We start from the raw sequence: 88,793 nt of genomic DNA, 5'->3' as shown, positions 1-88,793 counted from the left end.
CCCTCCGGGAGAGGGCTGGGGTGAGGGTAACCCCAACGCCAAGCCCCCCCAGGGAAAGGATTCCCATGCCCCTCTTCACCCATGCCCGCGCCCTGCGCCGCGGCCAGACCGACGCCGAGCGCCTGCTCTGGCAGCACCTGCGCGGCAAGCGTCTACAGGGCCATAAATTCCGCCGTCAGCATCCCTATGGCCGCTACATCCTGGACTTCGTCTGCCTGGAAGCACGGCTGGTGATCGAGCTGGATGGCGGCCAGCATCAAGGCAGCGCCACCGACCGCGAGCGCGATGCCTGGCTGGAGGCCCAGGGCTTCCAGGTCCTGCGCTTCTGGAACCACGATCTCCTGACCCAGCCCGACGCCGTCCTCGAACGCCTGCACACCGCCCTCAGCCAGGCTTGACCCTGGGCTTGCGCGCGCGCGGCGGTGCGCCACCGGGCTTGGCTTTGGCCTTGGTCCCGCCGGTACGCCGCTTCTTCTTCCAGGGCGCGCCCTTGCCCGCCGGCGGCGGACCGCTGATGGTCAGGGTCAGGCCAAGATAGCGCTCCACCTGCTTGCCCATCCAGGCCGACTGCTTGGTGACGAATTCGGCCAGGCTCAGTTCACCTTCCTGCACCCGATCCAGCGCCTGCTCCCAGAGCGCCGTGGTGCCCGGATCGGCGATGGCCCGGGGCACGGCGTCGATCAGGCCGAAGGCCGCCGGCGTCGCCGCCAGGGCCTTGCCCTGCTTGACCAGGTAGCCGCGATCCAGCAGGCCCTGGATGATGCTGGCGCGGGTCGCCTCGGTGCCGATGCCGGTGGTGTCCTTGAGCTTCTGCTTGAGCGCTGGATCCTCCACCAGCTTGGCGACGTTCTTCATCGCCTTGATCAGATCGCCCTCGGTGAAGGGCTTGGGCGGCTGGGTCAGCTGCTCCTTGCAGCGCACCTCCACCACCGGATAGCACTCACCCTCGCGCAACTCGGGCAGCGCCTGGGGTGGTGGCGCCTCGCGGCCCTTGGGCGGCGTGAGCGACTCGGGCAGGGCGCGACGCCAGCCCGCTTCCACCAGCCGCTTGCCGGTGGCCCGCAGGCGTTCGCCGCCCGCCTCGAAGTCGGCCTGGGTGCGATCGAATTCGTGCTGTGGCAGGAACTGCGCCAGATAGCGGGCGCGGATCAGGCCATAGACGTTGCGCTCCTGCGGACTCAAACGCCCCAGGTCGCGGGTCACCTGGGTCGGGATGATGCCGTGGTGGGCGCTGACCTTCGCATCATTCCAGGCCCGTGAGCGGCGACTGGCGTCCAGATGGTCGCGCAGGGGTGCGAGGCCGCTATCAGCGCTCAGCAAGGCGGCCAATAGCGCCGGCGCCTCGGCATGCTGGGACAGCGGCAGGTAGCCGCAATCGCTGCGCGGATAGGTGATCAGCTTGTACTTTTCATAGAGCGCCTGAGCCACGTCCAGGGTCTGCTGGGCGCCGAGATTAAAACGTTTGGAGCAGACCTCCTGCATGGTGCCCAGATCGAAGGGCAAGGGCGTCGCCTCGCGGATGCGCTCGGTCTTGAGCTTGACCAGCCGCGCCTGCCCGGCCGCGTCGATGACCCGCGCCGCCGCCTGGGCCACCTCGGGCTTGAGGCAGCGCCCCTGGTCGTCACAGACATCCGCTGGCGGCTGCCACTGCGCCTGGAAGCGACTGCCCGCGGCGTCCAGCATCGCCTCCACGGTCCAGAAGGGCACCGGCACGAAGGCGGCGATGGCGCGATCGCGGTCCACCACCAGGCGCAGGGTCGGGGTCTGCACCCGCCCGACCGAGAGCACGCCCTGGTAGCCGGAGCGACGCCCCAGCAGGGTGAACAGCCGACTCATGTTCATGCCGATCAACCAGTCGGCGCGCGAGCGCCCCAGGGCGGACTGATAGAGCCCATAGGTCTCGGCGCCGGGCTTGAGCGCGGCCAGGGCGCGGCGGATGGAGACGTCATCCAGCGCCGACAGCCATAGCCGGCGAATCGGCCCCCGATAGCGGCAATGCTCCACCAGCTCGCGGGCGATCATCTCGCCTTCGCGATCGGCATCGGTGGCGATCACCAGTTCGCTGGCCTCGCCCAGCAGGCGCTTGACCGCCTTGAACTGGCTGCCGGTGGTCTTCTTGACCTGCAGCTTCCACTGCTCGGGGACGATCGGCAGGTCGTCCAGCGACCAGCGCTTATAGCGCGCGTCATAGGCGTCCGGTGGCGCCGTTTCCAGCAGGTGGCCGATGCACCAGGTGACGGTCACACCCTGCCCCTGCAGGCAGCCCTCACCGCGACGGGTAGCGCCGAGGACACGGGCGATGTCCTTGGCCTGGGAGGGCTTTTCGCAGAGATACAGCTGCATGGCGGGCGTCACAGGAGGGGAATCACCACAGGATGCAAAGGCCGCGCGAGCGGTGCAAGGACTAATCTGTATATCCGTACAGAAAGCGGCATTTGCGCAAATTCGCTTAATGGGCCACAGCGCCCGTAGGACGTGGATCACAGCTTGAACGGCTGCTGCCGGGGGAGCGGAATCTTGCCCGTGACGGCCGGTCCTTGGGCTACGGCACTTTCGCCGTCTTTAGCCGAGCTCTGGGAGGCGTCAATGAATACTGTAGCTATGGATCGCGCCACGGCCGAGAGCACCGGCGCCGGAAATTTCGTCGACACCGCCAGTGGCCAGGCCCTGCGGGCCAGCATTGCGGCCATGCGCCGTACCACCAGCCAGGTGCAGCGCATCAACGATCAACTCTGGGAAGTCTGGCCCGACGGCCGTCGCAAGCTGCTGCTGCGCTAAGACCTTCCGCCCGGCGCCCTAAGCGGGCGTCGGCGTCTCCAGCGGCCAGATAGGCCGCGACCTCGGCCTGGATCCAGGTGGTGAAGCGCTCCTGCTTTTCCGCCGATTCGGCGCGTTCCGGCCAGACCAGCCAGTAGGCATAGGGATAGGGCGCCACCACCGGACTGAGCTGAACCAGGCGACCTTCGTCCAACGCGGCCTGCACCAGGCTGCGCCGCTCTAGCGCCAGCGTCTGTCCAAGGCGCAGCGCCTCCAGCACCACATTGGAGTCGTTCACGCTGATGCCGCGATTGGGCGCCGCTTCGCCCAGACCAGCCTTTTCGCCCCAGTGCTGCCAGGTTTCCTCCGTGTGCAACAGCGGCTGCGCGAGGGCCTCGTCCAGGCTGCGCGGCAGTTGCCCACCGTTGTAACCAGGCGCCGCTACCAGCAGCACATCGTCCTGAAACAGCCGTAACGCCGTCAGGCCATCCCACTGTCCCTCGCCCATGCGCACCCCGATATCCACCATGCCCTGGCGCAGATCCTGGAAATCCAGGCTGGTCTGGATGCGGATGCGGTATTCCGGATGCAGGGCGCGAAAACGTGGCAGTCGCGGCAGCAACCAGTGGGTGGCGAAGGAGGGAAAGGTGGCGAACACCAGTTCGTTGCGGCGTGGCCGGGCCTGCAGTCGCCGCGTGGCTTCGCCCAGATCCTCGAGCAACTGGCGGACCTGCTCGGCATAGACGCGACCGTCACCGGTGACCTCGATCCCGCGCCCCTGGCGCTCGAAGAGCACCATGCCCAGCTGGTGCTCCAGCCCTTTCACCTGCTGGCTCACCGCGGCATGGGTGAGGTGCAATTCGCTGGCGGCACGGGTCACGCTGCCCAGACGGGCAACCGCTTCGAAGCAGCGCAGGGCATTCAATGGCGGTACGCGCGACATGTAAGACTTCCTTAACTATTCCGTCAGATTTTCTCGCTGGAAGTAGCTTCCCCGAATCCTTAATGTCTTGTCCAGAGCGGCACCTGGCGTGAAACGCGCAACACGGGTGACGTTCCACGTGAAACAGGATTCACTCTTTCTGACAGGATGCCCCCATGCAACTCATTGGCATGCTCGACTCCCCCTATGTGCGGCGAGTCGCGATCTCCCTGCGCCTGCTGGTGCTGCCCTTCGAACTGCGCCAGGTGTCGCTGTTTCGCGAGGTCGAGCGCTTTCGCAGCTTCAATCCGGTGCTCAAGGCGCCCACGCTGATCTGCCTGGACGGCCAGCGGCTGATGGATTCGTCGCTGATTCTGGACTATGCCCAGCACCTTGCCTGCGGCAGTCGGCAATTGCGGCCGAGCGGCCACGCGGCCCGGGCAACCGCCCTCGGTCGCAGCGGCCTGGCGCTGGCCCTGTCCGAGAAGGCGGTGCAGCTGGTGTACGAGCGTGACCTGCGGCCGGAGGAGAAGCGCCATGCGCCCTGGCAGCAACGGGTGGAGGGGCAGTTGCGCGCGGCCTGTGGGGCTCTGGACAAGGCCTGGCTGGGCCCGCGTCCGCCGCTGAGTGAAGGCAGCATCGACCAGGATGCCATCGACACCGCGGTGGCCTGGACCTTCCTGCACTTCGCCCTGCCGGGACTGATCGAGCGGCGTAACTACCCGACGCTGGAGGCCCTGACCGCTGAGGCGGAGGCGCTGTCGGTGTTTCGGGATTATCCGCTGGTGTGACGGCAAAAGCATCGCGGCCATGGGCCGCTCCTACAAAAGCATCACCCCCTGTAGGAGCGGCCGCATCGCCGGACCGCCACGGCCGCGATGTTATTGGCGACGGATTACCCGCGGTAATACCGCTGCGGCACGAAGGGCGTCTTGGCGACCTTGACCGGCACCTGCTTGCCACGCACCACGGCGAACAGCTGGGTATCCAGGGCGGCGAAGTCGCTGTCGACATACCCCATGGCCACCGGCGCCCCCAGGGTCGGGCCGAAGCCGCCACTGGTCACGCGACCGATGCTGGCGCCATTGGCATCCACCAGTTCCGCGCCTTCGCGCACCGGCACCCGCTCCTGCACCAGCAGGCCGACGCGCTTGCGCGTCACGCCCTCACGCTGCTCGGTGAAGATGCGCTCGGCACCGGGGAAACCGCCGGCGCGGCCGTTGCCTTCACGACGCACCTTGGACAGCGCCCACCCCAGGTTGGCCATCACCGGCGTGGTGCCGGCATCCATGTCGTGACCATAGAGGCAGAGACCGGCTTCCAGGCGCAGGGAGTCGCGCGCACCCAGGCCGATGGCCTCGACTTCCGGCTCGGCCAGCAGATGGCGCGCCAGGGCTTCGGCGGCGGCGCTCGGCACCGAGATCTCGTAACCGTCTTCACCCGTGTAGCCGCTGCGGCTGACGATGCAGGGCTGGTCCAGCAGCTTGACGCGGCGCACCTGCATGAAGGTCATCTCGGCCACTTCCGGCGCCAGGCGCGACAGGACCGCGGCAGCCGCAGGGCCCTGCAGGGCCAGCAGGGCGCGATCGAATTGCGGCAGCACCTGGCAGCGATCGCCCAAGTGCTTTTCCAAATGGGCGAGGTCGGCTTCCTTGCAGGCGGCATTGACCACTAGGTAGAGGCAGTCACCCAGGTTGGCGACCATGAGGTCGTCGAGGATGCCGCCGTTGTCGTCGGTCAGCAGGGCGTAGCGCTGCATGCCGCTGGGCAGGTCGATGATGTCGACCGGGACCAGGGTCTCCAGGGCCTCGGCGGCTTCCTCGCCTTCGAGCATGACCTGGCCCATGTGGGACACATCGAACAACCCGGCCTGGGCACGAGTGTGCTGGTGCTCCTTGAGCACGCCGAGCGGGTATTGCACCGGCATCTCGTAGCCGGCGAAGGGCACCATGCGGGCGCCGAGTTCCAGGTGCAGGGCGTGCAGCGAAGTCTTGAGCAGGGACATGGTAGGGCTCCGTGTCGGGTGGCGGTTTGCTCGCTCCTTACAGGAGGAGTGAGCAAACGCTGGGCTATGGGGTCGCGACGTGGGTGATCGGGTCAGCCCTCACCCCGGCCCTCTCCCAGGGGGAGAGGGGGAAGAGCAGCTCTGCTCTCCTCTCCCCTCGGGCGAGGGGCCGGGGTGAGGGTCAGGCCTCGCCGTAGGCTTCGATCGGCGGGCAGGAGCAGACCAGGTTGCGATCGCCGTAGACGTTGTCGATGCGCGCCACCGGCGGCCAGTACTTGCCGTCCACCAGGCTCGGCAGCGGGAACACCGCCTGCTCGCGGCTGTAGGGGTGGGTCCACTCCCCAGCCAGTTCGCGCGCGGTGTGCGGCGCGTTCTTCAGCGGGTTGTCCTGGGGATCCAGGGTGCCGGCTTCGAGGGCGCGGATCTCTTCGCGGATGGCGATCATGGCGTCGCAGAAGCGATCCAGTTCCTGCTTGGACTCGCTCTCGGTGGGCTCGATCATCAGGGTGCCGGCCACCGGGAAGGACATGGTCGGGGCATGGAAACCGAAGTCGATCAGGCGCTTGGCCACGTCGTCCACGGTCACGCCGCTGCTGTCCTTGAGCGGACGCAGGTCGAGGATGCACTCGTGGGCGACAAGGCCACCGGTGCCGCTGTAGAGCACCGGATAGTGCTCTTCCAGCCGGCGGGCGATATAGTTGGCGCTGAGGATGGCGATCTGCGAGGCGCGGGTCAGACCGGCGCTGCCCATCATCTTCAGGTACATCCAGGAGATCGGCAGGATGCTGGCGCTGCCATAGGGCGCCGCGCAGACCGCGCCTTCCTTGCGTTCCAGCCGGGCATGGCCGGGCAGGAAGGGTGCCAGATGCGCCTTGACGCCAATGGGACCGACACCCGGACCGCCGCCGCCATGGGGGATGCAGAAGGTCTTGTGCAGGTTGAGGTGGGAGACGTCGCCGCCGAACTGACCCGGGGCGCAGAGACCGACCATGGCATTCATGTTGGCGCCGTCGATATAGACCTGGCCACCATGGTCATGGACCACCTGACAGATCTCGCGGATGGCCTCTTCGAACACCCCGTGGGTGGACGGGTAGGTGATCATCAGCGCGGCCAGGCGCTCGCTGTGCTGCTCGGCCTTGGCGCGCAGGTCGTCGAGATCGACGTTGCCGCGCTTATCGCATGCCACCACCACCACGCGCATGTCGACCATGCTGGCGGTAGCGGGGTTGGTGCCGTGGGCCGACGCCGGGATCAGGCAGACATCGCGCTCACCCTGGCCGCGGCTCGCGTGATAGGCGCGAATGGCCAGGAGGCCCGCGTACTCGCCCTGAGAGCCGGCGTTGGGCTGCAGGGAGACGGCGTCGTAGCCGGTCGCGGCGCAGAGCATGGCCTCCAGCTCGGTGGTGAGCTGGGCATAGCCCTCGGTCTGGTCGGCCGGGGCGAAGGGGTGGATACCGCCGAACTCGGCCCAGGTGACCGGGATCATCTCGCTGGCGGCGTTGAGCTTCATGGTGCAGGAGCCCAGCGGGATCATGGTGCGATCCAGCGCCAGGTCCTTGTCCGCCAGCTTGCGCAGGTAGCGCATCAGCTCGGTCTCGGATCTATGGCTGGCGAATACCGGATGGGTCAGGAAGGCCGACTGGCGCTGCAGCGCTGCGGGCAACTCCACGCCTTGGGCGTCACCCAGCTCGGCGACCTGGGGCGCGGGCTTGCCGTCGGCCAGGATCTCCAGCAGCGCATGGACGTCGGCGAGGGTACTGGTCTCGTCCAGGGACACGCCCAGGGCCTCGGCGCTGACGTCGCGCAAATTGTAGCCACGGGCACGGGCGGCCTCGTGCAGGGCGGCGGTGCGCGCGCCGAACACCAGGGTCAGGGTGTCGAAGGCAGTGTGCTGGGTCTCGTGGCCCAGGCGCTGCAGGCCGGCGGCCAGCAGGCTGGTCAGCCGCTGCACCCGGGTGGCGATGCGGGTCAGGCCTTCGGGACCATGGTAGACCGCGTACATGCTGGCGATGTTGGCCAGCAGCACCTGGGCGGTGCAGATGTTGCTGGTGGCCTTCTCGCGGCGGATGTGCTGCTCGCGGGTCTGCAGGGCCAGGCGATAGGCCGGGTGGCCGTGGCGGTCGATGGAGACGCCGACGACGCGACCGGGCATGTCACGCTTGTACTTGTCCTGGGTGGCGAAGTACGCCGCATGGGGGCCGCCGAAACCGAGCGGTACGCCAAAGCGCTGGGCGGTGCCGATGGCCACGTCCGCGCCCAGTTCACCGGGCGGCGTGAGCAGGGTCAGGGCCAGCAGGTCGGCGGCCATGGCCACCAGGGCACCGGCCGCCTGGAAGGCCTGGATGCTCTCCCGGTAGTCACGGATCTCCCCGGTGGTCATCGGATACTGGAACAGCGCGCCGAAGAAGCGGCCGTGATCCTCGATCTCGGTTTCCACGCCCACCACCACCTCGATGCCCAGGGGCTCGGCGCGGGTACGCAGGACGTCGAGGGTCTGCGGATGGCAGTGCACGGAGGCGAAGAAGGCGCTGGCCTTGTTTTTCGCCAGGCGCTTGCAGAAGGTCATGGCCTCGGCGGCGGCGGTGCCCTCGTCCAGCAGCGAGGCGTTGGCCACCGGCATGCCAGTGAGGTCGCCGATCAGCGTCTGGAAGTTGAGCAACGCCTCTAGGCGACCCTGGGAGATCTCCGGCTGGTAGGGAGTGTAGGCGGTGTACCAGGCCGGATTTTCCAGCAGGTTGCGCAGGATCGGCGCCGGGGTGTGGGTGTTGTAGTAGCCCTGGCCGATCAGGCTCTTGAGCAGGCGATTCTTGCCGGCGATGGCGCGCAGCTCGGACAGGGCGTCGGCTTCGGACAGCCCGGCGGGCAGGTCCAGCACGCTGGTGCCCTTGATGCTCTCGGGGATCACCTGGGCGGTCATGGCCTCCAGGGATTCGTAGCCGAGCAGGTTCAGCATGGCGATCTCGTCCAGCTCGCGCGGACCGATATGACGCGGGACGAATTCGTCGGCGGTGCTGAAGGTGTCGTGCAGCGACATGGCGGTCTTACCCCTTGATCAGTTGCTGATAGGCGGCTTCGTCGAGCAGCGCGGCGAAGGCTTCGGCATTGGCGGGCTGGAAGCGAAAGAACCAGCCGGCGTTCAGCGGATCGCTGTTGATGGTTTCGGGCGCATCGTTGAGCGCCTCGTTGACAGCCAGGACCTCGCCGTCCAGCGGCATGGTGATGTTGCTAGCTGCCTTGACCGACTCCAGCACCGCCACTTCATCGCCCTGGGCGTAGCTGCGCAGCTCCGGCAATTGCACGAAGACCAGGTCGCCGAGCGAGTCCTGGGCATAGTCGGTGATGCCAACGGTAATGCTGCCATCGGCTTCCTGACGCAGCCATTCGTGTTCTTCGGTATAGCGCAGACCCATTGCCAGACTCCTGCGGACCTTTGTCCTGATGGATAGATAGGTCTAGCAGTGCAAGGGTAATGCCAGGAATAAAATCCATTATTTTCAATAATTTAACTAGAAAAGCAGAGTTGCACTGTAACGATATCGTTACGACATTTCACCCCAGACGGCCATATCCGTAACGATTAAAGAACACCGTATCGAAATCGATCCATAAATAGCTGGGCTGCTAGGTCAGGCAGTTCAGCTGCACGATTTTGACTGGAAATTGATCGCCACGGCATGAGGCACGCAGAGCCAAGTGCATACTTTTATTAGCCAGAAAACAGATGGACTGAATGGTCGGTCTGATCGTTTGCGATAGGCACGCCTGCAGCGCGCTTCAATGCACTGAACAAGCCGGCAGCCCAGGAGGTAGGCGGTCATTGTTCAGCAGAAAGGGCCGACACTGCTTGGCCCTTTCTTTCATTTTGATCCGACAGGCTCACGATCTATCAGTATCTATAGATGCAGAGACCTGAAGGAAAAAATGAATGAGTGCAAGAGTATCAGTGGCCCATTCCGCGTATACCCGCTACCACGTGAGCCGCAACATCATTGAGATCGTAACCCCCCACCAACTCAATCAGACTGTCTGCGGAATCCACCGAAGGAGGCGCTACGTAACCTGGCTGCGCATCTTGGAAAATATAGGTATTACCGTGGTAGTGAAAAACCGCAGCATTGACCTCCCCTACGGTTTCCTTCGATACAATATCCAAGACGGTGGATATGTCTTTCGCCCTTGCTACTGCGCTGTCTGCAATGGTGGCCACCGCTTCAGGCTTGCCAACAGGAGAGCCGTAAAGAATATAACTATCAGAAATGTCAAATCCTGTTACTTTGACCAGGTTAGCAATGATCGATGCTGATTTCTCAGCACTAGAGGCTGTCGCCTCATAATTGACCAGGTTTCCATTAAAAAGTGTTAGATTTCCGCTGCCCTCACCACTCATAACAATATTGACGCCATGTCCCAGCGAACCATGTGAGGAGGCATTATGAGCGTCTACCCCCTTCACGAAGGACAGATCTACCGTTGCACTACCGTGACGCGCTTCGATATTGACATCTGCTTGCTGGATGATGGCTGTAACGCCAACATTACCGTTACTTGCACTTACGCTAATATCTTTAACACGCGCATGAGCTAACGATGCCACCGAGTCAAACTCTGCAGCTGCAACCGTACTGACATCAGCGCTACCGCTTGCAAACTCGATGGAGTGCAGATAAGCACTGGTACTCCGCCCATCCATGCCTTGCTCGCTGAGTACAACAGAAAGCGATTTGGTAGAATTGGTCGCATCCAAGGTTTCAAGTCTGTCAAAATTTGACAATACGATGGAGCTGGACGCAGAAAATCCGCTATCTGCAATAGCCAAATTCAGATGCTTGATCGTCGAATCAAGGGTAGAACCTCCGGCCACGGTATCCAGTGTTTGCCCGTCGATCCGAGCGACCTTTTCGAGATGGTCGCTGTTAATATTCAGCGTTGTCATAGAGGCTCTTGCTTCCCTAACAGGAACCGAGCCCTCAACATACTTTGCGAACGCCGCATATTCATCGAAGTCGTTCACATCGATAGTCAGTGAGTGCTTATGGCCGAAACTGTAGACCGTCACATCGTCAATCACACTGCCTTGTGCAGGCGCCGACTTTTTCGATAGGTTCTTCACAATACTCTCCTGGACAATGATTGATCCAGGCGCACTTAGCTCGCCTCGGACTTCAAGAGATTATCCACCGGGCTACCGAGGGTGCGCCATCGCTTTGAACTACAGGTTACGTAGGTCATTCCTGCGTCAGCAAGGTCTAGTTCAGGTTACAAGAAATGTCTAGAAATTGGTTATTCGACTAGCACAGACTTACTCAAGGTCCTGAAAACGCGAGACTGGTTGAGACGCTCGTCATAAACCAACACATCGGGCACTACAGCGATCGGAAAGTCCTTTCATTCCGACGATTTATAGGCGTGTCGAAAACCTGAGCATGTCGTATTTCTGCAATATGTTTTATCAGGATGAAAGCTGTGGTGTTGAGCATGAATCTAGGCATCAGAACGGTCACGCGTCTGATCTGCAGGCTGGTTTCGCTCTGTCATAAAGTCGACCGTGACACCCTTGCCATTGAAGAAGTCGCTCCAGCACTTCCCGTCTAGGACAGGCATGCTGGGACAACAGCCATCGGATGCTGGACGGCCATTACCCGGCAATACGGTTTTCGATCCAAGGTTGCCTCCGCGAATGCACCGATGGCATCTACCTCATAGTTACCTGCCATATATAAATCAATCCTTTCCGCCTAGGCCTTGCACAAGCACGTCCGTGCACCGGGCGAAACGTCGACACGGTCGCGAACTTCCGCCCCGCTTCATCGGACCAAGAAGGCACAACAAGACCTCTGCCAAGCGGCTTTGCCCTCTCCCATCCTTGTCTGGAGTCTTTGTCATGGCTGTGAAAACCGTTGCCGATCTGCTCGTCGCCACCCTCGAAGCGGCTGGTGTGGACACCATCTGGGGCCTGCCGGGCGACTCGCTCAACGGCCTCACCGAAAGCCTGCGCAAGCGCGACCGTATCCGCTGGCGCGGGGTGCGGCACGAAGAAGCCGCCGCCTTCGCCGCCAGTGCCGCGGCCGACACCAGCGGGCGCCTGGCGGTCTGCGCCGGCTCCTGCGGTCCGGGCAATCTGCACCTGATCAACGGCCTGTTCGACGCCCAGCGCAGCGGCGCGCCGGTGCTGGCCATCGCCGCCCAGATTCCCTCCAGCGAGATCGGCCTGGGCTATTTCCAGGAGACCCATCCGGAGCGGCTGTTTCGCGACTGCAGCGACTTCTGCGAGGTGGTCTCCCATCCCGAGCAGCTGCCGCGCATCCTCGAGACCGCCATGCGCTCGGCCATCCTCAATCGCTCGGTGTCGGTGGTGGTGATTCCCGGCGACGTGGCCCTGGCCGAGGCGCCGCTCAAGGCAGTCCAGTGGAGCGAGCCGGTGCGTCCGGTGGTGGTCCCGCCCGAGGCCGAACTGGATGCCCTGGCCGAGTTGCTGGCTGGCGAAAAGCGCATCACCCTGCTCTGCGGCGCCGGTTGCGCCGGTGCCCATGCCCAGGTGGTGGCCCTGGCCGAGCGACTGCAGGCGCCGGTGGTCCATGCGCTGCGCGGCAAGGCCCATATCGAGTATTCCAATCCCTATGGCGTGGGCATGACCGGTCTGATCGGTTTTTCGTCCGGCTATCACGCGCTCAAGGAGTGCGACCTGCTGCTGATGCTGGGCAGCAATTTCCCCTATCGCAACTTCTTCCCGGATCACGGTCGGGTGGTGCAGATCGACGTGCGCGGCGCCCACCTGGGCGTGCGTACCCCGCTGCTCAAGGGGCTGGTGGGCGATGTCCGCGCCACCCTCGACGCCCTGCTGCCGCGCCTTGCGCCCAACAGCCACAGCCGCTTCCTGGAAAAGGCCCAGCAGCACTACCGCAAGACCCGCGCCGAGCTGGACGAACTGGCCACTGCCACCGCCGATGGCGAGCCGCTGCATCCGCAGTACCTCACCACCCGCGTCAGTGAACTGGCCGCGGCGGACGCCCTCTTCACCTGCGACGTCGGCACCCCCACGGTGTGGGCGGCGCGCTACCTGGCGATGAATTTCGAACGCAAGCTGGCCGGCTCCTTCAGCCACGGCTCCATGGCCAATGCCCTGCCCCAGGCCATGGGCCTGCAGGCGGCCTATCCCGATCGCCAGGTGGTGGCGCTGGCCGGCGACGGCGGGCTGTCCATGCTGCTGGGCGAGCTGGCGACCCTGGCCAGCGAGAAGCTGCCGGTCAAGGTCATCGTCTACGACAACGCCACCCTGGGTTTCGTCGCCATGGAGATGAAGGCTGCCGGCATGCTCGACGAGACCACCGATCTGGGTGAGGTCGATTTCGCCCGGGTCGCCGAGGCCTGCGGCGTGCGCGGCTGGAAGGTGGAATCGGCCAGCCTGCTCGACGCCACCCTGGAGGAGGCTTTCGCCCACCCCGGCCCGGCGCTGGTGGATGTGCGCATCGCCAAGCAGGAGCTGTCACTGCCACCGAAGATCGAGGCCGCCCAGGCCAAGGGCTTTAGCCTCTACATGCTGCGCGCGGTGATGAGTGGTCGCGGCAGCGAGGTGGTGGATCTGGCCAAGACCAACGTCCTGCGCTGAGAGCCTATTTAAAGGCTGCTGCGCGTCGGCCAAACTGCGTTGAAAATGGCTTCGGAATGCTCATTTACCACTCGTAAACTCGTTCGCGAGCCCGGTCCGCTTCCTCAGCCATTTTCGCGGGGCCGCCCAGGCCTTGCTTATCTCTAGCTCGCGAGCCTTTAAACAGGCTCTAGAACTTTAACGCCGCGGGATGCCGTAACGCCGCAGGCGCATGGCGATGGCCGAGTGGGAGGTCTGCAGGCGCGCGGCCAGCTGGCGGCTGGACGGATACTGCGGATAGAGCCGCTCCAGCAGCGCCGCCTCGTAGCCCTGGACGGCGGCCTCCAGGGTGCTGACTTCGCTCTCGACCTGCCCCGCCACCGCCGTGCCGGCCAGGTCGAGGTCGTCGACGTCGATCTGGCCGCTCTCACTGATGGCGGCGGCGCGAAAGAGGATGTTCTGCAATTGCCGGACGTTGCCCGGCCAGGCATTGCCCAGCAGCACGCCATAGGTGGCCGGGGCCAGGCGACACGGCGGTCGACCGATCTGGGCGCAGGCCTGCTGCAGGAAGTGCCGCGCCAGCAGCAGGATGTCCTGGCCACGCTCGCGCAACGCCGGCACCTGCAGGCTGAGTACATTGAGGCGATAGAAGAGGTCCTCGCGAAAGGTGCCGGCCGCGACCATGGCCTGCAGATCGCGATGGGTGGCGGCGAGAATCCGCACATTGACCTTGGTTTCCTGGGCCCCGCCGACCCGGCGAAAGCTGCCATCGGAGAGAAATCTCAGCAGCTTGGCCTGCAGATAGGGCGACATCTCACCGACCTCGTCGAGAAACACCGTGCCCTGATCGGCCAGCTCCAGCAGGCCCGGCTTGCCACCGCGCTGGGCCCCGGTGAAGGCGCCCGGGGCATAGCCGAACAGTTCACTCTCGGCCAGGCTCTCCGGCAGGGCCGCGCAGTTCAGCGCCAGAAAGGGCGCCTCGCGCCGCGCACTTGCCGCATGGCAGGCGCGCGCCACCAGTTCCTTGCCGGTGCCGGTCTCGCCGAGGATCAGCAGTGGCGCCTCCAGGGCGGCCAGGCGCTGGGCCCGGGCCTTGAGGGTACGGATGGCGGCGCAGTCGCCGAGCAGCGAATCGAAGCCCTCGGGGGTGTCGTGGCGCAGCGCCGAGAGGCGGCCACCGATGCGACTGGGGGCATAGAGGGTCAGCAGCCCGCCGGCCAGTCCGCCCACGGGTTCGCCGATGGGGGTGGCGTCCAGCAACAGCGCCTGGCCGCGCAGCACCACTTCGCGCAGCGGCAGACGAAAGCCCTGGTCCAGCAGCTCACTGGGCAATTCGCTGTCGTTGAAGAGTTCGGCCAGGGTAGTGCCGCTGTCTTCGCCGGCGAGGGCGGCAAAGGCCGGATTGGCCAGCAGGATGCGCCCCTCGCCATCCACCGCCAGCACCGGATCGGCCATGGCGGCAAGCAGGGCGTCGAGCTGGAGGGAGCGCCGCTGGCCCGGCAGGATGTCCACCACCCGCACCGCCTCGACCCCCACGACGGTGAGCAGGGCGGCGCGCAATTCCTCCAGCACCGCCGCGCTCAGGGTCGGCGCATCGATGTAGACGTTGGGCGGCACCATCTCCACGGCGTCCAGATTGAGATTGCGGGCACCGAGCAACGCCAGGACTTCCTGGGTGATGCCGACACGATCGATGAACGACACATGGATACGCATGGAAACCCTGGGGTCTGAAAGCGAAAGGGCTAATGCTACCCAAATGCTCGGGGTAGAATCACTTCTCATTTCCCCAGGCGGGACCGCCATGACCAGCAAAGACCCTCTTCTACTTGATCAGCAGCTGTGCTTCGCGCTGTACTCCACCTCGCTGGCCATGACCAAGGTGTACAAGCCGCTGCTCGAAGAGGTGGGGCTGACCTACCCGCAGTACCTGATGATGCTGGTGCTCTGGGAAAACGACCGCCTGCCGCTCAAGGAGCTGGCGCGTCGGCTGCACCAGGACTCCGGTGCCCTGACCCCGGTACTCAAGCGCCTGGAAGCCGAGGGCTACGTGACCCGGCAACGCAATGCCGAGGACGAGCGCAACCTGTCCATCGAATTGACCGAGTCTGGCCGGGCCCTGCGCGAGCGGGCCAAGAAGATCAACGGCACCATCGGCGGCTACTGCGCCCTGGGTGATGCGGAGATGACCCAGCTGCGCGAAAATCTGATGACCCTGCGCGCCAAGCTGGAGCGCTAGCCCAGTTGCTGCCGCTGGTCGGCTGCTCCTGAAAATATATTTGCGCGATAACAGATATCGCGATAACTTAAATCCGTACCCGGGCAATCCCGTCGATCAACGCCCGACCTAACAGTTATCGCGATACCTAAAAAGGAGCACGCCATGAACATTCTCTATACCGCTTCCGCAACCAGCACCGGTGGCCGCGACGGCCGTTCCAGTAGCAGCGACAAGGCCCTGGACGTGCAGCTGTCCACGCCCAAGGAGCTGGGCGGTGCCGGGGGTGCCGGGACCAATCCCGAGCAGCTCTTCGCCGCCGGCTACTCGGCCTGCTTCATCGGCGCGCTCAAGTTCGTCGGCGCCAAGGAAAAGATCGCCGTGCCGGCGGACGTCAGCGTGACCGCCCAGGTCGGCATCGGCCCGATCCCCACCGGCTTCGCCCTGGACGTCGAACTCGTCGTCAGCCTGCCGGGCCTGGAGCGCGCCGTGGCCGAAGACCTGGTCGAGAAGGCCCACCAGGTCTGCCCCTACTCCAACGCCACCCGCGGCAACGTGGACGTGCGCCTGACCCTGGCCTAAGGGTCGCGGTATTACCCAGGCGCTTCAGCCGAGGCGCCTGGTCCTTCCCGTTCGAGGAGTCATCCGTCATGCGTACCGTCGCTCGTCTGCTTGGCCTTTCCGCGCTCACCCTGGCCCTGGGCAGCGCCTTCGCCGCGCCCCAGCCCGATCCGGCCCTGGAACGCACCACCCAGGGCTTCATCGATGCGCTGAATGGCAGCGGTGGCCAACCCCTGGAAACCCTGAGTCCCAAGGATGCCCGCGCGGTGCTGTCCGGCGCCCAGTCCGGCGTCAAGGTCGATCTCTCAGGGGTCAAGACCAGCGAAAAGACCATCCAGGTCGACGGCAAGCCGCTGCAGCTGACCATCGTCCGCCCGGCGAACGCCAAGGGGCAGACGCCGGCCTTCATGTTCTTCCATGGCGGCGGCTGGGTGCTGGGTGACTTCCCCACCCACCAGCGCCTGGTGCGTGACCTGGTGGTGGCCTCCGGTGCCACGGCGGTGTTCGTCAATTACACCCCGAGTCCGGAAGCTCACTTCCCGGTGGCCATCAACCAGGCCTATGCCGCGACGAAATGGGTCGCCGAGCATGGCAAGGAGATCGACGTCGATGGCAGCCGCCTGGCGGTGGCCGGCAACAGCGTCGGCGGCAACATGGCCGCGGTGGTCAGCCTGATGGCCAAGGACAAGGGCACGCCCACGCTGCGCTACCAGGTGCTGTTCTGGCCGGTGACCGATGCCAGCTTCGACAACGGTTCCTACCAGACCTATGCCGAGGGCCGCTTCCTGACCCGCAACATGATGAAGTGGTTCTGGGACAACTACACCACCAGCGAGACCGAGCGCGCCAACGTCTATGCCTCGCCGTTGCGGGCCAGCGAGGCCCAGCTCAAGGGCCTGCCGCCAGCGCTGGTGCAGACCGCCGAGAACGATGTGCTGCGTGACGAAGGCGAGGCCTATGCGCGCAAGCTCAACGCGGCTGGCGTCGAGGTCGTCCAGGTGCGCTACAACGGCATGATCCACGACTACGGGCTGCTCAACGTCCTGGCCAAGGTGCCCGAGGTCCAGGCTGCGCTGACCCAGGCCGGCCAGTTGCTCAAGCAGCACCTGCAATAAGACCAGGCCCGGTACCCAAGGGGGTGGCTCCGTTCGCGGCGCCACCCCCTTTGCATTTCAGGGCTGCTTGCCCAGGGCGGCGAAGCGCTCCGCCAGCCAGCCATGCAGCTGCCGCACCGCGGGCGAAAATTGCCGACGGTGCGGGCAGAACAGCTGCAGTGGCAACGGCTCGCCGGGCTGCTCGGGCAGCAGGCGCACCAGCCGGCCGCGCTGCAGATCGTCGCGCATGTCCAGCCAGGACTTGTAGACGATGCCCTCCCCGGCCACCGCCCAGCGCCGCACCACCTCGGCGTCGTCGCTCTGCAAGGGTCCGCTGACGGCCACCTGCCGCAGCCCGCCGTCGGCCTGTGGAAAGCTCCACTTGTCATAGGTGCGCCCATGCAGCTGGTAGAGCAGGCAGGCGTGCCTGGACAGGTCATCCAGGCTGCGCGGCGCCCCCTGGCGGGCCAGATAGGTCGGCGCCGCCGCCAGCAGCCGGCGGTTGTCCGGGGCGAGCGGCAGGGCCACCAGGCTGTCGTCCTGACTGCGGCCGTAGCGGATGGCGATGTCCACCGGATCGCGATAGACGTCGGCCTGCTGGTCCGAGACATAGAGCCTGAGCGTCAGGCCGGGATGGCGCTGACGAAATTCCGCCAGCCAGGGCAGCAGGAGATTGCGCCCCAGATCCGAAGGCGCCGCCACCTGCAGCACGCCGCGCAATTCCGGACTCTCCCCCTGCAACCGCTCGCGCCCCTCGCGCAAGGTCTCCAGCACCTCGCGGGCATAGGGCAGATAGGCCTCACCCTCGGCGGTCAGGCGCAGGCTGCGGGTCGAGCGGGCGAACAGGCGGATGCCCAGTTCGCGCTCCAGCCGGCCGATGGCGGCGCTCACCTGACCCGGCAACAGGTCTGCCTCGCGGGCGGCGCGGGAAAAGCTGCCCAGGGCGGCGGAACGCACGAAGAGGCCGAGGTCGTCGAAGCGGATCATTTTCACTCCTACAGTGAAGGTGCTATCCGATTCTGCCGCTTTTTCCGGTCGAGCATGAAGACGACCATGGGCCCATGTCTTCTTATCGTACAAAGGAATCCGCCCATGAAAGCCATCATCCACGGTGACACCACCCTTCCCGCCAGCGATCCCCGCGCCCTGCAGGACGCCGTGCTGACCGATCCCACGCCCGAGGCCCATGACCTCCTGGTGGAAGTCCGCGCCGTGTCGGTCAATCCGGTCGACACCAAGGTGCGCCAGGGTCTGGTGCAGCGCGAGTCCAAGGTACTGGGCTGGGACGTCTCCGGCGTGGTGCGGGCCGTGGGCAGCGCCGTCAGCCGCTTTGCCGTGGGTGACGAGGTCTACTATGCCGGCGAGCTGTTCCGCCCCGGCTGCAACAGCGAGCTGCACCTGGTCGACGAACACCTGGCCGGGCACAAGCCCAGGAGCCTCGACCACGCCCAGGCCGCCGCCCTGCCGCTGACCGCCATCACCGCCTGGGAACTGCTATTCGACCGTCTCGGCGCGACCGAAGGCGGCGGCGCCGGCCAGCAGCTGCTGGTGATGGGCGCGGCGGGCGGCGTCGGTTCCGTGCTGGTGCAGCTGGCCCGCCAGCTCACCGAGCTGACCGTGATCGGTACCGCCTCGCGCCAGGAAACCCAGGACTGGGTGCGCCAGCTGGGTGCCCATCACGTCATCGACCACCACCAGCCCCTGCGGCCCCAGCTCGAAGCCCTCGGTCTGGACGGCGTGACCCTGGTCGCCAGCCTCACCCACACCGATGAGCACTTCACCCAGTTGGTGGATGTCCTGCGGCCCCAGGGCCGTCTCGGCGTGATCGACGATCCGGCGCAACTCGACGTGGTGCCGATGAAGGCCAAGTCGCTGTCGCTGCACTGGGAACTGATGTTCACCCGTTCGCTGTTCCAGACCCCGGACAAGGTGCGCCAGCACGAGATCCTCGAACGCGTTGCCGGGCTGATCGACCAGGGCACCCTCAAGACCACCCTCGGCGAGCACCTGGGCCGGATCGATGCCGCCAACCTGCGCCGTGCCCATGCCCAGCTGGAAAGCCACCAGGCCCGCGGCAAGCTCGTGCTGGAGGGTTTCTGATGCCTCGCCGCAATGCCCTGACCCTCGCCGTCGCCCTGGCCGTGGCTAGCCTCACCGCCCAGGCCGCGCCGCTGCCCCAGGAGCGCACCCTGGGCCAGCTGGAGCCGGTGTTCGCCTTCCAGGACGCCATGCCCACCGGGGTCACCGTCAGCGAGACCGGCCGGATCTTCGTCAACTATCCGCGCTGGGGCGACGCGGTGCCCTTCACCGTGGCCGAACTCAAGGACGGCAAGGCGGTGCCCTATCCGGACGCCGCGCTCAACGTCGAGACCCCAGGCCAGCCGGGCAAGGGTTTCATCAGCGTGCAGAGCGTGGTGGCCGATGGGCGCGGGCACCTCTGGGTACTGGATACCGCCGCACCGGGCTTTGCCGCGCCCAAGGCCGGCGGCGTCAAGCTGGTGGCCATTGACCTCAAGACCAACAAGGTCGCCAGGACGCTGGTCTTCCCCGCGGCGGTGCTCGAACCCAACAGCTACGTCAACGACGTGCGCTTCGACTTTCGCGTCGGTCGCGCCGGGGTGGCCTATGTCACCGACTCGGCGCCTCCCGGTGGCCTGATCATCCTCGATCTTGCCACTGGCCAGGCCCAGCGTCGCCTGACCGGCGCGCCCCAGGCCAACGTCGATCCCAGCTTCGTCCCGGTGGTGGAAGGCGAGCCGCTGCTGATGCAGCGTCCCGACGGCAGCAAGGTCCGCCCGGCCATCGCCAGCGACGGCATCGCCCTCTCGCCGGACGGCGGCACCCTCTACTTCAGCCCGCTGTCCAGTCGCCATCTCTATGCCGTACCCACCGCCCTGCTGCGTGATGCCAAGGCGAGCGAGGCCCAGGTCCGCGCCGGGGTGCAGGATCTCGGCGAAAAGGGCGCATCCGACGGCCTCGAAGCCGATGCCGAGGGCCGCGTCTATGCCGGCGACTACGAGCACAACGCCGTGCGCCAGCGCCAGGCCGACGGCAGCTGGAAGACCCTGGTCCACGATCCGCGCGTGCTCTGGCCCGACACCTTCAGCATCGGTCCGGACGGCTACCTCTATTTCACCGCCAACCAGCTCCATCGCCAGGCCCAGTTCCACGGCGGCCAGGACCTGCGCCAGAAGCCCTACAGCCTGTTCCGCGTCAAGATCGACGCCCAGCCGGCCCCTACCCACTGATCCGATCAGGAGTCATCCATGCAGCTGTCCCAGATCGCCCGTACCCGCTATACCACCAAGGCCTTCGACGGCTCCCGCAGCATCCCGGCCGAGCAGGTCGAGGAACTGCTGGAGCTGCTGCGCCAGGCGCCCTCCTCGGTCAATTCCCAGCCGTGGCACTTCGTGGTCGCCGCCAGTGCCGAGGCCAGGGCACGCGTCGCCCGTGGCATGCAGAGCCCCTACAACGAGCCCAAGGTGCTGCCGGCCTCCCACGTCATCGTGCTCTGCACTCGCCTGGAAATGACCGAGGGCCATCTGGCCCAGGTGCTGGAGCAGGAAGCCCGGGACGGCCGCTTCGCCAAGCCCGAGGCGCGCGCCACCCAGGATGGCACCCGTCGTCATTTCGTCGACCTGCATCGTCATGAGCGCAAGGATGTACAGCATTGGATGGAGAAGCAGACCTACCTGGCGCTGGGCACCCTGCTGCTGGGCGCTGCCGCCCTGGGCATCGATGCCACCCCCATGGAAGGCTTCAACGCCAACAGCCTGGACCAGGAGCTGGGCCTGCGTGAACAGGGCTACACCGCCCTGGTGGTGGTCGGCCTGGGCTATCGCGGCGAGAGCGACTTCAACGCCGCCCTGCCCAAGTCCCGCCTGACCCGCGAACAGGTCTTCACCTTCCTGTAGGACAGGCCTCCGTAGCCTGGACAACGGCGCAGCCTTATCCACAGTGCGCGCCGGTAGCCGCCAGTGGAAAACGCTGGCGCGGTTTTCCACGCTACGACGCGCAAGTTGGGTTAAGCCCAACAAAGGCAGCAGGTGCCTTCCTGCAGACATGAAAAAGCCGACCGCTACAAGGGGTCGGCTTTTTCATGTGGGCCTGTTGGGCTTCGACGATGAAGCCGTCTCAGCCCAACCTACTGGCTCGCGTAGGTTGGGCTGAGCGCAGCGAAGCCCAACAGGCCCGGCCTCCGATCAACCGCCCTTCAGATCCGCCAGGATCGAGAAGGCGCGCAACCGGTCCGCCTGCTCGTAGACATCGCAGGTAAAGATCAGCTCGTCGGCATCGGTCTTCTCCAGCAACAGCTCCAGCCGCTCGCGCACCTTGTCCGGTCCGCCGATCACCGCCATGCCGAGGAGGCTCGATACCGACTCCTTCTCGTGAGGCAACCAGACGCCTTCCATGCTGCGTACCGGCGGTTGCAGGCGCAGGCTGTCGCCGCGGAACAGCGCCAGGATGCGCTGGTAGACGGTGGTGGCCAGGTAATTGGCCTCGTCGTCGCTGTCGGCCGCCACCAGGGGCACCCCAAGCATCACATAGGGACGATCGAGCACCGCGGACGGCTTGAAGTTCTCGCGATAGAGCCGGATCGCCTCGTGCACATAGCGCGGCGCGAAGTGCGAGGCGAAGGCATAGGGCAGCCCCTTGGCCGCCGCCAGCTGGGCACTGAACAGACTCGATCCCAGCAGCCAGATCGGCACCTCGGTTCCCACCCCGGGCATCGCGATCACGCCCTGCCCCGGCTGCTGCGGCCCGAAGTAGTGCTGCAGCTCCTCCACATCCCGCGGGAAGTCGTCGGAACTGCCCAGGCGGTCGCGCCGCAGGGCATAGGCGGTGCGCTGATCCGAGCCCGGCGCGCGGCCCAGGCCGAGTTCGATGCGGCCCGGATACAGCGAGGCCAGGGTGCCGAACTGCTCGGCCACCACCAGCGGCGCGTGGTTGGGCAGCATGATGCCGCCCGATCCCAGGCGCAGGGTGCTGGTGCCGGCGGCCAGGTAGCCCAGCAGCACGCTGGTCGCGGAGCTGGCGATACCGTCCATGTTGTGGTGCTCGGCGACCCAGTAGCGGGAAAAGCCGAGCTGCTCGACATGGCGCGCCAGGGTCAGGGCATTGTGCAGCGCCTGGGTCGCATCGCCGTCGTCACGGATGGGGACCAGGTCGAGGACCGACAGGGCGGTCTTAGAGAGACGGGTCATCAGGATTCTCCTCGGCGGCCTGATCGTAGGCCGCCCTGTGGCGCTGAATTAAAGGCTGCTTCGCCGAAGCCCAGACGGCCAGGGCACCCACCGGCACCATCAGACTCTGGCCCAGCTCGGTGAGCGCATATTCCACCTGGGGCGGCTTGGTCGGCGTGACCGTGCGGGACACCAGGCCATCGCGCTCCAGCTGACGCAGGGTCACGCTGAGCATGCGCTGGGAAATGCCGTCGACCCGCCGGCGCAATTCGTTGAAGCGCAGCGGACCGGGTTCCAGGGTGAAGAGCGTGAGCAAGGACCAGGCATCGCCGATGCGGTCCAGCACGTCCCGGATGGGACAGGCGTGGGCATGCAGGCGGCGACGGCTGGAGATACGACTGACCACGGCGTCCATGGCGATCCTCGAAGCAGAACTGGCTCCCAGCCTACGCCTTTCGGGCGGTTATTAAAAGTAACCACCTGTCAGGACTGGTATTGCCGCCTGGGCCAGGGCACAATCCGAAAGGTCGTGACCGTTTTTATTGATTGAACGTTCAATAAAAAATAGTTACCCTCCGAGGCTTCTTCCGTTCTCTTCAGGAGATGCCTCGTGCCCAAGGTCGGGATGCAGCCCATCCGCCGTTCGCAGCTCATTGCCGCAACCCTCGAAGCCGTCGACGAAGTCGGCATGGGCGACGCCAGTATCGCCTTCATCGCCCGCAAGGCCGGTGTCTCCAACGGCATCATCAGCCACTACTTCCAGGACAAGAACGGCCTGCTCGAAGCCACCATGCGGCATCTGATGAATGCCCTGCGCCAGGCCGTGCGCGAACGCCGCGCCGCCCTGCCCGGTGACGACCCGGCCGCCAACCTGCGCGCCATCATCCAGGGCAACTTCGACGATACCCAGGTCAGCGGCCCGGCCATGAAGACCTGGCTGGCCTTCTGGGCCACCAGCATGCATCAGCCCAATCTGCGCCGCCTGCAACGCATCAACGACCTGCGCCTCTACTCCAATCTCTGCTGGCAATTCCGCCGCCTCCTGCCCCATGGCCAGGCGCGCGCCTCGGCCCGCGGCCTGGCCGCCATCATCGATGGTCTCTGGCTGCGCGGTGCCCTCTCCGGCGACACCTTCAACACCCAGCAGGCCCTGCAGATCGCCTACGACTACCTGGACCTGCAACTGGCCAAGGCCTGACCGCTGCAACCCCGGCCGGTCCGCTCCGGCCGGGGCTCTCCTCCCGCTTTTCCTTATCCATTCCCCCTCTCATCGAACCGCTCTGGGCCGACCATCGGCCGCTCTCGGCACGCCTGCGAATTTTTAATTGATTGAACGTTCAATAAAAATTAAGTAGACTGGCTTCATCGCTGGCGCAGAGAGACCCTTCTTTCGCGCCCCCTGTGTTCCTTGCGGGTGCCACGGCGCCCGCCCAGCCTGGGAGAACGTCCATGGCCCGTTTCGCCGAACAGCAGCTCTACATTGGTGGCCGTTATGTCGCCGCCACCGGTGGCGCCACCTTCGAAACCCTGAATCCCGCCACCGGCGAGGTGCTTGCCGTGGTGCAGAGCGCCAGCCGCGCCGACGTGGACAAGGCAGTGGCCGCCGCCGCCGCCGGCCAGAAGGTCTGGGCCGCGATGACCGCCATGCAGCGCTCGCGCATCCTGCGCAAGGCCGTGGACATCCTCCGTGCACGCAACGATGAGCTGGCGCTGCTGGAAACCCTCGACACCGGCAAGGCCCTGTCCGAGACCCAGGCCGTGGACATCGTCACCGGCGCCGACGTGCTCGAGTACTACGCCGGTCTCGTCCCGGCCCTGGAAGGCGAACAGATCCCGCTGCGCGAGACCTCCTTCGTCTATACCCGCCGCGAGCCGCTGGGCGTGGTCGCGGGCATCGGCGCCTGGAACTACCCGATCCAGATCGCCCTGTGGAAATCCGCCCCGGCCCTGGCCGCCGGCAACGCCATGATCTTCAAGCCCAGCGAAGTCACCCCGCTGACCGCGCTGAAGCTGGCCGAGATCTACACCGAGGCCGGCCTGCCCGATGGCGTCTTCAACGTGGTCAATGGTGTCGGTCCCGAAGTGGGCGTGGCCCTGACCGAGCATCCCGGCATCGAGAAGATCTCCTTTACCGGCGGCGTCGCCACCGGCAAGAAGGTCATGGCCAGCGCCGCCGGCTCGACCCTCAAGGAAGTCACCATGGAGCTGGGGGGCAAGTCGCCGCTGATCGTCTGCGACGACGCCGACCTGGAGCGCGCCGCCGACATCGCCGTCATGGCCAACTTCTTCAGCTCCGGCCAGGTCTGCACCAACGGCACCCGCGTCTTCGTGCCCCAGGCGCTCAAGGCCGACTTCGAAGCCAAGGTGGTGGAGCGCGTCAAGCGCATCAAGCTGGGCGATCCTCTGGCCGCCGAGACCAACTTCGGGCCGCTGGTCAGCACCCCGCACATGGAAAAGGTGCTGGGCTACATCGCCCAGGGCCAGACCGAAGGCGCCCGCCTGCTCACCGGTGGCGAGCGCGCCACCCAGGGCGAACTGGCCAAGGGCAACTTTGTCGCCCCCACCGTCTTCACCGATTGCCGTGACGACATGGCCATCGCCCGCGAAGAGATCTTCGGCCCGGTCATGAGCATCCTGGCCTATGCCGACGAGGACGAGGTGGTGCGCCGCGCCAACGACACCGAGTACGGCCTGGCGGCCGGCGTGGTCACCCGTGACCTGGCCCGCGCCCACCGCATGATCCATCGCCTGGAAGCCGGTATCTGCTGGATCAACACCTGGGGCGAATCCCCCGCCGAGATGCCGGTGGGTGGCTACAAGCACTCCGGCGTCGGTCGCGAGAACGGCCTCACCACCCTCGGCCACTACACCCGCATCAAGTCGGTGCAGGTCGAGCTGGGCGACTACGCCTCGATCTTCTAAGCCGCTTCCGTAGCGCTGTTCTCCCCTCTCCGCTGGAGAGGGCCCGGGGCTGGGGCCAGACCCCACCCGCCGTCAGGAGGAGACTTTTTCATGGCACACGAATTCGATTACATCGTCATAGGCGCCGGCTCGGCCGGCAACGTCCTGGCCACCCGGCTGACCGAAGACCAGGACGTGACCGTCCTGCTGCTGGAAGCCGGCGGCCCCGACTACCGCCTGGACTTCCGCACCCAGATGCCGGCCGCCCTCGCCTATCCGCTGCAGGGCAAGCAGTACAATTGGGCCTACCAGACCGAGCCCGAGCCGCACATGGACAACCGCCGGATGGAATGTGGTCGCGGCAAGGGCCTGGGTGGCTCCTCGCTGATCAATGGCATGTGCTACATCCGCGGCAACGCCCTGGACTATGACAACTGGGCGCAACTCGATGGCCTGGACGACTGGACCTACCTCGACTGCCTGCCCTACTTCCGCAAGGCCGAGAAGCGCGATGCCGGCGCCAACGACTGGCACGGCGGCGACGGCCCGGTCTCGGTGACCACCGCCAAGCCGAACACCAATCCCCTGTTCGAAGCCATGGTCGAAGCCGGTGTCCAGGCGGGTTATCCGCGCACCGAAGACCTCAACGGCTATCAGCAGGAAGGCTTCGGCCCGATGGACCGATTCGTCACCCCGAACGGCCGGCGCTCCAGCACCGCCCGCGGCTATCTGGACCAGGCCAAGGGTCGCCCGAATCTGACCATCGTCACCCATGCCACCACCGATCGCATCCTCTTCGAGGGCAAGCGCGCCAACGGCGTCGCCTACATGAAGGGCGATTCCCTGGAAGCCATCACCGTGCGCGCCCGCCGCGAGGTGCTGCTCTGCGCCGGTGCCATTGCCTCGCCGCAGATCCTGCAGCGCTCCGGCGTCGGCCCCGCGCCGCTGCTGCGTCGCTTCGACATTCCGCTGGTCCACGACCTGCCCGGCGTCGGCCAGAATCTGCAGGACCATCTGGAGATGTACCTGCAGTACGAGTGCAAGCAGCCGGTCTCGCTGTACCCGGCGCTGAAGTGGTACAACCAGCCGCAGATCGGTCTGGAATGGATGCTCAAGGGCACCGGCCTGGGCGCCAGCAACCACTTCGAGGCGGGCGGTTTCATCCGCTCCAGCGAGGAGTTCGACTGGCCCAACATCCAGTACCACTTCCTGCCGATCGCCATCAATTACAACGGCACCAACGCCATCGAGGCCCATGGTTTCCAGGCCCACGTCGGCTCCATGCGTTCGCCCAGCCGCGGCCGCATCGAACTGACCTCGCGCGATCCGCGCCAGCATCCGAGCATCCTGTTCAACTACATGAGCAGCGAGCAGGACTGGCGCGAATTCCGCGACGGCATCCGCCTGACCCGCGAGATCATGCAGCAGCCGGCGCTGGACCCCTATCGTGGCGAAGAGATCAATCCAGGCCGCGATTGCGTGACCGACGCCCAGCTGGACGCCTTCGTGCGCTCCCACGCCGAGACCGCCTACCACCCGTCCTGCTCCAACAAGATGGGTACCGACGACATGGCGGTGGTCGACGGCGCCGGTCGCGTGCACGGCCTGGAAGGCCTGCGCGTAGTGGACGCTTCCATCATGCCGATCATCGCGACGGGCAACCTCAACGCCCCGACGATCATGCTCGCCGAGAAGATCGCCGATAAAATCCGTGGTCGCGCCCCGCTGCCGCGCAGCAACGCCGCCTACTACGTCGCCAACGGCGCCCCGGTACGGGGCACCCCGCTGCGCGACGTCAACGGTCAGCACGCCGCCGAGCCGGTCCCGCAGCGTCGTGACCAACCGGCCGCCTGATTCCAGGCAGCAGAACGCAAGAAGGGCGCCCTCGGGCGCCCTTCTTGTATATGCCTTTCCAGGTGACGACGGGCAGTCCGCTCTTCCCCCTCGCCCTCGGGGAGAGCGTCGGGGTGAGGGCAGCTCACCCAGCCGCTCACCTCACAGACAATCCTTCACCGCCGTCAGAATGGTCCGCGGCCGCAGCGGATTGTTGGCCATCTGCTCACGCAGCTGGATGCGCGTACCGCGCGACGCCGACCCGATGTCGATGATCGCCGCCGTGGCGCCCGGCACCTTGCTGTCCACCAGCACGCGCTGCCCACTGCTGCCTTGCGGCTGGACCAGCACATGCCGACCGTCCTTCTCCAGACCGGTCACCAGGCAGGTGCGATAGTCCTCGGCACTCTTGCCCGTGCGCAGCTCCATGGGCGGATTGCGCTCAAGATTCGCCTGGGTGGTACAACCCGCCAGGGCAGCGGCCAGGAAGGCCAGGGTTTTGGTTCTCATCAGCGGCTCCTGCAAGCTCTTTGCGCCATTTTAACCGCAGCTGGCTTACGTCAGCCTTAACCGTCGCACATCCTTGGTTTACAAGGGCTTTCCCATGGCTATAATGGCCTCCCCTTGCCGGTATAGCTCAGCTGGTAGAGCAACTGACTTGTAATCAGTAGGTCCCGGGTTCGACTCCTGGTGCCGGCACCACATTTCCAGATGCCTTTCACGGGTGTCTGACTCCCTCCGCTGGCGCTGTCAGCCATCACACCCAGAATACCAGTAGTCGTGATCCTCACTCATCACGTCTGGGCCGCTCTGTATCATCGTGGATACCCATGAACAGGTGGTATCCCTGGATGAACGAAATCACTACGCGCTCCATGTCTCCCTACAAGGAAGTCTGTTTCATTCAATCCATCTTCCCAGATGGATCAGTCGTTCGTGGCTCCGGCACTATCACGGGCAACAATGATGTTCTCACCGCGCTGCACGTCATCTACGACGCCGAGTATGGGGGCAAGGCGGTCAGCGTCACGGTTACACCGGGCGCCTTCGTCAACGCCAATGTCGGTTCGTTTTCCGCGCCCTTGGGTACCTACGCTGCTAACAGCTGGACCGGGATTAGCGGTAACTGGGATACCAATAACGACCGATTGCTGAGCGCCAGCGAGTCAGGTCGCGACCTGGCAGTGATAAGCCTAGATGTAAATATCGCATCCCTGACCGGCGCACTGGCTATCTCATCGCAAACGGGCAACTTCGTGGCAACCATTGATGGTTATCCCGCCCGGGGGACAGGTCTGATGGAGGACGCGGGCATCGCGGTCTACTATGACCAATATCCCATCTACCGTATTGATGTCGGTCTTGGAGCGGGAGCGTCCGGCGGTCCCATGCTGCAGTACGTCAACGGCGCGCCAGTCGTGCGAGGTGTATTGTCAGCAGGAGATACCGCAGATACCTATTCGATCTATGCTGCCTTGACCAAGGACAATGCAACCTGGGTCAATTCGACCAGTGCTGCCAATGACGGGTTGGTCGATGCCAGCACCGCGTATCGCTCGATTGGCCTAGGCATATCCAGTGGTAGCGACAATGACGATACCTTCATCCAGGCGCGCCTGTCCTACGACAACAGTAACAGCACCACGGTCTATGGATACAAGGGTGCCGATCAGATCTGGATGCGCGGCTACTCCACCAGCTACAGCATTCAAGGTGTCAGTGGAGATAACAGCGTTCTATATGTTGCGGATGCCGTGACTGGCCAGAAGCTCTATCTACATGACGTCAATGCACTGGTCTTCCAGGACAAGACCACCTACATCATGACTGCAGAACAGGCGCAGATTGCCCGTCTCTATACGGTCTTCGATCGTATTCCCGATTTGGACGGTTTGAAATACTGGACCAATCTACATGCTTCAGGAACGTCCTTCACCGATATAGCCCAGACCTTCGCCCAAACTCAGGAATTTGCGACCCGCTATAACTCGGTCAACAATTCCGGATTTGCGGAACAGCTTTACAGCACTATCCTGGGACGCAACGGCGATGCGAGCGGGGTCTCCTTCTGGACCGGTCAGCTTGATCACGGCATGTCGCGGGGTGAAGCCATGGTCCAATTCACCAACTCGGTGGAGAACCAGCAACTGACCCAGGGTACTTCCGGGTTCATCCAGGTCGTGGGGGACAGCGCCTGGACCAATCACGACCTGGTGAGTGAAAAAGGCGTAGTCTTTGGCAGCAAGTTCTCCGACTCCTTCAACGAAAGCCAGCTCTGGTTCGACAGCAGCCTTAGCTCTCACCTGTTTGGCTATCAAGGTGGCGATACGCTTCACTTGCAGAGTAACGCTGCTAATTACACCCGTACGGTCAACGGCGATACCCTGGTGGTGACGAATACCACGATGCACCAAAGCATGTACCTGCAAGACGTGGACATGCTGAGCTTCCAGGACAAGAACGTTTTCGTGCTCACCGAAGGTCAAGCAAGCGTTGCGCGTCTCTATACGATCTTTGATCGCGTACCAGACTTCGACGGGCTCAACTACTGGTATGGTCAGATGGCCCAAGGGATGACTTTCAAGGACATCGCCAATACCTTCGCTCAGACCAGTGAGTTCGCGACTCTTTACAGCGCGGTGGACAACAGGTCTTTCGCCACACAGCTGTACACCACCGTGCTCGGTCGTGCAGCGGACTCTCAAGGACTGGACTATTGGACCGGACGTCTGGACCACGGGATGGGTCGTGGTGAAGCCATGGTTCAGTTCACCGACTCCGTCGAGAACCAGCATCTGACGGCAGGCAACGACGGTTTCATCCAGATCGTTGGGCAGACCGACTGGGCGTAAGAGGAAAAGGCCCGCGCGATCTTTGGCGGGGGCCTTTTCCAAACTCGACGCTACCTCTTAGCGATTCGAGAAGGGGACAAAAGGTCTACTCATCCGGCAGGTCTTGCCTACTCTAGCCTTTGGCGACCTCCCCCTCTTTTACGCCGGTCTTGCGCTCTTCACCGGGCGTAGGCACCGCCAGCCAGCCGTTGATTTTCTGGATATCGGCATCCCGGAAGCCGCCGCTCCAGCGCAGCAGCACCAGTTGATTGGTGACGAAGTCGTATTGCGCCTGCAGATAGTCCCGCCGCGCGCTGTACTCCTGCTGCACCGCGTTGAGCACGTCCACGGCAGTGGCCACACCCAGGCTGAGCGATCGCTCACTGGCGGCGCGGGACTTGATCGCCGAGTCCAGGGCGTTGCGCGAAGAACCGATCTTGGCCAGGTCCGCAGCGCTCTTCATATAAGCCGTGCGCGTTTCCTTCACCACCTGACGGCGGATCGATTCGTACTCCTGCTCCGCGGCATCGCGCGAGCCATAGGAGCTGGCGACGCGGGCACTGGTCGAGCCGCCGCTGTAGAACGGAATCTGTACGCTGATGGTGGCGGAATAGGTGTTGATCGCGGAAGAGGCGATGACATTGTCATAGGCGAAGTCGCTGCGTTGCGCACCGAGGTTGAAGCTCAGGGTCGGCAGATGACCGGCCTTGGCCTCGGAGATACCGTAGTTGGCGGCATCCACGGCGCGCTGCTTGGCCTCCAGGGCGGGGTTGTTCGCCACGGCCGAATTCACCCACTGTTCTTCGTCACCTTGGGGCATGGCCAGCTGGGCTTTTTCGTTGAGTCGCTTGAGCGGCTGATAGACAGAACGACCAATCAGCTCACCCAGGGCCTCGCGGGTCACCTGGATCTGGTTGCGCGCCTCGATCTCCTGGGTTTTCAGGCTATCCACCTTGGCGGAGATCTGCAGGACGTCGGTGACGGTGCTCATCTGCTTGTCGAACAGCGCCTGGGCACGATCCAGGTTGCGCTGTGTCGCCTTGCGCTCGGCGGTGACCAGCTCGAGCGTATCTTCGGCCGCCAAGGCGGCGAAATAGCGCTGGACGAGATCCGCTGCCGACTGGGTCTTGGCATCCTCGTATTGGGCACGGTACTGCTCGGTCAGTTGCTCATAACGCTTGAAGCCACGCCAGGCCGCGGCGTTGTACAGCGCCTGGCTCAGGGTCAGGTTATAGCTTTCGCCGTTGTAGTTGAGAGTCTGCATGCCCTCTTCTCGCCGCACTCTACTGGTAGAGGCCCCACCGCTCAGCTGCGGCAGTATCTGGCCGAACGCGGCGCGCTCCTGACCTTCCAGGTTCTTCACCTGCGCCTCGGAACCGCGGATGCGGGGGTCGGATACGGCGCTGTCCTGGTAGAGCTTCCACAGATCGATATAGTCGTCCTGAGTTCTGGGCACAGCACCTGTCTGCGCCTGCGCCCAGTGACAGCAGCCCAGCAATACAGCCAGCGTAATGAGTTTGACATTCATAGCTGCCCTACTCCTCGATCAACGAGCGAGCCATGGCATTGCGCGCCGGCTTGAGCAGGTATTGCAGCATGGTGCGCGAGCCGGTGTTGATCAGCACGTCAGCGGGCATGCCCGCGACCAACTCACGATGGCCCAAATCCTTCTTGCCCTGCTCGGTCAGCTTTACCCGACCCAGGTAATAAGGGGTGCCGTCGCGCTCGTTAGTGATCCGGTCTGCCGAGACATAGATCAACTCGCCCTCGATGATAGGCGTCGTGGCATTGCTGAAGGCACTGAAACGAACCTCAGCCTTGGTTCCCAGTTCTACCCGGTCGATATCCTTGGGTTCGATATGTACTTCGACGATGAGCTTGGCGGCATCCGGCACGATATCGAGCAGATTGGTGCCGGATTGCACGACGCCCCCGATGGTATGCACAGCCAGATTCATAACCATACCGCTGACCGGTGCCTTGACCTCGGTCCGGTTGTACTTGTCCTGCAAGGCGCCCACCCGCTCACGCGCCTCGTAGATTCGCGACTGAGCATCACCCAGTCGACTGGCTACGTCCGACTTGAACTTTTGAGTGGTCTGCAGGATCTGCAGCCGCGTCTCGCCGATCTGGACCTTGGCGCGGGCGATAGCGGAACGCTGATCAGCGATCTCCGCCTGTAGGCGTGAGAGATTGCGCTCCTGATCGCGCAGGCGTTCGTTACTGACGAAGCCTTCTTTCAACAGACCGGTAAGATCCTTGATCTCGCTGGCATAGGACTTAGCCAGGCTCTCCTTGCTGGCGATGACCTCGTTATAGCCACGAATCTGCTGCCCCAACTCGGCAGCGCGGTTCTTCAGGACGTCGATCTCACCGCGGCGCGCATCACGACCGGCCAGAAATATCTGCCGTTCACTGGCGCGAGCCTCTTGTACACGTTTGTCCGCGGTTGGAAAGTCACTTACACCAAAGGTAATGTCATTGGCGTCGTCGCGCTCGGCGATGAGGCGGGCTTCCTGCGCCTGAGCGGCGATCAACTGGCCACGGGTCGCTTCCAGCTCCGAACCCGCCTGGGTGCTGTCCAACACGATCAGCACGTCCCCGGCCTTGACGTCATCGCCGTCATGTACCCGCACCTCACGGACGATACCGCCTTCCAGATGCTGGACCGACTTGCGGTAGCTGTCCACCGCTACCACACCTGTGGCAAAGGCCGCGCTATTGAGCGGCGCCAGGGCTGCCCAGCCACCGCCGATACCGAACACAGCAAAGAGAATGATCAAGCCTAACCGACGCACAGGAACGTCGTTGACTTTAAGACCTGCGGCCTCAGCTTCCAAATAAACGTCTTTCATACGGGTGCGCCCCCTGCACTACCAGGCTTGGGAGGTAAGGGAGTAACCGAGCCCGGATTGGCCACCGGCTGAGGACCACCTGATTGCTGAGCCTTTAGCTGCGCTAGTACCTGATCCCGGGCTCCGGACATCACGATCTGACCTTCGCTCAGTACCAGGAGGTTGTCCACATAGGCCAGGGCACTAACCCTGTGGGTAATGATGAAGAGCGTGGTGCCCTTCTGCTTGAGCTTGATAAGAGCCTCGCCCAGCGCGCGCTCACCGACATCGTCCAGATTGGAGTTAGGTTCATCCAGGATGACCAGTTTCGGATCGCCGTATATGGCACGTGCTAGTCCGACACGCTGGCGCTGACCGCCTGAGAGCGCACCACCGTGGGCGCCGATGACGGTGTCATAGCCTTGGGGCAGTCGGAGAATCATTTCGTGAACACCTGCGATCTGGGCAGCCTCAACCACCTTCGCCGCATCCACGTCACCGAAGCGCGCGATGTTGTCACCGATAGAGCCTTCAAAAAGCTCAATATCTTGAGGCAAATAACCGAGGTGTGGACCTACCGCCGCTCGATCAAGATGGAACATGTCTGCCCCATCCAAGCGCACCTTTCCACTCTGAGCAGGCCAAATTCCGAGGAGCGCGCGTGCCAAGGTAGATTTTCCGGCGGCGCTTGCGCCTAGGACACCAACGGATGCACCGGGAGGAGCACGAAAACTAATCCCTTTGAGAACGGGAAGATGACCACCGGGTGGAGTAACCACCAACTGCTCCACAGAAAGATCTCCCATTGGAGCAGGTAGAGACATCCGCTCAGGCTCTGCCGGGATTTGCTTCAATACCTCGTTCAATCGAGCATATTGCCCGCGGGCATTAACGAAACCTTTCCAGTTTGCGATCATTTGATCAATAGGCGCGAGTGCACGACCAATCAGCAGAGAGGCAGCTGTCATGAGTCCAGGCGTGATTTCGTTGTTGATGACAAGATAAGCACCCAGTCCAAGCACAAATGATTGCAGCAGTATTCGCCAGGTACGCGATATATTAGAAATTGCCCCACCCATCTCGCTTGCCCTGCCCTGCAGAGCAAGTGTCTTGTAATTTCTCACCTTCCATTTTTTGGTCAGGTTAGGAAGCATTCCCATTGCCGACAGGACTTCAGAATTACGCAGCGCCATTCCTACCAAGCTCAAAGCAGCGCTGTTTTCTTTATTTGCCTCAGATAGCCTTTTTGCTGTAGCGCGTTCATTTGCAAACGCAAGAGCAGTTGCAACTAATGCGCCGACGACTGTCAACACCCCAAACCACGGATGGAAAAAAAACATGATGCCGATATATATAGGCATCCAGGGAGCATCAAAAAAGGCAAAAACACCACTGCCGGTTAAAAACTGACGCAGCCCTGTCAAATCTCCCATAGGCTGGGCAGAAGCCCCTGTACTACCGGTGTACAGCGACTGCTTAAAACTAGCCCCTAATACGCGTTCGCCAAGCAACAAGTCTAACCTAGTTGATATTCTCACCATTATGCGAGAACGAATCCATTCCAATGCTCCATAGGTAGCCATTAGCACGGTCACCAATATGGTCAGCATAATAAGCGTAGTAACACTTCTACTGCTGACAACTCGGTCATACACCTCCAACATGTAAAAAGATGGAGCTAGAAGTAAAAGGTTTATGAACAGACTAAAAAAGCCTGCAAAAAGGAAACTTGACTTGCAAGCTTCTAGCGCCATTTGCAGGTCGGTTTTCGTGATGACCTTCATTAAGTCGACAACCCTCTTAGACTATTCATTTTTTGTAGATTAGGATTTGAACAACCCTCAAACTGGCATTATTGTTAAGCGTAATCAATCTAGGCTCTACGAATGTGTTATTTGAGCCAACGTGAAATGTAGCGCGAAATCTCGAAGTTCCAGAAAGATCTGAATGAAATAGCTTGTGAAATCCAAAATCCGAAACAACATCAACAGCGTACGTGGACCAGTCTGCTGCTTCTATATGCAAGTCTAGAACGTAAGCGCCAGGCGCCAGATCTAGCTTCATGCCATAGAGCAAGAAACCTGGGTCACTCCGCATGATCGACGTATTCTCGTCGCTATACATACCTTCGATAACTACACCTTCCCCTAGAAAATACTCGTCACCCTTAGACAAATAGGCAACAACGTACTGTTTTTCATTGGACGACTTCATATAAGAAACTCTATTAACATTTAAAGAATCGTTCTCAATTTCGCGCTCATTGTAATATGAGGCAAAAGGAAGCTCTTTCGGATCATCGTATCCTATCGCAATACCAGTCGAAACTCTGTCATCAATATTTATATATTGATCTCTGTCTAACAAAAAGAACTCGTCACTATTGGTAAGACTTTCCCAAACCTCATCTAAAGGCAGACCATCTTCAATAGCTATAGAGTAATCCTTCAAACCTTTTTCATCCGGCATGCGGCCCAGAGCCATCATGTACAGCTCCGATATGATGGATGCGGAATCAATAGAATTCAGATTAGCAGCTGTTGGTATACTGCTTTTTGAAAAATATTTCACTTCTCCACGGGACATCCAAGAATTTATTTGATCACTGGCTATCAAAAAATCTCCCTTATATACTGTATTATTACTTGCCAGACTTACAAAAAGCTTCCTGCGCTGATCTTCAGAGGCAACTATTAAATTTTGACGAAAAGACTTCCAAAAGCGGCTTGAACCTCCCTTAGGCAGAATCTCCTTCATCAACTCGCGGCATCCTTCGAAGCTTTCGAGATCACTTTTTATTATTTTGGACCACAGACTATCTGTATTATCTAAACTTGACGATTGCTCACTAAAATCACCTGCCGGAATTTCAAAAACCGAAGTACCTGGGAATGCTAGAATTTTGCCCTCATCATAGAAATATAGGCTTATCGGGTCCTTAAGATCTAACAGACTAGCTGTCAGCTCTATTCGGAAGCCATACTTTCCATCAGCTATACCTAGTTTTAATAGGTCAGGACGAAACTCAGTGCAAGTCGCCTTGCCTAGAACTTTTTCGCCTTGGATAACGACCACATCAATTCGCTTTTGTGGGAGCTCCGCATCATAAAGCCAACCTGCCACAAGATTTGAATTTACTGTATCAACAAAACCCGAATATTTAGCCATGATCTAATCCACTAGCAGTATGCATCAACGACATCAGAGTAAAATCTTCCGATTCGCTCAAATGAATTTGCAGCCGCGAAGGAGCGAATAGCATCTCTTAATCTAAGCGAAGATTTCCCTATCGGAGATGCATCGACGACTTTACTAGCCAGAGTGTAAATAGATCGAGAATCTATCCGAGGAACAACGCCTTCAAATTCTTCAAACATAGTGGCTGTTGAACAGATTATAGGAATACCAGCTCGAACCGCCACTCGAATAGCGGCACTCGCTGATTCCGGGACTTCAGCATAGGGGAACACTGCTACATCAGAACAGGCTAGCTCATCTATGACCATAGACAAAGAGTTGTATCTAGTGTCGAGCAGAACTTTATCTTCTAGTGAGAGCGCTTTTATAATTGCCTTTAAATGAAGCAAATAATCATAACTAGAACGTTCTTTCTTTACACTGATCAGCATTTTTGCTCGGCAAGAAATTCCTATTGAATTTATTAACGAAACCAGATAAAGAATAGCCTCAAAGTTTTTATGCGGCAAACAAAAGCCAAATGTTGCAATCACCAATTCAGTGTCGTTCTTGTCTTTTACGGCGTCGAGCTTTTGAGAGTCTGCGGCTATCCCAAGTGGTAGCCTTATTACATTCTTTATACCAACAGCCTTTACACGACCAAAATCTAATTTGCTATGGGCAACCACTAGCGATATACACGAGCTTTCTAGCAGTGAAAGATCTACCTCAGACGGAATGCCATGAAACTCTAAGATTAGCTTCTTGTTTGCGTAATGAAGCGCCGCGGCAATATCATTTACAGCTGCTATGGAAAAAAATCCAAAGTGATGCTGGAGAATGACGATGTCAGCAGCGTCTTCCAAAAGCGAAGCAATGAGCGCTTTGACACCGTCGCCATGGCGGTACCACACCGGTATAATTTCAGCTCCGGCGACAACTTTTCCATTATCAGCTAGAGGAGATACATCTTCTTCGGAAGCAATAATTCTCTCACAGAATATATTTTTTATACGTCCCGACATAGAAGATGCGGCTAAAAGCTCCTGACTGTAGGTAGCTATTCCGCACTCGACATCCCAAGTTGAGATAACAGAAATATCGCGCTCTGCCTTAGCCGTCTTATTTTTTGTTAAACATTGCTCTAATCCAGCTTTAAATCTGACTATTGTTCCATGCCATGTGAGAGCTCTGGCAGTTTCGCTACCAGCTGATGTCAACCTTTGCAAAGTAATTTTCGACGACTTCTGTACGCGTCGCATTCCCTTTCGTAGGCTCATAACGTCTGGCTCGGCGACCATCGAACCAGTGAACGATAGATGTGAGGCCGATTGGATAAGGTCGTAATCAATGACTATTGAATTATCAGTGTTACAATAATCCATATGCCCCGAGAAGCCCGTCACTATCACCGGCACTCCAAAATACATAGACTCTGCTGCAGGTAGCAAGAATCCTTCTCCGCGGGTAGGGAATACTGTGCAATCTGCTGCCAAGTAAAGCTTCGCCAAACTTTCGCTATCTAAAGAATCGTAGATGAGTGTTACCCTGGACTTGACCGAAGGTTTCAATTTTTCTACGAACTCATCAAGCCACCCGTTGTGCGGGTTCCTAAATGTTTTGATAACAAGTTCGACATCGTTGTCATTAGCAAACTCTTCATTAAACGCAGCGAGGAGCACATCAACTCCTTTACGCCAGAAGCAAGACGATATATGAAGAAACTGAAAACCGTCTTTATTTTTTATTTTACGCTGACTTAATTTGCTATAGCGATCTAAATGATCGACCCCTTCACCAACAACAAAGACTGGAACGGTCAACCCTCCAACCAGCAAAGCATCTTCAGTGAATTTGCTAGCAACGGCAACGAAATCGAAATCCCTATTAAACTTATCGACTATTTCAAAAGGAACTACAGTCTCTTCCCATGCCCAACATATTGCTCCTACTAGAGGAGCCTGGCGATCGATTTGTACTGGCCAGTCATTAAAAAGGTGCAGATCGAAATTAGTTTCGAATGACCGGCTAAAAACCTTTTCATTTAAACCAGCTTTCATAACCTCACTGTCAGCAGTAATCTTTTCAAAACTTTCGTTTGAGGAAGTTATGTATACGTCATAGCCTTCCTGCACTAGGGCTACAGCGATACTTCTATTAACGATTGCGAGACTATAGTCACCACAAAAAGACCCTTCCAGGAGGACTCTCTCAACTTTTTTCATGTCTATTCCAATTAGAAAATTGGCCTGAGGAAAATTTCTTCAACGCCCACCGAAAGACTTCTATCATCACCAGCAATGTCGCATTCTGCAGGAGATATGTGATTTTTGGTGATGATAACAATATTATTGTCCTTTGCCGCCGCAGGAAAGTTCAGCAGGCATCTTTCACTATTCAGGCAGCCATCAAAAACGGCTTCGCCGTTTAGTAAGACTTTAATGTGCTGCTCATACTCAGGATTTGGTTTGAAGACCGTAAGCATGATATTAACATGAACATCAAAACCACGTTTGTGATCAAGGAGCTGGAAACCAAGCGTATGGACGGGACCTATGCCCCAAACGCCCCACTCTTCTAAGTAGGACCATCCATAGAATAGATATCTCTCAAGTTCTACTCCCGCTACTCTGCTGAGATAATGCATGGGAAAGAAAAGATGACCTTTGCATTGACTAGCCGAACAATCCACTAGCTTTTTTTGATACCACGAATCGAATAGATACTCAGGCATTATGCTTTCATCACATGCCGCCAACTCAAAATTGACATTATTTCTTTGCAACGCACAATCGAATGTCGAAAGATTCGAATTATCGAACCCTAGATCCGCTATTGAAAGCACGGGAGCACACAGCGCCTCGAAAAGCACATCTAATAAATCCAGCTTCTTAAAGGTATAGGCCACATTGTGCCCGCCCCTTACCCAATAGGAAGTGAATGGAAGCCGCGCAACATGCAGTGTATCTTCGTAATCATCGATCGAGAATAGAACGATATATTCGACACCTGACGCCGCTGGAAAATAGTCCAACAACTCCGGATTTTCTACCGCATTTACGATTTCGATATTACGAATGTCGAAATCGGTCGAGAGAGTTGATCTGGGCGAGATTGCGACAACCCTATTCGCTTTGACATACTTCGCCAACCTTAAAACCCCAGCTCCTCCCATGCTGGAGCCTAAAAGGGTAATTCGTGACTCCGTACTATCTGGAACAAGGTTCTGTATAAAATCCACCAAGTCCATCCAGCCATGGGGATTTGTATACCATGACCGACTATTGTCCTTCACATAGACAAATGAATAATTAAAAGAAGACTTACTTACACCTTTAAAGTCAAACTCAGGGTCTTTGGAAAAATCGCTACCAATTCCTGCAAGAATTATTACTACGGAGCTTACATTTTCATTCAATCTGAGCTTAACTTGATAGGCGCCTAACATTAGCTCTGCGTCATTATCAAGTGCCATATCAAACGTATCCTAATTCAGCTAACCTATCATAGTACTTTCGCCCGATTTCTTTTAGGCCGAACAAGTCGTCATACTCCGAAATTTCGTGCTTTTCGAAATATCTACCTTCATTTTTTAGGTAAACCTGCCGCATTGCCTGAGCCGCGATCTCAACCTCAGGATCTGCCCATCGTTGGCCAACAGCTTCGACGTACTCATCCGAACCCACTGAAATCATTTGGTACGGGATCAGGTAGGCACCGTCACCAATACAAAAGTCCCTGTTCCCTCCATAATTGGTAGCTATAACGTCCATTCCCAACAAAAGCGCCTCGGCGATTCCTCGACCAAAGCCCTCTGCTCTATGAAGGGAAACAAAGCAGTTGCACGCGTTATATAGTGAAACCACCTCTTCCTTAGCAAGAACAGCGTCTATTATCTTAATCCGCTTATCTTCTTTAGCTGCTGCGTTTATCTGATCCCAGACAGGACCTTGTGAAGCTCTCATCGCTTTTATTACGAGAAAAACTTGCTTATGCTCCTCCTTAAAGGCGGATATAAAAGCATTCAACACAGCGGCTGGGTTCTTCCTATATACCGAAGAGTTACCATCGAACGAAAAAATAAATAAAAAACTATCGAGAGGCAGCTTGAATTTTTTCCTGGAATCTACCACAGATGGGAGATTTGCATTAATCCATACCGCCATAGGCATGTGCTTTACCGGCACTGCGGAAACCGGATCAATAGCCCAAAAAGTATGCTGGCTCGAACACCAAATTTCATCAACCAGACAAAAGGTATGCGTCCAGTTTTCAGGCCACGAACTCAGCTCCCAAGGCCAATAACCTATATTGTATCGACCTGAGAAGAGTCGTCTCCCCTGCTCTAAGAAAACCCGAAGCATCTCAAGCGCCGTTAGGCAGATGATGTTTACCGCATACTTTGGCTCGTCGCTAACCCATGCCTCCAGGCTCCGGTCGTCCTGACTTATCTCCTGTCCTGGCTTCACACTCACGATTACGAAAGGAATATTTCTTTCGATGAGACAACGGGCCGCCATTCTCACATCTTCGCCGATGCCCAACTCACCATAGGCGTAACCTATGAGATTTACGCCACCAACCAGACGTCTGCTTTCTTCCAGTTTTTCTTCATCGTCCGGCCATGCAGTAGGTCTTGCCTTCGAGATATTAGATAGGCCTGCTTCCACTATTCCGCAGCTGTAGAGCCAAGAGCGGTAGGCTAACAAACCTTCTTTATCACCTAGATCAAAAGCAGAACGTATGTCTGGCCTAACTGAATATATGAGCTGAGAGAAAAGTGTCTTCTCTATCTGATCAGTATGGAAAAGAACTCTCTCTTGCCAAGCCGGTACATCTTTCGCGGTCATGCCGATATCTGCCAACCCACCGCCGACAAAAAACCATGCCAGCGCCTTTAGCTGATCGTCTTCAGTGGCTAGCCTGCTATCTATATTTAAGTCTGGCCTCCCCGCTATTACGAGATGCAGCATCCGGGAAATCCCGGCTGACCACCTAGTTTTAGGGAGGCTTGCTGGTACAGATAGGTCTCGCCAGTACTGGGAAAACTCACGTAGCGCTTGATATTCTCTGCGGCCGTGCACTACACACCAGCCCAAAAAACCTAGACGCGAATCAGTACTTTCCAATGACAGTCCTGGGAAACTCTTTTCGCGCAACTGTAATATCGCAAGGTGTATATGGTAAAACTTAGAAATCCCGGCTACCCCTAGCTCAGGAATCTCTTCGTAATAATAATGGGTAGCTGATACGAAACTATTTGGCTCCTCGAAGTATTGGGAAAAATTCATCTACCCTCCCCCAAAGCACCGCCCTTCATGGATGAGAAACTCATGCCGGCGTAAGTACCCAATGCCCAGTCCGCGTTTAAGGAAGGATGATAGGCAGGGTCATACCTGTAGGACGTCCCCCAGCGCGATAGCAGGAGATTTTGTTCTCTCTTGGATCGCGCGGCCTTGTCCGCCGTGGAGTCCTTCCCCCGACTCGCCGATTCCGCGTGAATCAACTCGGCGAATGGCGTCCAGAGGATCTTCAGGCCGAGCTCATTGATGCGCAGGCACATGTCCACATCGTTGAAGGCGACAGGGTGCCGGACCTCGTCCATGCCTTCGATCTGCAGATAAAGGTCGCGGCGCAGGATCAAGCAGGCGGTGGTGCAGGCGCTCTGACGACGAGCAAGATGGTTGAAGCCCAGATAGCCGGGATCGTTGCGCAACCAGTTGTTGCCCGTATGGGCGGCCAGGCCGTTGATGCCGATGACGACACCGGCGTGCTGGACCATGTCGTTCTTCCACAGCAGCTTAGCGCCTACCGCTCCAACATCGGGTCGCACGGCCAGACTCATCATTTCCTTGAGCCAGTCGGGATGCAGGATCTCGATGTCGTTGTTGACCAGCCCTATGTACTCCCCCGTGGCGAACTCGACACCGACATTGTTCAGGGTGGCGTAGTTGAAGGGATAGGGGTGCGGCAGGATGCGTACGCCGCGAGTCTTGAGTTCGTCGAAGTACTCCAGGGTCTGGGGATCGCTGGTCTGGTTGTCGACGATGATAAGTTCCAAGTCCGGGTAGTCGGTCTGGGTCAGCAGACCCTCCATGCAGGCATGCAGGAGCTGGTAGGCATCCCGGGTAGGAATGATCAGGCTGATCTTGGGCAGGCGCTCGGGCAACGGCCAGTGGGTGCGCAATGCACCGGGCAGTTTGGGCTGGCGGCTCAGACGGGTTCCCGGACGCAGCTTGTTCACTAGCCAGGTCAGGCGCTCCAGACGCTGCGGCTTGCCGGCATCGCAGAAGGCCGGCGTGGCGGGACCGCTGGCACCGCGATGGCTGAGCACCTGGGTCACGCGGGCAACACCTAGCTTGTCTTGCTCGGTGGCAAGGATAAGGGCGGCGAGTACGCCTTCGTGATCGCGTGGCAGCTCAGGTGCGGCGTTCAGCAGTCGGACGGCGCGCTGGATGATGTCGCGGCCAAACAGGGCACCCGCGGTGAAGAGATCGGCGCCCAGGTAGAGGTCCAGATCCCAGCTCGGCTTGAACCAGGGATTACTACGCTGGCCATCCGCTCCGTCCTGATCGCTATCAGCGAAGGCCCAGGCCGCTTGCTTGCCTGCCTCCTTAGGTTGCAGAGCCAGCGCGAGTTGGTCGAGGGCGTGAGGCTGCAGCCGACTGTCCAGTGGCTGGAGCAGCACGGCTTCGGCCCCCTCCTCCAGCAGCAACTGTAAGGAGGTAGACACATCAGCGGGATCGGCGAAGGCCTGGGTGAAGGGTCGCAGGCGTTGTTGGCTCAGGCTGTCCAGGCAAGCCTGCCGCTCGGTTTCACCGGCGTCGCCATGGAGTAGAACGGCGATCCGGCTACCGGTCACGGCTTCTGGGTACTGAGGTGCGCGCTGGTAATGAGCGAACCACTGAGGATAGTGACCGAAGCCGGCGCTACGCGGACAGCGTTGATCGTAGTCGCGCGCCAGGCGGATGAGCAGGTCGCGAGGTGCCGGATCGGCCTGCTCCGGCCAGTGGGCGGCTACCAGTGCGCCGAGCCCATCGGCGTGGCAACAGACGGTGATGGGACTACCCTGCAAGGGGCGGCCCTGGTCGTCCTCGATATGCACTTCGCGACGCTCGCCGTCCCCGAACTGCCAGGGTAGCTCCAGGCTGTAGCCATGATCGGCGTCGGCGCGATAGATGAGTGCGGGATGGTGCAGATCGGCCAGGCAACGGGCGACGATCTGATCGCCCAGGCGCGCCCTCACCTCGACATGACGTCCCGGGGTGGTGTCATCCCAGACCCACCCCCCCACGGCCAGGCCACCGCCATACCAGACCTGACTGCCCGGTACCTGAGCCTCGGCCTTGCGCGGCTTCTCGCTGGGCAACTCCAGGGGCTCGCTGATCCACGGGCCTTCGTTGGCCAACCGCACGGCGATACGCCGAGCCCCGCTGAGCCAGGCCGGCTGCAGCTGGAGAGCGAAGCCGTGAAAGCCGTCACCGACCAGTGGATCGTGCTGATAGGTGTCCGCACGTACCAGGGCTACGGAAGCCCCATCGATGACGACCTCCAGTGCCAGACGTAAATCGGGCTGCGCAGGATCGAAGGCCCAGCCCTCCAGTACATTGCCGTGAAGGCCTTGAATCTGACCTTGCACAGTGACCAGGGCGGGAGCTTGAGAGAGTTCAGTCATGAAGAAACCTGTCGGGAAGAGCGTCGCCCAGCAGGGCATTCAGGGGCGCGGGCAGCAGGCTGAGGGGATGGGCGCCCGCTTCGTTCGCGACCGCACCCGCGGGTGCATAGAGGGGCAAGGCGGTATACCGGGCAATCTGAGGAGCGAACCAGGCACTGGCCGGTGCGGCTTCGAGGCTCAAGGCCAGGGTACAGCCTGCCAGGGCAGGTATCCGGGACCGCGAGACGCCGGGAAGCTCGATCAACGGACTGACATTACCGCTGGCGAGCAGGCTCTTTTCCCAGTGCGTGCGCTCGAGCAGCAGGAAGCGGCAGGCCAAGCCTTGCCGTCGGCTCAGGCGAACCAGCTGCAACCAGGCCTGGGCCAGGCCTGGATCCGCTAGGGAATCAGCGATCAGGATATTGCCCAGGCGTTGAGCCGGTGGCTGGTCGAGCGACGCAAAAGGTGCGTCCGCCGCAACAGGGACCTGGGGATTGCTCATCAGCAACGCGGTGGCGAGCGCGGTGAAGGTCACGCGCTGCTCGCCGGCCGACTCGCGGAAGTCATTGGCTGGGGAAGAGATATCAGCGATCGGATCGATCAGGCGATAGGGTACGCCGATCCGTGCAGGCAGGGCTTGCAGCAAAGTAGGACAGCGCTCCGGCTGAATGTAGTCCAGGGCGTTCGGCCGCAAGCGCTGCAGGTCGGCAATCAGTGGCTCCATGTCAGCGGGTAGACGATAGTCCAGGAGCACCGGCAAACCCTGGCCGTGAACCTGGAGGCTGACCTCCAGCTCGGCATCCGTCTGCCGAAAGGCCAGTACGAAGGCAGGGCTATCGCTGCCAAGCGCCGTGAGGAGATCAAGTCGATCAGCCGCGATGATCGCTGCGCCGATGTTGGCTGTTGCCAGCTGTGCGCCAAGCTCGGCAAGTCGCTCGCGCTGCAAGCGCTGGCGGTAGGGCTTGAGCGGATCGTGACGATAGAAGCGCTCGAAGGCGCGCTCTGCACCGGGATAACGACGGCGGAGAATGGCGTTATTGAAGGCTACCCGCTCGAGCTTTTCCGCGCCGAAGGAAACACCGCCTCGATGCGCAACGAAGGCCCGCTGTGCTGCCACGTGCCGCCAACCCTGGGCCTTGGCCCTCAGGCACCAATCGGTTTCCTCGCCATAACCGCGCTTGAGCTGAATCTCGTCAAGCAGGCCGATCTGCTCCAGCGCGCGACGCTTGATATAGAAGCAGAAGCCACAACCCACCTCGATCTCGGGCGGCGCCGACAGGTCGCTGGCGGCCTGGCGATGCAGGGCACGCTGTTCGTCCAGCGTGGGCATGACGTGGCTCTTGCGGCTTTCCGGGAAGCTGAGCAGCTCGCCGTTGTTGCTGAAAGGGGTCGCGGTGGCTATATCGGCTGCAGAGTAGGCGGCCTCGCGCAGCCTGTCCAGCCAGTCATCGCAGACGCGCGCATCAGCGTTCAACCACACCACATCGCGCCCGGGATGCAGCGCCATACCTCGATTCATATTGCGGATGAAGCCCAGGTTGGCCGGGCTGCGGTGGAGCTCGATCCGGCCCGCCTCGGCCAGTTCGCGCAGCGCCTGACTCAACTCCGGCTCGGGGCTTTCGTCGTCCAGCACCACCACGTTCATCGGGGTCCGGTTGGCGTCCAGGCTATCGAGCACGCCCTGGATGCAGGCGAGCGATGCCTCACGCCCGCGGTAGATGGGAATGAGCACATCCACGAGCGGTTCGATGGACGCTACCGGGGTTTCAGCCGGTATAGGCCGCAAGGGTTCGACGGCCGCCAGGGGACTGCCCAGAACCTCGCTACCATCCGCCCAGCACAGGCGCACACGTCCGAGGGGAGCAGGCAGGCGGATGCGAATGCCACCATGACGCCCGCCATTGACCGCCTTGGCCAGCAAGGGACTGGGCAGGTTGGCAACGATGGTCTGTTGGCGATCACCCAGTTTCAATGTGAGCTTGACTGGGGTCTGCGGATGCCGGGTATCCAGCGCCCAACCACGAATTTCTTGGCTGGCCGGATCGAATTCGACGTACCCCCAGCGCCGTGGCGACAATTGCTGCAGCAGCACGGCCAGTTCGTCGGCGCTGTCGACGTAAGGCAGCTGCTCGACCAGTTGCGAAGGTTTGACGCCCGGTAGCGCGATGAGCGCGCGCAAACGCAGTAACCGAACCGCAGGGGTATTACGGGCAGGATTGGCCGGGTCGGCGAGAAAATCGTAGGCGGCTTGGGATTCGCCCTTTTGCAGGAGCACGTGAGCAAGCAACGCAGCCGTTTCGCCCTGCCGCGCCAGACTGGTATTGGCTTCGGCCAAGGCCAGGAAAGCCTGATCCAGCGACCCTCTGTTAAGCGATGCAAGACCGGCGGAGACCAACGCTACCGGGCGCTGGTCGGGAATCTGGAGTGCCAGTTCGAGACGACGTTGGGCCTCGTCTGGATGTCCGGCCTGGAGCAGAGCCTGATAGTGCTCCATGAGTGTCGATTGGCTCATGGGCATAGGTCTCCGCGAAAAGCCAGGTGGATCAGAGTACTACCGTTTTAAAAAAAACTTCCGGCCCTAAGGCCGGAAGTCTTGTTTCAGGTCAGCGAAACGCTGTTAAACCTGACCGGTGACCACGATGACGCCGGTGTCGTGGTTCTGAGCTTCCACGGAGCCAACGATGCCTACGGCAACGTCTGCACGGGTGTGGCCGGTAGCCAGCTGCTGAGCCCAGTACACCAGACCATCGGTGTCCGCAGCACGACCCAGGGCGCCTTGGTAGAGGCTCTGGATGAAGGCACCGTCGCTCAGCGGAGTGGTGTGAGCAGCGTTGTACTCAACCGAGTTCAGGAACTGGTTGGCGATGCTGGTGGTGCTTACGCCAGCCTGAGCCTGACCGACCCAGAACTGAGTACCCGAAGCGTCTGCATCACGGCCGAGAACAGCTTCGTACAGACGGATGGAGGTAGCTTCGCCCTGGTTGCTAACGATGGCCAGAGTATCGTTGCCGGTAACGCTGGCGACGAATTGGACGTTGGTCAGAGTTGCTTGACCGCTGGTGGTGCTGTTCAGCACGACGCTGCCGTTGGATACGGAGACGGTGTAGTTGGCCAGGTTGCTGACGTTGACGACGTCATAGCCCGAACCGCCGTTGATGGTGTCGATACCGTTACCTGCGTAGATCACATCGTTGCCAGCACCGGTATTGACGTTGTTATTGCCGCCGTTCAGGACAACGGTGTCGTTACCGCCAGCGGTGGTGATGGTGTCGTTGCCGGCACCAGCATCAACGTGGGTGTTGACGTTGTCGGTGATGGTGATGGTGTCGTTGCCCGAACCGCTCACGACGACGCGCGCGGCAGCAGTGCCTTCAACGGCAGCAGTCGGGGTCACGGCAGCGGAGTTGCCGATGGTCGCGGTGACGTTGGCCGAGGTGTTGAAGAGAATGGCCGAGCTGTTGGCGACAACCGAAGGAATGGTGACGGTCACGTTGGAACCAGCAGCACCCAGATCGCTGAAGAACACAACCTCAGGAGTAACGACCTGACCGGTGACGGGATCGAAGTTCACAGACAGATTGGTACCAGTCGAGGTGGCAACCGGCAGAGTGGTAGCGGTATCCAACTTCAGAATGGTCGAAATGGCATCGACAGTGCTGCTGCTCAGAGCGGCGTTGGAGGTCAGGGTGGTGTTCAGAGCAGAAGCGGTAATGGCGGCATCGTATTGCATGAAAAGAATCTCCTGGGTCGCGCGTCAGTTCGTGACTTGCGCGGAATAAAGCGGGGCTTGGGTGAGATCTTCCCTGGGAGACTGGTAGCGGGCAGCGTTCATCTCGATGCGGGGGGTGATCGATACATGTAGAGCAACTAGCTTGGCCTGCCCTTGTTGGGCAGTAACTTCCTGGCCGTCCACGAGGTCCTGCGGAGGGCATCCGGCAAAGACCGCCTGGGCGTCCAGGACGTATTCGGCGCGGCGTGGCCCGACCAGAGCCATGGCCACCGCGGTGATAGGCGCACGCTTGCCGCGCGAGCCCGAGAAATTGCCGCTGAGGACAGCGGGTTGCAGGACATCGGCGACCTTGCAGCTATAGGCGACGTCAACGCCCGGAGGCTTGTTGGGCCAGACAATGGCGAACCCCTCAAGGCGGGCTTCTTGATCGAGGTTACCCACCCATTCGTCGGCCGTGACATCACCTTGAGCCTGAACATGCCCAATCAGCTTGAGTACCACTGGGCTGCCATGGCGCTCAGCACGAGCAGCAGCTTCAAGAGCCTTGCTGGCCACGACCGGAGCCTTGCGCTGCTGTTCGGAGCGAATGATGTCAGCGGAGGTATCGATCCGATCGACACGCAGATCGACCTGGCGCACCGGTAGGTCGGCACGCTGGTATTCGGTGATGAGCAGGGTTCCAGCGCCGTTCTTGACGCGCACGATCAGCGTGTCGCCGAGGCGGGAAAGTGTATTGCGAACGACGGTTTCGCCAGGGAAGAAATCGACCGAGCTCTTGCCAATGGGGGCAGGCTGCAGGCTGATGAGGCAAGGCTCCTCGGCAATCTCCTGGGATGCGTATCGAACGATATACATACCGGGCTCGAGGGTGAGCAGCCGAGTCTTGAAGGTGAAGGGTGAATCGTCCATTTGATCCATCATGCCCGTGACCGATTTCCTTAACAGTCCCGGATAGGTGCATCCGAGCCTTGGTCAAGTGCCAACCATATCACACCTTTTATGTGACGGTGCCGGCTTCTTGACGAGGTCAGAATAGGCGAATTTCGTTAAATCTCAATGTCAATTCGTATGCTGGTCACTACCGTTCGGTAGAAAAGTTCAATGGCTTTGATAGCAAAAAGCCATAAAAAAGGGTGTGCCGGCCCACAAGTTTGAAATCCCTATCACTGAAACCGGAAACTGCATACTAGACACCTGTGCTAGGGTGCGTTCCTTTTGAGCCCAGATCGATCGTGCGCATTCTGCATGTCTTCAAAACCTATCTACCTGACACCCATGGCGGAATCGAACACGTCATTCGCCAGATGTGTCTGGCTACGAAGGGCTTTGGAATCGATCACCGGATCCTGACGCTGAGCAGGCACCCTGTTCCGGAATCTCTGGAGGTGGATGGCATTCCTGTCCGCCGCGTCAAACAGGATCTCGACCTCGCCTCAACGGGTCTCTCCTTGACCGCTTTTCGCGCCTTCTCCGAAGAGGCCCGCGCTGCTGACCTGGTGCATTTCCATTTTCCCTGGCCTTTCATGGACGTCTTGCAGCTGCTGACGCGACCCGGCAAACCCTATGTGGTGAGCTATCACTCGGACATCGTCAAGCAACGTCATCTGCTCAAGCTGTATACGCCCCTGATGCAACGCTTCCTAGGCAACGCAACTCATGTCATAGCGGCAACCGAACCCTATCGCCGATCCAGCCCCGCCCTGCAGCGTCTGGGCACCAAGGTTCGGGTCATTCCCTATGGCCTCGATCCTGCCAGCTATCCTGAGGCCGATCCGCAGCGTCTCGCGAGTTGGCGCCAGCGCCTCGGACCGCGCTATCTCCTGTTCGTAGGGGTGTTGCGCTATTACAAAGGTCTGCATCTGCTGCTGGAGGCGCTTCAAGGGCTGGATTATCCGCTGGCGATCGTTGGCGCCGGCCCGGAAGGCGAGGCGCTGCGTGCGCAGTGCGAGCGGCTGGGCCTCAGAAATTGCCACTTCCTGGGACGTCAGAGCGAAGAAGATCTGGCAGCGCTCTATGCCGGCTGCGAGAGCTTCGTCTTCCCCTCCCATCTACGTTCCGAGGCCTTTGGCATGGCGTTGCTGGAAGCGGCCATGTACGGCAAGCCTATGCTCAGCTGCGAGATCGGCTCGGGCATGAGTGAGATCAACCTCAGCGGCCAGACCGGGATCGGCGTGCCACCGGAGCCTGCGGCTTTACGCGAGGGGCTGATGACACTGTGGGAGGATGCCGTGCTACGAACCCGCTACGGACAAGCCGCCCGGGCACGCTTCGAGACGCACTTTCGCAGCGAGATCATGGCCAGCAAGCTTATCGAGGTCTATCGCGAAGCCCTGGCCTGAGCGGTAACCTAACGACCCCGCAGGGCGAGGCGATACACCTCTAGCGTCCGCGCGGCGCAGGCGTCCCAGGTGTAGTCGCGAGCGCGGCGCTCGCCTGCTTCCACGCGCTGGCTCACGGCCAGGGGATCGTCGAGGACGTCCAGCATGGCCAGGGTAATGGCCTTGAAGTCTCGTGGATCGGCCTGTAGGGCGGCCTCGCCGACCACTTCCGGCAAGGAGGTGGTGTTGGAACAGATCACGGGGCAGCGCGCGGCGAAGGCCTCGATCGCCGGCAGTCCGAAGCCTTCGAACAACGACATGAACACCAGGGCCGCCGCACTCTGCAGCAAGGCGATCACTTCATCCTGGGGCAGATACTCCAGCCATTTGCCTTCGCCCCTGGTTTCCAAGGCCCGCAGCTCCTCGACCAGGGTTTCGGCACGCCAGCCGTTACGACCGACCACGACCAGAGGATGCCGCTTGCGTAGGGCCTCGGGTAGCTGGGCATGAGCCGCGAGAACAGCCGCAAGGTTCTTGCGCGGCTGTAGGGTACCGACGAAGAGAAAGAAGCCAGGCTCCAGGCCATGCTTGCGCAGTATGTCATGACGCTCGACGTCGGATTGCCGGCTGAAGTAGTGCCCGTCCACGCCGAGTGGCGTGACATGGACCCGCTCTTCCGCAATGCCCAGCAGTCTGACGATGTCTCTCTTGCTGTATTCCGAGATGGTAATGACCTGATCGGCCCAGCCCACGCTCTGGTTGAACACCCAGTTTTTCAGTCTGCGCAGCTTGAGCGTCACCCACTCGGGATGAATCTGCGGAATCAGGTCCATCACGCTGGCCACCATCGCCACATTCTTGAGCCGAGGAATGTGATGATCGGGCGCGTGGAAGATATCGACTTCGTTCGCCAAGCGCTGGTCGACCTTACGATCAGCACCCAGCAGCGCATTCTTCAGGACGAACTTGGGGAAGTGCGGAGCCAGGCTGACAGGGACGCCGCAATCCAGAGACGGGGTATCTACGCCAAAGGTGTAGGGACGAATCCGGACGTCTGAGCGGCTGGTGAACGCCTGGGACAAGGACTGGGTATAGATGCCGATCCCATCGAGATGCCCCTTGGCTACCCCAGAAGACCAGACCGTGCTGCCCAGTCCGACTTTCAATGCCGTCAACGGACTCTCCTCAAGGACCTGTACAGGTCTTCGAGCGTCCGCTCCAGCGAGATCAGTTCCCTGGCACCCACGATCTTGCGCAGGCGTGCGTCACTGCCACGGAGCGTCGGAATCTCGTTAGCCCGAACGAAGGCCGGGTTGACCCGGACCTCTATCGAGTAACCGGCGATCCGCTCCATCAACTCGATGATGGCGCGTAGCGCCGTTGCCTTGCCCGAGCAGACGTTGACAGGACTGGCACGATGGTCGCTGTCTAGCAGCCCCAGGTAGGCCTGCGCAAGGTCGCGCACATCGGAGAAGTCCCGACTCACGTCCAGGTTGCCCAGCTCGATCACGCGCTCTTCGCGGGCAAAATGGCCGACGATCTTGGGGATGAGAAAGCGCTCGTCCTGGCCCGGCCCGGTGTAATTGAAGGGCCGGGTGACGACGATGGGCAGTCGGTCGTACCAGGTAGCGACCATATGCTCCATGGCCAGCTTGCTGCAGGCGTAGTGATTGACCGGTGCCGGACAGACCGACTCATCGATCACTTCGATGCCGGGAGTCCCATAGATGTTGGCGCTGCTGGCAATCAGCACCCGCTGGGGTTGACGCTCGAGCGCACCGAGCGCCTCCAGCAAATTCAAGGTGCCGAACAGGTTCACCCGATAGAAGGCTTCCTGGTCGGCATGCCCGACAAAGGCCAACGCTGCCAGATGGATGACCCAGTCCGGCTGCACCTGAGCGACGGCAGCGGCGACCGCTACCTTGTCGGTGAGATCGCATGCCAGGGTGACATCCGCATCGGTAGTACCACTACCGAAGCCGACTACCTTGAATCCCCGCGCCTTGAGCGCCTGGATGAGATAGCGTCCCGTAAAGCCCGATGCGCCTGTGACCAGAGCGGTTGGCATGCCTATCCCCTTAGTTAGAACGAGAAGCCTTGTTCGTTGCGACGCAGGTCAGCCTCGACCATCATCTGGCAGAGCTGCTCCAGGGTCGTCTTGGGCTCCCAACCCAGCTCGCGCTTGGCCTTCTCGGGATCACCGATCAGCAGATCCACTTCAGCGGGACGGTGGAATTTCGGATTCACGGCGACGACCTTCTTGCCGCTGCGGGTGCAATAACCCTCTTCCTTGTCGCCTTCGCCCTTCCACTCCAGCTGGATGTCCACGGCCTTGGCCGCCAGGCTGACGAAGTCGCGCACGGTCTCGGTGCGGTTGGTGGCCAGCACATAGGTGTCCGGCTTGTCGGCCTGCAGCATGCGCCACATGCCTTCGACGTATTCCTTGGCGAAGCCCCAGTCACGCTTGGCGTCGAGGTTGCCCAGCTCCAGCACGTCCAGCTTGCCCAGCTTGATCTTGGCGATGCTGTCGGTGATCTTGCGGGTCACGAACTCGCGGCCGCGCAGGGGGGATTCGTGGTTGAAGAGAATGCCGCTGGTGCCGAAGATGCCGTAGGACTCGCGATAGTTGATGGTCATCCAGTGGGCATAGAGCTTGGCCACGCCGTAAGGGCTGCGCGGATAGAAAGGCGTGCTCTCGATCTGCGGAATCGCCTGGACCTTGCCGAACATCTCCGAGGTGGATGCCTGGTAGAAGCGGATCTCCGGATTGACGATGCGGATGGCTTCGAGCAGGTTCACCGGACCGACGCCGGTGATTTCAGCGGTGGTTACTGGCTGGTCGAAGGACACGCCCACAAAGCTCTGGGCAGCCAGGTTGTACACCTCGGTGGCCTCGGTGGTCTGCAGCAGGCGGATGCTGGCGGACAGGTCGGTCAGGTCATACTCGACCAGATGCAGATTGGGATGGCCGGCGACACCCACTTCTTCGATGCGCCAGAAATTGACCGAGCTGGTACGGCGATAGGTGCCATAGACGGTATAGCCTTTCTCCAGCAGCAGTTGGGCCAGGTAGGCGCCGTCCTGACCGGTGATGCCGGTGATAATAGCTTTCATTTGGACTCCAGACTTAAGATGCATTCGATAGGGGGGGAAGTGAGAGCAGCGTTATCCCAACGATAACAGCCAGAATACCAGCGATCTTCTGCAGGCTGATTTGCTCACCGAACAGCACCACACCGCTGGCGAAGACCAGCAGGAAGGTAGCACTGGCCATAAGGGGGCCAACCCGAGAGATTTCGTTGAAAGCGAAGATCTTTGCGGTCAGCAGGAAGCTGACGCCGTAGGCCATCACCGCCGAGATCAGCCAGAGGTTCAAGAGTCCTCCCTTGCTGCCGGCAAACTTGAGAAAGATCTGCGCGACCACGTTCAGAATGATCGCCAGCAAAACGAGATGGGGTACAGCGATCATGACTGCTCCTGCTCGGACTGCGCGACTGACGAACGCGACAGGGATTTTCTCACTAGATACTCGGGCCTGCGCTTAACCTCGTCATAGATTCTGGCCAGGTAATGACCTACTACACCTATGCTCAGCAAAATCACGCCACCGATCATGGCAATGAGAAAGATGACAGTAGTGAACCCATCCTGTGCTTCACCCTGAAATTTCTGCAGAACGCTCAGAGCGGCAAGCAGTACGCCGACAATCAGCGTGACGAATCCCAGCGCCGAAATGACCTTGAGCGGAAAGCTGGTGAAGCTGGTGATATTGTCGATGGCATAGCGCAGCAGCTTCAGCTTGTTCCATTGCGATGCCCCGCCGCTTCGCTCCGCGACACTGAAGGGAATCTGAGCGCTCGTATAGCCAGTCCAGTGGATCAACCCGCGAAAAAACCGATTGCGCTCGGGTAACGCTAGATAGACGTCGATGACTTGCCGGTCCAGCAGTTTGTAATCGCTGTGCCCATTGAGGTCCATGCCCGACAATTTGCGAAAAGCCCAATAGAATCCCTTGGCAAACAGGCCATCGGCCATGTTGGCATCGCCTCGCTCCGCCTTGACGGCCTCCACGAGCGGGATGCCCTTGCGCCACAAATCGATCATCTGGCGAGCAATCTGGGGCGGATGTTGAAGGTCTGCATCCATAACGATTGCGGCTGCGCCACGGGCCTCAGCCAGACCGGCAAGAACCGCTGCCTCCTTGCCAAAGTTGCGCGTAAAGATGACCGGCTTTATCCGAACATCGAGCGCTGCCAAATCCTCGAGAATTGCCGCGGTCGTATCCTTGGAACCATCATCGACCACTATCAGTTCCAGGTCGTAACTCTCGCAAAACAACGTCTCCAGGATAATAGGCAGATTGGTGCCAATGATCCTCTCTTCGTTGTAGGCCGGAATGACAACCGATATGAGTTCTTTCACCGCGACCACACTCCATCCCTTCCCTATTACCGATCTTTTTCGAGCGTAACTTGCTGCACTCGAAGCTCTTGTACGCCGTTGGCAATCACTCGAAACTCAACTCGCTGCAGTGGCTTGGTTACTTCGAACGGCGCGATCACGTTCTGGCCTGCCACGATGTTACCGGCGGCCAGAGCGACGCGCTGCCCATCTGGCGCAATACCGGCAATATCCCAACTGCCAACGTCCGCGGCTGGATAGGGCTGCGTAGTGAAAACGTCAATCCTGAGCCGGTAGTTGCCAGGATAGAGTTCGATATAGGGACCGAAGGCTAGGAAGCCTTGGGCGTCCGGCGTACGCGTGCGCAGAGCATTGCCATCTGGAACACCGACCAGGCTGCTGAAAGACGCGCCAGTCCAGGTGTGGGAATAGCGCAAAGCGGATGGCGAGACCGCGCCTGGTAGCGAATCAAGCAAGGCCTTGGAACGGCTGCAGATCAGGTCGTGTTCGAAGACCACACATTGATCCTGCTCCATGGCAGCCAAGAAGACAGGCGGTATGGCGAAGATCTCACCAGTAAAAGCGGGCATTACCAGCAGGTTGTCACCCGTTATTGCCTGTTCGAGCTCTTGAAGCTTTGCCGCGCAGTCCATGTTCGCGCGTGCCATGTATCCCGTATTGATCGGGGTTCCAGTGTAAGCGGCGCGATACTGGTACTTGAGGATAGAGTCGTCTTTAACCTTTCCGCAGCCGTAGGCTGGGAAGAGATAGAGGCCCTTCGCCTGCTGGAAGGCAGCCAGCCAGGGCTTTTCCAAGGAATGTCCTGGCAGATGTGCCTTTTCCCAGACTGTCGCCTGGACAGCGCGCACGTCGTAGAGCTGAATGACGACGCCCGCGGTCACCACGAGCACGGCCAGCGCATCCCGCCGCTTGAGCAACAGATAGAGACCGGCGAACAACAGCCCATAGATGGCGGGCCAGATAAATCTGCCCGCTGTTCGAAAGGTCCCGGTCAAATGATCCAGAACGGCCACAGGTGGCAGGTGGATCAGGATGTGGTGCTGCCAGACAATCTTGTTGGACATGGCATAAACGGTGAAACCGGCCATCAAAAGCACCAGCCATCCATGACTGCGAATCAAACGCCAGGCTTCTCCTGGTCTAGTCATCACCGCGACCGATAAGACCAGCAGTAGACCAAGCCCGAGATAGGCATAGCCTTCGTATTGGCCACCCGTGCCATCCACGAAGGTACAAAGATTGCCACCGCAAAAGGGCGCAGCCAGATTGAAGGAGAAGAAATCGTACCCCCCGGCATCCGTCGAGCCGTTGGATAGATAGCCAAAGCCTTTCAAAATTGCCAGGCTCATCAGCACGGCGCCCAGCAACCAGGCAAAGCCACGGGCTAGCGACATCAATCCTCGACGCCAGGCTTCGAACAACGAGCAGAAATACAGCGGTAGCAGCATCGCGAAAAAATAGGGATGAATCAGTAGGCCCGCCTGAATCAGCACGATGAATCCGATCAGATGAGCGCGGCGAGATACCAGCTGCCTATCCACGATGGCAATGTACAAAGCCAGTCCCAGGATCAATAGACCCTGAGTCATCAGCGCCGTATGTCCCAGTCGCCATCCCAGTACGGGAAAGGTCAACGCAAAGGCACAAGCTGCCACGGTAGCGAACAGCGATTTGATGTGCAGCTTTTCCAGCAGATAGACCGCGCTTATTGCCTGAAATCCGTAAACCGCTAGGTACCACCACCCGAAATAGTGGAAATCGGGACTTAAGACCGCTCGCAGTAATTTGAAGGGTAGCGCTGCCAGGGGAATGCTATCGGTGAACGCCACATTTGCCCCGGTAGGGTGGTTCAGTACCGCAGTCTGCAGTAGTGGCCAGGTCCATGGGGAGTTGCGGAAGGCATACCAGCCAGAAAGACTTTGAGCAGTATCCCCAGACTGGAAGAAGGCTGAGTGGCCAAGAATGAATTCTGGTCCAAACAGCCAATAACCGAAGGCAATGCCTAGAAACAAGGCAAAACTATACCTCAACCAGGCTGGACGATCCTGGTTGAGGAAATCAAGAACACTACTCATAGATGACCTTTCAACGCTCCTGCAGACGCTCAACCTGGACACTCGATAGACGTAGATCGCCCTTGACCAGCTTGCAGCGGATTTCGAAGTCGGTAACCGACTGTTCCAGATCGATTATCAGCTCGAGTGTGTGTACTCCGGGCTCAAGGTTCTGGACCTGTTTGCCATGCGTCTGGGCCCCCTGGGCAGAGATCGCATCCAGCACTATCTCGGAAGCGCTCAGAGCGGTGAGAGTCACCTGGACGCGCTGCCGACCTGCGGTTAGCGACCGATAAGGGCCATATGCCAGCCAACCGGGACGGTCGCCCGAATGGATTTCTGGCCCCACATGGACGCCTACCTCGGTAGAGAGATCGTAGCCGGGCTGCCATTGCAAGACGTCCGCTGGCAGATGCTCGAACTGACTGACAAGCTCAGCTACGACTCGCGCGCCGTCATGCCATGTACGAGGGCGATACCCTTCGCGTACTCGTTCCGCCTGCTTGGCCAAAACAGCCGGCTGCTGCGCCAACCGCAGAATTTCTGCCGCCCAGGCGCGGGGATTCCAGGCATCTAGATAGGTAACCAAATCTCCGCCAACCTCGGGCAGGGAGCCTTGATCGGACGCCAGAACCACCTTACCCAGTGATAGGGCTTCGCCTACCGGCAAACCCCAGCCTTCATACAGTGACGGGTAGGCAAAATACTCGCAGCGCTCATAGAGGTAACGCAGTGCCGAATCCGTGATATGGGTGAATTGGAAAATCTTGCCCTTGGTCAGCGGGTCGAGCTCTATGTCCATCAGGAGGTCATTGACACCCCAGCCACTCATGCCGACAAAAACGAGGTTGGGAATGCTGTCGGCATGCCCTTCTGCACACAGCAGGTGATATGCCTTATAGAGCAGTTGATGGTTCTTGCGGCGCTCTATGGTGGAAACGAACAGAATAAAAGGCTGCTCCGTCAGCTTGCGCAATTCTTCCGAAGGCGGCTCAGTGCCTTCCGGAACATTGTCCCCCAAGGGAAATACCGCGGTCTTGGTAGGAGGCGCACCGGTTTCGTCGAGCAACTTAACCAGATCACGTTGCGTTTGTTGAGAAATACATAGAATCAAATCCGACGCATGCGCCAGATCAACGAAGTAAGACGTGAATTTTTCAGCGACGTTGCCTACGCAGTATTGCGGGAACAAAACCGGGATAAGGTCGTAGCAGCAGGTTATGACTTTAATACCGTATTTGCGCTTGATATCGTACAAATGAGGATACCAACCGCTGTCCCAGTCGAGCCCCATGGAAACGAAGATATCGCCCGGCCGAAACGGACAATTGTTCGGACTGACACCAGCATTAACCGTTGATACTGGCGGTTGTGAGTAACTGAGTTGACGCTGACGGCTGCGCCAGATCACGTAGCGTACGGCAAGCTTCTTGGACTGGCGCAGCAATCTGTCTGCATGCGGCTTGGCCCCGGCTGGTACCAGTGAAAACAGGCCTTGGGCCAGTTGCTTGGCCGCTTCCCGTTTGGGAATTGGCTTAAACAGATAGTCACGGCGCGATACCGCACTCTCCCCTTTTACGCCCGGGGCAGCGGAAGGACTCGCTTGCTGTGGTTGTATCAGCGCCTTGGCTTCGACAAAGGCCTGCCCGTTCCAGTAGCAGGGTCGAACGTCAAATCCGAAACCGGCCATATTGCTGAGCTGTTCGAAGATCGATTGCTCGACCCTGACTACGCCAACGGGAGGCCGCTTCCAATTCAGCGAAGTGGTGACGTTGAACCAAAGGATCTTATTCACTGCAGGCATTCCGTAAGGTGGCGCTGGAGACGATTTCGGCGAGGCAGGACTCCCATAGCACCGAGTCGCGGCGATCGGAGTGATTGGGTACAAGCTCGCCACTCATGGCCTTGCGCAAACCCCGTTTGAAAGCCGCAGCGTCATCGCCTATCACGACACCGGTTGATTCGAGGAAAGGCTCGAAACCTCGCATGGCGACGCGAGTCGCCACGACTGGCTTGTTGGCCCATAGGGCTTCGGCAGTCTTGAGATTGGTTCCGCCGCCCTGAGTGATGGGCAGAACGATAGCTCTGGCGGTTGTCAGTAGACCTTCAAGCGTACTTCTCGGGAGAATCCCGGCAGGTATCAATTTGCGTCTCAAGCTGAGCGATTGACTGACGGCAGGGCTGTTCATGATGGACTCAGTTGCACTGCCGGCCAGCACTATCCGCTCATGGGGCGCCAAGGCTCCGAAGCCGCCGCTGAGCATGTCTTCGAATCCTTTCACATTTGGTGGATGCGCACTTGCGCAGAAGAGGGCGAAGGGAGCATGGGACGAGAAGCGATTGGCCGCCTCTATGTCAGCCAAGCTGGCATTCCAGCCTTCCACGCCGTTGGCAGCCAGAATGTAGTCTCGCGCTACCAGGGTCTGGCTGTGCGCAATATCTTCGCGAGAAACGCAACAGCACAGATCGCCACGTTGCAGAGCGTAGATCTCGGTCTGTCGAATGAGCGCCACGCAGCGCGCCACATGGGCCTGATCGAAATAGTTTCCGAGAATACTGCCCTTGAGTTGGTATTCGATATTCTGTGAACCATAGATCAGCGGCGCCTGGTTATTGGTATCAGCCAGATAACGCTCGGCAAATCTCAACAGCCAGGGCTGTTCAACATGGATAACGTCTGGACGGAAAGAGATGCGCGACTTCAAACCTTCATAGTGAGCTGGGGAGTTGGCAAACAACTCGCCGAGACACCAATCTTCCATCAGAAAAGAGTTTTCAATCAGAGCTTCAAAAGTATCACTGCCTGGATAGGGGCAAAACCCTGGCGCACTGGCGTAGTGATCTCCTCCCAGTACGCCCGCCACCTGAACCTGGCACCCCGCATCAATATAGGCCTTTTGCAGTGCCCGTAGACGCAGCTGTCCGCCATGTAGGGCGGGTTCGGCCGGATAGGTGGCCAACAACAGAACATTCATCAATCTGCTACCTGATTCATCGCCCTAGGAGCGCTTTGAGCTTGCGTCTAACGCGAGTGCCGAAGGTCTTGCCCAGCGCCTGCTCGATATTGGAGAGCCGTTCATCTTGCTGCAGATCGTGTGCGCGACGCGCTTCCTGCACATCCCGAGCGGAATGCTGACGCGCTTCGACTTCGGTCAACCGTCCCTGCAAATGGGCAGTTTCAGCAGTTAATGAAGCTACGCTGTCATGCAGATCTGCTACCTGCTGTTGCAGTTGAGCGAGCTGCATCCGCTCACGTTGCAACCCGGCATCGAAGCGCTCGAGCACAACCTGCTGGGATAGTCCGCCATCATGCTCATGCTGAACCAACGTTTCATACACGGGCCAGTGCTGATCCGACTTGAACGCGACAAGGGCATGGTCCGGACTCACCGCACCCAGTACGCTCTTCAGCGTTTCAGGTGCCTGCTCATAGAGCTCTCTCTGCTCCTGCAGGCGCAGGATGAAGCTTTGAGAAAAGCCGGCCCATTGCGCATAGAACTGCAGCAACTGACGAGGCAGGGGATGCAAATGAGTCGGGTCAAGATAGAAACTTGCCGTACTGACCAACAGATTCTCGGGGTTTGGCGTTTCAAAAATCACTACGCCACCCGGACGTAGCACGCGATACACCTCGGCAAACAGCGCTTGCAGCTTGTCGCCGGGAATATGCTCGACGATATGGAATCCCGTCACCATTCCCAAAGAGTCACTGCTACAGCTCTGGAGGTAAGCCAAAGCGTCCGCAAGGTGGGCCTCCAGACCCTGAGCGTGGCACCGCTGCACCATGCTCTCGTTGGTATCCACCCCGATTCCGCGAAAGCCGTTTTCGGATAACAGCGTCAGCCACTCTCCGCGGCCGCATCCCACGTCCACTGCCACGCAGTCAGGAAGTGCCTCGCGTAAGTGATCCAATACAGGCTGATAGGCTTGCAGGCGTCCCTTGATAAGGAACTCTGGGCCCCGATAGATTTGCTCGAACTCCCAGTAAAAATCCTGGCTCATGCTCAAACTCGACAGGTAATGGTGGAAGGCAACCAGGCCATTCCAATGAATTCGGGCTGTCCGGTATTCACCACCGAGAACACCAGCGCCAAATCCCGCCACTCGTAGTTGTTGATCAAATGCGAGTCGGCGGAATGCAGCGCGATACAGAAGGAGTAACTGCCTGGTCCCAGTGCCGCGATAAATTCGATCGCGAATTCTACCGAGCCACCAGCCTTGACGTTGCGGATGATCTGTTTCTGGTGATAGGTATTGGTGCCGTAGATGGTCTGCCCCAGCCGATCCTTGATCATGTAGCCACAGACCAGTTCCGGTATGTCTTGGTAGGCACGGCAATTGATCCTCAACGAAACACGTTGCCCGACAGAAACGATTTCCACCGCTTCGCCTTTTTCATTGGTCAGGGTGATATCGCTGATCTTGACTTCGCCGGTTCCCGAAATTGTCTGTACCTGCCCAGAGGGCAGCACTCGCGTTTCGATTTTGGAATTTTCCTTATCCGCAATCAGCGCGTTGTAATAGTCGAGAATCTCCTCAGGATTGCCTTCCCTGACAATGGAGCCGCCATCAAGCAGCAGTGCACGATCGCATAGCGCCTGGATCGAGCTTCGATCATGGGAAACGATGAGCAAGGTTGTGCCCTGCTCTTGGAATTCCTTGATCCGGTTGAAGCTCTTGTGTTGGAAGTAGGCGTCGCCCACGGACAGGGCTTCATCGACGATGAGGATCTCGGGTCGATAGGCCGTAGCGACGCCAAAGGCGACGCGCATCTGCATGCCGCTGGAATACATTCGCACAGGCTTGTCGAAGTAATCGCCAATCTCGGCAAATTCGGCGATCTCGTCGATGACGGTGGCGATCTGCGCTTGGGAAAACCCCATCAATCCCGCCGTATGAGCCGCGTTTTGCCGGCCGGTCAGCTCTCCATTGAAGCCCATGCCCAGTTCGAGTATCGCGGAAATTCGGCCCCGGCACTGAAGCTGGCCCTCAGTTGGGGCGAGGGTACCTGTGATGATCTTCAGCAGCGTGCTCTTGCCGGCGCCGTTCTGACCCACGATCCCTACCGCCTCGCCAGCCCGCAACTCGAAGTTAATGTTCTTGAGGACCCACTTCTCCTCCTTGGGATCCACTCGCCGCCCGAACCAGCCGGCTATGCGATGCCACTCGGATCTATAGGTCTTGTAGCTTTTGCCAATATTTACCGCTTTCAACAGACTCATAGGACGTCGACCATTTCTGGCGTGGCTTTGCGGAACACGAACAGGCTTGCAACCAGCATGACCACGCTAATGCAACCGAGAACAGCCAGACTCTTCAGATCAGGTGCCTGGTTGTAAACCAGAATCTTGTGAAAGCCATCAACCAATCCGTAGAGCGGATTCAAGGAAACATAGTCCCTTAAATAAGCGGGAATGATGGTGATCGGATAAACAATAGGAGTGAACCAGAAGAGGATCTGCAACAGGATGGGGACGATCTGACCGATATCACGCATGAAGACATTGAGTACGCCAAGGAATAGTCCAAGAGACATTGCAAAGGCACAGGTGATCAGCATCACCAATGGCAACCAAGCAATGGCTAATCCGGGCATATGACCGAGCAGAGCGAAAACAGCCAGCATGGCAATCAGAAGCAGAACATTGTTGCTGATAGCCGAACCCAAGACGATTGCGGGAAGAGTGATCTTGGGAAACAGCATTTTCTTGATCAAATTGCCCTGATCGATAAAGAGGGTCAGACAGCGTCCGATAAGCTCACTGAAAAGGCTCCAGCCCAGCGTACCCGCCATGAGATAGATGGCATAACCATACTTGTTGTCGATACCTGGCAGGCGCGAAGACAGAATCTCAGAAAGGATCAAGGCGTAGATGGCCACTTGCGTCAGTGGATGCAGAATCATCCACAGACCACCCAGCCGACTCCTGATGAAGCGGGACCTCAGCTCATTGCGAACGGAGGAAAAAATGAACCCCCGATAACTCCAAAGACTTGCTAGAAAAACTCTCATCAATCTTGGCTATCCAGTGATTGTCAGACCTAAAAACGATACGCCGCTCCATCCTCAGACTTCCTGACTAACGGAAGCTACTAGCCTAACGCCATCACTCCCGCGTTCGACGGCGGTCGATGGTAACGCATCGGTAACGCATCGTGCGTCGTAGCACCGGTTGACCTGCCGGTTTTTTGAAACGGCCCGCTGTGACAGGGCCTCAGGCAGAAGGTTTCGATCACGACCTTCCACCTTCGCCATTCATCACCTTCCTGCTCAAGAAAATCGATCGGTGACAGATACCTGTACTAGTTGCGAATCCAATCCCTCTGGGATGTGAACCGCGCGCTAAGCCATCTTCCGATCATCAGTCCCCTAGAAAAGATAGGGGACTATCATTTTGTGGCGCCGTATGACCTTTCTGAATAGCAGTCTCAGGAACCTCATCCGATCCCTGGCTCTCACACTGGCCTGTGGCGCCGCCGCGCCTCTGGCTGTGGCCGAGCAGGTTCATCTCGTCGGCCTGAATCTGTCGGGCGCAGGCTTCGCTCCCCAGGTGCTACCAGGCATCAACGGTACTCATTACATCTTCCCGGTAGAGGGCTACTTCAGCCAATGGAGCGCCCGTGGCGTCAAGCTCGTACGCTTCCCAATCCTTTGGGAGCGTTTACAGCCAACGCTGGGTGGTGCCCTGGATCCCACCTACGCGAGCTTGATCGATCACACGTTTGGGTACGCTCAGAAATACGGCATGCAGATCATCCTGGATCTGCACAACTACATGAGATATCGCGGCACCGTGATAGGGACAGGTGGCGTCTCATATGCCCACTATCAGGACGTCATGACGCGCATCGCACAGCGATGGAGTGGTCAATCATCCCTGTACGCCTACGATCTGATGAATGAGCCCCACGATGCCGTGGAGCAATGGCCCGTTGCCGCACAACGCGGCATTGACGGCATCAGGACTATCGACCGGGTCAGACCGATCATGGTGGAGGGCAATGGTTGGGCAGAGGCTGCCCGCTGGCCGCTATGGAATGACTCGCTGCTGGCACTGAAAGACCCTGCGAACAACCTCATCTTCCAAGCTCACGTCTATTTCGACGGTGAAGGAGGTGGTGGCAATTATGCCAATGCGTCTTCCGGCACGACCAGTGAGGACTATGGCGTTGAGCGGGTCAAACCGTTCATCCAGTGGCTGAAGAAAAATGGCAAGCGAGGCATGATCGGTGAATTCGGTGTGCCAGACAGCGATCCACGCTGGAATACCATCATGGGGCGGATGCTGGCCTACCTCAAGCAGAACTGCATCCCCGCCACCTACTGGGCTGCAGGCCCTGGCTGGGGCAATTACAACCTATCGGTTGAGCCAATCAATGGTATCGAGCGTCCTCAATGGCCCACGCTCAAGGCCTATCTGGATGATCGAAGCTGCACGGCGATAGGACCTCAAACTACTCCCAATCTACCTAACAGTGACCCGATGGCTGCCAACCTCGTTGCTAGTGCCTATCAGGACTATCTTGGGCGAGCCCCCGACCAAGCTGGCCTAAACTACTGGTCAGGCGAGATAGCCAGCGGACGGATGTCCCTCGCAGGGGTCATCAATGCGCTGATGGCCAGCCCGGAGTATCAGGCAAGAGCCACCGTAGACCGGTTGTATCAGAGCTATCTCGGTCGCAGTGCCGATGCGGGAGGGCTGAACTACTGGTCGGCCCAACTCAGCAACGGAAGCATGTCCACTGCCGCGCTGGTGAATGCACTCAAGAAGAGCGAGGAGTATCAGAGCACGGTGCGGAGCTCCATTGATCAGCTTTACTCTGCTCAGTTGGGTCGTGGTGCAGATGCGGGCGGCCTGAACTATTGGACCCAACAGATCGTGGATGGCGGCCTGAGTCTCTCCGACGTGAAGACAGCTCTGCTCCAGAGTGGTGAATATCGCAGCCGGGTTCAGCTACAGATCCGCCAGCTCTATCATTCCTATTTAGGGCGAGAGGCCGATAGCGAAGGCCTGCAGGCATGGACCTCACAGGTGACCAGCGGCGCAATGACCGTAGCGGACGTAGCCTATGCCATTCAGCAGAGCAGCGAATATCGGAAACGTAACGGCTGAACGCTATCGAGAGGTCCCCGCCCCACCCCGCCGATCGATCTTCCGATTCAGGATGATCGACGTCTGGGTCTGCTTGACCCCGTCGAGGTTGCCGATGCGGTCGAGCAGTTCGTCGAGCTTTTCGTGGGTGGTGCAGCGTAGGAAGGCCAAGTAGTCGAACTGGCCGCTGACCGAGGAGGCCTCCTCGACCTCGACCATCTTTCCAGCGCGCGGATGACACCAGCGGTGCTGCGCGGCAGGACGCTGATGGCACAGTCGCGCGATGCTGCGGGGGGCATCTGCGCCTGGACGGCTTCTATGTCGAGGGTACGCGGGGTCAGGTGGTTGATGTGCAGCCCCTTTAAGCAGACCAAGTCGGCGATCAGCCGGTGGGCATCGTGCAGGCGCTGATAGAGGCGGGCGTCGACATTGGCCTCGCGGTGCCAGCGAAAGGTCTCGAGGGCTTCGTGGGCGAAGGCATCGGCCTCGGCATCCGTCAGCCCGCCCTGGGCTTCGGCGCGCTCGATCAGTTCCAGCGAGCCCGGCGTGAAGATGCGGCGCTCATTCAGGACCCCTTCGGCCAGTTGCGTCCTCAATCAGCTCCAGGGGCACCAGCGAGGTGACGGATGAAGCCGATCAGTTCTCGTCGGCGATTACGCTCAACGGCAATAGGGTTCTCACCGCTAGTACTAACCTAGTCGTGGTGCTGTTCGACAAACTGGGCAACGTCGCGGCTGCCTTCAACTACGACCTAACCGCGGTGCTTGCCAGTGACGGAACCCTGATCACAGCAGCGCCTGCCGGTAACGGCGCGACCCTCAGCGACGGTCAGCATGCAGGGGCGGCTTACGGCGCTGGCACTGCTGCATCGGTGGTGTGGGACGGTCTCTCGACGACCCAACCCACCTATGTCGGCGCAACGGTCGGCAAGGACGGGGCCTTCGCTCAAGTCGCCGATGCAGCCTCCATCGGCTCTCCCGGCGTCATGCTGGTTGGACAGTCTGCGCAGTCCATGGACACCCACTAGCAAGCGTAGGGGACACACCTTCTGCGTCGACAGTAATGGCGAAGCTAGAAGGTGAAGCTCTATCGGCACCCAAAACCCATGCGCTGGACGAACAAGGCGGGAAGGCCAAGCCATAGTAGACACTGCGGAAACGGGCGCGTGATCCGTGCCAATTATTTGCAGTCGCTGGGCCTAAACGTTAGATTTTACGGGCCACGGTCAATCCCGTGGACGGGTGTAGCAACCTGACAAACCAAGGCGCGGCAGCGTCATAGCTCACAGCCAATGCTTAGCATCTGGTTGTGTGCGTTCTATGGCGGGCCGTGCGGGGCAGGCTTCGGCCTGGCCGGTTCCCTTGGTTCCCGGTTTGCTACCCCCGTACGGTCCGCCTCCATACCGCGTAGCAACGGTGGTGGCGGCTCCTTAACCGAACCTAGGAGCAGCATGAACATGCATCGTCTTCCTTTTAAGCACGCGCCCCTCCCCTGCCTTACCTCGTTGCGTTGTACCTTCATGATGGAGGTGAACAATGGCTGATACGAAAGGTGCGGTCCTTCCCTTCCCTGTCAGCCCAGCCTCGATGCGACAGCCTGAGCTCACCCGAGAGTCGCCAGAGGCAGACGCGGATATACGGGCTTCAATGCTCAGCGACCTGTTGGATCGCCTAGCCAACGATCAGGGCAACGCGGATAGCCCGACAGACCTACGTCAACGGATTGCGGCCTATATGGCTAGAGATCTACTCGATGAAATGGTGACGCTCTATCGCAGAGCGCTATCAGAGGCTCGTCACCCCTAGGGGAGGAGACAGCTGAGCGTCGCTCGTGTGGCGCTCAGCTGTCCATGAGGTTGTGACGGCTAGAAAAGCCTATGGGCTTTGGCGAAAGATTTCTCTAAGGCCGCTACCACCGCTTGTTCATCAGCGTAGGCTGCAAATCTGTAGTCGAGACGCGACCTGGTCATGGATACTCCTCAGCCAGGTCACTTGGCTTCGTGACATGAGCTTCTTTCTCCCCTTCCTTAAGCCAGCGCTCGGACGTCGCGTTCTGTGCTCCATCCAGCTGTGGAGCGTAGTAAACCAGCCGTAGATGTCGGTCCACATCTACTGTAAGCGTCGTGTGCTCAAACACCATCTGGCCTATTCCATCGAGTCGGAAGTATCGAATCCCTTGGCAGGGCCCATGGATGTCCTGCCGATTCCACCAGTCACAAAATTCTGGGGCTACCCGCTCCAGGTCCTTTACCAGTCCCACGATGTCTGCGTCCTGGGTTCCCTGAACAAAATCGCGCCGGAAGCTCGAAAAGATCTGGACTGCTTGGCCCTCCCATGGGTCGAGAAGCTGGCGTAGCCGCTTGGACGTAAACAGCATCCAAAGCAAATTACGTCGCTCAGGGATCTGCTCCGAAAAGCCAAACAGTCGGTCAGCCGCGTCATTCCAAGCCAACACATCCCAGCGCAGGTTCAAAACGTAGGACGGGCGGGCATCCAAATCCTCTATCAACCGAATAATCAGGGGCGGAACTACGCACCACGTCCTGCCGGGCTCACACGGTGGCCGCTGTTGGGCGAGTAGATAGAGATGACGACGCTCCGTGGCATCGAGCTTGAGTGCACGGGATAGATTGTCCAAAAAAGTCGAGGACACGCTGATTTCTCGGCCCTGCTCGAGCCAGGTGTACCAACTGAGACCCACTCGTGCCAGCGTCGCTACCTCCTCACGCCGTAGCCCAGGTGTCCGCCGTCGCCCGCCGGAAGGCAACCCAACCTCTTCAGGCGTCAGCCGCTCCCGGCGACTTCTTAGAAATTCTGCAAGCTCAATCCGAGAACGTTCCAAAGACCGTGCCGCCGGCATGCCATTACTCCCAGTAACAGTATAAACAACCAAATTGTAACAGGCTTAAAAGGGTGCGAAGAATAGCGCGTCCTGGCGCCGAGTGCCTTATGTCAGGGCTGTCGCGCGAGGAGGAACAGACGCGCTTGCTATTACTGTCTAGGAGTCAAACGGATGTACAACACGCTCTTGCATCAGAAGTTGGAAGCCCTCAAACAGGCCAACCAGTACCGCACCTTTACAACCTTGGACCGCTTATGTGGCCGCTACCCTCTGGCTCGCCTGGCCGACGGCTCGCAATCACCAGTCGTGATGTGGTGCAGCAATGACTACCTGGGCATGTCCCAGCATTCCAAGGTACGGAGCGCCATGCACGAGGCCTTGGATGCCTACGGTGCAGGTTCGGGAGGTTCGCGCAACATTGGGGGCTCTCATGCGTTATACGGACAATTAGAACAAAGCTTGGCCGACTGGCACGGTAAGGAAGCGGCACTGGTGTTTCCTACCGGCTTCGGGTCTAACGAGGCCACCCTGCAGTGTCTGCTGCGGGAGTTGCCCGATTGCGTGGTGATCAGTGATGAGCGTAACCATGCCTCGATCATCAACGGCATCCGCTCAACTTCGAATGAGCGCCATATCTTCCGGCACAACGATCTCGAGCACTTGGAGCAACTGCTACAAACCTACTCCCATGACCGACCCAAGATCATTGTCTTCGAGTCGATTTACTCCATGGACGGCGATGTCGCCCCCGTTGGAGAAATTGTTGCGCTGGCCAAGCGATACAACGCTCTAAGCTACCTCGACGAAGTACATGCGGTAGGGATGTATGGGCCTAGGGGTGCCGGTGTTGCGGCTGAACTAGGCATTGCGGAGCAGGTAGACATTATCCAAGGCACTATGGCTAAAGCCATTGGTGTCATCGGTGGCTATATCGCCGCAAGCTCCGTCATCATCGATGCTGTACGTTCCTTTGCAACGGGCTTCATCTTCACCACGTCCCTGCCGCCCGCGGTAACGGCAGGCTGCATCAAGAGTATCGAACACCTCAAGGACAGTGACGCAGAACGGCAGCGACTGCACGCGCATACCGCCAAACTGCGCGGCAAGCTTCTGGAACAGGACATCCCCGTCATGCCCTGCTCACGCACCCACATCTTGCCGGTACTAATCGGCGATGCCGAGCGTTGCAAAGCGGCTGCAGGACGCCTATTGCAAACCCATCACATCTATCTCCAGCCGATCAATTTTCCTTCGGTCGCCGTAGGCACGGAACGCTTCCGCGTTAACGCAACGCCCAACCATAGCGATGAGCAGATCGAGCAACTGGCTCTCGCCCTACGAGAAACCTTCGAGCACTTCGCCATCCCTTTTGCCTCCCAGCGGATTGGTGCGGAGGTTGCGTGATGAGCATCTCATACGACATCCGGCGTGCTACGCCTGACGACATTCCTGCTCTTATCGAGCTTAGAGCCCATCTACTAGATGCCGGCGGAGCGCCTTACGCCAGCCGTACACCTGCAGACATTGAGCGTTGGCGCAGCGCCTACCCGCTTTGGCTGGCGGACCGTGTTGAAAGGTCAGATCGGGTACTCATCCTGTGCGCTGAACATAAGCACACCCAAGCCATACTTGGCTGCGCCACAGGCATCATTGATGACCGCGCCCCGGCTCCGGATTGTCTCAATGGCCGATCGGGTTGGGTTCAGTCGGTAGCCGTAACACCTAAGCTGCGCCGCTGCGGTATCGCAACGGCACTCATGCAGCGGCTTCTAGACTGGTTCAAGGCGCGCCATGTGAACTCGGTAGCTCTGCAAACTACGCCTGCTGCTACCTCGCTCTACCAGAGGCTCGGATTCGCCTCGACTGGCGAAGCCCTATTGGTACGTGCGGAGCGCCGGCCATGAACGTCCTGATCGTCGGTCTGGGCTATGCCGGTCACCGTTTTTGGCGTGCCTTTGAACACCTGTCCGTCAGTACTGGCATGCCCTTGCGCTTGGCGTATGTTGATCGGAAACCCAAGGCATCAGAACTGCCATTCTTTCCTACGGTGGCGTCCGCGCTTCATCACTTCGAGCCCGACATCGTCGTGGTCAGCGTCAACGATGAAAGTCATGCACGAATCTTGACGGAGCTAAGCGGATATGCCTGCAGGTAATGGCGGACCCACTCATCGTGGTGGATCACGAGGGAGGTGTTTCCACCCAGCCGTACTTCGAGCCGTTCAAGCGGCCAGCTCCACCACGTACGGCCACTGTGACCCCGTTTCCTGCCGATGCTTATGAGGCTGAGGCCGCCATGCTACCGGTGCGATCACAAAGACTGACTCCAAGTGAAGCTTCGACACGAGCGCTCCAAGCACCTGGGCTTAGCCCCCTGTTTCTCATCGGGGATGATGAGTACTCACGTCATTGGCTGCGCCAGCAGCGGCGGCAGCTGAAGGACCAGCAGGCTATTGGCCTGGTGGTAAATATCGACACTGCCGCGGCCTTGGCCGAACTTCGGCGCCTGGCCCCCGACCTCACTCTCATTCCAACCTCGGGGGATGACCTCGCCCAACGCCTGGGGCTGCACCACTACCCTGTGCTGCTCCTGCCAATTGCGGATGACAGGTAGCGCAGGCCATGTCCCATCCAACCGGCTATGAGCGCTGGCTTCGTCCAGCCGTGGAGTTGTACAGCGTTGTCGCCTGCATGCTAGCGGCTGGCCTTGTTGCACTCATCCCCGAAACGTTCGGGCTCTCGGCCCCAATGGTCTCATTCGCCACAACGGCATTCCTATGCCTCGCCGCCGCACGGCTGTATCAGGCTCATCGCATCCTGCGCTACCGACGCAATCTTCGGCGGCTGCCTGCCTACACCCTGTCCAGCGCTGCGATACCGGTCAGCACGCAAACGCTGTTCATCGGCCGTGGGTTTCGCTGGGAGGCGCGGCATACCCAACGCTTGCTCGAGACCTATTTGCCGCAGTGCCGCCGCTATGTCGAGCCAAGCCGGTATGACCGCTTTATCCAATACCTTTTCAAACAGCCTTCGCGGCGCGGTCACCTGACTCAAGCCGCCATTGGCGGCCTGCCTCGCCTTCATGGCGTCGAGCCTGACGAGCAAGACGTCTGCCTACCCTTGAACGAGCGGGTGGGCCATACGCTGGTACTGGGTACAACGCGGGTCGGCAAGACGCGGCTGGCCGAGCTCTTCATCGCGCAGGACATCCACCGTCGCAATGCGCAGGGCGAGCATGAAGTGGTGATCGTGTTCGATCCCAAAGGCGATGCAGATCTGCTCAAGCGGATGTACGCCGAAGCCAAGCGCGCCGGCCGTGAGCAGGAGTTTTTGGTGTTCCACCTGGGCTGGCCCAACAGCTCGGCTCGGTACAACGCCGTCGGCCGTTTTGGTCGTATCTCCGAGGTGGCTACTCGTCTTGCCGGGCAACTCTCAGGTGAAGGCGATAGCGCCGCCTTTCGCGAGTTTGCCTGGCGCTTCGTCAACATCATCGCGCGCGCGCTGGTGGAGTTGGGTCAGCGCCCTGACTATCGGTTGATCCAGCGCTATGTCATCAACATCGATGCGCTGTTTATTCAGTACGCCGAACACTACTTCGCCACACGTGAGCCCGAGGCGTGGGAGGCAATCCTCACGCTTGAGGCGGGACTGAACAACCGTAATCTGCCGCGGCACATGATTGGGCGGGAGATCCGAGTCGTTGCCCTCGAGCAGTACCTTTCCAATACGCATCACTTCGATCCGGTGCTCGATGGCCTGCGCAGCGCCGTGCGCTACGAGCGCAGCTTCTTCGACAAGATTGTGGCATCCCTCCTGCCCCTGCTGGAGAAGCTCACCACCGGCAAGATCGTCCAGTTGCTCTCGCCTGACTACGAGGATCTGCAGGATCCGCGGCCCATCTTCGACTGGCTACAAGTCGTTCGCCAACGCGCCATTGTTTATGTGGGCTTGGATGCCCTATCCGATGCCGAGGTCGCCGCAGCCGTAGGCAATTCCATGTTTGCGGATCTGGTTTCGGTGGCGGGACACCTCTACAAGTTCGGCGTCGACAGCGGATTACCCGGCGGCAAGCCAGGCACCAAGCCAACCATCAATCTGCACGCCGATGAGTTCAACGAACTGATGGGTGATGAGTTTATTCCCCTGGTTAACAAGGGCGGCGGCGCTGGCGTTCAGGTGACGGCTTATACCCAGACCCTGTCGGATATCGAGGCGCGGCTAGGTAATCGCGCCAAGGCGGGTCAGGTGATTGGCAACTTCAACAACCTATTCATGCTGCGTGTACGCGAAACAGCCACGGCCGAGCTGCTGACCCGCCAACTCCCCCAGGTCGACGTCTATACACCCGCGCAATCCAGTAGCGTCACCGATACCTCTGATCCAGCGGCTGCCAGCGCCTTCACCTCCAGCACTCAAGATCAGCTCGTGGGCAGTCGCCGGCCTCTCATCGAGCCCGCTCATCTCGTCGCGTTGCCCAAGGGGCAGTGCTTTGCGCTGCTTGAGGGTGGTGCGCTGTGGAAGGTGCGCATGCCCTTGCCGCTACCAGACACTGATGATGATTTACCGGCTGATCTTCGCGCGTTGACCGCTGCCATGCGTCGGCGCCCGTTCGGACCTAAGACGGCTGAGCCATCTGGCGAACCAGACTCAACACTCCCGACCGCCCCAGAGCCACCGGTGACTTCGACTGCTGGGGCATCTCCTCATGAGTGAAGCTGTAGACACCCGGCCGCGTCGTTACGGAGGGTTTACCCAGCTTCTGCTACTGCCCTTTACCGTCCTGGGCCTGCTGTGCGCCGCGCTGCTCCTTCGGCTTTTGCTGGAAGGCTTCGGCATGCTGTTCGTTTGGCCGGATAACCGCGATCTGCACGCGCAGATCCTTTACGAGCAGGATCGACGCGATCTCGCCCGCACGCCTTGGCCGGATCGATGGCAGTCGATCTCCCGTACGTGGCTAAATACCAAACGCTCAGTGCAGCTCATGGCGCTATCCAACCCATGGATCGAGCTGCAGGGCAGGCTCCCAGCCGTACCCAGCATCCTTGGCTATAAGACGCCGCGTTTGCCTTGGGCAAAAGAACGTTCGGGGCTAAAAGAGGCTTTATCTGCAGCTCGGCACAGCGCGCTGAGCATTGGCATACGAAGCCTACTGCTGCTTCAGGCTCTGCCTCTGCTGATGCTGAGCGTGCTCGTCGGTACCGTAGACGGCTTGGTCCGACGGCAAGTGCGTCGCTTCAACGTACAGCGTGAATCGGGCTATCTCCATCACCGCGCGAAGGCCCTCTTCGTTCCACTGACACTGCTGCCAGGGTTCATGTACCTGGTACTGCCCATCAGCCTGTCTATTGCCAGCTTTGCGATTGTGAGTGCGATCCTGTCAGGCCTGATGGCCGCAATCGCCATTGGGACTTTCAAGAAGCATCTCTGACGAACAGCTTCGGCTATTCCATCTAGCAAGACCTATAGGGAAGTAATCGCCAGCCAGGCTACGACACGTTTCACGTGGAACCCTGCACTGTTTATTGATCGTGCGCGCCCAGATATAACCCTTAGCAGTTTTCCAGCTGTTCGCTCATCAAGCCAAGCACGATAAGCCGCCCAACGAGCGGTCCTTTTACTTCATCACCCGAGGATAGAAGCTGCTTCCAGACAGGGCTTTAGGGATCAGCCGGGATCTCATGAAGACGTTACGCTCTGGTCGTCTCGAGTAGCTCGGCATGCTGTTCGAAGTCATCCGCTAGCTGCTGCAGCGTGATACTTCGCAGGCGCGTCAGCAGCAAAGCCTGCGCGGCATCGAATGCCTCGGTCAGCGCATTGTTTACGGCTCGCTCAACCAGACATTCAGGATGATCGGTCGCCAAACCTATGGCGAAAATCGACGACGACCCGAGCGCCTGATGGATATCTAGCAGTGTGATCTGTGCAAGGGGCTTTGCCAGCATCCACCCTCCCCGATGACCCTTTTCAGAACGAACGTACCCCTGCTCCTTGAGCAGGGCCATCGTCCTGCGCACGACCACCGGATTGGTACTCAGCATCTGCGCCAAGGTGTCAGACGTCGCAGGCTGTTCATGGCGAGCCATGTGAATCAGCGTATGCAGCATCCGCGATAGGCGCGTGTCATTTCTCATAGCTCAAAAGCCTCATTCAAGCCGGCCAGCATCTCTCGACACAAGAAAAGTTACAAGAGCTAGACTTTCGCTCATCACGTAACTTATGTTGTTTCCTGAAATTCAAGAGGGAAATTCCATGATCTACGATGTGATCGTTGTGGGTGGCAGCTACGCCGGTGTGTCCGCTGCCATGCAACTGGCTAGGGCGCGCCGTTCTGTGTTGGTGATTGATGCTGCGCAACGCCGTAATCGATTCGCTGGCACGTCTCATGGGTTCCTGGGGCAAGACGGCAACAGCCCAGATGCAATTGCTGACCAAGCACGTCGGCAACTACTCGCCTACCCATCCGTCACCTGGCATGACGCGTCTGCGGTTGCAGCAGAGAAACAGACCGATGTGATCTCTATCGCTACAAGCGATGGCCTCACCTTCAATGCCCGTCGGCTGATTCTGGCTTCCGGCGTCACCGATGAGCTGCCAGATATTCCTGGCTTGGCTGAGCGCTGGGGGCGACAGGTCTTCCACTGCCCTTACTGCCATGGGTATGAGCTGGACAAAGGAAACATCGGTGTCCTGGCTAGCTCACCACTCGCTATCCATCAGGCCGTGATGCTGCCTGATTGGGGAGCAACAACCTTGTTCCTCAACGGCGCCTTCCAGCCCGATGCAGAGCAAAGCGAGAAGCTTGCACAGCGTGGCGTTTTGCTCGAGCAAGAGCAGGTTGTTTCTATTGGTGGGGAGCGGTTGGAAGTGACACTGGCCAGTGGTCATGTGATTACGCTTGCTGGACTGTTCGTCCAACCACGCACGCATCTGAACAACCCCCTGATCAAGCAGTTGGGCCTTGCCGTTGAAAGCGGTCCCTTAGGCGATTTCCTGACAGTAGATCAAATGCGGGAAACCAGCGTGGCAGGCGTGTTTGCCTGCGGAGATGCGGCAGTGGCTGCCGGTAACGTTGCGATCGCGGTCGGCGACGGTGCTCGCACAGGTGGCGCAGCTCACCAGTCGTTGATCTTTCGCTGAGCGAAGCAACTTCAGGCCGCCGGCTTTCTACCAAAGCACTAGCACGTATTAACCTGTCTTCTTGGCAAGGACAGTAGCGCACCTGCCAGCTCTACCTTATCTGACAGGTGCAGCGTCATTGCTCAAGAGGGTTGTTAACGTCGTGCTTCTGTCAGGGCTTGGCGGTAAAGCACGACAACATCGTTAAGCAACTCGCGCATCATCGACGCAAGCAGTTGCTGACGAAGTTCTCCGTTCTCTACCGACTCAGACGCCAACTGATCCAGCAGATCGCTCAGCACTGAAACATGCAACTCAGCTTCGGCATCCGGCGTATCCGACTCGAAGTCTGGCTGGCGCGCCCGAAGCAGAGGCGTTGGAAAAGGAACAATGGTGCTGGTGCGACTAGTCATGGCACACCTCCGTGCGAGAGGTAAGACACGTAGTTGGATGTGCCAGGCGGAGCCCGGGCTTGAAAGGAGGACGAGGCATTTTCCTTTTACTCCTTGGACAGGTTAAGGAACCGCCTACCAGCCTTCTCACGAGCATAGGAGGCGGACCGTGCAAGGGTGAGAATCCGGCGTCCAAGGGAACCGGCCAGGCAAAAGCCTGCCTCACACGGCCCGCCATAGAGGAGCATTAGCGCAGCATGCAAATACTGGCTAAGCACTATGACGCTACCGCGCCTTGGACAACTTCCAGGTTCTCACGCCCGGTCGCGGGATTGACCACGACAGCCAAAATCTAACGTTCGTAGTTACCGGTTGCAACCAACAAACCGGCTGGCGTGCGCTCCGCTTTCTCGGTGAGGCCGCCGTCCACAGAAAACCGGGTACGCGCTGAATCGGATTTTCTGCGGCGTGACGCTCCCGTAAACGGCACCTTCGCGCCATCGAATCGCTCAGGACGCGAGCAAGATGGCAACGCGCAAAGGCCTCGCCCTACTTCAGTGGGCACTCCTCCTCACACCGCTCTCGGTTGCCCTAAGCGCCCCCCAAGCGCAGGCGGGCGACAGTGACGCTGAGCGTGAGCAGCTAGCCGCCGTCATCCGGCAGCTGACGATCACCGAACACCTGGCCGTCCAGACCGCTGCGCGCACAGCCCCTGCAGGCACCCGCTACCACTTCGACTATGCCCGCCTACAGCAAGACCTGCAGCGCATCCGCCAGGGCATCAAACACTACCTGACGCCGTCTCGGGCCCAGCCCAGGGATCTGCAGCCGCTGGCAGGTGACTACGCCCGCGAGGTCGATCCACATGAGGCGTCCTCGCCATGACCCTCTCCGCCGCACAGAGCACAGCCTTTCAGGCCAGCGGTGGCTTCACCCCTGCTGCCGTCTCCACGGTGGTGCTGAGCCTGGTCTTTGCCGTCTTTCAGCTCTGGGGCGTCTGGGCACTGCGTACGGCCTTCGTGAGCTGGGCCGAACACCGCATGACCCAACGCCAGCTGCTGGGCGTCGCGGTGCGTTTTTTCTTCCTGTACCTGGCCCTGATTTTTCTACTGCTCTCCTGACTCGTGGAGGACCTGAACGTGTCTACATCGCTGTTGCACATCTGCCCTCGCCGTCTTGCTCAATCTCTGACGGCCGTCAGTGGTATCGGGCTGATTGAAGGCGCCTACGCCGCTGGCTTGCCCAAGATGGAAGCGCCCACCCGTGGCCAGGGCACCGGTATCCTGCAAACCCTGCAGAACTACGGCTACGACATCGTCATGCTGGTTGCGCTGCTGGTCGTGGCGTCCATGTTTATCGGCGTGTGCTACCACGCCTATACCCGCTACTCCGAGATCCACACTGGCCGCGCCACCTGGGGGCAATTTGGTCTCACCGTGGCCGTAGGCGCCATGCTGTTGGTTGTGGGGATCTGGCTGCTGACCACCGCCATCGGTGTGCTCTGACACGCGGAGCGGCCCCTCACCATGGAGACTGTACGCGCCGAAGACGGCCAGGTTCTGTTCCTGCCCCACCGACTCAATCGCCAACCGGCTGTTGTCCGAGGGCTGACCGCGGACGAGCTCTGGTTTGCTACCACGCTGTTTGCGTTGATTGGGCTAGGGCTGAGTCTGCCGCTGGCGGTTGTAGTTGGGCAGCTGGCGGTGTTGCCCACCGGCATCCTCATCACCCTGGCGGTTGGGCTCTACCTGAGCAGCGGATTGCTGCAGACCCTCAAGCGCGGACGACCTGATACCTGGCTGCATCGGCACCTGCAATGGCAGGTAGCAACCTGCCTCCCCCTCCTGGCCGCCTGGGTCGGCGGACAGGCGTTGATCCTGCGCTCAGGCACCTGGAGCACACGACGTTCCCGGCCGGTCCTGCGTAAAGGGGAGCGCTGGTCATGAGCCGCTTTCGCCACGAAATTGTGCATCTGCAGGCGCACATACGCACCCTTCGCCTGTCCGCCGCTGCCCTGGCCCTACTGGCGTTGCTACTGGGCCTTGGCTGGTGGAGCGCGCCGCGGGATCTGACCATCCATATCCCGCCTGACCTGCGTTCAGGCAGCACCCGACGCTGGTGGGACGTACCGCCCGAAAACGTCTATGCCTTCGCCTTCTACATCTGGCAGCAGCTGCAGCGCTGGCCCAGCGATGGCGAGGCGGATTACCCGCGCAACCTCAAAACCCTCTCGGCCTACCTCACGCCCGCCTGCCAGGCCTTCCTCGAGCAGGACTATCAGCGTCGACGCGCCAACGGCGAGCTGCGGCTACGCGTCCGGGGCGTCTACGAAATCCCAGGACGCGGCTACGGCGAGGACCCGGCGCGTCGGGTCAGGGTGATCTCGGCTCGCGACTGGATCGTCACGCTGGATCTGACGGCGGACGAGTACTACAGCAGCGAGCAGATCAAGCGGGCGCTGGTGCGCTACCAGCTCAAGGTCGTACGGCTGGATCAAGACCCTGAGCACAACCCGTTCGGCCTTGCGCTGGACTGCTATGCCCAGCCGCCACAACGCATCGACCCCCATCCGGACCCGACGCCTGCTCAAGAACCAGGAGCCGCCACATGACTCGCCAGCCCCTATCCCTGCTCGCCGCGCTGTTCCTTGGGCTCGGTGTGCCAGCACCCGGTCATGCCACACAGATCCTGCATTGGAAGCGCCTGCCCCTCGCGGTGCCGCTCACGGTAGGCCAGGAACGTGTCGTGTTCCTTGACCGCAAGGTGCGCGTTGGCGTCCCTACAGCCCTGAATGATCGCTTACGTATCCAAAGCACCGGCGGCGCGCTGTACCTGCGCGCCAGCACCGTGCTTCCGCCCACGCGGCTGCAGGTACAGGATGTGCAGACGGGCATGATCATCCTGCTCGACATCGCCGCAGAGCCGGCCAAATCGGGGCAACCGGCAGCGGAGCCGATTCGTATCGTCCTGGATGCGCCAGAAGAGGGCTCGCCGCCTGCGCCGACTACGCCCGAAGCCGGTACTGCTCAGAGCGCTCCGGACGCGGCCCTGGCGATGACCCTGACCCGCTATGCCGCCCAGCGTCTCTATGCACCCTTACGCACCCTTGAGCCGGTCAAGGGCATTCGCCCCGCCGCGGTGGAGCAAGAGCTGCCCCTGGACAGCCTGTTGCCAGGGCTACCGGTTAGGGCACGCGCCCTCGTCGCCTGGCAACTGCAGCACCTGCGGGTCACCGCAGTTCGCCTGAGCAATCAAAGCGCACGTCCTATCGCGTTGGTGCCCGAAGCACTACAGGGCGACTTTGTGGCTGCCACCTTCCAGCACCCCGACCTTGGCCCATCCGGTCAGGCCACCGATACCACAGTGGTTTATCTCGTTACTCGCCACCAGGGACTGCGGGGCGCCGTGCTCCCCAGGGTCACGCCCTTCCCAGACGTCGCACCTTGCCCTCCTGTCTTGCGCGCGCTGCGCCACGGTAATGTCGATGAAGACCAGTAGCCTACTCAAATGGGCGGCCATTCCCCTGGCCGGCATGATGACTGCCGTTGGCCTTACGCGATGCACCGGGTCCTCCAGTACGTCTGATGTTGAGCCCGAAACCGCTCATGCGCTGACCCAAGAGGAACGCGCCGCTTTGGGGGTTGAAGGCGACTCCCCTCGGGACACCGTCGCGACCCTGGTAGCTCAGGTCAAGCAGCTGCGTCAGGAGCTGGAGACTGCAACGCGCGATGTGCAGCACTCACGTCAGGCGTCCGACCGTCCTGAGGATGCAACCGCGCTGGTTGATCAGCGAATCGAGCACGCCCTGCAGGCTGAGCGGGCGCAGCGGCAGCAGGCTCAGGAGCAGCTGGCGCGTGAACGGCAACAGACCGAACAACTGCTCAACGACGTCAAGCAGCGCCTGCACACCCCCGTACAGGACGATGCTACGGAGCTGCCGGTAGGACTCGGCCTGGAGCCCACCCAAGAGTCGACGGCTGAAGCACCACTGCGCTGGATTGAGCCAAGCGATGTGCCACCTGACGCTCCGCCCAGCAAGAGCCAGGCGCATCCACTGCAGCTGGGATTAGCCCCTGAGTTGCCACCTGCCCCAGCCCCTAACGACCGAATGAGCCACGCGCCTGATGCTCCGGCCAAACCGGTCTATACCTTGCCGGCCAATGCCACCCTGGTAGGTTCGGTCGCCATGACGGCCCTGATCGGCCGAGTCCCCGTCGACGGCACGGTGAATGACCCCTACCCCTTCAAGGTGCTGATCGGCCCGGACAACCTGACCGCCAACGGCATCGAATTACCCGACGTGGCCGGCGCCGTGGTTAGCGGAACGGCCTCTGGCGACTGGACCCTGTCCTGCGTCCGCGGACAGATCCGCAGCCTGACCTTCGTCTTTACCGACGGCACGATCCGCACCCTGCCTGACGATGACCCGCCCAGCGGCCAGGCCCGGCGCGGTGAGTCAGCGGACAACGCCCTGGGCTGGATCAGCGATGACCAAGGCATTCCCTGCGTAGCGGGTGAACGGCGTAGCAATGCGGCCCAGTACCTGGGCTCGCAGGCCTTGATCACCGCTGCAGGTGCCGGCGCGGCATCGCTGCTGTCAGCCGACAAGGGCACGCAGGCCGTCTTCAGCGGCGCCGGCACGTTCGGCACCACCAGCACGCCCGGACAGGGGGCACTCAACCAGATCCTGGCCAGTGGCATGCAGGACCTGTCGCAGTGGGTCAACCGGTTCTATGGCCAAGCCTTCGCGGCGGTGTACGTCAAGCCCGGCGCCCAGGTCGCGGTTCACCTGGAGCGGCCTGTCACGCTGGATTACGCCCCCCAAGGGCGACGCGTTCATCACCTGACCGGAGGCCTCCATGCAGCGCCCTTGGACTAACACGACGCTCTCGCTTGCCACCCCGCTGCTGACCCTTGCGCTGGCAGGCTGCGCCAGCAAGGACACCCTACTGCCGCCCGGTGATCACAGCATGCTCGACCTCTGGCGTACCCACACGAGCAGTGTCCAGGGCGCCGAGGTTCGCCTGAACGAGGCCCGGCAGCAGGTGCATCGTCCGTTGTCCGTCGGAGATGAGCACCCCTCCAGCGGCCCGCGTGCAGACCTGCGCCAGCGCGCTCATTCCCTCAACCAGCAGTTTCCCCGCCTGCCCAACCCTGACCTGGTGATGTATGTCTTCCCGCATTTGGCCGGCGAGGAGTCGGTTCCGGTACCAGGCTACAGCACAGTATTTCCGCTCTATCGACACGTACCCTACGCCCTGCCCGGTGAGCGCGTGGAGGACTACTGATGCGCCGCGCTTGGCTCCGCTGGCCGCGCCTGCGCCAGACGACACCGGATCCTCAGTCATCGGATGCCTGGCAGGCCCATGTCATGCGGCTAGCCAAGCACGGGCTGGCCGCCCCGGGCGCCTGCCTGGACCCGTCCAAACGCCGGCCTGCCACCCAGGCGGATCAGGACAGGCTGTACGCCCAGGCGCCCTCGTTCGTCGATCTCCTGCCGTGGGTGGAATACCTGCCTGACGCGCAGTGCATGCTCTTGGACGATGGCCGCTCGGTGGCGGCCTTCTTCGAGTTGCAACCACTGGCGACAGAAGGACGCGAGCCTGACTGGTTCGCGCAAGCGCGCGACGCCGTAGAAACCGCCCTGCAGGAAACACTCGATGAGCACGACGAGAGCCCCTGGGTCGTACAGTTCTATGCCCAGGACGAGCCCACCTTCGAGGCTTACCTCAACACACTGTCCGAGTACGTCCGCCCTCTCGCGCGTCACAGCATCTTCACGGACTACTACCTGCGTCTGACCGCCCGCCACCTGCAGGCGGTCAGCACGCCTGGCGGACTGTTCGACGACACCACCGTGACCCAGTTGCCCTGGCGTGGGCAGCACCGACGTACCCGGATGGTCGTCTACCGGCGCCTTCCCGCCACCGCGCGCCGCAGCCCTGTGTCAGCGCCTGAGCAGGATCTGAATGCAACCTGCGACCGCCTTATTGCGGCGCTTGCCAGCGCGGGTGTGTCCAGCACACGCCTGGACGCTGCCGCCATCCATGACTGGCTGCTGCGCTGGTTCAATCCCGATCCCACTCACCTGGGCCATACCGACGCCGACAAGGCACGCTTCTACACCCTGACCCGCTATCCGGACACGACACCACCCGACGCCTTGGAATTGGCCAGCGGGACCGATTTTGCGCAGCGCCTTTTCTTCACGCCACCTCGCTCAGACCGAACAACAGGGGTGTGGTACTTCGACGATCAGCCTCATCGCGTCCTGGTGGTTGATCGACTGCGTCAGCCTCCGGAAGCAGGCCACCTGAGCGGTGAGATGCGGCATGGTGAGGCCCTTAATGCGGTAATGGATCAGCTACCAGAGGGCACGGTGATGTGCTTGACGGTAGTCGCAACGCCACAGGATGGATTGGAAGCGCAGCTCAATACGCTGGCACGTAAGGCCGTGGGCGACACCCTCGCCTCCCTGCACACCCGCCAGGACGTCGAACAGGCCCGAGCCCTGATTGGCGGACAGCACAAGTTGTATCGAGGCGCGCTGGCGTTCTATGTGCGCGCACCGGCAATGGAGAGTCTGCGCCAACGCTGCCATACACTTAACAACGTGCTGCTGACGGCAGGCCTGCAGGTGGTACGCGAAGACGCGGAGGTGGCGCCGCTTAACAGCTACCTTCGTTGGCTACCCGCAGTCTTTGATCCTGCGGCCGACCGCCGGCATTGGTATACCCAGTTGATGTTCGTGCAGCACGTCGCGAACCTGGCCCCTGTCTGGAGCCGTAGTACGGGAACGGGTCATCCCGGCATCACCTTCTTCAATCGAGGCGGAGGTCTGGTGACCTTCGACCCGCTGAGCCGCCTTGATCGCCAGATGAACGCCCACCTGTTTCTGTTCGGTCCAACCGGGTCGGGCAAGAGCGCGACCTTGAATTACCTACTGCAGCAGGTGACCGCCCTGTACCGACCTCGATTATTCATCGTCGAGGCCGGTAACTCCTTTGGACTGTTTGCCGACTTCGCCGCCCGCCTGGGGTTATCCGTTCACCGCGTAACCCTCACACCGGGCAGCGGCATCAGCCTGGCCCCCTTTGCCGATGCTTGGCGACTGGTCACACCAACCATGACCGAAGCGCTCGACAGTACAGAGGGTGAGCATTCGGAGGCGTCGGATGAGCAACGTGATGTCTTGGGCGAACTGGAGATCATCGCGCGCCTAATGATCACCGGCGGTGATCCACGCGAGGACGCACGCATGACCCGCGCAGACCGAAGCCTGCTGCGTCAGTGCCTGTTGGCGACCGCCGAACGTTGTGTCGCACAGGGACAGCCCGTGCTGACCCGCGATTTCTGCGCCACGTTACGCGAGCAGGCGCGCGACGACGCCCTTCCCGAACCTCGACGCGCCCGCCTCTTGGAAATGGCCGAAGCCATGAGCCTGTTTTGTCAGGGCAGCGACGGCGAACTCTTTGATCGCCCTGGCACCCCGTGGCCTGAGGCTGACATCACCCTGGTGGATCTGGCGACCTTTGCCCGGGAGGGCTATGGCGCGCAGCTTGCCGTGGCCTACGTCAGCCTGATCAACGCCGTGAACAACCTGGCTGAGCGCGATCAGTTCCTGGGACGCCCTTTGATCAACGTCACCGACGAAGGACACATCATCACCAAGAACCCACTGTTGGCACCCTATGTGGTCAAGATCACCAAGATGTGGCGAAAGCTCGACGCCTGGTTCTGGCTGGCCACTCAGAATCTGGACGACTTGCCAGCAGCAGCCGAACCCATGCTCAACATGATCGAGTGGTGGATCTGCCTGTCGATGCCGCCCGATGAGGTCGAGAAGATCGCCCGCTTCCGCGAGCTGACGCCGGCACAGAAGGCCTTGATGCGCTCTGCGCGCAAGGAGGCGGGCAAGTTTAGCGAAGGGGTCATCCTGTCCAAGTCGATGGAAACGCTCTTTCGCGTGGTACCGCCTAGCCTCGTTCTGGCCTTGGCCATGACCGACCCGGAAGAAAAAGCTGAGCGCTACCGCTATATGCAACAGGACGGGCTCAGCGAATTGGACGCAGCGTTCAAAATGGCAGAGGCGCTTGACCAGCAGCGTGGCATTACCACGGCCCTCCTGGACCCTCCTAGGCCGCCGCCTAACTGAACAAGCGGCCGCTCAGGCAGACCTGTCGCTCATTATCCGCAGGGATGATCAGTCGCCGCACTGCCATAGGCTTTATAGAAAACGCATACCCTAATCTGCATGCTCCACCCAAGCGTGGCCAAATCGATTTATCCAAGCAAGGCGGTAATTTACCGTCAGCAGCAGCGGTGCTTTACATCCGTAAGGCTGGTTTCATGCTGGAAAATCCACCCGAAAGCATGCGAAACGCAAATCAGAGTTATGGGTTCGCGTGAGCAACGCTTTTGATCTTTCTACTCTTCGCTCACTTTTTTAAGCAATCTCGTATCGAGGCCAAACCGCTCCTGACTTTCCAACCGGTATGAGCCTTCTGCCAAATCGCAGCTCATGAGCAGATTCCACGAGTGTCGAGATACCGTGGAGGGGATGAGGACAAACGGATGCTTATCTAACAGGTTGTCCCCGAACTGACACTGATTCGGGGAAGGCCGGGCACCTGTTAACCAATTGGGGTTAGGAACGTCCTCGGGTTGCACGACCTTGATCAGGTCTGGATCAAGCACAGTGAAGCAAGTCAGCACATGCGGGACGATGTCCAGCAGGTCAAACCCGGTGTGGACCGCGACTTCCAAGATCGCGGTAGCAGGATCCGCAGCCGCGTACACAACGTGGCACCCCGGCGGATTCCATCGGCCACCCACCTTATGAGCTCCGATTCCTTTGTCCCATGTGTCCGCAAACTCAGCACGGTCGAGGCGCCAGGCATGCCACGCTCCCGACCAAGGCAAAGCATTCACTGATAGACCCCGTACTTAATTCGCTCTAGATAGTCTTCGACCGCCTGAAATCCCATCGGGTTATGGATGACATCTAAAGGAATGTCTCCGTCGAGATACTTACAGGGCCGACTCAACCACTGCTCTGCAAGCTGCTGGTCACCGAACACATTGATTGCGTCCTCTAGCACCTTGGCGTACTGAAACGCGACCGCGCTTTGAAGAGCATCCAGCCTTTCGGAGCGGCCTGAGCTGTTCTGGCGTTGCAGCGTACGGATCGATTTGCCAATGATGCGGCTGGTGATCTTTTTGTGCGCCAAAGGCTGATATGCCGAAATCAACGCATCTACGTCGTGACGGTGAAAGCCCTCTGTAGTGCGTTTGTAGATGTCGTAATCACTCAGCTGGCCAGCATCAATGTGGAGGAGAAACCATGTCGGCTTGGCTAGGTTATAGTCTTTGGTCGACCGGCTGGTGACAGTAGTCATGACAAAACCCTCTAGCGTCATTTGACATACACGGTACCGACATTTGGCGCATGATGCACTACACCTATGAGCAATTGCGCGCTGGCCTAGCGCTCATTCCAGCCTTTCGCAGCACGGGGCAGCGTGGTCCAGACCCGCTGCCAGTTGAGTTTTAGTTGAGCATCGATCACTGCAGCCCACAAAGGGTGTTCTCCGGTGCTGACCGCATGCGCACTCAAGCAAAACGTCGCTAAAAATCCGGTAAGGCCCGCTTCCCTATTCTTTCTGGTACTCGGCTTCGTCGTCTTTTGAACTAGGCATATCCCCGTGCCTGGAGACGACTGCCGCCATGCCCCATCGTAATGCCCGGTATCGCCCTACCTGTCTGGGACCCTTGGTCCTGGGGCTAGCCTGCCTTCGCGCAGAGGCTGCGGACGTTGTGGCCTATACGGACCGCCACCATCCACTTACCCAGACTCAAGGTGCCCGTGTCGTTCTGCTCGACGAGGCCTTGCGGCTGCAAGGAGAGCTTTCTCGAGACCTACCACCCAACCTTACGACTGCTGAACAAAGGGTTCGCCATCGTCTGGAACAGACGCCGGCCCTCGCCCCGCAACTGGCCAATGCCTACCAAGACCTCCTACAGGCCTGGCATCTGGGCCTTACTCACCTGCCGGCCGTAGTGGTTGATCACCGTTATGTCGTCTATGGCGATACGAACGTGGCCCGGGCCGTGGCACGTATCGAACGCCAGCAGGGCCGCCGGCCATGAAGCGTTCTGCTCGCCTGCGTCCTTTGCTGCTGGCCGGAACCCTTGCCAGCACGACCGCAGCACTGGCGCTGGATACCCCGACGATCGTGGCTTCGGTGGCCTCACCCGACTGCCTGCAGTACCGCGTTGTCGGCATCTGCTACTGGCTTTACTGCACCTTAGGCGGCTGTAGCGTCCGCACCTCGCTCAAAGTCAGGCATTACGTTCCGGACGCCGTCGTTGCCAGCTATTCGAACACCGGTGAAAACCCGTGGCACGCCCTGCGTGCGCTGAGTCCGACGACGTCCATGGCGCGCTCAGGCGGCGCAGGAACCAGCGCCGATGCTCATGAAAACAACCTCGCCCTGTTCAAGAATGCGGATGTGATCGGTCATCCCGGCGCTGCCGCCCTGGGTCAGTATGCCGGCCAGTTTGGCTACACCTGCGGTGGCGCCGGGACGCCTTTCAAACCCTATTTGCTCAGCACCCTCGATACCCTGGCCTGGCGATATGGCGTACCCGAGCGCGCCTATCCTGAAGCGGTGTCGCCCGGCCTACGGGAGATTGGCACCCGCGCGCAGGCCAACCTCTGGAGCACCGTCTATCCCCGGACCGGCTTTGTGCATCAAGCCGATGACTACAAGGGCGCTGCCGTCATCGCCCAGCGCGCAGGCGATATCGTCACACGGGAGGGACAGCCCCACGTCTACCAGCCGCTGCGGGCGCAGCCGCAACCGGGTTACTGGCCTGCCGGCCCGCTCAAAGAGGGCGATGCCCAAACCGGTAGGTGGCAGCCCTTGGCGCCTCGGCTTTCGTCCACCTGCGTGGTGTTCCCACATGACCAAGCAGGGCCACAGGCCATGCAGGGCGACTACGCCTGGGCGTTGTGGCGCCCCTATGCCTGCTGTGAGCGCCAGGGCCAGGTGCTGCTGGGCAGCCAGGACTTTCTGTAGCGATCTCAGTAGGTATCTCCATGACCCCTCCTCATCGAATGGGCCTTTGGCGGGCTCTGCACCTCGTCACAGGCATGCTGCTGCTCACCAACAGTGGCGCGCAATCACTTCGCCTGGATAACACAGGTATCAACCTCAGCGGACCGGTCTTCAGTGACGAGGTGTTCTACAGCATTGGCGGCGGCCGGGCGGTGTCCATGAGCCCGGCGGGCAACATGGAGAGCTTGGGTGTGGGCGTTGGCTGGAACAGCAACCTGGTCTGTGGCGACATGAGCCTGTCGACCACGGTGCAAAATCAGCTCAATGGCGTCACCAACGGCTTTCACAGCCTGATGAACAACGTCATCCAGAACGCCACCAGGGCAGTGGCCTCACTGCCCGCGCTCATCATCCAACGGGCAGATCCTGCCCTGTATAACCTCCTCACCAACGGCATCCTGCAGGCGCGCCTGGACTTTGATCGCTCCAAGGCCAGTTGCCGCGCCCTGGCCGGTCGCATGGCAGATCTCGCAGGCGGAAGCGCCGGATGGGATCAGCTAGCCGAAGGCATGGCGCTCAAGCAAACCCTTGCCAGTCGCGACGGAGTGTCCGCGGTCGAGCAGGCTGAAACGCGCGGGGGTCAGCAGGGCGTGCCGTGGGTGGCCGGCGCGCCAGCAGGAGGACGTGATCAGCCCCCAATTCGCCTGATCAGCGATGTGACCCGGGCAGGCTACAACCTGCTCAACGGGCGAAGTGCTCAAGAGACCACCGACCTGGACCCCGCGCAGTGCCACGACCGGTTGATCTGTCAGGTCTGGCCGTCGCCCCACGCCGCGACAGCCTGGGCCAATCGAGTCTTAGGAGAGCGCGAACTTAGAACCTGTACGCAGTGCACCAAGACCCAAACCACACCCGGCGTAGGCCTGACGCCGCTGATCCAGGAGGAGTACGACAAGGTCCTGCGCACGCTGCGCGACCTCGTGGCAGGCACCACGCCCACCACCTCCGAGCACCTTACCGCTGCGGGTAGCCGCGCATTGCCCGTCACCCGAGGTGTCATCGAGGCCTTACGCGATGAGCCGGACCGAGATGTACTAAGCGAGCGTCTTGCCTCCGAGGTGGCCTTGTCACGCGTCGTGGAGCAAGCGCTGTTGCTCCAGCGGTTGCTGCTGACCGGTCTCAAGGAGCCCAACGTCGCCGCAAATGAGATCGCCACGCGCACCCTTCGTACCGAGCAGGAAACCCTGACCCAGGAGGTCGGTAACCTGAAGACCGAGCTGGAGCTGCGCAGGACGCTGACGACCAATGCGGCGTCGCGTGTGGTCGATCGCCAACGCGAACGCGCCGCTCGCTCAAGCGGCATCTTCCAGGGTGATGCCGCGCCCCGCCGCCTGGATGTGATTCAGGCCCCTCAGGAGGATGCGCCATGAGGCAACTTATTTGGCGTGCGGTCCGCAAACAATGCCTGCGGCGTCGCTCACTGGCCGCGCTGGTGCTCCTGGTGGTGCTCCTCCTGGCACCGCAATTCGGCCAACCTTCCCTAGACCGACTACAGGTCTGGACCGCTTGGGTGGAGGCGCACGCGATGCTCCTGTTGTTGTGGCGGCTGTGCCTGTATGGCCTCACGGTGTGGGGCTGGTATGGGCTGCACCAACGGGTACGCGCCCGCGAAGGGTCATCACGCGGCGTGATACGTCTGTACCTGCTGGAAGGCCTGGCCCTGTCGACACTGGCGGTTGCGGAATGGCGCCTTTGGGCCCACGCCGTGTAGTGAGGACACCTTGTCATGACGCTCTACACCACGGACTACCTTGAGTACTACCTCACCCTGGTCGGCTGGCTTATCCATAACGGCATCTGGAATCTCTTGCTGGCCAGCGGTCTCTTTGCGCTGCCCTTTCTGCTGATCGTGGCCCAGGAATGGCTACACGCTCGTACAGTCAGTGCGGATGAAAGCCAGCAGAGCCTACTGTCCAGCCGGCGCATCGAAAGCCGCATGCTCCTGGCGATCGGCATCATCGCCTTTGCAGCGATTCCCATGATCCCGGTATCGCTGAACACCCTTCAGTTTGATACGACCCGATCCCGCCAATGCCAAGCCGATGTTGCGGCCCCTGCCAAGACCGGCTGGGCCCTGAGCTATACCCAGCTCAATGGACAGCAGGCCCTGATACCGGTCTGGTGGTTCTTTGTGCACGCGCTGTCAAAGGCTGTGACCGGTGCGGCCATCGCGGCCATTCCCTGCGGCACGGACTTGCGACAGATCCGTATGGAGCTCGATGCCACACGCATTGCCGATCCACTGCTCGCACAGGAAGTAGCCGACTTCACCCGTGAGTGCTACGGCCCTTCGCGCGCCCGGCTGTTCATGCAGCGCCCTGGCCTGGCTGCGGATCAGCGTTATGACGTTACCTGGATCGGCTCTCGCTACTTTCTCAACTCACCCGGCTTTTATGACATCGACCGGGCGCGTGCCCCACGCGCCGCCTGGCCTTACGAAGCGACGCGTGATGCAGGCCTGGCACCGGGTCCCAACGGCGCAGGCTATCCAACCTGTCGCCAATGGTGGTCCGATCCAGGACGGGGGCTGCGCGAGCGATTGCTGACACAGGTTGATGCCGGCCTGCTGAACCGTCTGGCGCAGTGGGCAGGCTTTGTCTCCCGGCAGACCGTAGACGATGCGGTCATACGCGCTGTCGTCGCGCCGCGCCAGCAGAAGCTGAATCAGGGTCAGGTCTACACCGACTATGGCGGCCAGGTGGATATGTCGCTGCCTAACATGGCCGCCCGTTTGGCCGGAGACACGGGATTGGCCTTGGGATCCCTGGGGTTCTTTCCCGCTATGGACGTCGTGCGTCAGGCACTGCCGATGGTGCTGTCGCTGCTAAAAATGGCGCTGGTGATTGGCCTTCCCTTGCTGCTGGTCATAGGCACCTACGACCTCAAGACCACGCTGACGCTCAGCACCGTGCAGTTCGCGCTCTTCTTCGTGGAGTTCTGGTTTCAGTTGGCCCGTTGGCTCGACAGCACCATCCTGGATGCCCTCTATGGTTGGGGCTTTGGCGCCGGACGTCCCTACCGCAACTTCGATCCGCTGATTGGCCTGAACAACGCCTTCGGTGACCTGTTGTTGAATTTCGTCATGGCCACGATGTTTATCGCCTTTCCAACGTTCTGGATAACGGCTCTGACCTGGGCAGGCCTACGGGC

The 88,793-nt window shown here is 60.3% G+C and carries 77 protein-coding genes, 1 tRNA gene and 1 pseudogene (1 of these 79 running past the window's edge); 39 read left to right on the top strand and 40 right to left on the bottom strand.

Features of this window, described 5'->3' with window-relative positions; all coding sequences use genetic code 11:
- The first annotated feature begins 65 nt into the window (after positions 1 to 65).
- Positions 66 to 398 (top strand): endonuclease domain-containing protein, encoded by a 333-nt coding sequence (locus tag QMX82_RS00955; protein WP_208693480.1) that lies wholly within the window; start codon positions 66 to 68, stop codon positions 396 to 398.
- On the opposite strand, the gene QMX82_RS00950 is transcribed toward QMX82_RS00955, so the two are convergent.
- Entirely contained in the window at positions 385 to 2,343 is a 1,959-nt protein-coding gene (locus tag QMX82_RS00950) for a DNA topoisomerase III (RefSeq protein ID WP_282280874.1), read from the bottom strand. The genes QMX82_RS00955 and QMX82_RS00950 overlap by 14 nt on opposite strands.
- 243 nt (positions 2,344 to 2,586) lie before the next feature.
- Here QMX82_RS00950 and QMX82_RS00945 point away from each other — a divergent pair, with 243 nt between their 5' ends.
- Positions 2,587 to 2,778, top strand: a complete 192-nt coding sequence (locus QMX82_RS00945) for a hypothetical protein (RefSeq protein WP_158895221.1) — start codon at positions 2,587 to 2,589, stop codon at positions 2,776 to 2,778.
- Here QMX82_RS00945 and QMX82_RS00940 read toward each other — a convergent pair.
- Positions 2,720 to 3,700: a LysR substrate-binding domain-containing protein gene (locus tag QMX82_RS00940; RefSeq protein ID WP_282280873.1), complete on the bottom strand. Its 981-nt coding sequence runs from the start codon at positions 3,698 to 3,700 to the stop codon at positions 2,720 to 2,722. The genes QMX82_RS00945 and QMX82_RS00940 overlap by 59 nt on opposite strands.
- A gap of 155 nt (positions 3,701 to 3,855) precedes the next feature.
- Between QMX82_RS00940 and QMX82_RS00935 the strand changes: the two genes are divergently transcribed.
- Positions 3,856 to 4,470, top strand: coding sequence for a glutathione S-transferase (locus tag QMX82_RS00935; protein WP_208693477.1), 615 nt, complete (start codon positions 3,856 to 3,858; stop codon positions 4,468 to 4,470).
- A 104-nt stretch (positions 4,471 to 4,574) separates the two neighbouring features.
- Here QMX82_RS00935 and gcvT read toward each other — a convergent pair whose 3' ends face one another.
- The 4 genes from gcvT to QMX82_RS00915 form a co-directional block, all read right to left on the bottom strand.
- The gene (gene gcvT, locus QMX82_RS00930; protein ID WP_273861100.1) at positions 4,575 to 5,684 is read right to left on the bottom strand and encodes a glycine cleavage system aminomethyltransferase GcvT; all 1,110 of its coding nucleotides are present in this window, start codon (positions 5,682 to 5,684) and stop codon (positions 4,575 to 4,577) included.
- A 181-nt stretch (positions 5,685 to 5,865) separates the two neighbouring features.
- Complete coding sequence (gene gcvP, locus QMX82_RS00925) at positions 5,866 to 8,721, bottom strand: aminomethyl-transferring glycine dehydrogenase (protein ID WP_282280872.1); 2,856 nt, start codon at positions 8,719 to 8,721, stop codon at positions 5,866 to 5,868.
- 7 nt (positions 8,722 to 8,728) lie between these two features.
- Positions 8,729 to 9,097 (bottom strand): glycine cleavage system protein GcvH, encoded by a 369-nt coding sequence (gcvH, locus tag QMX82_RS00920; protein WP_007159937.1) that lies wholly within the window; start codon positions 9,095 to 9,097, stop codon positions 8,729 to 8,731.
- 530 nt (positions 9,098 to 9,627) lie between these two features.
- Positions 9,628 to 10,797: a hypothetical protein gene (locus tag QMX82_RS00915; protein WP_282280871.1), complete on the bottom strand. Its 1,170-nt coding sequence runs from the start codon at positions 10,795 to 10,797 to the stop codon at positions 9,628 to 9,630.
- 771 nt (positions 10,798 to 11,568) lie between these two features.
- On the opposite strand from QMX82_RS00915, the gene poxB reads away from it, so the two are divergent.
- Positions 11,569 to 13,293, top strand: a complete 1,725-nt coding sequence (gene poxB / locus QMX82_RS00910) for a ubiquinone-dependent pyruvate dehydrogenase (protein WP_282280870.1) — start codon at positions 11,569 to 11,571, stop codon at positions 13,291 to 13,293.
- A 177-nt stretch (positions 13,294 to 13,470) separates the two neighbouring features.
- Here poxB and QMX82_RS00905 read toward each other — a convergent pair whose 3' ends face one another.
- Positions 13,471 to 14,988, bottom strand: a complete 1,518-nt coding sequence (locus tag QMX82_RS00905) for a sigma-54-dependent transcriptional regulator (protein WP_208693472.1) — start codon at positions 14,986 to 14,988, stop codon at positions 13,471 to 13,473.
- A gap of 88 nt (positions 14,989 to 15,076) precedes the next feature.
- Here QMX82_RS00905 and QMX82_RS00900 point away from each other — a divergent pair, with 88 nt between their 5' ends.
- From QMX82_RS00900 to QMX82_RS00890, 3 genes are all read left to right on the top strand, one after another.
- On the top strand, positions 15,077 to 15,511 hold the full coding sequence (locus QMX82_RS00900; protein ID WP_282280869.1) for a MarR family winged helix-turn-helix transcriptional regulator: 435 nt from the start codon (positions 15,077 to 15,079) through the stop codon (positions 15,509 to 15,511).
- A 144-nt stretch (positions 15,512 to 15,655) separates the two neighbouring features.
- The gene (locus tag QMX82_RS00895; protein WP_282280868.1) at positions 15,656 to 16,072 is read left to right on the top strand and encodes an organic hydroperoxide resistance protein; all 417 of its coding nucleotides are present in this window, start codon (positions 15,656 to 15,658) and stop codon (positions 16,070 to 16,072) included.
- 68 nt (positions 16,073 to 16,140) lie between these two features.
- On the top strand, positions 16,141 to 17,166 hold the full coding sequence (locus QMX82_RS00890) for an alpha/beta hydrolase (RefSeq protein ID WP_208693469.1): 1,026 nt from the start codon (positions 16,141 to 16,143) through the stop codon (positions 17,164 to 17,166).
- A gap of 57 nt (positions 17,167 to 17,223) precedes the next feature.
- Here QMX82_RS00890 and QMX82_RS00885 read toward each other — a convergent pair whose 3' ends face one another.
- A complete protein-coding gene (locus tag QMX82_RS00885; protein WP_187980623.1) occupies positions 17,224 to 18,132 on the bottom strand; it encodes a LysR family transcriptional regulator in 909 nt (302 codons plus the stop codon).
- 105 nt (positions 18,133 to 18,237) lie between these two features.
- Here QMX82_RS00885 and QMX82_RS00880 point away from each other — a divergent pair, with 105 nt between their 5' ends.
- From QMX82_RS00880 to nfsB, 3 genes are read left to right on the top strand one after another with little or no spacing between them, the layout of a single operon-like run.
- Positions 18,238 to 19,245, top strand: a complete 1,008-nt coding sequence (locus tag QMX82_RS00880; RefSeq protein WP_208693468.1) for a zinc-binding alcohol dehydrogenase family protein — start codon at positions 18,238 to 18,240, stop codon at positions 19,243 to 19,245.
- Positions 19,245 to 20,393, top strand: coding sequence for an L-dopachrome tautomerase-related protein (locus QMX82_RS00875; RefSeq protein WP_282280867.1), 1,149 nt, complete (start codon positions 19,245 to 19,247; stop codon positions 20,391 to 20,393). Before QMX82_RS00880 ends, QMX82_RS00875 begins: the two co-directional genes overlap by 1 nt.
- Before the next feature lie 18 nt (positions 20,394 to 20,411).
- Positions 20,412 to 21,059 carry an oxygen-insensitive NAD(P)H nitroreductase gene (gene nfsB / locus QMX82_RS00870; RefSeq protein WP_282280866.1) on the top strand — a complete coding sequence of 216 codons (648 nt, stop codon included), beginning with the start codon at positions 20,412 to 20,414 and terminating at the stop codon, positions 21,057 to 21,059.
- 288 nt (positions 21,060 to 21,347) lie between these two features.
- Here the strand turns inward: nfsB and QMX82_RS00865 are convergent, their stop codons facing one another.
- A complete protein-coding gene (locus QMX82_RS00865; RefSeq protein ID WP_187980627.1) occupies positions 21,348 to 22,349 on the bottom strand; it encodes an LLM class flavin-dependent oxidoreductase in 1,002 nt (333 codons plus the stop codon).
- On the bottom strand, positions 22,333 to 22,743 hold the full coding sequence (locus QMX82_RS00860; protein ID WP_282280865.1) for a winged helix-turn-helix transcriptional regulator: 411 nt from the start codon (positions 22,741 to 22,743) through the stop codon (positions 22,333 to 22,335). The genes QMX82_RS00865 and QMX82_RS00860 overlap by 17 nt, the downstream gene beginning before the upstream one ends.
- Positions 22,744 to 22,938: 195 nt before the next feature.
- On the opposite strand from QMX82_RS00860, the gene betI reads away from it, so the two are divergent.
- From betI to betA, 3 genes are all read left to right on the top strand, one after another.
- The gene (gene betI, locus QMX82_RS00855; protein ID WP_282280864.1) at positions 22,939 to 23,526 is read left to right on the top strand and encodes a transcriptional regulator BetI; all 588 of its coding nucleotides are present in this window, start codon (positions 22,939 to 22,941) and stop codon (positions 23,524 to 23,526) included.
- Positions 23,527 to 23,777: 251 nt separating this feature from the next.
- Positions 23,778 to 25,250 (top strand): betaine-aldehyde dehydrogenase, encoded by a 1,473-nt coding sequence (betB, locus tag QMX82_RS00850; protein WP_282280863.1) that lies wholly within the window; start codon positions 23,778 to 23,780, stop codon positions 25,248 to 25,250.
- 90 nt (positions 25,251 to 25,340) lie between these two features.
- Positions 25,341 to 27,083, top strand: a complete 1,743-nt coding sequence (gene betA, locus QMX82_RS00845) for a choline dehydrogenase (RefSeq protein ID WP_208693461.1) — start codon at positions 25,341 to 25,343, stop codon at positions 27,081 to 27,083.
- Between the two features lie 141 nt (positions 27,084 to 27,224).
- Here betA and QMX82_RS00840 read toward each other — a convergent pair whose 3' ends face one another.
- A complete protein-coding gene (locus QMX82_RS00840) occupies positions 27,225 to 27,572 on the bottom strand; it encodes a hypothetical protein (protein ID WP_208693460.1) in 348 nt (115 codons plus the stop codon).
- Between the two features lie 116 nt (positions 27,573 to 27,688).
- Between QMX82_RS00840 and QMX82_RS00835 the strand changes: the two genes are divergently transcribed.
- Together QMX82_RS00835 and QMX82_RS00830 are read left to right on the top strand one after the other, a co-directional pair.
- Positions 27,689 to 27,764, top strand: a tRNA-Thr gene (locus QMX82_RS00835).
- Positions 27,765 to 27,913: 149 nt separating this feature from the next.
- Positions 27,914 to 29,914 carry a DUF4214 domain-containing protein gene (locus QMX82_RS00830; RefSeq protein WP_282280862.1) on the top strand — a complete coding sequence of 667 codons (2,001 nt, stop codon included), beginning with the start codon at positions 27,914 to 27,916 and terminating at the stop codon, positions 29,912 to 29,914.
- Between the two features lie 112 nt (positions 29,915 to 30,026).
- Here the strand turns inward: QMX82_RS00830 and QMX82_RS00825 are convergent, their stop codons facing one another.
- The 11 genes from QMX82_RS00825 to QMX82_RS00775 all read right to left on the bottom strand — a co-directional run bounded on the left by QMX82_RS00825 (position 30,027) and on the right by QMX82_RS00775 (position 48,197).
- A complete protein-coding gene (locus QMX82_RS00825; protein WP_261793933.1) occupies positions 30,027 to 31,349 on the bottom strand; it encodes a TolC family outer membrane protein in 1,323 nt (440 codons plus the stop codon).
- A gap of 79 nt (positions 31,350 to 31,428) precedes the next feature.
- Positions 31,429 to 32,748, bottom strand: coding sequence for an HlyD family type I secretion periplasmic adaptor subunit (locus QMX82_RS00820; RefSeq protein WP_208693458.1), 1,320 nt, complete (start codon positions 32,746 to 32,748; stop codon positions 31,429 to 31,431).
- Entirely contained in the window at positions 32,745 to 34,511 is a 1,767-nt protein-coding gene (locus tag QMX82_RS00815) for a type I secretion system permease/ATPase (RefSeq protein ID WP_208693457.1), read from the bottom strand. The genes QMX82_RS00820 and QMX82_RS00815 overlap by 4 nt, the downstream gene beginning before the upstream one ends.
- A 25-nt stretch (positions 34,512 to 34,536) precedes the next feature.
- Complete coding sequence (locus QMX82_RS00810; protein WP_133860068.1) at positions 34,537 to 35,895, bottom strand: hypothetical protein; 1,359 nt, start codon at positions 35,893 to 35,895, stop codon at positions 34,537 to 34,539.
- An 11-nt stretch (positions 35,896 to 35,906) separates the two neighbouring features.
- Positions 35,907 to 38,129: a glycosyltransferase family 4 protein gene (locus QMX82_RS00805; RefSeq protein WP_208693456.1), complete on the bottom strand. Its 2,223-nt coding sequence runs from the start codon at positions 38,127 to 38,129 to the stop codon at positions 35,907 to 35,909.
- Positions 38,130 to 38,140: 11 nt separating this feature from the next.
- On the bottom strand, positions 38,141 to 39,379 hold the full coding sequence (locus QMX82_RS00800) for a hypothetical protein (RefSeq protein ID WP_208693455.1): 1,239 nt from the start codon (positions 39,377 to 39,379) through the stop codon (positions 38,141 to 38,143).
- Position 39,380: 1 nt separating this feature from the next.
- A complete protein-coding gene (locus QMX82_RS00795; protein ID WP_282280861.1) occupies positions 39,381 to 40,877 on the bottom strand; it encodes a glycosyltransferase in 1,497 nt (498 codons plus the stop codon).
- Positions 40,878 to 41,191: 314 nt separating this feature from the next.
- Positions 41,192 to 43,579, bottom strand: a complete 2,388-nt coding sequence (locus tag QMX82_RS00790; RefSeq protein WP_282280860.1) for a glycosyltransferase family 2 protein — start codon at positions 43,577 to 43,579, stop codon at positions 41,192 to 41,194.
- A complete protein-coding gene (locus tag QMX82_RS00785; protein ID WP_208693452.1) occupies positions 43,572 to 46,070 on the bottom strand; it encodes a glycosyltransferase family 2 protein in 2,499 nt (832 codons plus the stop codon). Before QMX82_RS00785 ends, QMX82_RS00790 begins: the two co-directional genes overlap by 8 nt.
- A 105-nt stretch (positions 46,071 to 46,175) precedes the next feature.
- On the bottom strand, positions 46,176 to 47,288 hold the full coding sequence (locus QMX82_RS00780; RefSeq protein ID WP_208693451.1) for a DUF4214 domain-containing protein: 1,113 nt from the start codon (positions 47,286 to 47,288) through the stop codon (positions 46,176 to 46,178).
- Between the two features lie 24 nt (positions 47,289 to 47,312).
- Complete coding sequence (locus tag QMX82_RS00775) at positions 47,313 to 48,197, bottom strand: cell wall-binding repeat 2 family protein (protein WP_282280859.1); 885 nt, start codon at positions 48,195 to 48,197, stop codon at positions 47,313 to 47,315.
- A 323-nt stretch (positions 48,198 to 48,520) separates the two neighbouring features.
- On the opposite strand from QMX82_RS00775, the gene QMX82_RS00770 reads away from it, so the two are divergent.
- Complete coding sequence (locus tag QMX82_RS00770) at positions 48,521 to 49,627, top strand: glycosyltransferase (protein ID WP_208693450.1); 1,107 nt, start codon at positions 48,521 to 48,523, stop codon at positions 49,625 to 49,627.
- A gap of 8 nt (positions 49,628 to 49,635) precedes the next feature.
- On the opposite strand, the gene QMX82_RS00765 is transcribed toward QMX82_RS00770, so the two are convergent.
- Genes QMX82_RS00765 through QMX82_RS00715 form a run of 11 tightly spaced genes read right to left on the bottom strand, consistent with a single transcriptional unit; the run spans position 49,636 to position 62,095 of the window.
- Positions 49,636 to 50,772 carry a glycosyltransferase family 4 protein gene (locus QMX82_RS00765; RefSeq protein WP_208694885.1) on the bottom strand — a complete coding sequence of 379 codons (1,137 nt, stop codon included), beginning with the start codon at positions 50,770 to 50,772 and terminating at the stop codon, positions 49,636 to 49,638.
- A gap of 5 nt (positions 50,773 to 50,777) precedes the next feature.
- Positions 50,778 to 51,674 carry an NAD-dependent epimerase/dehydratase family protein gene (locus QMX82_RS00760; RefSeq protein WP_282280858.1) on the bottom strand — a complete coding sequence of 299 codons (897 nt, stop codon included), beginning with the start codon at positions 51,672 to 51,674 and terminating at the stop codon, positions 50,778 to 50,780.
- Positions 51,675 to 51,688: 14 nt separating this feature from the next.
- On the bottom strand, positions 51,689 to 52,720 hold the full coding sequence (gene gmd, locus QMX82_RS00755; RefSeq protein ID WP_208693448.1) for a GDP-mannose 4,6-dehydratase: 1,032 nt from the start codon (positions 52,718 to 52,720) through the stop codon (positions 51,689 to 51,691).
- Between the two features lie 13 nt (positions 52,721 to 52,733).
- The gene (locus QMX82_RS00750) at positions 52,734 to 53,075 is read right to left on the bottom strand and encodes an SMR family transporter (RefSeq protein WP_208693447.1); all 342 of its coding nucleotides are present in this window, start codon (positions 53,073 to 53,075) and stop codon (positions 52,734 to 52,736) included.
- Entirely contained in the window at positions 53,072 to 54,028 is a 957-nt protein-coding gene (locus QMX82_RS00745) for a glycosyltransferase family 2 protein (RefSeq protein ID WP_208693446.1), read from the bottom strand. The genes QMX82_RS00750 and QMX82_RS00745 overlap by 4 nt, the downstream gene beginning before the upstream one ends.
- 26 nt (positions 54,029 to 54,054) lie before the next feature.
- Entirely contained in the window at positions 54,055 to 56,103 is a 2,049-nt protein-coding gene (locus QMX82_RS00740) for a DUF6311 domain-containing protein (RefSeq protein WP_208693445.1), read from the bottom strand.
- A 10-nt stretch (positions 56,104 to 56,113) separates the two neighbouring features.
- The gene (locus QMX82_RS00735) at positions 56,114 to 57,877 is read right to left on the bottom strand and encodes a glycosyltransferase family 4 protein (protein ID WP_208693444.1); all 1,764 of its coding nucleotides are present in this window, start codon (positions 57,875 to 57,877) and stop codon (positions 56,114 to 56,116) included.
- Positions 57,870 to 59,057, bottom strand: coding sequence for a glycosyltransferase (locus tag QMX82_RS00730; protein ID WP_208693443.1), 1,188 nt, complete (start codon positions 59,055 to 59,057; stop codon positions 57,870 to 57,872). Before QMX82_RS00730 ends, QMX82_RS00735 begins: the two co-directional genes overlap by 8 nt.
- 16 nt (positions 59,058 to 59,073) lie before the next feature.
- On the bottom strand, positions 59,074 to 60,084 hold the full coding sequence (locus QMX82_RS00725; RefSeq protein ID WP_208693442.1) for a class I SAM-dependent methyltransferase: 1,011 nt from the start codon (positions 60,082 to 60,084) through the stop codon (positions 59,074 to 59,076).
- Positions 60,085 to 60,086: 2 nt separating this feature from the next.
- Positions 60,087 to 61,304 carry an ABC transporter ATP-binding protein gene (locus QMX82_RS00720; protein WP_208693441.1) on the bottom strand — a complete coding sequence of 406 codons (1,218 nt, stop codon included), beginning with the start codon at positions 61,302 to 61,304 and terminating at the stop codon, positions 60,087 to 60,089.
- Positions 61,301 to 62,095 (bottom strand): ABC transporter permease, encoded by a 795-nt coding sequence (locus QMX82_RS00715; protein ID WP_208693440.1) that lies wholly within the window; start codon positions 62,093 to 62,095, stop codon positions 61,301 to 61,303. Before QMX82_RS00715 ends, QMX82_RS00720 begins: the two co-directional genes overlap by 4 nt.
- Before the next feature lie 394 nt (positions 62,096 to 62,489).
- Here QMX82_RS00715 and QMX82_RS00710 point away from each other — a divergent pair, with 394 nt between their 5' ends.
- Complete coding sequence (locus QMX82_RS00710; protein WP_208693439.1) at positions 62,490 to 64,196, top strand: cellulase family glycosylhydrolase; 1,707 nt, start codon at positions 62,490 to 62,492, stop codon at positions 64,194 to 64,196.
- Between the two features lie 3 nt (positions 64,197 to 64,199).
- On the opposite strand, the gene QMX82_RS00705 is transcribed toward QMX82_RS00710, so the two are convergent.
- Together QMX82_RS00705 and QMX82_RS00700 are read right to left on the bottom strand one after the other, a co-directional pair.
- Complete coding sequence (locus QMX82_RS00705; protein ID WP_282280857.1) at positions 64,200 to 64,394, bottom strand: Lrp/AsnC ligand binding domain-containing protein; 195 nt, start codon at positions 64,392 to 64,394, stop codon at positions 64,200 to 64,202.
- A 74-nt stretch (positions 64,395 to 64,468) separates the two neighbouring features.
- Positions 64,469 to 64,796, bottom strand: a pseudogene (locus QMX82_RS00700) (2-oxoadipate dioxygenase/decarboxylase family protein); the annotation flags it as partial.
- Here QMX82_RS00700 and QMX82_RS00695 point away from each other — a divergent pair.
- Positions 64,795 to 65,202: a hypothetical protein gene (locus QMX82_RS00695; RefSeq protein WP_282280856.1), complete on the top strand. Its 408-nt coding sequence runs from the start codon at positions 64,795 to 64,797 to the stop codon at positions 65,200 to 65,202. The pseudogene QMX82_RS00700 and the gene QMX82_RS00695 overlap by 2 nt on opposite strands.
- Positions 65,203 to 66,140: 938 nt before the next feature.
- Here QMX82_RS00695 and QMX82_RS00690 read toward each other — a convergent pair.
- The gene (locus tag QMX82_RS00690) at positions 66,141 to 67,034 is read right to left on the bottom strand and encodes a helix-turn-helix transcriptional regulator (protein ID WP_282280855.1); all 894 of its coding nucleotides are present in this window, start codon (positions 67,032 to 67,034) and stop codon (positions 66,141 to 66,143) included.
- Positions 67,035 to 67,187: 153 nt separating this feature from the next.
- Here QMX82_RS00690 and hemA point away from each other — a divergent pair, with 153 nt between their 5' ends.
- From hemA to QMX82_RS00660, 6 genes are read left to right on the top strand one after another with little or no spacing between them, the layout of a single operon-like run.
- Complete coding sequence (gene hemA / locus QMX82_RS00685) at positions 67,188 to 68,420, top strand: 5-aminolevulinate synthase (RefSeq protein ID WP_282280854.1); 1,233 nt, start codon at positions 67,188 to 67,190, stop codon at positions 68,418 to 68,420.
- The gene (locus QMX82_RS00680) at positions 68,420 to 68,920 is read left to right on the top strand and encodes a GNAT family N-acetyltransferase (RefSeq protein ID WP_282280853.1); all 501 of its coding nucleotides are present in this window, start codon (positions 68,420 to 68,422) and stop codon (positions 68,918 to 68,920) included. Before hemA ends, QMX82_RS00680 begins: the two co-directional genes overlap by 1 nt.
- Positions 68,917 to 69,171, top strand: coding sequence for a hypothetical protein (locus QMX82_RS00675; protein WP_282280852.1), 255 nt, complete (start codon positions 68,917 to 68,919; stop codon positions 69,169 to 69,171). The genes QMX82_RS00680 and QMX82_RS00675 overlap by 4 nt, the downstream gene beginning before the upstream one ends.
- A complete protein-coding gene (locus QMX82_RS00670; protein WP_282280851.1) occupies positions 69,171 to 69,629 on the top strand; it encodes an integrating conjugative element protein in 459 nt (152 codons plus the stop codon). Before QMX82_RS00675 ends, QMX82_RS00670 begins: the two co-directional genes overlap by 1 nt.
- 8 nt (positions 69,630 to 69,637) lie before the next feature.
- Entirely contained in the window at positions 69,638 to 71,728 is a 2,091-nt protein-coding gene (gene traD, locus QMX82_RS00665) for a type IV conjugative transfer system coupling protein TraD (RefSeq protein ID WP_282280850.1), read from the top strand.
- The gene (locus QMX82_RS00660) at positions 71,721 to 72,443 is read left to right on the top strand and encodes a DUF4400 domain-containing protein (protein WP_282280849.1); all 723 of its coding nucleotides are present in this window, start codon (positions 71,721 to 71,723) and stop codon (positions 72,441 to 72,443) included. The genes traD and QMX82_RS00660 overlap by 8 nt, the downstream gene beginning before the upstream one ends.
- Before the next feature lie 259 nt (positions 72,444 to 72,702).
- Here the strand turns inward: QMX82_RS00660 and QMX82_RS00655 are convergent, their stop codons facing one another.
- The gene (locus QMX82_RS00655) at positions 72,703 to 73,146 is read right to left on the bottom strand and encodes an Rrf2 family transcriptional regulator (RefSeq protein ID WP_282280848.1); all 444 of its coding nucleotides are present in this window, start codon (positions 73,144 to 73,146) and stop codon (positions 72,703 to 72,705) included.
- Between the two features lie 118 nt (positions 73,147 to 73,264).
- Here QMX82_RS00655 and QMX82_RS00650 point away from each other — a divergent pair, with 118 nt between their 5' ends.
- On the top strand, positions 73,265 to 74,152 hold the full coding sequence (locus tag QMX82_RS00650) for an NAD(P)/FAD-dependent oxidoreductase (protein WP_282280847.1): 888 nt from the start codon (positions 73,265 to 73,267) through the stop codon (positions 74,150 to 74,152).
- Positions 74,153 to 74,286: 134 nt separating this feature from the next.
- On the opposite strand, the gene QMX82_RS00645 is transcribed toward QMX82_RS00650, so the two are convergent.
- The gene (locus QMX82_RS00645; protein WP_282280846.1) at positions 74,287 to 74,544 is read right to left on the bottom strand and encodes a hypothetical protein; all 258 of its coding nucleotides are present in this window, start codon (positions 74,542 to 74,544) and stop codon (positions 74,287 to 74,289) included.
- 504 nt (positions 74,545 to 75,048) lie between these two features.
- Between QMX82_RS00645 and QMX82_RS00640 the strand changes: the two genes are divergently transcribed.
- The 9 genes from QMX82_RS00640 to QMX82_RS00600 all read left to right on the top strand — a co-directional run bounded on the left by QMX82_RS00640 (position 75,049) and on the right by QMX82_RS00600 (position 82,678).
- A complete protein-coding gene (locus QMX82_RS00640) occupies positions 75,049 to 75,408 on the top strand; it encodes an integrative conjugative element protein, RAQPRD family (protein WP_282280845.1) in 360 nt (119 codons plus the stop codon).
- Complete coding sequence (locus tag QMX82_RS00635) at positions 75,405 to 75,644, top strand: TIGR03758 family integrating conjugative element protein (RefSeq protein ID WP_115946264.1); 240 nt, start codon at positions 75,405 to 75,407, stop codon at positions 75,642 to 75,644. The genes QMX82_RS00640 and QMX82_RS00635 overlap by 4 nt, the downstream gene beginning before the upstream one ends.
- 66 nt (positions 75,645 to 75,710) lie before the next feature.
- On the top strand, positions 75,711 to 76,028 hold the full coding sequence (locus QMX82_RS00630) for a TIGR03745 family integrating conjugative element membrane protein (RefSeq protein WP_237509559.1): 318 nt from the start codon (positions 75,711 to 75,713) through the stop codon (positions 76,026 to 76,028).
- A 21-nt stretch (positions 76,029 to 76,049) separates the two neighbouring features.
- On the top strand, positions 76,050 to 76,469 hold the full coding sequence (locus QMX82_RS00625) for a TIGR03750 family conjugal transfer protein (RefSeq protein WP_282280844.1): 420 nt from the start codon (positions 76,050 to 76,052) through the stop codon (positions 76,467 to 76,469).
- On the top strand, positions 76,466 to 77,134 hold the full coding sequence (locus QMX82_RS00620) for a PFL_4703 family integrating conjugative element protein (protein WP_282280843.1): 669 nt from the start codon (positions 76,466 to 76,468) through the stop codon (positions 77,132 to 77,134). The genes QMX82_RS00625 and QMX82_RS00620 overlap by 4 nt, the downstream gene beginning before the upstream one ends.
- Complete coding sequence (locus QMX82_RS00615) at positions 77,131 to 78,021, top strand: TIGR03749 family integrating conjugative element protein (RefSeq protein WP_282280842.1); 891 nt, start codon at positions 77,131 to 77,133, stop codon at positions 78,019 to 78,021. Before QMX82_RS00620 ends, QMX82_RS00615 begins: the two co-directional genes overlap by 4 nt.
- Positions 78,008 to 79,402, top strand: coding sequence for a TIGR03752 family integrating conjugative element protein (locus QMX82_RS00610; RefSeq protein ID WP_282280841.1), 1,395 nt, complete (start codon positions 78,008 to 78,010; stop codon positions 79,400 to 79,402). The genes QMX82_RS00615 and QMX82_RS00610 overlap by 14 nt, the downstream gene beginning before the upstream one ends.
- Positions 79,383 to 79,811, top strand: a complete 429-nt coding sequence (locus QMX82_RS00605; RefSeq protein WP_282280840.1) for a TIGR03751 family conjugal transfer lipoprotein — start codon at positions 79,383 to 79,385, stop codon at positions 79,809 to 79,811. The genes QMX82_RS00610 and QMX82_RS00605 overlap by 20 nt, the downstream gene beginning before the upstream one ends.
- Positions 79,811 to 82,678, top strand: coding sequence for a conjugative transfer ATPase (locus tag QMX82_RS00600; protein WP_282280839.1), 2,868 nt, complete (start codon positions 79,811 to 79,813; stop codon positions 82,676 to 82,678). The genes QMX82_RS00605 and QMX82_RS00600 overlap by 1 nt, the downstream gene beginning before the upstream one ends.
- Positions 82,679 to 82,950: 272 nt before the next feature.
- Here QMX82_RS00600 and QMX82_RS00595 read toward each other — a convergent pair whose 3' ends face one another.
- Both QMX82_RS00595 and QMX82_RS00590 read right to left on the bottom strand, forming a co-directional pair.
- The gene (locus tag QMX82_RS00595; RefSeq protein WP_282280838.1) at positions 82,951 to 83,454 is read right to left on the bottom strand and encodes an RES family NAD+ phosphorylase; all 504 of its coding nucleotides are present in this window, start codon (positions 83,452 to 83,454) and stop codon (positions 82,951 to 82,953) included.
- On the bottom strand, positions 83,451 to 83,921 hold the full coding sequence (locus QMX82_RS00590; RefSeq protein ID WP_280307768.1) for an antitoxin Xre/MbcA/ParS toxin-binding domain-containing protein: 471 nt from the start codon (positions 83,919 to 83,921) through the stop codon (positions 83,451 to 83,453). Before QMX82_RS00590 ends, QMX82_RS00595 begins: the two co-directional genes overlap by 4 nt.
- A 418-nt stretch (positions 83,922 to 84,339) precedes the next feature.
- Between QMX82_RS00590 and QMX82_RS00585 the strand changes: the two genes are divergently transcribed.
- From QMX82_RS00585 to QMX82_RS00565, 5 genes are all read left to right on the top strand, one after another.
- Positions 84,340 to 84,672 carry a TIGR03757 family integrating conjugative element protein gene (locus QMX82_RS00585; RefSeq protein ID WP_282280837.1) on the top strand — a complete coding sequence of 111 codons (333 nt, stop codon included), beginning with the start codon at positions 84,340 to 84,342 and terminating at the stop codon, positions 84,670 to 84,672.
- Positions 84,669 to 85,604 carry a TIGR03756 family integrating conjugative element protein gene (locus QMX82_RS00580; protein WP_280307763.1) on the top strand — a complete coding sequence of 312 codons (936 nt, stop codon included), beginning with the start codon at positions 84,669 to 84,671 and terminating at the stop codon, positions 85,602 to 85,604. Before QMX82_RS00585 ends, QMX82_RS00580 begins: the two co-directional genes overlap by 4 nt.
- Positions 85,605 to 85,678: 74 nt before the next feature.
- A complete protein-coding gene (locus tag QMX82_RS00575; protein WP_280307761.1) occupies positions 85,679 to 87,013 on the top strand; it encodes an integrating conjugative element protein in 1,335 nt (444 codons plus the stop codon).
- Between the two features lie 155 nt (positions 87,014 to 87,168).
- Positions 87,169 to 87,354 carry a hypothetical protein gene (locus QMX82_RS00570; RefSeq protein ID WP_280307759.1) on the top strand — a complete coding sequence of 62 codons (186 nt, stop codon included), beginning with the start codon at positions 87,169 to 87,171 and terminating at the stop codon, positions 87,352 to 87,354.
- Between the two features lie 15 nt (positions 87,355 to 87,369).
- Positions 87,370 to 88,793, top strand: the 5' portion of a protein-coding gene (locus QMX82_RS00565; RefSeq protein WP_282280836.1) for a conjugal transfer protein TraG N-terminal domain-containing protein. 94 nt of this gene lie beyond the right edge of the window; only the first 1,424 of its 1,518 coding nucleotides appear in the window; it begins with the start codon at positions 87,370 to 87,372; its stop codon lies off the right edge, out of view.

Origin of the sequence: Pseudomonas sp. PS02302, from assembly GCF_029959585.1 — a bacterium.
Taxonomy (GTDB): domain Bacteria; phylum Pseudomonadota; class Gammaproteobacteria; order Pseudomonadales; family Pseudomonadaceae; genus Chryseomonas; species Chryseomonas aestiva.
Note: the sequence above shows the minus strand (reverse complement) of the source record. Positions and strands in the feature narration are given on the sequence as shown.

Coding starts and splice junctions, on each gene's coding strand:
- QMX82_RS00615 (WP_282280842.1), top strand. CDS start 77,131: ATGACTCGCCAGCCCCTATCCCTGCTCGCCGCGCTGTTCCTTGGGCTC.
- QMX82_RS00875 (WP_282280867.1), top strand. CDS start 19,245: ATGCCTCGCCGCAATGCCCTGACCCTCGCCGTCGCCCTGGCCGTGGCT.
- betA (WP_208693461.1), top strand. CDS start 25,341: ATGGCACACGAATTCGATTACATCGTCATAGGCGCCGGCTCGGCCGGC.
- QMX82_RS00590 (WP_280307768.1), bottom strand. CDS start 83,921: ATGACTACTGTCACCAGCCGGTCGACCAAAGACTATAACCTAGCCAAG.
- QMX82_RS00720 (WP_208693441.1), bottom strand. CDS start 61,304: ATGAGTCTGTTGAAAGCGGTAAATATTGGCAAAAGCTACAAGACCTAT.
- QMX82_RS00775 (WP_282280859.1), bottom strand. CDS start 48,197: ATGGACGATTCACCCTTCACCTTCAAGACTCGGCTGCTCACCCTCGAG.
- QMX82_RS00945 (WP_158895221.1), top strand. CDS start 2,587: ATGAATACTGTAGCTATGGATCGCGCCACGGCCGAGAGCACCGGCGCC.
- QMX82_RS00690 (WP_282280855.1), bottom strand. CDS start 67,034: ATGCCGGCGGCACGGTCTTTGGAACGTTCTCGGATTGAGCTTGCAGAA.
- QMX82_RS00710 (WP_208693439.1), top strand. CDS start 62,490: ATGACCTTTCTGAATAGCAGTCTCAGGAACCTCATCCGATCCCTGGCT.
- betB (WP_282280863.1), top strand. CDS start 23,778: ATGGCCCGTTTCGCCGAACAGCAGCTCTACATTGGTGGCCGTTATGTC.
- QMX82_RS00860 (WP_282280865.1), bottom strand. CDS start 22,743: ATGGACGCCGTGGTCAGTCGTATCTCCAGCCGTCGCCGCCTGCATGCC.
- poxB (WP_282280870.1), top strand. CDS start 11,569: ATGGCTGTGAAAACCGTTGCCGATCTGCTCGTCGCCACCCTCGAAGCG.
- QMX82_RS00810 (WP_133860068.1), bottom strand. CDS start 35,895: ATGGCTAAATATTCGGGTTTTGTTGATACAGTAAATTCAAATCTTGTG.
- QMX82_RS00725 (WP_208693442.1), bottom strand. CDS start 60,084: ATGAGCCAGGATTTTTACTGGGAGTTCGAGCAAATCTATCGGGGCCCA.
- QMX82_RS00800 (WP_208693455.1), bottom strand. CDS start 39,379: ATGGCACTTGATAATGACGCAGAGCTAATGTTAGGCGCCTATCAAGTT.
- QMX82_RS00600 (WP_282280839.1), top strand. CDS start 79,811: ATGCGCCGCGCTTGGCTCCGCTGGCCGCGCCTGCGCCAGACGACACCG.
- QMX82_RS00885 (WP_187980623.1), bottom strand. CDS start 18,132: ATGATCCGCTTCGACGACCTCGGCCTCTTCGTGCGTTCCGCCGCCCTG.
- QMX82_RS00610 (WP_282280841.1), top strand. CDS start 78,008: ATGAAGACCAGTAGCCTACTCAAATGGGCGGCCATTCCCCTGGCCGGC.
- QMX82_RS00815 (WP_208693457.1), bottom strand. CDS start 34,511: ATGAAGGTCATCACGAAAACCGACCTGCAAATGGCGCTAGAAGCTTGC.
- gcvT (WP_273861100.1), bottom strand. CDS start 5,684: ATGTCCCTGCTCAAGACTTCGCTGCACGCCCTGCACCTGGAACTCGGC.
- traD (WP_282280850.1), top strand. CDS start 69,638: ATGTCCCATCCAACCGGCTATGAGCGCTGGCTTCGTCCAGCCGTGGAG.
- QMX82_RS00660 (WP_282280849.1), top strand. CDS start 71,721: ATGAGTGAAGCTGTAGACACCCGGCCGCGTCGTTACGGAGGGTTTACC.
- QMX82_RS00650 (WP_282280847.1), top strand. CDS start 73,265: ATGATCTACGATGTGATCGTTGTGGGTGGCAGCTACGCCGGTGTGTCC.
- QMX82_RS00865 (WP_187980627.1), bottom strand. CDS start 22,349: ATGACCCGTCTCTCTAAGACCGCCCTGTCGGTCCTCGACCTGGTCCCC.
- QMX82_RS00940 (WP_282280873.1), bottom strand. CDS start 3,700: ATGTCGCGCGTACCGCCATTGAATGCCCTGCGCTGCTTCGAAGCGGTT.
- QMX82_RS00820 (WP_208693458.1), bottom strand. CDS start 32,748: ATGAAAGACGTTTATTTGGAAGCTGAGGCCGCAGGTCTTAAAGTCAAC.
- QMX82_RS00880 (WP_208693468.1), top strand. CDS start 18,238: ATGAAAGCCATCATCCACGGTGACACCACCCTTCCCGCCAGCGATCCC.
- QMX82_RS00740 (WP_208693445.1), bottom strand. CDS start 56,103: ATGAGTAGTGTTCTTGATTTCCTCAACCAGGATCGTCCAGCCTGGTTG.
- QMX82_RS00625 (WP_282280844.1), top strand. CDS start 76,050: ATGGAGACTGTACGCGCCGAAGACGGCCAGGTTCTGTTCCTGCCCCAC.
- QMX82_RS00840 (WP_208693460.1), bottom strand. CDS start 27,572: ATGAGAACCAAAACCCTGGCCTTCCTGGCCGCTGCCCTGGCGGGTTGT.
- QMX82_RS00955 (WP_208693480.1), top strand. CDS start 66: ATGCCCCTCTTCACCCATGCCCGCGCCCTGCGCCGCGGCCAGACCGAC.
- QMX82_RS00890 (WP_208693469.1), top strand. CDS start 16,141: ATGCGTACCGTCGCTCGTCTGCTTGGCCTTTCCGCGCTCACCCTGGCC.
- QMX82_RS00575 (WP_280307761.1), top strand. CDS start 85,679: ATGCTGCTGCTCACCAACAGTGGCGCGCAATCACTTCGCCTGGATAAC.
- QMX82_RS00570 (WP_280307759.1), top strand. CDS start 87,169: ATGCTCCTGTTGTTGTGGCGGCTGTGCCTGTATGGCCTCACGGTGTGG.
- gcvP (WP_282280872.1), bottom strand. CDS start 8,721: ATGTCGCTGCACGACACCTTCAGCACCGCCGACGAATTCGTCCCGCGT.
- QMX82_RS00715 (WP_208693440.1), bottom strand. CDS start 62,095: ATGAGAGTTTTTCTAGCAAGTCTTTGGAGTTATCGGGGGTTCATTTTT.
- QMX82_RS00905 (WP_208693472.1), bottom strand. CDS start 14,988: ATGCGTATCCATGTGTCGTTCATCGATCGTGTCGGCATCACCCAGGAA.
- QMX82_RS00750 (WP_208693447.1), bottom strand. CDS start 53,075: ATGATCGCTGTACCCCATCTCGTTTTGCTGGCGATCATTCTGAACGTG.
- QMX82_RS00605 (WP_282280840.1), top strand. CDS start 79,383: ATGCAGCGCCCTTGGACTAACACGACGCTCTCGCTTGCCACCCCGCTG.
- QMX82_RS00640 (WP_282280845.1), top strand. CDS start 75,049: ATGGCAACGCGCAAAGGCCTCGCCCTACTTCAGTGGGCACTCCTCCTC.
- QMX82_RS00785 (WP_208693452.1), bottom strand. CDS start 46,070: ATGAGCCAATCGACACTCATGGAGCACTATCAGGCTCTGCTCCAGGCC.
- QMX82_RS00675 (WP_282280852.1), top strand. CDS start 68,917: ATGAACGTCCTGATCGTCGGTCTGGGCTATGCCGGTCACCGTTTTTGG.
- QMX82_RS00760 (WP_282280858.1), bottom strand. CDS start 51,674: ATGCCAACCGCTCTGGTCACAGGCGCATCGGGCTTTACGGGACGCTAT.
- QMX82_RS00895 (WP_282280868.1), top strand. CDS start 15,656: ATGAACATTCTCTATACCGCTTCCGCAACCAGCACCGGTGGCCGCGAC.
- QMX82_RS00790 (WP_282280860.1), bottom strand. CDS start 43,579: ATGACTGAACTCTCTCAAGCTCCCGCCCTGGTCACTGTGCAAGGTCAG.
- QMX82_RS00830 (WP_282280862.1), top strand. CDS start 27,914: ATGAACGAAATCACTACGCGCTCCATGTCTCCCTACAAGGAAGTCTGT.
- QMX82_RS00950 (WP_282280874.1), bottom strand. CDS start 2,343: ATGCAGCTGTATCTCTGCGAAAAGCCCTCCCAGGCCAAGGACATCGCC.
- QMX82_RS00805 (WP_208693456.1), bottom strand. CDS start 38,129: ATGAAAAAAGTTGAGAGAGTCCTCCTGGAAGGGTCTTTTTGTGGTGAC.
- QMX82_RS00935 (WP_208693477.1), top strand. CDS start 3,856: ATGCAACTCATTGGCATGCTCGACTCCCCCTATGTGCGGCGAGTCGCG.
- QMX82_RS00680 (WP_282280853.1), top strand. CDS start 68,420: ATGAGCATCTCATACGACATCCGGCGTGCTACGCCTGACGACATTCCT.
- QMX82_RS00780 (WP_208693451.1), bottom strand. CDS start 47,288: ATGCAATACGATGCCGCCATTACCGCTTCTGCTCTGAACACCACCCTG.
- QMX82_RS00730 (WP_208693443.1), bottom strand. CDS start 59,057: ATGAATGTTCTGTTGTTGGCCACCTATCCGGCCGAACCCGCCCTACAT.
- QMX82_RS00580 (WP_280307763.1), top strand. CDS start 84,669: ATGAAGCGTTCTGCTCGCCTGCGTCCTTTGCTGCTGGCCGGAACCCTT.
- QMX82_RS00900 (WP_282280869.1), top strand. CDS start 15,077: ATGACCAGCAAAGACCCTCTTCTACTTGATCAGCAGCTGTGCTTCGCG.
- QMX82_RS00705 (WP_282280857.1), bottom strand. CDS start 64,394: ATGGTCGAGGTCGAGGAGGCCTCCTCGGTCAGCGGCCAGTTCGACTAC.
- gcvH (WP_007159937.1), bottom strand. CDS start 9,097: ATGGGTCTGCGCTATACCGAAGAACACGAATGGCTGCGTCAGGAAGCC.
- QMX82_RS00645 (WP_282280846.1), bottom strand. CDS start 74,544: ATGACTAGTCGCACCAGCACCATTGTTCCTTTTCCAACGCCTCTGCTT.
- hemA (WP_282280854.1), top strand. CDS start 67,188: ATGTACAACACGCTCTTGCATCAGAAGTTGGAAGCCCTCAAACAGGCC.
- QMX82_RS00670 (WP_282280851.1), top strand. CDS start 69,171: ATGGCGGACCCACTCATCGTGGTGGATCACGAGGGAGGTGTTTCCACC.
- QMX82_RS00655 (WP_282280848.1), bottom strand. CDS start 73,146: ATGAGAAATGACACGCGCCTATCGCGGATGCTGCATACGCTGATTCAC.
- QMX82_RS00620 (WP_282280843.1), top strand. CDS start 76,466: ATGAGCCGCTTTCGCCACGAAATTGTGCATCTGCAGGCGCACATACGC.
- QMX82_RS00795 (WP_282280861.1), bottom strand. CDS start 40,877: ATGCTGCATCTCGTAATAGCGGGGAGGCCAGACTTAAATATAGATAGC.
- nfsB (WP_282280866.1), top strand. CDS start 20,412: ATGCAGCTGTCCCAGATCGCCCGTACCCGCTATACCACCAAGGCCTTC.
- gmd (WP_208693448.1), bottom strand. CDS start 52,720: ATGAAAGCTATTATCACCGGCATCACCGGTCAGGACGGCGCCTACCTG.
- QMX82_RS00635 (WP_115946264.1), top strand. CDS start 75,405: ATGACCCTCTCCGCCGCACAGAGCACAGCCTTTCAGGCCAGCGGTGGC.